Genomic DNA, 115,343 nt, shown 5'->3' on the forward strand with positions numbered 1-115,343 from the left:
GTGGGGGTGTAGCTCAGTTGGGAGAGCACCTGCCTTGCAAGCAGGGGGTCAAGAGTTCGAATCTCTCCATCTCCACTCGCCAAGCATGAGAATGCGAGGCGCACATGTACCTTGAAAACCGCATATTGAACAAAAAGAATTGAATATTCAATCGAATATCAAGACATCCGAGGCCATACATGAGAGTGTATGGAAACAAACAACAAATTTGTAAACCTAGAACCAAAGGATGCAACGCTATGCATCTAAAGATAAGTAGCCCGCACCCGCAGGCGAACATCGTTTGGTCAAGCTATAAAGAGCGCAGGGTGGATGCCTTGGCACTAAGAGCCGATGAAAGACGTGATAAGCTGCGAAAAGCTTCGGGGAGGAGCAAATATCCATTGATCCGGAGATATCTGAATGGGGAAACCCGGCTGAGCAACCCTCAGTCACCGTACAGTGAATCCATAGCTGTGCGGAGGGAACCCGGTGAACTGAAACATCTAAGTAGCCGGAGGAAAAGAAAGAAACATCGATTCCGGGAGTAGCGGCGAGCGAAACCGGAGGAGCCTAAACCAGCGTGCGTGCATGCTGGGGTTACGGACTGCATAAGTGAGCTGATTCGTTAATGGAACGGGCTGGGAAGCCCGGCCAGAGAGAGTGAGAGCCTCGTACATGAAAGCGATAGGCAGCGGCAGGATCCAGAGTACCGCGGGACACGAGAAACCCTGCGGGAAGTCGGAGGGACCACCCTCCAAGGCTAAATACTCCTTAGTGACCGATAGCGCATAGTACTGTGAAGGAAAGGTGAAAAGGACCCCGGGAGGGGAGTGAAAGAGAACCTGAAACCCTGTGTTTACAAGCTGTGGGAGCACGTTAAGGTGCGACCGCGTACTTTTTGTAGAACGGTCCGGCGAGTTGCCGGCGCTGGCAAGGTTAAGCGGTAAAGCCGTGGAGCCGAAGGGAAACCAAGTCTCAAATGGGCGTAAAGTCAGCGCAGGCAGACCCGAAACCGGGTGACCTATCCATGTCCAGGTTGAAGCGGAAGTAAAATTCCGTGGAGGACCGGATCCACATCCGTTGAAAAGGGTGGGAATGAGGTGTGGATAGGGGAGAAATTCCAATCGAACCCGGAGATAGCTGGTTCTCCTCGAAATAGCTTTAGGGCTAGCCTCGTATTAGTTTAGCGGAGGTAGAGCACTGAATTCCTAAGGGGGCGTCAAAGCTTACCAAGGGATATCAAACTCCGAATGCCGCATAAATGATGTACGGGAGTCAGACTGCACGAGATAAGTTGGGCAGTCGAAAGGGAAAGAGCCCAGACCTACAGCTAAGGTCCCAAAGTGTGTGTTAAGTGGAAAAGGATGTGGGATTTCAGAGACAACCAGGATGTTGGCTTAGAAGCAGCCACACATTCAAAGAGTGCGTAATAGCTCACTGGTCGAGAGGTCCTGCGCCGAAAATGTCCGGGGCTGAAACACAACACCGAAGCTTAGGAACGAGAGATCGTTGGTAGAGGAGCATTCTTAAAGGGGCGAAGCAGTACCGGCAAGGAGCTGTGGACTTTTAAGAAGAGAGAATGCCGGAATGAGTAGCGAGATGGAGGTGGGAATCCTCCAGGCCGAATATCCAAGGTTTCCAGAGTAAAGCTGATCTGCTCTGGGTAAGTCGGGGCCTAAGGCGAGGCTGAAAAGCGTAGCCGATGGACAACAGGTTGAGATTCCTGTACCGCGTATCATCAGAACTGTGGGGACACAGAAGGACAGCACATCCCGGGAATGGGAAGACCGGGGCAAGCAGGGTAGGAGTCAGGCAGGCAAATCCGTCTGGCAATCCGAAGCTGTGATGCGGAGCGAACAGAAGTAGCGAAGTGTGCGATTCCGGCTGTCAAGAAAAGCCGCTATTGTGTGATACGTGCCCGTACCGTAAACCGACACAGGTAGATGAGGAGAGAATCCTAAGGCCGGCGGGAGAAGCATTGTTAAGGAACTCGGCAAAATGACCCTGTAACTTCGGGAGAAAGGGTGCCTGGGAAACCAGGCCGCAGAGAATAGGCTCAAGCAACTGTTTAGCAAAAACACAGGTCTATGCAAAACCGTAAGGTGAGGTATATGGGCTGACGCCTGCCCGGTGCTGGAAGGTTAAGAGGAGAGGTTAGAGCAATCGAAGCTTTGAATTGAAGCCCCAGTAAACGGCGGCCGTAACTATAACGGTCCTAAGGTAGCGAAATTCCTTGTCGGGTAAGTTCCGACCCGCACGAAAGGCGTAATGATTTGAGCGCTGTCTCAACAATGCACCCGGTGAAATTGAAATACCAGTGAAGATGCTGGTTACCCGCGCCAGGACGGAAAGACCCCATGGAGCTTTACTCCAGCTTGATACTGGGATTCGGTACTGCATGTACAGGATAGGTGGGAGGCTTTGAATCATGGACGCCAGTCTGTGAGGAGCCGCTGTTGGGATACCACCCTTGCGGTATTGGATTTCTAACCTGCAGCCATGACCTGGCTGGGGGACAATGTCAGGCGGGGAGTTTGACTGGGGCGGTCGCCTCCGAAAGGGTATCGGAGGCGCTCAAAGGTTCCCTCATAATGGTTGGAAACCATTAGAAGAGTGCAAAGGCATAAGGGAGCTTGACTGCGACACCGACGGGTGGAGCAGGTACGAAAGTAGGACTTAGTGATCCGGTGGTATGAAAGTGGGATTGCCATCGCTCAACGGATAAAAGCTACCCTGGGGATAACAGGCTTATCACTCCCAAGAGTTCACATCGACGGAGTGGTTTGGCACCTCGATGTCGGCTCATCGCATCCTGGGGCTGTAGCAGGTCCCAAGGGTTGGGCTGTTCGCCCATTAAAGCGGTACGCGAGCTGGGTTCAGAACGTCGTGAGACAGTTCGGTCCCTATCCGGCGCGGGCGTAGGATATTTGAGAGGAGCTGTCCTTAGTACGAGAGGACCGGGATGGACAGACCGCTGGTGTACCTGTTGGCCTACCAAGGCCATGGCAGGGTAGCCAAGTCTGGACGGGATAAACGCTGAAGGCATCTAAGCGTGAAGCCCCCCTCAAGATGAGATATCCCATCGCAAGAGTAAGACCCCTTGAAGACGACGAGGTAGATAGGTCAGAGGTGGAAGTGCAGCAATGCATGGAGCTGACTGATACTAATCGGTCGAGGGCTTGACCAGAAGGTTTAGGGAAAACGGTTGTGGCTTGGTTGTTCAGTATGTGGTTTTGAAGGTATGTATGAATGAGTGTGAGACCGCCTGAAAGGGCGGTTTTTTCGTGTGTAAAAACATATAAACAGAAAATGCTCCTTGATGAAATAAGGCGTTGAGTGATATAATTGTTACTGCTGAAAATGAAATTTATGGAGGAAATAAATGGAGAAAAAGAAACGATCTTTTCAGATGCCACACACCTATATTATTATTTTTGGGGTGATTCTTGTGGCGGCAATTTTGACGCTTTTTATCCCTTTGGGACAGTATGACACAAAGGCGATTACCTACACTGTGAATGGGGAGGAAAAGACCCGAACAGTAGTGGATCCGGACAGCTTCCGTTATGTACTGGATGAAAACGGAGATAAAGTCACCCAGGCAGCACCTCTTTTTGGCACAGAGAGTGTAGGAGACCGGGGAGGTATCCTGAACTATGTTTTTGAAGGTCTTACCACAGGAGATAAGAGTTCCGGCGCTGTGGGAATCATCGCATTTATCCTGGTGGTAGGAGGAGCCTTTGGCGTTGTTCTGCGGACGGGTGCCATTGAAAGCGGCATTATGCGTGTGATCGATCTGACGAATGGAAAAGAAATTCTTCTGATTCCGATTCTGATTACCCTGTTTTCACTGGGAGGAGCAGTTTTTGGAATGGGAGAAGAGGCAATTCCCTTTGTAATGATCCTGGTTCCCATGTTTATTGCTATGGGATATGATGCGATCGTAGGCATCATGTGCAGCTATGTGGCAACTCAGATTGGCTTTGGTAGCTCCTGGCAGAATCCATTTGGTCTGGCTGTGGCACAGGGAATTGCCGGAGTTCCGGTTATGTCCGGCGCATGGTTTCGTATCCCGCTGTGGATCTTTTTTACAGTCCTTACAATTGTATTTACCATGCGGTACGCGGCAAGGATAAAGAAAAATCCGAAATTATCTGCAGCCTATGAGTCCGATCAGGAGTATCGCGAGGAATTTGCAAAACGGGGCAGAGATGAGCTTCCCTTTACTTTGGGGCACAAGCTGGTCATCCTGGATGTATTTTTGTGTATCATCTGGACCATCTGGGGCGTAGTGGAAAAGGGGTATTATATTCCGGAGATAGCCTCCCAGTTTTTTGTAATGGGCCTTGCGGCAGGCATCATTGGCGTTGCATTTCACTTAAATGATATGAGGCTGAATGATATTCCAAGAGCCTTTGACCATGGAGCGGCAGATCTTCTGGGAGCGGCTCTCTGTGTAGGTATGGCGCAGGGGATCATTATCATTCTGGGTGGTACAGATCCGTCTCAGGGAACCGTTCTCAATACTATTCTTCATACGCTCAGTGATGGGATGAAGAATTTCCCGCCAGTGATTTCTGCCTGGTTTATGTATCTGTTCCAGTCGGTGTTCAACTTCTTTGTTGTTTCCGGTTCCGGGCAGGCAGCGCTCACTATGCCGATCATGGCGCCATTAGCAGATCTGGTAGGCGTGGAGCGTCAGGTGGCAGTCGTTGCTTTCCAGCTGGGCGATGCCTTTACGAATTTTATTGTTCCGACATCGGGCTGTCTGTTGGGAGCCCTTGCCGCAGCCAGGCTGGAATGGGGCCAGTGGGCGAAATTTCAGATCCGTTTTCAGGCGTTGCTTGCAGCCTGCGGTTCTGCAGCTGTGATTCTTGGTGTGCTTACAGGTCTGTCATAAGACAGGGAAAGGAGAGCGGGTATGGAGCTTTTGATCATTATTGTTCAGGAATTGGATTTTCCCAGGCTGTCCAGTGCATTTATCCACAATCATGTACTGGCAACTAAATTCTGTACAGAAGGACTGTATCTGAATAAACGAAATATTACTTTGATGGTATGTATTCCAAAAGAAAGAGAAGAGGAAATACTGGGCTATATCCGCAGCAGCTGTACCGAGCGGGAAGAGGAGCGCCTGGTCAGTGAATTTAACGGTATGACAATGGTGGATGTGACAAAAGGAGTAAAGGTGGGCGGAGCTACCGTATTTTTTATAGATATTGACCGGATGCAGAAGTTTTAATCTCCGTGCCTTTACATCATATGCAGGTCGTGATAAGATGAAACTGAAATGTGTAAAAGGATGGAACTTACATGGATCTTTCATTCGCCTTTTTCTGGAAACAGGTTCTTGGAAGTCCGGCTTTAATGATCACTGTTTTTCTGACCCTGTGTGTGATCTTCGTAAATGGGTGGACGGATGCCCCCAATGCCATTGCGACCTGTGTTTCTACACGGTCTATGGATGTGGAGCTGGCGATCATCATGGCAGCTGTCTGCAATTTTGCCGGAGTAATGGTGATGACTATGGTAAATTCTACCGTGGCCATGACCATTACAAATATGGTAAATTTTGGGGGAGATAATCATCGGGCTCTCATAGCTCTCTGCGCGGCTCTGTTTGCCATTGTGGCATGGGCGGTGTTGGCCTGGTATTTCGGCATTCCTACCAGTGAGAGCCACGCTTTGATCGCAGGGCTCTCAGGCGCTGCCATTGCAATGCAGGGTGGCATTTGGGGCATCAATGGCAGTGAATGGATCAAGGTCATCTACGGACTGGGACTTTCGACGGTTTTGGGGTTTGTTCTGGGCTTTTTTGTCTGCAAGCTGGTATCCGTTTTGTGCGGGAGATTCGACCGGAGAAGGACAGACGGTTTTTTTAAGGGAGCTCAGATCGGAGGAGCGGCAGCTATGGCTTTTATGCATGGCGCTCAAGATGGGCAGAAGTTTCTGGGGGTACTGCTTCTTGGAATCTGTCTGTCCGAAGGAAATGACAATGCAGCAGGGATCCGGCTTCCTGTATGGATGATGCTCCTCTGTTCTCTGATCATGGGGACAGGAACCTCGATTGGGGGAAAAAAGATTATTAAATCAGTAGGGATGGATATGGTAAAGCTGGAAAAATATCAGGGATTTTCTGCTGATCTGGCTGGAGCGCTGTGCCTGCTTTTATCCTCTGTGTTTGGGATTCCTGTGAGTACCACTCATACAAAGACAACGGCTGTAATGGGCGTGGGAGCGGTAAAGCGGCTGTCGGCTGTCAATTTTCAGGTCGTAAGGGAAATGATGCTGACGTGGGTACTGACCTTTCCAGGCTGCGGAGTGATCGGGTTTCTGATGGCGAAGCTTTTTATGGTATTGTTTTAGGAAAAGCAGAATGCTTGGGAGGGAAAATGTCAAAAAAAAGCGACAATTATTATTTTAAGAATTTCGTGATCTGTGCAGAGTACGGGGAGGAGGCTGCCCGTATGCTGGAACGGAATTTAAAAGAGTTTGACGTGACCCATTTATCAGAAAGGCTGGATGAAATCCATGGAATCGAACATGCCGCAGATCAGAAAAAGCGTGAGATGCTGGCGGCCCTGGTAAAGGAATTTATCACACCGATCGAACGGGAGGATATTATCCTGCTCAGTGAGGCAATCGATGAGGTGACCGATACGATTGAGGATGTGATGATCCGGCTTTATATCAACAATATCCGTATGATCCGTCCGGATGCGGAAGCATTTGCCCATTTGATCACACGCTGCTGCAAAACCTTAAGCAGGCTTATGGAGGAATTTAAAAACTTTAAAAAGTCAAAAAAGCTTTATGGACTTATGGTGGAACTCCATACACTGGAAGGAGAGGGAGACCGCCTTTTTATACAGGCTATGCGCAGGCTGCATACAGAGGGTTCGGATCCTCTGGAGGTAATTGTCTGGAGAGAAATCTATATTTATCTGGAAAAATGCTGTGATGCCTGTGAACATACGGCAAATGCGGCAGAACGTGTCATACTGAAGAACACCTGATACACGGCAGAAAGAGCAGAAGCGGAAGTTTGGTAAAATTTACTTAAGAGAGAGAAATATTTGGTAAACGGATTTGAACGGAGGAAAAAATGCCTGCCGGTCAGATCCGTTTTTTGCTGCTATATATTGGAAAAGCGTAGAAAATAGTCGGATTTTTGAAATGACCGCGGGGATAACAAAAGAAGGTAAACACAAAACCTGGAAGATGAATGGTAAACCAATAGGGAGAAATTAGGTAAACAATAGAGACGCGTGTAAGAGAAATGAGAGTTGCATAAATACGGTGATTCGTACAATGTGTACAAAAACATTATATATAAATTGTGTAAAATATTAGAATATAAGAAAATAAATAAAAAAGTATTGACAGGAATTATCAAAAACACTATACTCAAGCCATAGGTAAACCAATTTACCAAAGACAACAGATACAGCTGTACGGGATATCACAAAGTAAAAAAGAAATACGAATGGTAAACAAAAGTAAACCTGTTCGGGGAGGACAGGGTGACTGTTCGCAGATTAAGGATTGACAGATCTGTGACAGATTCAGAAAGGATGAGGGAAAAATGACAGGGATTATCATAACAGGACATGGCCATTTTCCAACCGGGCTTTTAAGCGCGGTAAGTCTGGTGGCAGGTAAGCCTGAAAAGGTAGAAGCCGTTGATTTTACAGAGGGGATGAGCTCCGAAGAACTGAAAGGGCAGTTAAAGGAGGCAGCAGACCGTCTGGAGGAACAGGAGATTCTGATTTTAGCAGATCTTACCGGAGGAACGCCTTTCAATATGGCAGCCGCTGTTAAGATGGAAGAGACAGAGAAGCATTTTGCAGTAGTTTCTGGTGTCAATATGCCTGCGCTTGTGGAAGGTGTATTTTCAAGAGTGATGTACGGTTCTTTAGAAGAGCTGGCAGCAGGTGTGATGAAGGCGGGAAAAGAGGGACTTTGCAGTCTGGAAGCTCTGGCAGACGAGGAAGAAGAGGAAGCGCCTGAGTTTGAGGACGGCCTGTAAGATACCGGGGCAAAAGCCGGAAGATAAGGAGGAGGACGAAGTGATAAAGACGATTCAGGTTGAACCGATTAAGAATCGGGAGCATTTTTTGAATATGCCCTTCCTTACAAAGGAAGAGGTAAAAACAGCCATGGACCGGGTAGTGAAGCAGACAGAGCTGAATATGGAGTATTTCGGCACACGCTTCCCATGGCCAGCTGCAAAACAGGGTACATATGAGATCATTGACAACATCGAATGGACAGACGGCTTCTGGACCGGTCTTTTATGGCTCTGCTACGAGTACACCAAGGATGAGAAGTTCAGGAAACGTGCTGAGGAAAATATGGCTTCTTTCTTAAATCGAGTGGAGAAGCGTATTGAACTGGATCACCATGATCTGGGATTTCTTTACATTCCTTCCTGTGTGGCAGGATATAAACTGACCGGTTCTGAGACAGGAAAGCGGGCTGGAATTCTGGCGGCAGACAAGCTGATGGAGCGTTTTCAGGAAAAGGGAGGCTTCATTCAGGCGTGGGGAGCACTGGGAGCCAGAGATAATTACCGTCTCATTATTGACTGTCTTTTGAATATCCCTCTGCTTTACTGGGCAACGGAGACAACAGGAGATAAGAAGTATGCAGACGCGGCAAAGCGCCACTATGAAACAGCCTGCAACTATGTAATCAGAGACGATGCTTCCGCTTATCATACATTTTACTTTGACCCGGAGACAGGGGCTCCTTTAAAGGGTGTAACACGTCAGGGCTACAGTGATGATTCTGCATGGGCAAGAGGACAGGCCTGGGGTATCAGCGGTATTCCATTTAATTACCGCTACACAAAGGACGAAAGCGCATTTAACTTGTTTGAGGGCATGACGAATTATTTCTTAAACCGTCTTCCGGCTGATGATGTGTGCTACTGGGATCTGATCTTCGGAGACGGCTCCGGACAGTCCAGAGATTCCTCAGCAGCGGCTGTGGCTGTGTGCGGTATGCATGAGATGATGAAGTATCTGCCTGAGACGGATGAAGAGAAGGAAACCTACCGGAGAGCCATGCACGGCATCCTGCGTTCTCTGATTCAGGGATATGTAAATCCGGATATGCATCCGGGAGCACCTATCCTGCTTCATGGCGTTTACTCCTGGCATTCCGGTAAAGGTGTGGATGAGGGAAATATCTGGGGAGATTATTTCTATATGGAAGCTTTACTGCGGTTTTATAAAGATTGGCAGTTATACTGGTAAAAAATGGAGGATTTAAAAATGGCAGAACCAAATATTGTAGCATTTCGTATTGATGAGCGTCTGATCCACGGACAGGGACAGCTCTGGATCAAGGCTTTAGGTGCAAATACAGTAATCGTTGCAGATGACGGCGCAAGCGAGGATCCTATGCAGCAGATGTTAATGAAGGCAGTTGTTCCAAAGACCATTGCCATGCGTTTCTTCTCTGTTCAGCATACCTGTGACGTGATCATGAAGGCTTCTCCCAAGCAGACCATTTTCATTGTCTGCAAGACTCCGGCAGATGCGCTGCGTCTGGTAAAGGGCGGCGTTCCGGTGAAGGAGATCAATGTGGGAAATATCCACAGAGCTCCAGGGAAAGAGGAGATCAGCAAATATATCGCTCTGGGCGAGGAAGATAAGGCTGCTTTAAGAGAGCTTCGCGATTCCTATGGAATTACATTCAATACAAGAGCAACAGCATCCGGTGACGACGGTTCCGGAAAGGTCGATCTGAATAAGTATTTATAAAGGATACAGGAGGGAAAAAAAGTGACTATTTCAATTACGCAGTGTGTTTTGATCGGTCTGTGGACCGCATTCTGTCTGGCAGGTATGCTGTTCGGTATTTATACGAACCGGTGTCTGATTATGTCTGCAGGCGTAGGTCTGATCCTGGGAGATCTTCCTACAGGACTTGCAATGGGAGCTGTCGGTGAGCTTGCATTTATGGGATTTGGCGTATCTCAGGGCGGATCCGTTCCGCCAAACCCAATGGGACCTGGTATCGTAGGAACCATTATGGCAATTACCATGAAGGATTCCGGCATTGATACAGGCTCTGCCCTGGCATTATCCTTCCCGTTTGCAGTCGCATTCCAGTTCGTGATCACAGCTACTTATACATTTGCAACGACTCTGACCGGTCTTGCATACAAGGCATTAGACCGCAAGGATTTCAGAGGCTTTCGTCTGGCAGCCAACGCTACCGTATGTATTTTCGCTCTGGTAGGCTTTATCATCGGCTTTGGAGGAGCATTCAGTGCAGAGGGACTTCAGAAGGTTATCTCCCTGATTCCTGCATGGCTGAGCACCGGCCTGGGAATGGCTGGAAAGATGCTTCCTGCCATCGGTTTTGCCATGATCTTAAACGTAATGGCAAAGAAGGAGCTGATCCCGTTCGTGCTTTTAGGCTACATTGCAATTGCGTATATGAAGCTTCCTGTAATGGGCGTGGCAATCCTGGGAACAGCAATCGCGCTGCTGGTATTTTTCAATGCCGGCAGAAAGGGTGAAGATTCAGTAGAAGAAGTGGAGGTTGAGTTTGAAGATGGCATCTAATCGTTTGGAAAAGAAAGATTATTTAAAAACGTCTCTGCGCGCCTTTTTCCTGCAGAACGGATTTAACTATGGAAACTATCAGGGCCTTGGCTATGCCAATGTAATGTATCCGGCTCTTCGCAAGCTGTACAAAGATGATGACGATAAGCTTCAGGAAGCATTAAGGGAAAATATCGAGTTCTTCAACACAAATATCCATTTCCTTCCATTTATTACCAGCCTTCATCTGGTTATGCTGGAAAATAAGACTCCTTCCAAGGAAATCCGCAATATCAAGATGGCCCTCATGGGCCCTCTGGCCGGTATCGGCGATTCCCTGGCTCAGTTCTGTCTGGCGCCTCTCTTTGCAACCATCGGCGCATCCCTGGCACAGGAAGGCCTGATCATGGGACCGATCCTGTTCTTCCTGGGAATGAACCTGGTGCTGTTAGCCTTAAAGATCGCGACCGGTATGTGGGGATATAAGGTAGGAACCAGCATTATCGAAAGCCTGAGCACCCGTATGGAGCAGATTTCCAGCGTGGCAAGCATGATCGGCGTAACCGTTATTTCCGGACTGGCTGTAAACTTTGTAAAGATTACAACGCCAATCCAGTATGTGGCGCAGATGCCTGATAACCAGCAGAAGATCGTTGCAATTCAGGACATGATTGACGCTATTGCGCCAAATCTGCTGCCTGTATTATTTACAGGTCTGATCTTCTACCTGATCAAGGTAAAGAAGTGGACCACTTACAAGTTAGTTGTTTTAACGATCATCATCGGCGTGGTACTGTCCTGCCTTCATGTGATCGCATAAAAAAGGATTCCAAAAGGGGAGATTTACCCAGGGGAGACGCATTTCGGCGGCTCCCCTGTTGGTGCATTAAAAGGAGAAAAAATGACAGAGGAAAGAAAGAAGATTCTCGCCGCCGTGACAGAACGGGCAGAGAATTTTGTAAAAGGATTTGATCCGGAGTTTGCAGCTGGTTATATGAAAAAACGGGAGGAAGCAGAGGCGGAAGAGCTTCTTATACGGGCCGGGGAGCTGATGGATCAGACCTTTGTGTTTGCAGATAAATGGGATATGGAGCCATGCAGAGAGCCCTATACCCTGACAGAGATGGAGTGGCAGAGGACGCCAAACGGGGATCCGGAGTGGATATTTATGTTAAACCGCCATGATTACCTTCATAAGCTTATGATGGCCTATTACCTGACAGGAAACGAGGCTTATACAGATAAGCTGAAATGGTATCTGTTTCACTGGATGTGTCATAATCCCATACTGCCTGAAGGCTCTGACAGCACCCGTACCATAGATACGGGAATCCGCTGTATGAACTGGGAAGATCTGATCCTCCATCTGGCAGGAAACGGGATGCTCACGCAGGAGGAGCTGGATGAGCTTCTCTTAAAGCTGGATGAGCAGTTTGAAAATTTAAGACAGCGTTACATCGGGAAATATACCTTAAGCAACTGGGGGCTTCTTCAGACAACAGCGATCTGCGAGGGTTATCTGCTGTTCGGAGACAGTCTTTGTCATCCTGATACGGGAAAATGGGCCTGGCAGGAGTTAAAGCGCCAGCTTGATTTGCAGGTTATGGATGACGGTTCCCACTGGGAGCAGTCTGTCATGTACCATATGGAGGTACTTTTGGCCTCCATGCGGCTGATGAAATGGAAAGAACTGGAAGAAAATAATCTGTGTCCAGAGAGATACAGAAGCGATTTTCCGGAGGAATGGGATTGGCTGAAAGCCCTTATAGAGAAAATGAGCCTCTATGTGCTTTATTGTGCCGGTCCAGATCACAGGCAGCCGGCCCAGTGTGACAGTGACCGGACTGATGTAAGGGACATTATGGTAAAGGCGTCTGTTCTTACTGGAAATAGCGTATTCCGGTTTGGCGGATATGAGGCTCTGGATCTGGAAAGCCTGTGGCTTTTTGGACGAAAGGGAGCGGAGCGGTATGAAGCAGCTGTATCCCGGGAGCCGGAGCGCCTGGACTATCATGCCCAGGATACAGGTAATATCTATATACGGAGCAGCTGGAAAGAGGACGCAAACTACACATACCTTTCCTGCGGCCCTCAGGGAAGCGGTCATGGTCATGGGGATCTGACGCACATTTCCCTGTACTATCAGGGAAAACCATTTTTGATTGACAGCGGCCGGTATTCCTACCGGGAGGATGAACCGCTGAGGATGGAGTTTAAAATGCTTCAGGCCCACAATGTCTGTGTGGTTGACGACGGTTCTTTGATCCGTCCGGACGGTTCATGGAGCTTTCATTCCTACGGGGATTGTTTTAAGACATATTACCGGGAAAAGGAAGGAATCTCCTACTGCGAGATGGCTTACCGCGGAAGGCTTGCAAACGGAGAAGGCTGTCTGGTTACGAGGAAGGTTATGACAGCAAGAGAGGGGCTGTGGCTGATTGTCAATGATATCTGGTGTGAGGGAAAGCATACGGTAAGAGAATATTACCATCTTGATCCAGATGCAGAAGCAAGGGCGGCAGAAGATGAGATTCTCCTTACAAACGGATCTGTACAGTTAAAGGCGCTGGGAGAGCAGCAGGAGCATGGGCCATGGACCCAGCCGGTTCCGATTCCATTTCAGCTGGAAAGCTGTAAGGTTTCACTGGAGTACAACCGACTTTCGGATAGTATGTGTCTGGTAAAAGAAGGAAGCTTTTCAGACTCTTTTGTAAGCAGCAGTGCTTTCTGTGGGGCCGGAGTACAGGTTTCGGCTTCTGAAGTATATCAATTTGGGGCTGGGGAGCCGGTATCAGACGGCCGTGTCACTGCCAAAACTTTCCATCTGTCAGAGGAAGAATCCTGGACCTTTTTAGTATGGAACCGTGAGACCTTCCGGGGGGGAAAGATGTATGAGTGCAGCGGAGTCCCTGTTTATGGAAAGGCGGGAGCTGTCCACAGACTTGGAGGAGAACAGACCTGGATTCGGCTCAGAAATTAAAAAGAGCGCCGGGAAAGCATTTCCCAACCCGTTTTTTTGTGGTATAGTAAAGTATAAGTTTGGTAGAAGATTGGAAGAACAGAGCATGAAAAAACTGACGATAAATGAAATTGCGGAAAAAGCAGGCGTGTCCAAGACAACCGTGTCTTTTTACCTCAATGGAAAAGCCAATAAGATGTCTGAGGAAACCCAGCAGCGGATTCAGCAGATTATTGATGAAACCGGGTATGAGCCCAGCGCGGCGGCCAGAGCCATGAAGGCCAAAAGCAGCGGTCTCATTGGCGTGATCTTAAAGGATGCGGCAGATCCCTACTGTGCCAGAGCCTTAAAGGGAATGGGAGAGGCAGCCGGTGAGACGGAGTATCAGATTCTTATTGGAAGCAGCGGCTATACCTTTAAAAACGAGCGGGAGCATGTGGAACGGATGTTAAAAGCAGGGGCAGAGGGATTTATCATTCAGGCCACCTACCGGTTTGGAATGCTGGCTGGCGAACTGGAAAAAAAGCGCAAGCCCATTATCTATCTGGAGGCCAAGCCCTATGATTTTAAAGGCAGGTATGTGAAGGGAAATAATTATGACTGCGTCTATCAGGTGATTACAGAATGTATCAAAAAGGGATATGGAGACTTTCTGATGATTTCTGATGGTGAGAGTTCTATGGGAACTGCCTTCGAGAATACAGCCGGTTACAGAGATGCCTTACAGGATGCAGGACTGGAGGGGAGAACCCTGTACGTTCAGTCCGGCGCACGGTCGGCTCAGATTTTTGAGGCCTTAAAGGATGAACTGGATTTAAGTCTCCATACCCTGATCTATGTAGCGGCTCCAGAACTTTTAAAGGCTGTTTTTCAGGCGCTGCGTTCCCTTCCGGATTATGAACGCCTTTTTCCTGAGCATCTGGGGCTCATTGGCTTTGACCCCGAAGGCTGGACGCGGATGACCAGCCCGCCGGTTTCCGCTATTATCCCCCCGGCGCAGGAAGAGGGAAAACGTGCCATGACAGAGCTTTTAGAGCTGCTGGACGGAAAAAAGAAGGATACAGAGGTTGTGTTTAAGAATATTGTGAAATGGAGAGGGACTACGGTCTGAGCGCCATAAAAATGAGGGTATCGCCCAATCATTATCAAATCAGATGATTGGGCGGTACCCTCGTTTTATACATTTATACATGAAAAAATTCAGAGAAACTCTGTTGGCAGCCAGTTTATCCTGCAGGGAATTACAGAGTACCTTTCTGAAGGATGATACATCCGTAGAGTGCAGTTTCACCAGTAGCTACTACAGCATAAGCATGTTCTGCAGCCTTATAGAAATCAAAACGTTCAATCATACCGATACAGTCATCACCACGGGGGTCATGGCGCCGGACGATCTGGCGGTATTCTTCCCAAATGGGGGTGGGTATGTCTTTGTCACATTCCTGTTTGTCCATGATCAGAACTGGAGCTTTTACAGAAGCGTCCAGAGGGAAAAAATGCAGAATCGCGTCTAAAAGTTCTGTAGCCCGTACTCCATCAGCTCTCACCAGCATACTGTGGCGGGCGCTGGAGGCGGAGGGATAAAACGCGTCTCCAATGACCAGAGTATCTCCATGACCCATTTCTGCAAGGACTTTTAAAAGATCAGGGGAAAGACAGTTTGGAATTCCTCTTAACATAATGTGTACCTCCGTAATCGTTATTTTAACTGCCGGTATCATTTGCAGGCAGCAGTTTGATGATAAAAGTGGTTATTTCTGTCTCTGACTACAAAATAGCACAGCCGTTAAAAAAAAGCAAAAACAAATTATGAAACAGAATGAAACGGAATGGAAAAACGGCTGATTTTCAACACAATATCCAACAAGATAGATAAAAGAATGTGAAAAGTGTACATTTTAGTATCATGACGTTATGATTTTTTTACAATAGTTTTTCCAAAATCTGATAGTAAATTTTACATTTCTTTTTTTATACTTATATTCATCCGATCCGGTGGGCTGAAATCTAAAAAAGGGTATATCTTTGTAATGTTTATTTTAACAGCCGGCATGGTTTGCAAGCGGCAGTCAAATGATAAAAGGCAAAGGAATTTATGAAACAGAATGAAACGGAATGAAAAAACAGCTGATTTTCGACACAATATCCAACAAGACAGATAAAAGAATGTGAAAAGTGTACATTTACTTTGTGCAAAATGTGTGATTATATAGAAATATAAAGAAGAAATGGAACGAAATGACCAAAAATAGGCGGATGAAACAGAACCCGCAGAAAGGGAAGCGGATGGCCGTAAACGTAAGAGAAATTGCAAAAAAAGCCAATGTTTCTGCTGCAACTGTTTCAAGAGTGTTACATCAATCGGAGCAGGTAAAGCCGGAAACCAGAAAAAAAGTGGAAGAAGCGATGAGACAGCTTCAGGTAACAGCAGGGGAACTGGTACGCAGTGCCAGGATGGATACCAGAATTGTGGGAATTCTGGTGCCAGATCTGTCCAATTCCTTTTTTTCAGAGTGCATTTTGGGAATCGAAGAATATGCCAGGGAAGCGGGACTGACCACCATTATTTGCCATACGAAGGAGTCCGACCAGGAAGAAGTGAGGTATCTTCGGATGTTAAAGGAAATGCATGTATGCGGGATCATTATGACTCCCACATCCGATGATAATGACTATATGAACAATGAGTATTTAAATCTTTTGATCGACATGAAAATTCCGGTAGTTTTACTGGACAGGGATGTGAAATACTCTCAGCTGGACGGTGTATTTATTGATAATGAAAATGGGGCCTTTAATGCAGTGAAGCTTCTTTTAGAAAACGGGCATCGCAATATTGCCATGATTTCTGGCCCTTTAAATACGGTGCCGGGGCGTGGAAGAGAAGAAGGCTACCGCAATGCATTTGAATTTATGAATGTACCCTTAAGGGAGGAATTGATCTATGAGGGGCATTTTAGTATTCAGGGAGGCAGAGAGGCCACGGAAATGATATTAAGGGAACATCCGGAGGTAACGGCTATTTTTTCTTCTAACAACCATATGACGATCGGCTGTCTTTCCCGCCTTTTTGAGGAAGGGCTTAAAATACCGGAGGATATGGCGGTGATAGGATTCGATGACATTCCGATCCTGAATCAGCTTGGCTATGAAATTACGGTGGTAGGCAGGCCCACCAAAGAGATGGGACATCAGGCTGTTAAAATTCTGGCTAAAATGATGAATGGAAAACGCACTGATATGACGCGGAGAATCATTCTGATTCCCAAGCTAATTATCCGCGGTTCGGAACGGCTGTGCAGGCCGGCAGATTAAACAGGAAAAGGAGAATGACAGGTTATGAAAAAAGTGGCGGTGATTGGAAGCTTTATTGTGGATCTTATGGCCAGGACGCCTCATCTTCCAGAGCCGGGAGAAACGGTGATGGGAAGCTTTTTTAAGGCTGGACCGGGAGGTAAAGGAGGGAATCAGGCAGTGGCTGCCAAGCGGGCAGGAAGCAATCTGGTATACTCCACAAAGATTGGTAAGGACAGCTTTGCAGAGATTGCCAGGGCCTCCTTTGCGGAAAACGGGATTTCCATGGATTATGTGTTTGAGACGGAGAAGGCTGCCACAGGAGCGGCACTGATTTCTGTGGATGAAGTTACCTCCCAGAATGAAATTATCGTGATTTTAGGAGCCAGCGCCACTTATGAGGAGGAGGATCTGGAAAAGCTTAAGGAGGCACTTTCAGGCTGTGAATACCTGCTTCTTCAGATGGAGATCAATCGGGAGGCTACAGAAAGATTGATTTCCATGGCCTACGATATGGGGATTCGTGTGATTTTAAATCCGGCGCCGGTACAGCAGCTTTCAGAAGAGTTATATTCTAAGCTGTATCTGGTAACGCCTAATGAGGTGGAAGCCAGAATCCTTACAGAAATTGCCTGCGATGACATAGAAGGGTGCAGGCAGGCGGCCAGGGCATTTATGGAAAAAGGCGTGGAGCGGGTGATCATCACCATCGGCAAGCGGGGCGTGTATTATTATGACGGAGAGACCGAGGAAATCATTGGAAATTATAATGTGAAAGTGCTTGATACCACCGGAGCAGGAGATGCGTTTAACGGAGGACTTTTAGCAGGGCTCAGTCAGGGAATGGAGCTTCTTTCTGCAGCTCGATATGGAAACGTGGTATCGAATCTTGCGGTGACGAAGCTGGGAACGGCCCCTGCTATGCCAACAAAGCAAGAAATAGACGTTTTTATTGAAAAAGAACAGATTAAATTTTAAGGAGGGGAATAGAGCATGAGTTCAATCACATTGAAGAACATTCATAAGGCTTACGGAAAGGACGTGATCATTCCGGATCTTAATTTTACCATTGAAGACGGTTCCTTTACTGTATTGGTAGGACCTTCCGGCTGCGGAAAATCAACCACCTTACGGATGATCGCGGGACTGGAAAAACCCACATCAGGAGAAATTTTTATTGATGATGAAAACGTAGTGGATGTAGATCCGGGCAAGCGGGGCATCGCTATGGTATTCCAAAATTATGCATTATACCCCACCATGTCCGTGCGGGACAACATCGAATTTGGATTGAAGAATAAAAAAGTGCCGAAGGAAGAGAGAAATAAACTGATTGCCGATGTGAGCGAGGTTGTTGGCCTGACGCCGTATCTGAGCAGAAAGCCATCTGAACTGTCCGGCGGACAGAGACAGCGTGTGGCATTGGCCAGAGCCATGGTAAAAAATCCCAAGGTATTTTTGATGGACGAGCCTCTGTCCAACCTGGATGCCAAGCTGCGTCAGCAGATGCGTGTGGAGCTGATTGAACTGCACAAGCGTTTGGGAACTACATTCATTTATGTGACCCATGATCAGGTTGAGGCTATGAGTATGGGAGATAATATTATCCTTATGGATAAGGGCATTATTATGCAGCGCTCTACGCCTAAGGAAATGTATCACAATCCCCAGAATGTCTACACAGCCCAGTTTATTGGTACGCCGCCCATGAATATTGTGAGCAATATGGTGAAAGGGATCCGGGTGGGATTCAGGCCGGAAAAGACTTCCCTCATTGATCCGGGAGACGCTGTCCTTTCCATTCAGGGACGGATCATTACCAAGGAACAGCTGGGAGCTGAGATGAACTATTCGATTGAAACGGCCTTTGGAAAGGTGATGGTAAAGACGGAGGATGATATTGAAGGGCAAGAATGCCGTCTGTACATCCGGGAAAAGAATGTCTTTGCCTTTGGGGAGGACGGAAACCGCATTCCTGTGACAGAGGAGATTAAAAAGGCTTTGGAACAGGTGGAGAAAGGGGTGTAGAGTATGGAGGATAAAAAAGGTTCTGTAAAACAGAAGGGGAACTTTTGGAATCATGACCGCAAGGATGCCTTAAAAGGCTATCTTCTGATTTTTCCATCCATTCTGCTTCTGGGGATTTTTACGATTTACCCTATTTTTTACCTGCTGGACTCCAGCCTTCGGGATGGAAGCCTTTTAAGTAAAAAGAGGGAGTTTGTAGGCCTGGAAAACTTTATCACTCTGTTCAAAAGTGTGGATTTTCACACGACTCTGAAAAATACGTTTATTTATTCCGTTGGTCTGGTGGCAATCCTTATGGTACTGGCTACTTTGCTTGCTGTATGGGTGAATGGAAAAGCTCAGAAGCGTTTAAACAGTGTGACATTAGCAGCAGTGTTTACCCCTCATATTATTTCTCTGGTTTCTGTATCTACGGTATTTTTATGGATCATGGATCCCCAGATTGGAGCAATCAATTATGTGTTGCGCACATTGGGCTTAAAGCCCTTCCCATTTTTAGCCAGCAGTAAAACTGCATTGGCATCTCTGGTAGGCATGATGGTGTGGAAAAGCCTGGGATATTATTCACTCTTAATTCTGGCGGCTCTGCAGGGAGTACCAAAGGACATTTATGAGGCTGCCGAGATTGATGATACACCCAAAATCCGTACATTCTTTCGGATTACCCTGCCTATGATCAGTCCTACTCTGTTTTTCACTACGATTGTGGCTACCATCAGTTCCTTTCAGGTGTTTGAGACGGTAAATCTGATGACTCAGGGAGGCCCGGTGAACTCCACCAACACGTTGGTATACCAGATCTATTCGGATGCTTTTAAGTACTTAAAGCTGGGACCGGCGACGGCAGAGGCAGTAGTGCTTTTGACTATGGTAGGAATTTTAACCTTCCTGTATTTCTTCTTCCTGGGCAAGAAGGTACATTATCAATAAAAAGGAGGCTGCGACGTGAAAAAGACAGTTATGAAAAAAAAGGGACGCATTCTGGGAGGAGCGTTGAATGCGGCATTAAAGCTTCTTTTAATCTTTCTGATCGCGTATCCTTTTATCTGGATGGTATTTACATCTTTTAAACCGTATAAGGAGACAACGATTTATCCGCCTACCCTGCTCCCTACCAACTGGACAACAGAAGGGTATGTAAAGGCGTTGGAAATGGTGGATGTGGCAACGTTTCTTAAGAATTCCCTGATTGTAAGCCTGACTGTTCTGGTACTTCAGTATCTGGTGATTGTACCGGCGGCTTATGCCTTTGCCAGATGTAAATTCCGTTTTAAGGGATTTTTCTTTGGTATCGTACTGCTTGGTTTTATGATTCCTCAGCAGGTTACCTTTATTCCTATTTATCTGATGTTCAGCAAGGCAGGGCTGCTCCAGAGCCTGATTCCCCAAATTCTTCCGTTTATCTCCAACGCGTTTGGAATCTTCCTGCTCCGGCAGTATTTTATGCAGATCCCGGAGGAGATTATTGAGGCGGCCAGACTGGATGATGCGGGAGAGTTAAAAATCATTTTGAGGATTATGATCCCCATGGCAAGGCCGGCTATTTTTACGATTGGACTTCTCAGCTTTATTTCCAGCTGGAATTCCTATTTCTGGCCGCTTATCATGACGACTAAGGATGCTTACCGCACACTGCCGATCGGTGTGGCTATGTTGAACAGCCAGGAGGGCGGAAGGCTCTGGAATGTCCTGATGGCTGGAAATATGTTTCTGGTGGTTCCGATCCTGATCGTTTATCTGTTTGCAAATAAACAGATTCGCAAGGCATTTGCTTATTCTGGAATTAAATAAAAACGGAGGCTGCACATGAAAAAGAAATTAGTTGTACTGTCGGTGGACTCGCTGTTTGACGAGGACATGGAATTTTTAAAAACTCTTCCTAATTTTAAGAAGATACTGGATCAAGGCTGTTACGCGGAAGGCGGGATGAGGAGTGTCTATCCTTCTTTCACATATCCCGCCCATGCATCCATTATCACGGGAACCTGGCCGGAGTTCCATGGAATTTACCATAATGAGAAGTTAGATGTGGGAAATCCTTCGCCGGATTGGTATTGGTACCATAAGGATCTAAAGGTGGATACCATTTTGGATGTGGCTCACCGGCAGGGGCTTACGACTGCGTGCGTGGGCTGGCCCTGTATGGGAGCAGATCCCAATGTGGACTGGCTGGTGGCAGAGATTTGGCCTGAGAATGATAAAGTGGATCCCAGACCTATTTTAAAGACAGGATGCAGTGAAAACATGTTTGAGGCGGGGGGAGTTATGGAGCGCCATTGGCACAAGCTGAGAAAAACCACCCAGCCCTTTATGGATCACATGATGGTAGGTGCATCCTGCGATATCATACGCCGTTATCAGCCGGATATACTGTTTATTCATCTGTCCCATCTGGATCATACCCGACATGCCAATGGGATTCATGGGCCGGCTGTGAACCAGGCGATCATTGCCAATGATGACTGGCTTGGCCGCCTGATGGAGGCTGCTATGGATGCAGGGGTTTATGAAGATACAAATTTTGCAGTGATCAGCGATCATGGCCATTTGCCAGTGAAGCAGATGTTCAATCCCAATGTTCTTTTAGCAGAAGAAGGCTTCATCCGGTTGGATGAAAATGGAAGGATTGCCAGCTGGGATGCTTATTGTAATTCAACCTCGCTGTCCTGTCAGGTGGTGTTAAAAGATCCGGCAGACAAAGAGGTGAGGGATAAGCTGGAAGCGCTGCTGTACCAGATGAGGAAGAATCCTGCCTATGGTGTGGAATGTGTATATAATAAGGAAGAGGTGGAGAAAGAGCAGCATCTTACCGGAGATTTTGAGTATGTGCTGGAAGGAATGGCAGGGACAAGCTTTGGAGCTGCCTGCACCGGGGAAGTTTTAGTGAAGCCGGATAATTCCGATTATAAATTCTCGGTAGCGTCTCACGGCCATCTGCCCCACAAGGGCCCACAGCCTGTATTTATGATAGCCGGACCGGACGTGAAGAAAGGGGCAGTGATCCCCAGACAGCGGATCATCGACGAGGCACCTACGTTTGCAAAGATTTTCGGGTTCGATCTGCCAGATGCAAAAGGTACGGTTTTAAAAGAAATTTTAAAATAAATTCCTACAAGGAGGAGAAAGGAAGGTACGTTTTATGAAAAGAAGAGGAGCTTTGGTAATGAGCGCATTGCTGATGACCTCGCTGCTGTCCGGATGCGGAGGCGGCCAGGCGGACGCTGAAAAGACTCAGGAGGCGGCGCAGACGCAAGCTCAGGGAGAAAACCAGTCTCAGGCAGAGGCTGGGGAGACATCTGCTGTGAATCCCGATGCTACGGAAGTTCTGTTCTGGATCAGTTTAAGCGGCGGTATGGGTGAGACGATTGAAGAGATTGTAAATAATTATAATGCCAGCCAGGACAAGGTTCATGTGACGGTAGAATTCCAGGGAAACTATTATGATATGGCAGCCAAGCTGCAGACAGCAGTTACTTCCGGCGAGATGCCTCATGTAGCACAGCTGGAAATGGGCCGTACAAAAATGTTTGCAGATTATGGCGTTCTTCAGGATATGACAGAACTGGCTCAGGAGGCAGGGCTGGATACCAGTATGTTTTTTGAAGGCCTTATGAGCAGCTGTGACTGGGGAGAGGGATTATATGCGCTTCCCTTTAACCGCAGCACTCCTATGTTCTACTACAATAAAGATATGTTTGAAGAAGTGGGATTGGATCCGGAAGCTCCGCCTCAGACCTGGGATGAACTGAAAGAATATGCTGCAAAGCTTTCTATTCCCGACGAGCGATGGGGATTTGAGATGCCCATTGACGCCTGGTTCTACGAAGCATTTATTATGCAGTCGGATGGACGGATTTTGAATGAGGATGAGACAGACATAGGCTTTAACAACGAGACGGGAACAGAACCTCTGGCTATGTGGAAGAGCATGATCAGTGAAGGCATCATGAAGGCGCCTCCAGGAAAAGAGTACAATTCCTATGAAGCAGCCCGCTCAGATTTCTCCGCAGGTATCACTGGCATGATTGTGACATCTTCCGGTGATCTGGGTACTCTGAACAGCTCCTGTGATTTTGAAGTAGGGACTGCATTCCTTCCTAAAAATACCCGGTTTGGTGTTCCTACCGGAGGAGCGAATGTGGTAATGATGGCTGGTTTGGAAGAAGATTCGGCAGCTACCATGGATTTCCTGAAATACTTAACCAGCCCTGAGGTTGCAGCATATTGGGCTACAAAGACTGGTTATGTACCTTCCAGCCAGGCTGCAGCAGATACAGATGTATATCAGGAGTATATCAGCGCTAATGGCAATGCCAAGACTGCCCTGGAGCAGATGCAGTACACGGATATTCCAAGACCCATCAATGAGGATTATCCACAGATCCACTCTGAGATCATGATGACAGAGATTCAGCGCTGCATTGAGGAGCCTTCTTATACACCGGAGCAGGCTGTAACAGCAATCTCCGAGCAGACGAAAGCTCTTTTAGCTAAATAAACAAAGCAAGTATTATAACGTATGGAAGCACAGGAATCAAACCTGTGCTTCCTGCATCAAAGGGAAAATGCATAAACATGGAGGAAAAAATGGAATTGAACAAGTATATTGACCATACATATTTAAAGCCTTTTGCAATGGAATCGGATATTATCAGAATCTGTGACGAAGCAAAGAAATATCATTTCGCGTCGGTGTGCGTGAACCCCTGTAATGTTCCGCTGGTAGCAAAGGAGCTGGCAGGAAGCGATGTGGCTGTCTGCAGCGTAGTAGGCTTCCCTTTTGGTACTCATACTACTAAGACGAAGCTGTTTGAGACCAGAGAAGCTCTGGACAATGGAGCAGATGAAATCGATATGGTAATCAATGTAGGACGTCTGATCCAGGGAGATGAGGCGTACGTGGAACAGGAGGTAGCCGCTTTGGTACAGCTGTGCCATGAGAGAGGAAAAATTCTCAAGGTTATTATTGAAACCTGCTATCTCAATGAGGAGCAGATTAAAGCCATGTGCAGCATTGTGGAAAGTACCCATGCGGATTTTATTAAAACATCCACAGGCTATGGTTCCAGAGGTGCAAATTTTGAAGATATTGAGCTGTTTAAGAAATACTTGAAGATACCGGCAAAGATGAAGGCCTCCGGCGGTATCCGTACTACGGAAGATGCGAAACGATACGTGGAATCAGGGTGTAGCCGTCTTGGAACGAGCAACGGTGTGTCTATTATGGAAGGAACGAAAGCACAGGAAGAATATTAAAGAATCCGGGGGATTATTTGTGTTGAGATAGCGGTTTTGAAGCTGCGGGAAAGGGAGAAGGAGGAGAAGATTGAGATGGTGAGGGATATGATCGCCATGCTTTCCGATGTGAATCTGTTTTCAACGGTCATGCGCCTTGGGCTGGCTCTTCTTCTGGGGGGAGTTTTAGGCATTGAACGCGGGAGAAGGAGACGTCCTGCCGGTCTGCGCACATACATGATCGTGTGTATGGCCAGTGCATTGGTGATGCTTACCGGTCAGTTTCTGTTTGAAACATTTCATACAGGAGATCCTTCCCGACTGGGAGCCCAGGTCATAAGCGGCATCGGTTTTCTCGGAGCTGGAACCATCATTATCACTTCCAAACAGGTGAAGGGACTTACAACGGCTGCCGGTCTGTGGGCTTCTGCCTGTCTGGGGCTGGCAGTGGGAGCCGGTTTTTATGCCGGAGCTATCACATGCGGAATTTTTTTGCTTTTAGTATTTTCGTGTATGTCAAAGCTGGATACCCGTCTTCGCAAAAATGCAAAGCAAATCAGTTTTTTTGCAGAATTTAAGTCCATGAAAGCTCTGGGAGAATTTATCCATATGATGAGGGATAAAAATTACAAGATTTATGATGTAGAGATCAATCGGAGCAAGGATACAGTGGGAGATCTGGTGGGAGCTGTATTCTGGGTGGATTTAAATGCTCCTGCCGATCATGTTCAGGTCATTGCAGATTTTTCCAGTTTTCAGGAGGTCAGGTATGTTGAAGAACTGGAGGTATTGTAGAGCCGGGCTTTAAGCTGTTGTTTTTCTAAAAAGGAGATGAAACGTTTCATATGTATGGCGTTCATCTCCTTTTTTGATACAGCGGATAAGCGGCCTAACAAAATATGAAATAAAAATGGCGGAGTGCTTATCGTAACACTCCGTCGAAAGTCTCGCCGGGTTGCGCATGAAAAATCAGAGGCGTGGTGGGTTCTGTTGCTATCATTATACAACGTTTATTGCGGCTGTCAAGATTCATTTTCTTTTTGAGTTTCCGCAAACTGTAACTGTAATTAATTGTAACTTAATTGTTTCAAACATTCTGTTAAAATCTTTCTAATATGAGGAATTCAATGAAACAGGGGCATTGCAAAACGGAAAGCTTCCATAGGAACTTCGTTTTACAATGCCCTTCTCTTTGTTTTATAAAATATTTAGTTACTATTCTTCTCCGCCTTCATCTCAGCCATCTTCATTGCACGAACCTTCAATGGCAGGCCGAACAGGGTGATAAATCCGTCTGCATCATGGTGGTCATAGAGGTCGCCGGTGGTGAAGGAAGCCAGGGACTCGCTGTATAAGGAGTAAGGAGAGGTGGTTCCGGCCTTGATGATGTTGCCTTTGTAGAGCTTGAACTTAACCTCGCCGGTTACATATTCCTGAGTGGACTCTACGAATGCCTGAACAGCCTCGCGCAGAGGAGTAAACCATTTTCCTTCATATACGATCTGAGCCATACGGTTGCTCATATCCTTCTTTACATCCATAGTAGCGCGGTCCAGAACCAGCTCCTCTAACTGCTTGTGAGCCTCCATCAGGATGGTTCCACCGGGAGTCTCATAAACGCCTCTGGACTTCATTCCTACTACACGGTTTTCTACAATATCTACAATACCGATACCATGCTTTCCGCCCAGCTCATTTAACTTGCGGATCACATCGGAAACCTTCATCTGTACGCCGTTTACGCTGGTGGGAACGCCCTTTTCAAAGGTCATGGTTACATATTCGCCTTGATCGGGAGCTTCCTCAGGAGTAACGCCAAGTACCAGCATATTTGCAAAGTTTGGCTCTAAGGAAGGATCCTCAAGCTCCAGTCCCTCATGACTGATGTGCCAGATATTGCAGTCGCGGCTGTAGCTGTGGCTGTGATCGAAGGGAAGATCGATGCCGTGCTGCTTGCAGTATTCAATCTCATCCTCACGGGACTGCATTTTCCATACATCGGTCATACGCCAGGGAGCGATGATCTTGATGTCGGGAGCCAGAGCCTTGATGGATAATTCAAAACGGATCTGGTCATTTCCCTTGCCGGTAGCACCGTGGCAGATGGCAACTGCACCTTCCTTGCGGGCGATGTCAACCAGGCGTTTTGCGATGGCAGGACGGGCCATAGAGGTACCTAACAGGTATTTATTCTCATAAACAGCATCTGCCTTTACGCAGGGCATAATGTAGTTATCACAGAAATCATCTACCAGGTCTTCAATATATAATTTGGAAGCGCCGGAAAGCTTTGCTCTCTCTTCCAGACCTTCCAACTCTTTGCCCTGTCCGCAGTCGATGCAGCAGCAGATTACATCATATCCAAAATTTTCCTTTAACCACGGAATAACAGCAGTGGTGTCCAGACCGCCGGAATAAGCTAAAACAACTTTTTCTTTCATCGTTATATCCTCCAAAAATTATATTCAACAATCTTTCATAAATATACACCACAATTCGGGAAAATGCAAGTATAAAATAAAAAAATAAAAAAATGTTGCATATTATGCATCTTGGATGTATAATTATGAAATCAAAACTCCAGAGGGAGAGATTCAGGGAAAAAGAACGGCTTATTTTCCCTCAAAAAATCTCAATTAGCGGGATGTTTAAATATGAATGGTTTCTTATATAAAGGAGAGTATGAATGATGATTAAGGCAGGAATTATCGGATCCACAGGATATGCGGGAGGAGAGCTGGCAAGGCTTTTGCTTCAGAGAGAAGATGTGGAGATCAAATGGTACGGTTCCAGAAGCTACATTGACCAGAAATATGCATCTGTTTATCAGAATATGTTTAAACTGGTGGATGCAGAGTGTATGGATGACAATATGAAGGAACTGGCAGAGCAGGTGGATGTGGTATTTACCGCTACTCCCCAGGGCTTATGCTCCACTCTGGTAAATGAGGATGTTCTTTCCAAAGTAAAGATCATTGACCTCAGCGCAGATTTCCGTATTAAGGATGTGGAAATTTATAAACAGTGGTATAAGCTGGAGCATGGTTCACCGGAATATATTAAGGAAGCTGTTTACGGACTGCCGGAGATTAACCGGGACAAAATTAAGGATGCAAGGCTGATTGCCAATCCGGGCTGCTTTCCTACCTGTTCCTTTTTATCCACGTATCCTTTAGTGAAAGAAGGGATCATTGATCCCAATACACTGATCATTGACGCCAAGTCCGGCACCTCCGGGGCAGGAAGAGGCGCGAAAGTAGACAGCCTGTACTGTGAGGTAAATGAAAATATCAAGGCATACGGGGTAGGCGTCCACCGCCATACGCCTGAGATTGAGGAGCAGCTGTCCTATGCGGCAGGAAAGCCCGTTACCATCAGCTTTACCCCTCATCTGGTTCCCATGAACCGGGGGATCCTGGTGACAGCCTATGCCTCCCTTGCAGCGGATGTGACAGAAAAAGAGATCAGAGCCGCCTATGAGAAATATTATAAGAATGAATATTTTGTCCGCCTCTTAGAACCGGGAGTGGTTCCCCAGACAAGATGGGTTGAGGGAAGCAATTTTGCAGACGTAAACTTCAAGCTTGATCCCAGAACTAAGAGGGTCGTGATGATGGGAGCCATTGACAATATGGTAAAGGGCGCAGCCGGACAGGCAGTCCAGAATATGAACCTGATGTTTGGCCTTCCGGAAAACACAGGCTTAAAGCAGGTGCCGTTATTCCCGTGATACAGGGGCTGAAAGCCGTTTGACACATCATTTTTCAAAAGAGACAGGAGGGAGCAGTACCAATGTCAGGAACAATGGAGATTCTGATCCGTGAAATGGCCATAGAGGATTATGAAGCGGTATATCATCTGTGGACAGAGATCCGGGGCTTTGGAATCCGGAGTATAGATGATTCAAAAGAGGGAGTGGAGCGATTTCTGAAACGCAATCCCACCACCAGCGTAGTGGCAGTTCAGAATGGACGGATTGTGGGAAATATTCTCTGCGGCCATGACGGGCGCACGGGCTGCTTCTATCATGTCTGTGTAGATCCGGATTACCGCAAGCACGGGATTGGTTACCGGATGGTAAGAGCCGCCATTCACGCCCTGCAGAAAGAGGGTGTCAGCAAGATCAGCCTCATTGCCTTTAAGAGCAATGAGATTGGAAATGCCTTCTGGCAGGGCATTGGCTGGACGGAACGGGAAGATATCAACAGCTATGAATTTATATTGAATGAGGAAAATATCACACGGTTTGTAAAATAGGAGGAAATGTATTATGTATGAAGTGATTCAGGGCGGCGTTACAGCCGCAAAGGGATTTATGGCAGCATTTACGGCAGCAGGAATTAAATATAAGAACCGTCCCGATATGGCTATGATCTACAGCCAGGTTCCCTGTGAGTCCGCAGGAACCTTTACCACCAATCTTGTAAAGGCGGCTCCTGTCAAATGGGATAAGGCCCAGGTGACAAGCGGCGCGAAAGCCCAGGCAGTGATCGTAAATGCAGGAATCGCCAATGCCTGTACGGGAAAAGAGGGAATGGACTACTGCGCTCAGACTGCCAAGGCTGCAGCAGAAGCATTAAATATTAAGGAAGACAGCGTTCTTGTGGCCTCCACCGGAGTGATCGGAATGCAGCTCCCCATGGAACGCATTGAAGCAGGGATCCGGGCCATGGCCCCTGAATTGGGGGATAGCTTAGAGAGCGGAACTGAGGCCTCAAAGGCTATTATGACAACGGATACGAAGAATAAGGAAGTGGCTGTCAAAGTAGTTCTTGGGGGCGTACCTGTTACCATCGGCGGCATGTGTAAGGGATCCGGCATGATCCACCCCAATATGTGCACCATGTTAAGCTTTGTCACAACAGACGCAGCCATTTCCAAGGAACTTCTGCAGGAGGCATTAAGCGAGGATATCAAGGATACCTACAACATGATTTCCGTAGACGGGGACACTTCTACCAATGATACGGTGCTTCTTCTGGCAAACGGCCTTGCAGGAAATCCTGAGATCACAGAGAAAAATGAGGATTACAAAGCCTTCTGCGAGGCATTAAATTATATCAATGAAACACTTGCAAAGAAGATGGCAGGAGACGGAGAAGGCTGTACGGCTCTTTTTGAGGTAAAGATCAAGGGAGCGCAGACAAAGGAGCAGGCAAAGATTCTGGCAAAATCCGTGATCACTTCCAGCCTTACAAAGGCGGCGATTTTCGGTCATGACGCCAACTGGGGCCGCATCCTCTGCGCCATGGGCTATTCCGGCGCAGAGTTTGATCCGGAGCAGGTGGATCTGTATTTTGAGAGCGCCGCAGGCAGCATGCAGATCATAAAGGATGGCGTGGCTGTAGACTACAGTGAGGAGCAGGCTACAAAGATCCTTTCCGAGCCGGAGGTTACAGCCATTGCGGATATTAAGATGGGAACCGAGGAGGCGGCAGCCTGGGGTTGTGACCTGACCTTTGATTATGTAAAGATCAACGCAGACTACCGGTCATAAAATGGCGGCAGAAAACAGGGAATACAGAATATGAATTCAGGGAGGAAATGAGAAATGAATCTGGAACCAATGCAGAAGGCAGCTGTTTTAATTGAGGCCCTTCCATATATTCAGCGTTTTAACCGCAAAATTGTAGTGGTAAAATACGGCGGCAGCGCCATGGTAGATGAAGAGTTAAAGAAAAAGGTCATTCAGGACGTAGTTCTTTTAAAACTGGTAGGCTTTAAGCCCATAATTGTCCACGGCGGAGGAAAGGAGATCAGCCGCTGGGTCGGAAAGGTAGGCATGGAACCCCATTTTATCAACGGCCTGCGCGTTACCGACGAGCCTACCATGGAGATTGCGGAAATGGTATTAAATAAAGTAAATAAGAGCCTGGTACAGCTGGTAAATGAGCTTGGCATCAAGGCAGTGGGAATCAGTGGAAAAGACGGCATGATGTTAAAATGCCATAAAAAGCTTTCCGGCGGTCAGGATATCGGCTATGTGGGAGAAATCGATTCCGTAGATCCGGAAATTATCCATGACCTTTTGGAAAAGGATTTCCTGCCGATTATCTGCCCCATTGGCTATGACGAGCACTTCCAGAGCTACAATATCAATGCAGATGATGCAGCCTGCGCCATCGCAAGGGCGGTTCAGGCGGAAAAGCTGGCCTTTCTTACAGATGTAGAAGGCGTATATAAAGATTTTGAAGATAAGGATTCCCTGATTTCTGAAATGGAAGTGGATGAGGCACAGGCCTTTGTAGACAGCGGAAGCCTGGGAGGCGGTATGCTTCCAAAGCTTCAAAACTGCATTGACGCCATTAAAAACGGCGTTTCCAGAGTTCATATTCTGGATGGACGGATTCCACACTGCCTGCTGCTTGAAATCTTTACAGATAAGGGTATCGGAACTGCCATCTATAATTCAAAAGAGGATGAGAGGTATTACCATGGCTGATGAAAAAATGATCAATCGGGCTGAACAGGTTCTGTATAAAACATACAATCGCTTCCCGGTGGTGTTTGACCACGGAAAAGGAGTAACTCTCTGGGACAGCGAGGGGCAGGAATATCTGGACTTCGGCGCAGGAATTGCGGTTATGGGTCTGGGATACGCAGATGAGGAATACACCCAGGCGGTAAAGGCTCAGCTGGATAAATTGACCCATATTTCCAACCTGTTTTACAATGAACCTTCAATTACAGCAGGAGAGAAGCTGTTAAAAGTCTCCGGCATGGACAAGGTGTTTTTTACCAACAGCGGCACCGAGGCGGTTGAAGGAGCGTTAAAGATCGCAAAGAGATATCATTATAATAAGCTTCATGAAACAATGGGGGACGGCTTTGACGGCTGCGAGGAAAAGGAAATCGACATGACAGGAGAGATCATTGCCATGAACCATTCCTTTCACGGCCGCAGCCTGGGCGCTTTGTCCGTAACTGGAAATGCCCACTATCAGGCGCCCTTTGCTCCGCTGATCCCGGGAATCCGTTTTGCGGATTTTAACGATCTGGACAGTGTGAAATCACAGATTACAGACAAGACCTGCGCCATTATCATGGAAACCATTCAGGGAGAGGGAGGAATTTACCCGGCAGAGGAAGCCTTTTTAAAGGGCGTCCGGGCGCTGTGCGATGAGCACGATATCCTGCTGATCCTGGATGAGATCCAGTGCGGAATGGGACGCACCGGAGAGATGTTCGCCTGGCAGCATTACGGCGTAAAGCCGGATGTGATGACCGTGGCAAAGGCCCTTGGAAACGGCGTTCCTATCGGAGCCTTCCTGGCCTGCGGAAAGGCAGCCACAGCTATGGTTCCGGGAGACCACGGCACCACCTACGGCGGAAATCCCCTGGTGACAGCGGCAGCGGGAGCAGTTCTTGATATTTTTGAAAAGAGACAGATCACAGACCATGTCAAAGAGGTAGGAGCTTACCTTTATGAAAAACTGGAGGAGCTTACCCAAAAATACGATATCATCTGCGGCCACAGAGGTCGGGGACTGATCCAGGGGCTGGAGTTTACCGTTCCTGCAGGCCCTATTGTATCAAAAGCTCTTTTAGAGGAGAAGCTGGTTTTGATCAGTGCAGGCAGCCATATTATCCGGTTTGTGCCGCCGCTTATTATTCAGAAGTCGGATGTGGATGAAATGGCGGCGCGGCTGGAACGGGTGCTGAAAAATTTATAAGGTGTGTAAAAGATTCGTATATAAGCGAAAAGACAGAGTTGTATAAAAATAGGGGGATAAATCAATCATCAATGCCAGATGATTGATTTATCCCTCTGATTGCTAAAGATTGAAAATATCCGCATGTGTTCCTGTGTCCACCAGAGTGAGGGTCAGGATGTCATTTTCGATAAGATAAACTAAAAGCCAATCTGGTTTAATATGACATTCATGGAAGCCTTTTAACTAGCCGCTTAATTCGTGATCATGATATTTTGGTTCCAGTTGTTTACCCTGACGAAGTGTGTCAACAACATAATCCAAAAGGGCAAGATCCAGTCCCCTTTTTTTCATGAGTTTGTAGCTTTTTTTGTAAGCGGTTGTGAATTTTACTGTGTACATTTATTCTTCAAGTGTCCTTCGCAGTTCATACATACTATTATATCCCTTGACGTCAGGATCACGGGAGATGCGTTTGGCTTCATCCATGGCATCAAGTGTGCGCTGATTGTAATGGGGCATTTCAATATTAAATGGAAGTCCGCCTCTAAGCACACATTGATGAAGAAACAAATTTACTGCACCAGACATATCGAGTCCAAGGGTATTAAACAAATCAGTGGCCTGTTTTTTGATGTCTGCATCAATTCTGATCTGGGTAGGTGCTGTTGCCATATAATCACCGCCTTTCAGGTATATTATATGTAATTTGGTTTACAATGTCAATCAAATAAATGGTAAAATCACTTTTTCCTTGATTTTTTAGCATTTTTAAGGCTCTTTTTTGAGGCTTTTTTAGCCTTGGAGCCTTTTTTTGTTTTTTCCGGTTTGTCGGAGCGGCCAACGGACAGAAAATCAGAATCCTGAAGCTCTGGAGTGGTATCTGTGATCGGAGGTACAGTGTCCGGGGCGAGAGATTGAGGGCTGGAAGCTGGCGGATCAGATGGTATCTGTTCATCTGCCCTATATTCCACGATATCCTCAATACGGCAGTCTAAAAGGCGGCAGAGTGTTTCAAGCGTGTGAGTAGAAACGTGCATATTTTTTTTCAGGCGTCCGATCTGTCCGGCGCTGAAGCCATGAAATTTGATTAGTTTATACTGGGTCATACCGCGGTTTGTCATGGTATCCCATAAACGGTCATATCGAATCATTGACCATTCCTCCTAAATAATATATTATCAGTAAACGGATTATATCATAAGATGGATATGGATACAAGAGGGACTGAAAAAATAACGAATGACAAACCTACAGCACAATGATATAATTTACTGAGCATCGTATAGTATGAGGAGATTGTATGCTGGATTACAGGATAGCGGCAGTCTGCGGAGCTGCCCTGGGGGCTGCTCTGGCAGCCCGTTCAAAATATGAGAGAAAATCGCTGTCTGTGGAGGAAACAGAGGTGTTTTCGGATCGTCTTACCAGAGACTGGATCTTTGTATTTCTTTCCGATCTCCATGAAAATGAATTTGGGCCGGAAAATGAACAGCTGATAGCAGCCATTGACCGCATAAAGCCGGATGGGATTTTAATCGGAGGCGATCTGATCGTCACGAAAAAGGGACAGGCAAGAACAAGAGTATCGGAGCCCCTTCTGGCCGCGCTGGCTTCCCGTTATCCCATATACTGCGGAAACGGCAATCACGAAAGCCGCATGAGATGGCGGAAGGAAGAATACAAAGATGGCTATGAACAATACAGAGCATATCTTAAGAAGCTGGGAATCTGTCTTTTAGAAGATCAGTCTGTACTGGTCGGAGACGAGATACGGGTTTCCGGGCTGGAACTGGATCCCTGTTTTTATAAAAAGGCATATTCCAAAAAACTGGCATTGATGGATCAAGCTTATATAGAGAAAAAGCTGGGGCCTGCCAGCAGGGATCATTTTCAGATCCTTCTGGCCCATTCGCCGCTCTTTTTTGAGGCATACAGGAAGTGGGGAGCCGATTTGACGCTGTCCGGCCATTTTCATGGAGGCACCATACGGCTTCCGGTTTTGGGAGGCGTGATGACGCCCCAGTATCAGTTTTTTCTGCCGGAATGTGCCGGAACCCATGAAAAGGGCGGGAAATATATGGCGGTGAGCAGAGGCCTTGGAACTCATTCCATCAATATCCGGTTAAATAATCGACCTCAGCTCTTAGTCGTCCGGTTAAAGAGGAAAATAACGTAATTATGGAAACAATTACCTATAAACTGGAGCATTTTGAAGGCCCTCTGGATCTTCTGCTCCATCTGATCGAAAAGAACAAGATTGATATCTATGATATTCCCATTGTGGAAATTACGGCCCAATATCTGGCCTATGTGCGCCAGATGGAACGGGAAGACTTAAATATAGTCAGCGACTTTCTTGTCATGGCTGCAACCCTTCTGGATATCAAGGCCAAGATGCTTCTTCCGAAGGAAGTAAATGAGGAAGGGGAGGAAATAGACCCCAGGGCAGAGCTTGTGAGCCGTCTGCTGGAATACAAGCGTTATAAACTTTTGGCAGAAGAACTGGCAGAGCGGGAGGAGGGAGCGCTGATGCATTTTTATAAGGCGTCTACCCTTCCGCCTGAGGTTGCAAAATACCAGCCGCCGGTAGATCTGGATGAGCTTTTGGATGGAATGACGCTTGCAAAGCTGAAACGGATTTTTGAGCAGGTGATGAAACGCCAGGAAAATAAGGTGGATCCTATCCGCAGTAAATTTGGAACGATCCGGAGAGAGCCGGTAAGTCTTGAAACAAAGATAGGTTCTGTACTGGCTTATGCGAGAAAAAAACGGCGTTTCAGTTTTCGCCAGCTTTTAGAGCGCCAGTCCGATAAGCTGGAGATCGTAGTAACCTTTCTGGCAGTGCTGGAGCTGATGAAAATTGGAAAGATCCATCTGACCCAGGAGGAAACCTTTGGAGATATGGATATTGAAGCTCTGGAACCGGAGGGCATGGATGAAGAGCCGGATCTTGCAGAACTGAGTGATTTTGAGGAATAGGAAATGGAAAACAGCAGTATCAATGTAAATTTTGAGCCTGTGGAAAATGAAAAGGATCAGGAGGCCGTTATTGAGGCAGTGCTTTTTACCATAGGCGGGGCCGTGGAGCTGCGCCAGCTGGCAGCGGCCATTGGACAGGATAAGGAAACGGCCAAAAGGGCGGTAGAGCGGCTGGCAAAGCGTTACCGGGAAGAAACAAGGGGAATGGAGATTAAACAGTTAGAGGACAGCTATCAGATGTGTACCCGCTCTGAATATTATGAAAACCTCATCCGCGTGGCGGCAGCGCCTAAAAAGCAGGTGCTGTCCGATGTGGTTCTGGAAACACTGTCTATTATTGCTTACCGGCAGCCGGTGACAAAGATGGAGATTGAGAAGATCCGCGGGGTAAAGTCGGATCATGCGGTAAACCGTCTGGTGGAGTATGATCTGGTCTATGAGGCGGGCCGTCTGGATGCACCGGGCCGTCCCGCCCTGTTTGCCACTACAGAGGAATTTATGCGCCGGTTCGGTGTGGATTCTCTGGGAGAGCTTCCGGATGTGGATCCGGAACAGGAGGCTCTCATCCGGGCAGAGGTAGAGGAGGAGCTGCAGCTGAGCGTGGAGGAGCTTCAGAAAGATATGGAGGAATAGCCGGAGAAAAGAATCAGGTGCCGGAAACTGATGCCGCAGTCCGTCACCTCAGGGGACAAATGGGAATATGCTAGGGTAACCCGTTTGAAGAGGAGCGGTTTTGTGTTTCAGAGTTTTATTCTGGTGCTGGCGCTGTGTGCCGACACCTTTGGGGCAGGTCTTGCCTATGGGACAAATCGAATACGGGTCGGTTTTGGAAAGGTGCTGTTTTTAAATGGAATCTGCAGCGTCTGCCTGGGACTGGCTATGACAGCAGGCTTTTTTGCCGCAGAGAGGCTTTCGGGGATCAATCTTCGCACTCTCTGCGGAGGAAGCCTTATTTTTATGGGATTGTTTCGTCTCACGGACTTTTCCCTGCGAAGATGGATCCGGATGCATTGGGATAATGGACGCAGTTTCTGCTTTTCTCGTTCCGGTATTCATGTGCTTATACGGATCTGGAGTGATCCCATGGAAGCAGATGCAGATGGCTCTCACAGTCTGGAATGGAAGGAAACATTTATTTTAAGCCTTGCAATGTCCTTAGACAGTCTGGCTGCCGGAGCTGCAGCAGCCCTTTCAGAGGGAAGAATTGCTCTTACAGTGCTTTTGTCTCTTTTGGTGGGAACTGCGGTCACAGAAGCCGGGCTTATGGCCGGCCGCTTTGCCGCTGAGAAAGGGAAGAGAGACCTGGGATGGCTCAGCGGTCTGCTTTTGATAGCGGTGGGGATTGGGAAGCTGTAGGGGGGCGGAAGCTCTTGGTAAAAATGTACACATAAAAAAACTTGCAACCCCTTTGATTGTATGATACTTTACTCTGGTAAAGCGAAAAAAGTGTATTTACAATGCAAAGGGAGGACAGGAAGATGCTGCAATTTTTGAATACTGCGTTAAAGGCCATTGATGATCTTGTATGGGGAGTTCCGCTGATTGTGCTGATTTTGGCAACAGGGATTTATCTGACGGTACGTCTGAAGGGGATGCAGATCCGAAAACTTCCCGCTGCTCTGCGCTACATGGTTCAGAATGAAGAAGAGGGAAGCGGAGAGGTTACCAGCTTTGGAGCTCTTTGTACTGCCATGTCAGCAACGATCGGAACGGGAAATATTGTAGGTGTAGCGACCGCCATTGTGGCTGGTGGACCGGGCGCTTTATTCTGGATGTGGATTGCCGCTTTATTTGGAATGGCAACCAAATATGCAGAGGGTGTTCTGGCAATCTGCTATCGAAGTGTAGACAAAGAAACCGGTCATGTTTTGGGAGGTCCCTTTTACTATATCGAAAACGGAATGGGAAAGAAATGGAGATGGCTGGGAAAAATATTTGCTTTTTTTGGCGCCGGTGTCGGTCTTCTGGGAATCGGAACCTTTACTCAGGTTAATGGCATTACTTCTGCAGTAGGAGATTTTTTTGATAGTCAGAAAGCCTGTACGGTGGCGCTGTTTGGAAGAGAGTATACGGTGGCCGTGCTGATCGCCGGACTGATTTTGACAATTTGTGTTGCACTGGTGGTTTTGGGGGGATTGGAGCGTATTGCTACCGTTTCCCAGATTATCGTGCCGTTTATGGCTGTCTTTTATGTGGCTGCATGCATCACGATTTTATGTGTAAATGCACAAAAGGTTCCTATGGCATTTAAGATGATACTGGAAAGCGCCTTTGGACTTCGGCCGGCAGCAGGAGGCGCTTTGGGAAGCATTCTTCTTGCAATGCAGAAGGGAATCGCAAGAGGCATTTTTTCAAATGAGGCAGGATTGGGAAGCGCTCCCATTGCTGCTGCAGCAGCCCGTACCAGAGAACCGGTTCGTCAGGGACTGGTTTCGATGACGGGAACCTTTATAGATACGATTATAATCTGTACCATGACAGGTCTTTCAATTGTGCTGACCGGAGCCTATGAGACAGGTCTGGAGGGGGTTGCAGTAACCACTTATGCCTTTAATCACGGGCTTCCTCTGCCCGCCTGGGCCAGTTCCTTTCTTCTGATGGCGTGCCTGATTTTCTTTGCATTTACAACTATTATAGGATGGAATTATTATGGGGAACGCTGTCTGGAGTATTTGTCAGGAGGAAGCAGACGTGCAGTAATGACGTATCGTTTCTTATATATCCTTGCTATTTTTATCGGGCCGTTTATGACGGTTGAGGCGGTCTGGACGATTGCCGATATCTTTAATGCGCTGATGGCAATTCCCAATCTGATTGCGGTACTTGCCCTCAGCGGAGTTGTTGCAGCAGAAACGGGAGATTACTGGAAACGAATGAAAAAATAAGATAGAAGTCTGATTTTAATACGCCTATTGACGGAGCCTTGTATCCATGGTAAGATAGCATCACCAATTAAGACACAATACATAGTGTGCTGACAAAAAAGATAAAACACAATATATAGTATATAATGTAATCGTTCTATTGAGAGGTGACGTATGGATCTAACCAGAGTAAAGGTAGTAAAAAAAGACGGAACAAAAGAGGATTTTAACGTTCAGAAGGTGATTTCCGCCATCAGCAAGTCCGCTGAGAGGGCCATGATCACATTTTCAAAGGCAGAACTGAATTTTATCTGCGAATTTGTAGAAGAGAAGGTTCAGGAGCTGGATCAGGAGCTGATCCCAATTCCCCAGATGCACAATATTGTAGAAGGCGCTCTTGAAAAGGTAAATCCTCTGGTGGCAAAGAGCTATCGGGATTACAGAAACTATAAGCAGGATTTTGTCCGGATGCTGGATGATGTGTATAAGAAGAGCCAGTCTATTATGTACATCGGTGATAAGGAGAACAGCAATACGGACAGCGCCCTGGTATCTACGAAGCGCAGCCTGATTTTTAATGAATTAAATAAATCCCTGTATCAGAAGTTTTTTATGACCGTGGAGGAGCTTCAGGCCTGCCGAGAGGGGTATATTTACATCCATGATATGTCTGCCAGACGCGACACCATGAACTGCTGTCTGTTTGATGTAAAGGCGGTTCTGACCGGGGGCTTTGAGATGGGAAATCTCTGGTATAACGAGCCGAAAACGTTGGATGTGGCCTTTGATGTGATCGGGGATATTGTCTTAAGTGCGGCCAGCCAGCAGTACGGAGGTTTTACGGTTCCCAGCGTGGAGGAGATCCTGGCGCCCTATGCGGAAAAATCTTATGAAAAGTACATTGAAAAATATCTGGATCTGGGTCTTGCAGCGGACAAGGCCAAAGAGGTGGCCTGGAAGGATGTACAGAGGGATATGGAGCAGGGCTTTCAGGGATGGGAGTACAAGTTTAACTCCGTTTCTTCCAGCCGGGGAGATTACCCCTTTATCACCATGACAGCAGGCACGGGAACGAGCCGTTTTGCCAAGATGGCGACTATGACCATGCTCAATGTGCGCAAGGGCGGACAGGGAAAGAAGGATCATAAAAAGCCTGTGCTTTTCCCGAAGATCGTATTCCTTTATGATGAGGCTCTTCACGGGCCGGGAGGCGAGCTGGAGGATGTGTTTGAGGCAGGGATCGACTGCTCCAGCAAGACCATGTATCCCGACTGGCTGTCCCTGACGGGAAAGGGGTATATCGCCAGTATGTATAAGCGCTATGGCAAAATCATTTCCCCTATGGGCTGCCGTGCCTTTTTATCCCCCTGGTATGAGCGGGGCGGAATGTATCCGGCAGATGATAAGGACTCTCCCGTATTTGTGGGACGGTTTAATATCGGCGTAGTCAGCCTTCACCTTCCTATGATCCTTGCAAAGGCAAGACAGGAGAGCCGGGATTTCTACGAGGTGCTGGACTACTATCTGGAGCTGATCCGCAAGATCCATATCCGCACCTACGCTTACCTGGGCGAGCTGAAGGCATCTACCAATCCGCTGGCCTACTGTGAAGGCGGTTTTTACGGCGGTCATCTGGGCCTGCATGATAAGATCAAGCCCCTTCTTAAAACTGCCACAGCATCCTTTGGCATCACAGCCTTTAATGAGCTTCAGCAGCTGTATAACAAAAAGTCTCTGGTAGAAGATGGACAGTTTGCGCTGGAGGTTCTGGAGCATATCAATAAAAAGATTGAGGAATTTAAGGAAGAGGATGGCAATCTGTATGCCATTTATGCGACTCCGGCGGAAAATCTCTGCGGCCTTCAGGTAAAGCAGTTCCGTGAAAAGTACGGCATCATTGAAAATGTGTCGGACAGGGAGTATGTGAGCAACGGCTTCCATTGTCATGTGACAGAGGACATTACGCCGATTGAAAAGCAGGATCTGGAGTACCGTTTCTGGGAACTGAGCAACGGAGGAAAGATCCAGTATGTGAAATACCCCATCAGCTACAATAAAGAAGCCATCCGTACTCTGGTGCGCCGGGCGATGAAGATGGGCTTTTATGAGGGAGTAAATCTGTCGCTGGCTTACTGTGACGACTGCGGCCATGAGGAACTGGAGATGGATGTGTGTCCTGTCTGCGGCAGCCGCAACCTGACAAAGATTGACCGTATGAACGGTTACCTGAGTTATTCGAGAGTAAAGGGAGATACCCGTTTGAATGAAGCCAAGATGGCTGAAATAGCAGAGAGAAAGAGCATGTAAGAGAAATGAGCAAAAAGGCCGTCGGTATCTGATGCGTTCATCAGACCGGCGGCCTTTTATGGCTCAGACTGGGATTTAGCCAGTAATCCTTCTATATATCCTTCTGCCTTTTTCTTATCTCCCGGACTTAACCGGTCAAACAGTTCCAGAAAGGCCTTTTGCTGCTCTGTGATTGTAGCGGCGGAGCCGTCCGTACTGTAAAACTGGGAAATGGTAATGCCCATGGCCTCGCAGATATGGCGTATGGTGGGGACACTGGGGATGGAAGTGCGGCGGAAAAGATTTCCTATGCTGTTTGGGGAAACGTCCATTTCCTTTGCAAGGCGGTAATGGCTCCAGCCTCTGATGCGGCAGAGTTCTTCAATACGTTCCAGCTCAAAACTCATTGTAGTCCTATCAGAAGAGACATCCTTAGAGGATCATCTGCTTCTGCCTCCTGTCGTGCTGTCATTTTCGTGCTTTGTATTATTGTATCCCACAGTTATAAAAAACATCAGGCTGAAATAGAGTGCATGATTTATGCACGAAATAGTGTACAAATGAATAAAAATTACCTTATGCGCAGAAATATACAGTTAGAATCTGTGGATGAAAGGATCTTTAAGCGCTTCTTCTTTGGGAGAGTCGGGGCGGTAGCCAAGGAGGCTGTTTGGGTCTGTTTCAAAGAATTCACACAGGCCTTTCAGTTCAATGTCAGTCACCAGACGTTTGCCGAGCTCGATCCGCAGAATGGTCAGCTTGGAAAAATTGTAGCCATTGACCTGCAGTCTGGCGGCCAGTTCATCCTGAGTCAGCTTTCGAGCCATCCGCAGCTGGCGGATCCGGCTGCCAATGATATTTTTCTGCTCACTGGTGGTTATCTTTCGCATAAAAACTCCTGAATTAATGGTGTACACAAGGCACACCTGTAAAATAATGGTTATGTACTAACTGATTGTAATGAAGAAAATCGAAAAAAAGGTTCCAATAATGAAATTTGGGAAAATAAATTTTGTGGAGGAGGGGGCTTGGGATACTGTGAGGAAGGAAGTATGCACTTCCATGAATTTCCATGAGGGAAAATCAGGTGGAAAAAAAAGCGGGTTTATGTTAGACTGGTAGGTAGTACAAAAGAAAGGCTGGCGTATATGAAAAAGTTTATTGAAGAGTTTAAGGCATTTGCACTGAAGGGCAATATGGTCGATCTGGCAGTTGGTATGATTATCGGCAGTGCGTTTACCAGTATTGTTAATTCGCTGGTGAATGATATTTTTATGCCTGTGCTGAGTATTTTTACGGGAAAAATCGATTTTTCCAATATGTTTATTGCTCTGGATGGGAATAAATATCCTACCTTGGAGGCGGCTAAAGAAGTGACGGCTACCATTAACTATGGTTCTTTTATTACTCAGACCATCAATTTTCTGTTAATGGCTCTGGTGGTATTTCTGGCAGTAAAGGCCATCAGTCGTCTGGAAAAAATAGGAAAACAGCCGGAAGCGCCTAAAGCTCCTACGGAGAAAAAATGCCCCTACTGCAGCACCATGATCCCGTTGAGTGCTGTGCGGTGCCCTCACTGCACCTCTAATCTGGATGAACAGGAAAAATAAAGCAGGAGAATAAATAAGATGCGGTATCACAATATTACAAAGGATGATATGCTGAACGGAGAAGGGCTGCGGACTGTGCTGTGGGTGGCAGGATGCAGCCATAACTGTCCCGGCTGCCACAATCCCGTGACCTGGGATGTGAGGGGCGGACTGCCGTTTGATGAGGCGGCAAAAGAGGAGCTGTTTGCTGAACTGGAGAAGGATTATATTTCAGGTGTGACCTTCAGCGGAGGAGATCCCCTTCATCCGGCCAACAGAGAGGACATAGCCCGTCTGGCAGAGGAGATCCGCGGGCGTTATCCCAATAAGACCATATGGCTGTATACAGGCTATGACTGGGAGCAGATCTGTGAATTTGCGCTGCTTAAAAATATAGATGTAGTGGTGGATGGAGAATTCATAGAAGCATATAAGGACGGCAGCCTTCACTGGAAGGGAAGCTCCAATCAGAGAGTGATCGATGTGCAGAGATCCCTTCTTATGGGGGAAGCGGTTCTGTATGAGGAGCCGGACACATGAGGCAGAGCCCTTTGGCAGAAAACCGGCGAAAAGGGATAAAATAAGAGATTGAGAACAAAATACAGGAGAACAGAAAAACGATGATCAGCCGTATTGCAAAATTTCATAAAGTAAGCTTTGAACAATTTAAAGGAGATTGGGAGGATACCTTTGGAAAGCAGGAGGATATACGCAGTATTTATGAGGATATCCGTCTTCCAGAGCGTGCTACTTCAGGCTCTGCAGGATACGATTTTTTTGCTCCAAAAGCATTTGTCATTCAGCCGGGGGAAACGGTAAAGATCCCTACAGGCATCCGGGCAGAAATTGATGAGGGCTGGGTGCTGGCTTTATTTCCAAGAAGCAGCCTGGGATTTAAGTACCGCCTGCAGCTTAATAATACGGTAGGTATTATTGACAGCGATTATTTTTACTCAGATAATGAAGGCCATATGTTTATTAAGATAACGAATGATTCCAATGAAGATAAAACGCTGGAACTGCCAAAGGGCGCAGGCGTTGTCCAGGGGATTTTCCTGCCTTTCGGCATCACCTTAGATGACGCCAGCAGCGGACAGAGAAATGGCGGCTTTGGAAGCACAGATAAAGGAAGGAACTGATCATGGAAGGCAGCAGGAGAAGAAGCTCCTATCCAGGGGGGAGCCGTCCGCTGGGAGCAGGCCGTCCCGGTGATGCAGGCCGGCGGCCGGTAAGGGCCGGCTCTTCATCCGGCCGGAGAAATGGGGGAAACTGCAGGCGGAGAAGGAGAAAGCGCCTGATGAAACGGATTCTCACAGCAGCGCTCTGCCTTATTCTCACAGGAGGAATCGCCTTTGGCGTAAGCCGTCTGGCAGGCTCCTTTCATTTTTCAAAGAAAAAGAAGCTCAGAGCTCAGGGTATTGAGCTTTTAAGGGGAGGAGATGCAGGCGGCGCCGTTTCTGCGTTTGATGAGGCCTTAGCAGCGGCGGGAGATAAAAGCAAAACCTTTAATATCGACGTTCTTTCTTATCGGGCCGAGGCAGAGATGATGCTGGATGATTTTGAGGCAGCAAAACACAGCTGGGATCTGATCCTGGAACAGGGAGGAGATCCCATTTCCGGGCGGTATATGAAGAGCTTTTGCGAGAGCCGTCTGGGGAATAAGGACCAGGCAGTGGCTTTATACAGAGAGGCTCTGGGGATGGAAGAAAAAGGAAAAATATCCCCTGGTTATGAACAGGCTCTTTTGGCAGCAGGAGAAGCCTGTATGGAGGCAGGAGACCATGAGGGCGCCAAGGTATTATATGAAGAGGCCTTAAGAACGACAGGAGGAGATGGGAGATTTGAAAGCAGGGTTCGCTGCCAGATGGGCTTATACCAGATGGCTGAAGAGGACTACGAAGGAGCTGCTGATTCGTTTTATCAGGGATATGACCGGCTGATCACCAGTTATAAAGCAGGTACGGGAGCCAGCCTGGATCAGGCATCGGCAGCAATTACAGAGGAAAATCAGGCAGACTGGCAGCTTCTTAAGAAGCTGGCGTTTTACCAGGCGGCTGTCTGTGAGTATATGCAGAACTATGAAGAGGCCAAAAGCCGTTTTGAAACATATATCCAGGTATTTGGGTCGGATGAGGCGGCGCAGCATGAGATTGACTTTTTAAATACCAGGATACGGTAGGGAGATATATGGCAGAACTGATTGATTTAAAGGAACTGGAGGAGCGAGTGATCCTGGTCGCTGTAAATGTGGGCGATGAGAGGGAGACGTCATCTTCTCTGGATGAACTGGAAGAACTGGCTCAGACTGCGGGAGCAGTCCCCATTGCAAGGATCGTTCAGAACCGTGAAGCTGTTCATCCTGGGACCTATCTGGGAAAAGGGAAGATTTTAGAGGTTCGAGAGCTCCTGGCTGACACGGGGGCAACGGGTGTCATCTGTGATGATGAGCTTTCCCCGGCCCAGCTGCGCAATCTGGAAGATGCGCTGGATACAAAGGTCATGGACCGCACCATGGTAATCCTGGATATTTTTGCTTCCAGGGCTCATACAAGAGAAGGAAAGATCCAGGTGGAACTGGCGCAGCTGCGTTACCGGGCCATCCGTCTGGTAGGCATGAGAAATTCTCTTTCACGTCTGGGCGGCGGTATCGGAACCAGGGGACCGGGAGAGAAAAAGCTGGAGACAGACCGCCGTCTGATCCACCAGCGGATCGGCCAGTTAAAGCGGGAGCTGGAGGATGTAAAGCGCCATAGAGAGGTCACAAGGCAGCACAGGGAGAAAAATTACAGCCTGACAGCAGCCATTGTGGGATATACCAATGCGGGAAAATCCACTCTGTTAAACCGGCTGACAGGAGCAGGGATCCTGGCGGAAAACAAGCTTTTTGCTACTCTGGATCCCACTACAAGGGCCTTTGTAATGGCAGATGGACAGCAGATCCTTTTGACGGATACGGTAGGATTTATCCGTAAGTTGCCCCATCATCTGATCGATGCCTTTAAGAGTACCCTGGAGGAGGCCCGCTACAGCGATGTGATCCTCCATGTGGTGGACTGCTCCAATCCCCAGATGGATATGCAGATGCATGTGGTAAAGGAAACCTTAAGAGAACTTGAGATTGTGGATAAGACCGTGGTGACGGTGTTTAATAAGATTGACCGTTTGGAGGGAAAGGAGACGGAGCTGCTTCCCAGAGATTTTTCCTCAGACTATCAGGTGAGGATTTCCGCTAAGACAGGAGACGGGTTAAAGGATCTGGAGCAGATTCTTGGGGGCATTATCCGCAGCAGCCGGGTTTATCTGGAAAAGGTATATCCCTACAGCGGTGCGGGAAAGATCCAGACCATACGCGCCTACGGACAGCTTTTGTCCGAGGAGTATACGGAGCAGGGCATTGCAGTAAAGGCCTATGTGCCCGCAGAGCTTTTTGAAGGGCTGTACCGGGATTAAACATACCATCAGTGGCAGTATTAGAAAATATAATAAAACACAACATCTTGTTTAATATATAACATATGGCATAGATGTTGTGTTTTTTGCGTTCCTCTGCTATAATGAAAAATACATTTCGGTTTAAGTGTGGTAGCTTGTATTTGGAATGTTGAAAGGAGTTTTGAGGTATGATCCAGGTGGTAAAGAGGGATGGGGAAACCGCTGAGTTTTGTCTGAAAAAGATAACGGAGGCAATTAAAAAGGCATTTAGAGCAACGGGGAATGAGTTTAATGATGAGATTTTAGAACTGCTTTCCCTGCGCGTGACGGCTGATTTTCAGCCCAGGATGAAGGATGGAAGCATTTCTGTGGAGGAGATCCAGGACAGCGTGGAGCATGTGCTGGAGCAGACCGGCTACACGGATGTAGCAAAGGCTTATATTCTTTACAGGAAGCAGCGGGAGAAGATCCGCAGCATGAACAGCGCTCTGCTGAACTATAAGGACGTGGTAAACAGCTATGTAAAGGTGGAGGACTGGCGTGTAAAGGAAAATTCCACAGTGACCTATTCCGTAGGCGGCCTGATCCTGAGTAATTCCGGCGCGGTGACGGCAAACTACTGGCTCAGCGAGATCTATGATCAGGAGATTGCAGATGCCCACAGAAATGCGGATATCCATATCCATGATCTTTCCATGCTCACAGGCTACTGTGCCGGCTGGTCTTTAAAGCAGCTTCTGATGGAGGGACTGGGAGGGATTCCGGGAAAGATCACCTCGGCTCCTGCAAAGCATTTGTCCGTTCTGTGCAACCAGATGGTAAATTTTTTGGGAATCATGCAGAACGAGTGGGCAGGCGCTCAGGCGTTTTCCTCCTTTGATACCTATCTGGCTCCCTTTGTAAAAGCAGACCATCTGTCCTACGGGGAGGTAAAAAAGTGTATTGAATCCTTTATTTACGGAGTAAATACCCCCAGCCGCTGGGGAACGCAGGCGCCTTTTTCCAACATCACTCTGGACTGGACCGTTCCCGATGATATGGCAGAGATGAATGCCATTGTAGGCGGCCGGGAGATGGATTTTAAATATAAGGACTGTAAGGCAGAGATGGACATGGTAAACCGGGCCTTTATTGAAACCATGATTGAGGGAGATGCCAATGGACGGGGCTTCCAGTATCCTATTCCCACCTATTCCATTACAAAGGATTTTGACTGGTCTGATACGGAGAACAACCGCCTGCTTTTTGAGATGACTTCCAAATACGGAACTCCATATTTTTCCAATTACATTAACAGTGATATGCAGCCGAGCGATGTGCGCAGTATGTGCTGCCGTCTGCGTCTGGATCTGAGGGAGCTGCGGCGCAAGACGGGAGGATTTTTCGGCTCAGGAGAAAGCACAGGTTCTGTGGGTGTGGTGACGATCAATATTCCGAGAATTGCGTATCTGGCAGAAGATGAGGCGGATTTTTACCGCCGTCTGGACCGGATGATGGATATCAGCGCAAGATCCTTAAAGACCAAGCGGGAAGTGATCACAAAGCTTCTGGAGCAGGGATTGTACCCCTATACGAAACGGTATCTTGGCACTTTTGAAAATCATTTTTCCACCATCGGCCTCATCGGCATGAATGAAGCAGGGCTGAATGCACGCTGGATCCGGAAGGATATGACCCAGCCGGAGTGCCAGAGGTTTACCAGAGAGGTTCTGGATCATATGAGAGAGCGGCTGTCGGACTATCAGGAGGAGTATGGCGACCTCTACAATCTGGAGGCTACTCCTGCAGAGTCTACCACTTACCGTCTGGCAAAGCATGATAAGGAGCGCTATCCCGATATTATCACCGCGGGAAAGGAAGGGGAAACGCCCTATTATACCAACAGCTCTCACCTTCCTGTAGGCTATACAGAGGATATTTTCGATGCGCTGGATATCCAGGACGAGCTTCAGACCCGCTATACCTCAGGTACGGTGTTCCATGCCTTTCTGGGAGAAAAGCTGCCGGACTGGAAGGCAGCGGCCAGTCTGGTGCGTACGATCGCGCAGAATTATAAGCTTCCATATTATACCCTGTCTCCCACCTATTCCATCTGTAAAAGTCACGGCTATCTGGCAGGAGAGCACTTTACCTGTCCGATCTGTAAGCAGAAGGCAGAGGTTTACAGCCGCATCACAGGGTATTACCGTCCTGTACAGAACTGGAATGAGGGAAAACTTCAGGAATATAAGGATCGTGTAACATATGATACAGGAAAATCCGTCCTGAAAAAAGAGCCGGTTTCCATGAGGCCGGTGGAACGTGTGGAAGCGGAATCTCAGAATGAGAGCGGGGAGGGTTTAAAAAAGAAGCCCCAGCTGTATCTGTTTACAACCAGAACCTGTCCAAACTGCCGCACAGCCAAAGAATTTTTAAAGGGCGTGGATTATCAGATCATTGACGCCGAGGAGCATCCGGAGCTGGCAGAGAAGTTTGGGATCATGCAGGCCCCTACTCTTGTTCTGGTGCGGGACGGTATGGTGCAGAAATTTGCCAATGCGTCCAATATCCGCAGATTTGCGGAAGAAGTAAAAGCCTGAAGCCGGGCAGCGAACATTGCATGCCAGACCGGGCATACGGCAAAGTGTAAAACTTATGATACACAGGGTTTAAAACGTCCCCCGGACTGCGGTCGAAAAGACTTGCGGCCCGGGGGTTTTTGGGTGATAATGAGTAAGAGTCAGGGCTTTGCTTTGCCAAGAGCCGTATTTACGGCCTGTAAAAGAGCCAGGGAGGTGTAGCGGGAGGAGTCAGGGTATGTAAGATTCTCCGTTGACTGGGTGTTCACGATTTGCTCTGCCAGGCCTTCCATGGTGGGCTGCATCAGGGGATACATGGTGGCGACAGCTTCGCTTAGGGGCACCAGGGTCACGGCACGGATCTGATCCTTATCAACCGTTACCTCTACATTTACCTGTTCGTTTCCAAGGGTCAGGGAGGTGCTGTAGACGCCGGGAACATAGGCGGTCTGCTGTGCCTTTGCGGCATCTGTTTCGGAAGTATTTTCATCTCCATGGCGGAACATGATGAAACAGAGGGTGATAAGGAGAATGGCCAGTCCGGCGAAAATGGCTGTGTAGATGATCTCCTTCATCCGCAGCACCACGATTTTGGTTTTGGAACTCATAGTGTCAGGACCTCTGAGAGAATTTGTTACAGCATATGAGATGGGAGGATAAAATATGTCATTGCAGTTTGTTATGGGAGGCGCAGGTTCGGGAAAAACACGGTATCTGTATGAAACAGCCATAAAACAGGCCGTGGAGCAGCCGGACCGGCTGTTCCTGTTTGTTGTACCGGAGCAGTATACCATGCAGACACAAAAGGAATTGGTGCGCCTTCACCCCAGAAAGGGCCTGATGAACATGGACGTTTTAAGCTTTAAGCGTCTGGCCTACCGGGTATTTGAGGATCTGGGAGTGCAGGTTCCGGCTGTGCTGGATGATATGGGAAAATCCATGGTACTCAGAAAGGTAGCCGGAATGGTAAGGCGGGATCTGGGGCTTTACAGCAGCCATTTAGAGCAGCCAGGCTTTATCAGTCAGCTGAAATCACAGATTTCAGAGCTGGGCCAGTACGGCATCCGCCCGGAGGATTTAAAACAGGTAGAGGCAGAAACAGATCATCCTCTTTTAAAGGACAAGCTTAAGGATCTGGGAGTGATCTATAAGAGCTTTCGGGACTATATTGAGGATCACTATATTACGGCAGAGGAAATTCTGGATATCCTTTGCAGGGAACTTCCAAGATGGGAAAAGCTGAAAAACAGCGTGATCTATCTGGACGGCTATACAGGCTTTACTCCGGTACAGTACCGGCTGGCGGAGCTGTTTATGCTCCATGCCAGAGAGGTAGTATGTACGGTGACCGTGGATCTGCGGGAAAATCCCTATGAGAAATGCGGGATCCAGCATTTGTTTTACATGGGACGTCATACCGTATGCCGGTTAAAGGAGCTGGCAGACCGCCATCATGTGGAAATAAAACAGGAAATCCGCTGTGACAGGCGTCCGAGCTGGCGGTTTAAAGACAGCGAAAGCCTGGATTTTCTGGAACAGAATCTGTACCGGTATACGGGAAAGGTATGGGCAGGGAAAAAGCCTGATATCCGGCTGTGCCAGGGAAAGACTCCGGCAGAGGAGGCTGCTTATATCTGCACCATGGTAAACCGGCTGGTGCGGGAAGACGGCCTTCGATACAGGGAGATTGCTGTGATTACGGGAGATCCTGTTTCCTATGGCAGAGAGCTTATACATCCCTTTGAGGAAGCAGGGATTCCCTATTTTATGGATCAGAAGAAAAGCATTCTGGAAAATCCTATGGTAGAGCTTATACGGGCAGCACTGGAAACGGTCCGGGACTGCTCCTATGAGAGCGTGTTCCGTTATCTGAAAACAGGACTGGTATATGACAGAGAAACGGGGAATTCAGAGGAAAATGAAGATACTCCTGTATTTTCCAGGGAAAATGTGTCTGTTCTTACCGATCGACTGGAAAATTATGTAAGAGCTCTGGGAATCCGGGGATGGAAGAAATGGGATCAGGAGTGGACCAGGCCTTCTCGGGGCGGAGAACGGCTCAATTTAAAGGAATTAAATCAGTACCGCCAGTGGGTTTTAGCCCCTCTTAAGGAGCTGCGGGAAGCATTTTCACAGGAAGGAGCCTCTATTTCTACAGTGACATCCGCCGTAAGAAGCTTTTTAGAGAAGATGGAACTTAAGGAAAAGCTGGAGGAATATGCAGAGTTTTTTGAAATGAGGCATTGCCGGGGAGATGAGAATCTGGCAAAGGAGTATGGTCAGGTCTATGAACGTGTGGAGGAGCTGCTTTTGCGTCTGGAGGGGCTGTTGGGCGAGGAAAAGGCAGACCGGAAAAATTATATCCAGATACTGGAAGCTGGATTTGAGGAAATCCGGGTGGGCGTGATCCCTGCTACGGCAGATCAGGTGATGATCGGAGATCTGACCCGAAGCCGTCTGGAATCGGTGAAGGTCTTATTTTTTGCCGGATTAAACGAAGGCCTTGTACCTCAGAGAAAATCAGGAGGAAGTCTTTTGACAGATACAGACCGGGAAATCTTCCGTTCCTTTGATATGGAGCTGGCGCCTACGGCCAGAGAGGACAGCTGTATTCAGAAATTTTATCTGTATTTAATGCTGTGCAAGCCCTCACGCAAATTGATCCTTACCTGGGCTGCCTCTTCGGGAGACGGAAAGAGTATGCGCCCCTCCAGCCTGATCGGAGAGGTAAAAAAGCTGTTTGGGGAGCTTCGGGAGGAAATCTGCTTTGAAGAGGGATATCCCATCCAGACGATCTGGGACGGAAGACAACGGCTTATAGGGATGCTGCGTGAGGCCAGGGAAAGTCAGGAAAAGAAGCCGGCATTTTTAGAGCTGTACCGCTATTTTTACAGTGAGGAGGCGTACAGGGAACAGGTAAAACAGCTGGTGAATGCGGCCTTTTTTACCTATGAGGACCGCGGGATCGGACGGGCTGCAGCCAGAGCGCTTTACGGAAGGACTCTGGAGGGAAGCGTTACCCGGCTGGAGCAGTTCGCTTCCTGTGCCTATGCCCATTTTCTGAAATTCGGCCTGGAGCTCATGGAGCGGCAGGAATACCGGCTGGAGGCAGTGGATATGGGAAATCTGTTCCACCAGTCCATTGACCTGTGCTTTCAGGCGATCCAGAGCAGGAAGCTGGACTGGAAAGGGATTACGGAGGCTGAGAGAAAGGCTCTGGTAAGGGAATGTGTGGAGCAGGTGACAGGCCAGTATGGGAATACCATTATGGAAAGCTCTGCCCGCAATGCCTATCTGGCCCGCCGGGTGGAGCGGATCACAGACCGTACCATCTGGGCTCTGGCAGAGCAGGTGAAAAAGGGAGATTTTGTACCGGCAGGTTTCGAGGTGTCCTTTTCCGCCATTGATGATCTGAAGGCCATGCGGATCCGGCTGTCCGAGGACGAAAAGCTCCAGCTGAAGGGGCGGATTGACCGGCTGGACCTGTGCGAGGATGAGGAGCATATCTATGTGAAAATCATTGACTACAAATCAGGGAGCACCTCCTTTGACCTGGCGGCCCTTTATTACGGCCTTCAGCTTCAGCTGGTGGTGTACATGGATGCTGCATTAGAGATGCAGGAGCGGAAGAATCCGGGAAAGGAGGCCGTACCTGCGGGGATTTTCTATTACAACATTAAGGATCCGGTAGTGGACAAGGATGGGGAAATGAGCCCGGAGTTTATTGAGAAGCAGATTTTAAAGCAGCTTCGGATGAATGGGCTGGTAAACAGCGACCTGGATGTGATCCATCATCTGGATCGTGAGATGGTGAAGGATTCGGATGTGATCCCGGTTGTATTCGGAAAGGACGGAGGCGTGCAGGAATCACGTTCCAGCGTGGCAAAGGCGGTGCAGTTTGAAACCCTTCGCGCCTTTGTGGGACGGAAACTGAAAGCTTCGGGAAAACAGATCCTTAACGGCGATACGGCGCTTCGTCCTTATAAGCAGGGAAGCCGTACTGCCTGTGATTACTGTCCGTATCATGCAGTCTGCGGCTTTGATACCAAGACAGCAGGCTATGGCTTCAGGCAGCTTTGTTCCATGAGCCCGAACGCAGTATGGGAGGCCATCGAGAGAGAGGAGGAAGAAAATGGCAGTGAACTGGACTGATGAACAAAAACAGGTCATTAACAGCCGGAACAGCAGTCTTTTAGTCTCTGCTGCAGCAGGCAGCGGAAAGACGGCCGTACTGGTAGAAAGGATCATTTCCATGATCAGCGAGGGGGATCATCCGTTAAATATTGACCAGCTTCTGGTAATGACCTTTACCAATGCGGCGGCGGCTGAGATGCGTGAGAGGATTGGCGCGGCAGTAGAAAAAAAGCTGCGGGAGCATCCCCTAGATGAGCACCTGTGGCTTCAGGCTGCCTTAATTCCCCAGGCCCAGATCATGACCATTGACAGCTTCTGCCTGAATCTCATACGAAACCATTACAACAGCCTTGACATTGACCCGTCTTTTCGGATCGGGGATGAGGGGGAGCTGACCCTATTAAGGGGCGATGTGATGGAGGAGCTCTTAGAGGCGTGTTATCAGGAGGAAAATGAAGATTTTATCCGGTTTGCAGAGCAGTTTGGGGCCGGAAAGTCGGATAAGGCCATGGAGGATGTGATCGTACAGGCCTGGCAGTTTTCCCAGAGCCATCCATGGCCCGGCGAATGGCTGGACGAATGCAGACGGCAGCTGAAACAGGAGGCAGAGGGAAATCTGGATGAAAGCCCGTGGATGAAATTTCTTTTAAAGGACACGGCGCTGCAGATGGAGGAGCTTACACATCAGCTTCAGGCGGCCTTGGAGGTGTGCAGGGAGGAAGGGGGACCTGCCGTTTATGAGCCCATGCTGGAAAATGACCTTGCAGAGCTTTTGGGAATTAAGAAAGCGGCGGAAAGAGGAACCTTTGAGAATCTTTATGAAGCCCTTCAGGCAATGGAGTTTGTCCGTCTGGCAGCGGCCAGAAATAAGGCCATTGACGAGGATAAAAAGGAGTATGTAAAGGAATGCCGGACCCAGGTGAAAAAGCTGGTTGAAAAATGCCGGGAAAGCTTTGGCTTTCAGAGTCCAAAAGAAGCGGCAGAGGCGATGGCAGGGGCTGCTCCTGTGATCGAAACGCTTCTTGATATGGTACAGAAATTTGACGATTTTTACCGGAAGGCAAAGCGGGAGCGGAATGTACTTGATTTTAACGATCTGGAGCATCTGGCCTTAGAGGTGCTTCTTGAGGGAGATTCTCCCAGACAGCCTTCGGCAGTGGCAAAAGAGCTTCAGAGGCAGTATGAGGAGATCCTGGTGGATGAATATCAGGACAGCAACCTGGTTCAGGAAACACTGATCGGGAGCATTTCAAGAGAAGAAACGGGCCATCCCAACGTGTTTATGGTAGGAGATGTAAAGCAGAGCATTTACCGCTTCCGTCTGGCGAGACCGGAGCTTTTTATGGAGAAGTATGCATCCTATACCAGAGAAAAAAGCCCTCACCAGATGATTGAACTCAGGCAGAATTTCCGAAGCCGGGACACGGTGTTAGCCTTTATCAATGACATTTTTTACCAGATCATGACGCCGGGGCTGGGCGGTATCCGGTACACCGAGGAAACCGCCCTGTATCCGGGAGCTGTTTTTGCACCGGCAGAGGGAATGGCCGGAGTTCCGTCCAGGCTTTTGATAGCGGATACGGGATCAGATGCCTATAAACAGCTGGATGAGGATTCCATGGGCTATACGGCAAGAGAAATGGAAGCAAAGATGATCGCAGGGGAAATACGACGGCTGACCGATGAAACGGACGGCCTTCTTGTGTGGGATAAGGAGCAGGAGAAATACAGAAGGGCCTGTCTGGGAGATATGGTGATCCTTCTTCGGAGCATGACCGGCTGGTCCGAGACTTTAGTCAGCGTGCTGATGAATGAGGGAATCCCCGCCAGAGCCCAGACACGCACCGGGTATTTTTCCACCACAGAGGTTGAAACGGTTTTAAGCCTGCTGTCCGTGATTGACAATCCCATGCAGGACATTCCCCTTGCAGCAGTTTTGCGCTCCCCTGTAGTGGGAATGAGTGATGATGAGATGGCCTGGATGATGGCATCCTATAAGAAAAACACAAAGAAAGGCCAGGACAGGGGCGTATACGGAGCATGGAAACTGTGGGAGGAAGAACGGGAGCATCCAGGCCTGAGAGAAGCTTTGGAGCATCCGGGTGGAGCATTTGAGAATGAAACCGGAGACCCAGAGGATGCAGTCCGGATAGGCGTCGCCGTTGTCCCAGTGGAGCAGGCTGCACTTATATGGAAAAAACTGGAGGATTTCGGAGTGCTTTTAAAGGAGCTGCGCACAGAGGCCAGATATCGCCCTATCCACGAACTGCTGTATTATGTATACAGGCGCAGCGGATATTATGATTATGTATCTGCCATGCCTGCAGGAGAGATCCGCCGGGGCAATCTGGATATGCTGGTGGAAAAGGCAGCGGCTTATGAGGCGACCAGCTACAAGGGTCTATTCCATTTTGTAAGGTATATTGAACGGCTGAAAAAATACGATACGGATTTCGGAGAAGCCGCCGTGGCCGGCGAGGAAAAAAACATGGTCCGCATTATGAGTATCCACAAAAGCAAGGGACTGGAATTTCCGGTGGTATTTCTGGCAGGAATGGGAAAAAAGTTTAATCAGCGGGATGCTTACGGCACTCTTCTTTTAGATGCAGACATGGGGGCGGCAGCCGATTGGCTGGATCTTAAGCTGCGCACAAAGACTCCTACGCTCAAAAAACAGGTTTTAAAACGGCGGCTGGAACTGGAAACCATGGGAGAGGAGCTCAGGATTCTCTATGTAGCCATGACCCGTGCAAAAGAGGCGCTGATCATGACAGGAACGGACCGCAGCCTTTCAAGTAAGCTGGAGCGCTGGAGAACCGGAAGGACGGAGGGAAAACAGCTTCCATTCACTCTTTTATCCGGAGCAGGTTCCTATCTGGACTGGATTCTTATGGCAGCCGGGGCAGTGCCGCAGGAACATTTTGAAATGCTCAAGGTACAGCCCGAAACACTGGTGGGAGAAGAAGTAACAAGACAGATGGAACGGAAAATGGCAAAGGAGGATCTGTTGGAACTGGATGCAGGTTATACCTATGATGAAGAGATGAAAAAGGAACTGGAACAGGCATTTTCCTATGGTTATCCTTATGAAAGCGATACAAGGCTTTACACGCTGGTTTCCGTGTCTGAGCTTAAAAAGCAGAGCCAGATCGGCCGGGAAGAGGAGGCGATGGGAACCGGCCGGGAAGAGGACGGCTGGATCAGGGAGCTGGACGAGGCAGAAGAAGGCTTGGTCAAAGAGACAGAAGCAGGGGGGACGGTTCAGGAAGCAGAAGCCTCTGAAGCAGGAGCGAAAGAAGGGAAGAAGGTTTATGGCCGGTCAGGCGGTTCTAAGAGAGGTACTGCATACCACCGGGCGCTGGAATGTCTTTCCTTCCATGAACTGCACAGCCTTTCAGATACAAAAAAGGCCCTGCTTTCGCTCTATGAGCAGGGATATCTGGATCAGGAGTCTTATGAGTGGATCAACCCCTGGGATATTTGGAAATTTGTGGAAAGCCCGCTGGGGAAATCCATGGCAAAGGCGCAGGCAGAGGGGCGGCTTTTTAAGGAACAGCAGTTTATGATTGGTGTTCCCGCTTCCGAAATGGGCCATGAGGACTCTGAAGAGCTGGTGCTGGTTCAGGGAGTCATTGACGCTTTTATCGAAGAGCCGGAGGGACTTCTGTTAATCGATTACAAGACAGACAGGATATCCGGAAAGGATAAAGAAATGGGGAAAGAGCGTTTAAAGGAGCGCTACCGGACTCAGATTGACTGCTACGAACGGGCATTGTGCCAGATCACAGGGAAAACGGTAGCGCGAAGGTGTATCTACTCCTTTGCATTAAGAGAAGAGATAGAGATTTAACCCGAAACGGTCCCGGCTGCATCAGACTGCAACCGGGATTTTGTGCTCAAAGGGATGGAACTGGTAGTTTTCCAGTCGGAAACTGTCCGTGGTAAACTGATAGAAATCCTTCACTTCAGGGTCCACCCAAAGCGTGGGGCCTTCAAAGGGCTGTTTTTTAATCAGTTCTTCTACCATGGGGATATGGCGGTCATAGATATGGGCGTCTGCGATCACATGAACCAGTTCCCCGGCCTTCAAGCCGCTTACCTGTGCAAACATATGAAGAAGCACTGCGTACTGGCAGACATTCCAGCTGTTGGCAGTGAGCATATCCTGAGAACGCTGGTTTAAGATGCCGTTTAAGGTGTTCCCTGATACATTAAAGGTCATGCTGTAGGCACAGGGATAGAGGTTCATCTCAGAGAGATCATGGTGATTGTAGATGTTGGACATGATCCGGCGGCTTAATGGATTGTGCTTTAAGTCATAGAGGATCCGGTCTACCTGATCGAACTCCCCTTCTTTGTAATGGTGCTTTACGCCCAGCTGGTAGCCGTAGGCCTTTCCGATGCTTCCCGTTTCATCCGCCCAGGAATCCCATATGTGGCTTTTTAAGTCATGGATATTGTTGGACTTTTTCTGCCAGATCCATAAAAGCTCGTCTACAGCCGATTTAAACGCGGTTCTGCGCAGGGTGATAACGGGAAATTCCTTTGTAAGATCGTAACGGTTTACGATGCCGAAGCGCTTGACGGTGTGGGCCGGAGTCCCATCCTCCCATACCGGGCGTACCTCATGGTCTGTGTCCCAGACGCCGTTTTCTAAAATATCTTTACAGTTTTGTATAAAAAGCTGGTCTGCATAGCTCATAGATTGTATCCTCCTGATGGCAGTGATAGTATGTTGCAGTTCTGAGTATAGCAGATATGGGGCCGGGTGACAATATGGAGATATTTGAGTTTCCGCATTCTGCACCGCACCCTGGAGTCTGCTGTGCCGGGTTCCGGTTTCCAGTCATAAGAAAATCTAAGAGGCTGAATTTTTTCTAAAAGCAAAAACCATATCAAAAACTCGCTGCGCTCATACAGGTTTGATATGGCTTTTAACGAAAAAATTGATCCTCTAAGGTTTTCTAATGACCTCCAAAGTCACCCGGCACAGCAGGCTCCAGGGCGCACTGCAAAATGCGGAAACTCAAGGGAGATATCTCAAAACATTTACAAAACACAGGGAAAACGGTATACTGGGGACAGCATATTATGAGCAGAAGGAAAGGCAGGAAAGAGTGATGACACAGAAACGGATTCGGGATTATGGTATCATGCCGGGGCGGATAAAGACGGGAAAGAGGAATAAGATAACGGATGTTCCTGGAGTGCGGGTAGGACACTGTACCGTAAAAGAAGGAGAGGTTCATACAGGCGTTACAGTGATCCTTCCGGGGCCGGATAATGCCTTTTTAAATCCTTATACAGCGGCCGCCTATGTGCACAACGGTTTTGGAAAAAGCTGCGGACTGATACAGATTCAGGAACTTGGTACGCTGGAAACTCCCATTGCCCTTACAAATACGCTGAATGTGGGGAAAGTATGGGACGCTGTGGCAGAATATGTGCTTAGGCAGTGTGAAAATGACGGTGCAGAGGCTTTAAGCATCAATCCCGTGGTAGGAGAATGCAATGACAGCCGCATTAACCGGATTTCCCTCAGGGCCATTGGGGCAGGGCAGGTAAAGAAAGCCTTTGACGCTGCCGGGGAAGATCCGGAGGAAGGGGATGTGGGAGCCGGAGCCGGAACAATCTGTTATGGCTTAAAAGGCGGGATCGGCACATCTTCCAGAGTCATAAAGGTGGGAGAGAAGGAGTATACCATCGGCGTGCTGGTTCAGTCCAATTTCGGGGCAACGGAAGATCTGATGGTTGACGGCAGACCCCTTGGACGGGAAATTCTGGAAAAGTATGGAAATGAAGCAGAGGATCCGGTGAAAAAGACGGCTTTTTCTGAACAGGATAAGGGATCCATTATGAGTATTCTGGCAACGGATCTTCCGGTGACAGACAGGCAGCTTACCCGTATCATCCGCCGTCTGGGAGTGGGGATTGCCCGTACAGGCGCCTACACAGGCCACGGAAGCGGGGAAGTGATGATCGGCTTTACTACAGCGAACCGTGTTCCAACGAAAGGGCTCCGAAGAGAAGAGGAAGAGCTTCGTACCCTGACTGCCATCCCTGAGGAGACCATCAACCGTGCATTTCTGGCAGCAGCAGAGGCAGAAGAGGAAGCGATTCTCAATTCCATGGCAGCGGCAGGGGAAACGAGGGGGCTGAAGGGGGAATACTACCGCAGCCTGAGTGACATTCTGTCCCAGGAGGGAGAAATTCATTGAATTCCTATAAGACGTTGATCCCGCGTATGACTTTACAGGAAAAGGCGGCGCTTTTAGGTGGCAAGGGAGAGTGGGAAACCAGGGATATTCCCAGACTGGGGATTCCTTCTATGGTGTGTTCCGACGGCCCCAGCGGTCTGCGCCGCCAGGCCGGAACGGGAGACCATTTAGGCCTGAATCCATCCCTTCCGGCCACCTGTTTTCCGTGCCCTTCCCTTATGGCCTGCAGCTGGGATCAGGAGCTGGAGGAAGCGATCGGAGCTGCCCTGGGGGAAGAAGCCGCAGATCAGGGTGTGGATATTCTTCTGGGGCCGGGATTAAATATCAAGAGAAATCCGCTCTGCGGCCGGAATTTTGAATATTTTTCCGAGGATCCCTATTTTTCCGGAAAAATGGCGGCTGCCTTTATCCGCGGAGTGGAGAGCCAGGGAATCGCTGCCTGCCCCAAGCACTTTGCAGTAAACAGCCAGGAGCTGCGGCGGATGGCGATGAACGCGGTGGTAGATGAGAGAACTCTGCGGGAAATCTATCTCACCGGCTTTGAGACCGCAATAAAAGAGGGAAAATGCAGGGCGCTCATGACTTCCTATAATCAGGTAAACGGCATCTATGCCAATGAACATCCCCATCTTTTAAAGGAAATCCTGCGAAAAGAGTGGGGCTTTTGCGGAGCCGTCATTACAGACTGGGGCGGCTCGAACGATCACTGTGCCGGAGTGAAAAACGGTTCTTCTCTGGAAATGCCGGCTCCCGGCTTAAGCTCTGCCGCAGCGCTTTTAAAGGGAGTAGAGGAAGGCAGGATTACGGAACAGGATCTGGATGAACGGGTGGAAGAGATCCTGAACCTGCTCCCTGGACAGAAGAAAATGTTCAAACAAAATAAAATGCCAGAGAATTCTCCGGAGAGGGAACCGCTTTATGAAGCCCATCACCATCTGGCGCACAGAGCCTGTGCAGAGAGTGTGGTGCTTTTAAAAAATGAAACGGATACCCTGCCTCTTAAATCCGGTACCCGGATTGCCGTAATCGGCGATTTTGCCTATGAATCCCGGTATCAGGGGGCCGGTTCTTCCATGGTAAATGCCTGGAAGGTGGATTCTGTAAAGGAATGTCTGGAGGGGGAGACGGGGCTTGAATGGAAAAAAATGGGAATCACTGTTTCCGGTTTTTCAAGAGGATATCTCCGGGATGGAAGGCAGGATGCAGCGCTGGAAAAAGAGGCTGTTGACCTGGCAAAAACGGCAGATCAGATCCTGTTTTTCTTTGGGCTCAATGAAGCCTGGGAGACGGAAGGAATGGATCGCAGCCATCTTAGGATACCGGAAAATCAGATTCACCTTTTAGAGCGGCTTTCCCGCCTGGAGCTTCCGGTTGTAGGGATTCTGTGTACAGGAAGTGTGGTGGAAATGCCCTGGGAGGGCCATCTAAAGGCGCTTCTTTACGGAGGATTCTGGGGCCAGGCGGGAGCCGGCGCCGTTTTAGACCTTCTTTCAGGAAAATTAAACCCATGCGGAAAGCTGGCAGAAAGCTGGCCGGTGAAATACGAAGACACCCCGTCCTTTCAGTACTATCCTTCCAAAGAGAGAAATTCTGAGTACCGGGAGGGGATTTATGTGGGATACCGCTATTATGACACAGCAGGCGTTCCAATCCGTTTTCCCTTTGGCTTTGGACTGTCCTATACAAAATTTGACTACAGCGGTTTAAAGATCACACCTGAGGGGGTGTCCTTTGTGCTTGAAAATACAGGCAGCAGGGACGGCGCAGAGATCATTCAGCTCTATACAGGCCTTCCCGGAGCCCGTGTTTTTCGGCCCAAACGGGAATTAAAGGGCTTTTGCAAGGTGTTTTTAAAGGTTGGGGAGAAAAAAGAGGTGTTTCTTCCCTTTGATTCTATGACCTTCCGGTATTGGAACGGAAGAACCGGACAGTGGGAGAGGGAAGGAGGTTTTTACCGCATCAGCATTGGTTCCGGGCTTACGGATATCCGTCTGGAAGGGGAAGTTTTTCAGGAGGGAACCACAGACAGCCTTCCATGGGAGGTGAACGAGCTTCCCTCTTATGCTTCCGGCCGGATCCGGTCTGTGCCGGATGAGGAGTACGAGCGCCTGTTAGGCTGTCCCATTCCGGCCGGAAGCTGGAAGGGGGAACTGGGGATCAACGATGCTCTCTGCCAGATGTATTATGCCAAAAGTCCGCTGGCAAGGCTGATATGCCGGATTTTAAAGCACCGCCTTGAGAACGCGCAGAAGAAAGGCATTCCTGATTTAAATACCCTTTTTCAGTATAATATGCCGTTCCGGGCCATGGCGAAGATGACAGGAGGCTGGATTTCCATGGAAATGGCCGAATCGTTAACCTATGCGGCAAACGGCCGCCATTTTTACGGTATCACTGGCTTTATAAGGGGATTTTTAAAAAACAGGCGTCTGGAGAGGCGGTATGAGCAGGCGCTGAAAGGTAAGACGGCGCCGGAGGATAAGACGGAACCGAATGTGGGAAACCCATGGAGCAAAGCCCATCCGCAGCTGTGGGAATTTATGTTGTTTAATCTTCTTTCCAACTGTGCTACCATTACTAATTTTGTGGTAATGTGGCTGTGTACAGGCTGGGTTTTTAAGGGGCTGGCAGACATTCCCTTCCGGTTTTTCATATTTGATTATGGGGAAGATGCATTGGGGCTTTGCGGTTTTCTAAGCTTTCTTACAGCCACAGCTCTGGCCCAGATGGTAAATTTCTTTGTTCAGAAAAACTGGGTTTTCCGATCCGATGCCGCATTTAGCAGGGCAGCGCCCCGATATATCCTTCTGGCAGTGTTTCTTGTGATCCTTTCGGCTGCCCTGCCGGCCTGGAGCCAGAAGCTTTTTACAGGTTTGGGAGTCCCTGAAGCATTTGCTCCTACCTGTGCCAACGGGCTTAATATCCTGGCTCAGGTGGCGATCAGTTATCCTGCCATGAAATTCTGGATTATGCCTGGTCAGGCCCGTCCAAAGAAAAATAAGAAAAAAAGGAGAAAAAATGATGCAGTTTGAGAAATATACAGAATATGCCGTAGAACAGGCAAAGAAGCTTTTAGCCATCGACAGTCCTTCCGGATATGGCTATTATGTGACGGAGTATTTATTAAAGGAGTTTGCCGCTTTGGGGATTCCGGCCCGCCGGACCATAAAAGGCGGAGTGATTGCTGACTTTGGAGGAAAAGAGGATGAGAACGGCATCCTTCTGGAAGCCCACTGCGACACCCTTGGAGGTATGGTTTCCCAGATCAAGGAAAACGGCCGCCTTAAATTGACCAATATCGGCGGCATGAAGCCTGCCAATGCAGAGGCTGAAAACGTGCGCATCATTACAAAGGGAGGGAACGTCTATGAGGGCGTCTGCCAGCTTGTCAATGCGTCTGTCCATGTGAACGGAAACTACGAAACAACGGAGCGCAGCTGGGATACAGTAGAGGTTTTAGTGGATGAATGTGTAAAAACAAAAGAGGATACCGTGAAGCTGGGGATCATGGCAGGTGATTATGTATGCTTTGAGCCGAGGACCAGGGTTACAGCTTCAGGCTATATCAAGAGCCGTTTTCTGGATGATAAGCTGTCTGCAGCGATCCTGCTGGTATACGGACGGTATTTAAAGGAGGAAAAGGTGGTTCCTGAGCGCCATGTATATGCGCATTTTACCATTTATGAGGAAGTGGGACACGGAGGCTCTGCTTCTGTGCCTGAAGGCGTTATAGAGGCCTGGTCGGTGGATATGGGCTGTGTGGGAGACGGACTTACCTGTACGGAGCATGAGGTTTCGATCTGTGCAAAGGACAGCGGGGGCCCCTACAATTATGAGGTTGTCTGCCGGCTGGTGGAGCTGGCGAAGGAGCATGAGATCGGCTATGCTGTGGATGTATATCCTCATTATGGCTCCGATGTGGAAACCACGCTCCGCTCTGGTCATGACATCCGCCATGCGTTGATCGGTCCCGGCGTTTACGCGTCCCATGGTTATGAGCGCAGCCATAAGGACGGCGTCTGCAATACATTCCGTCTGATCCAGGCATATCTGGGATAGGGAATATGAAAAAGGGAGGCTCCATATAATATCCAGAGGATAAAAAAGGAGCTTCTTTTTTTATGGACAGGCGCATCCTGTTTATTTTGATCATGTCGCTGTCTGTTCCCTATGGCTGTTCTATGGCTCTTTTAGGCACTTCTTTGGCAAAGCCCGGCGGGCTTAAGGAACAGGAGGCTCTTTCGGCTGCTTGGGCTTCTGATTCCCGGGAAAAACGGTCTTTTCGCAGAATCCGCATGGACATGGAAGATCCACCGGAAAAAACGGTAGATCTGGAAACGTATCTTCCCATTGTGGTGGCAGGACAGATTTCGGCAGAGTCTCATCCGGAGGCGATAAAAGCCCAGACCATTTTGGCAAGGACCTATATCTGCCGCCAGATGGAACAGATGGGTCTTGAGGAGGAAATACCGGAATCTTCCCTTGGACTGGAAAAAAATAGAAATAATCAGATGGAGCCGCTTTGGGGGACAGAAATTTTTCCTGAATATTACAGCCGGTTTGAGAAGGCAGCCAGAGAGACAGGAGGGGTTACGCTTACCTGGGAGGGCCATTTTATTGACCCTTTATTTACGCACACGACGACCGGTTTTACCCGTCCGGGAGATGAGGAACATCCCTATCTGGCTTCCGTATCCTGTGTCCATGATCCTGAGGAGGAGGGATTTGTGCAGGAAATGATCATGCAGCCGGAAGAGGCCGCAAAGCGTGTGTCCGCAATTCCGGCTGGGGATGGATCGTTTCGTACCATACCGCCGGAAGCATTTCCCGAACAGGTGCAGATTATTTCAAGAGACGAAGCCGGGTATGCACTGCAGCTTCAGATCGGGGGCTTTCCCTTTAACGGGGAAGAAGTCCGCCTGGCTCTGGGCCTTCCGTCTGCCTGCTTTGAACTGAACCGTCATGGCAGTGATGTTCGTTTTACGGTCAGGGGAAGGGGGCATGGCTGGGGCTTAAGCCAGACGGAGGCTCAGGCTCTGGCAGAGGATGGATGGAGCGCAGAGGCAATTTTGGAATATTTTTATACAGGCATTTCATTTTCTTCTGAATAAGTCACCTAAATCCGGTAAGAATACTACCGAGGTGATAAAAAGATGAAAGAGAAAGTCAATCAGATGCTCAAGGATAAGCTGTTTCTCGTGATGCTGGTATTAGGACTGCTGACTATGGTAGCCGCAGCAGGAATTATGACCGTACAAAAAGGGAAAAACAGTGCCAATGACCCCATGCTCCATATGGCAGAGGAGGAAAATACGCCTACAGAGGAAGCGCTGCAGATGGCGGGCGCCAATGACGCCAGAGAAAAAACACAGGAAGAAGACAGGGAAGAAACGGTTGGAGCCGACGCAGGGGAAAATCCCAATGAAGGGAATGATCTGCTTGCAGAGGCGAAAGAACAGGATGGGGCAGCAGAGGCAGGAGCCGGAAAGGAAGCGGCTCATGCATTGGCCTTAAACTTTACGGAATCCAGCTCCATGGTATGGCCGGTCCGGGGAAACGTGCTGTTGGATTACAGCATGGATCAGACAATCTATTTTCCCACTTTGGATCAGTACAAATGTAATCCCGGCATTGTAATACAGTCGGATGTGAGCGCTCCGGTAGCTGCTCCTGCCAATGCCAGGGTAACGGAAGTGGGAGTCAGCGATGAAATCGGAAATTATGTGGTCCTGGATCTGGGAAATGAGTACACCGCTGTCTGCGGACAGTTAAAGGAGATTTCTGCCGCAGAGGGAGAATATCTGGAAGCAGGCCAGACTTTAGGATATGTAGCCGAACCTACCAAGTATTATTCCGTAGAGGGAGTAAATGTATTCTTTGAATTAAAGCACAAGGGGGAAACGGTGGATCCTCTAAACCACATGGAGTGAAGCCCAGCCTGTCCGGAGACATAAAACCGGGCGGGCTCTTTTCGTTTGAAGCTGAGAAAATGGGAAAGTTTGGAATGAATTTTATAAAATTTAAGAATTTGTTCATAGCACTTTCATGTCATTATTGTATAATAAATATAACAACGAAAAGAGGAGTGAAACAATGAACATATTATTTTTCCTTACTCCCAAGAGTGAGGTGGCTTATATCAATGAGGATGACACACTGCGCCAGGCCCTGGAAAAGATGGAGCACCACAGATATTCTGCCATCCCTATTATCAGTCGTACGGGCCGCTACATAGGAACGCTTACAGAAGGGGATCTGCTCTGGGGAATTAAAAATCAGTATCATCTGGACTTGAAGGGGGCTGAAAAGATCCCGATCACAGCGATCCACCGGCGTCTGGACAACCGTCCTGTAAAGGCAGGCGCTGATATGGAGGATCTGATGGGAAAGGCACTGAATCAGAATTTTGTTCCGGTGTTAGATGATCAGAAGTGTTTTATCGGCATTATTACCCGGAAGGACATTATCCAGTATTTTTATAAGAAGACCCAGCAGGCCCAGGAAGATGTAAAGGCATGCTGCGGATCGGGCTATGCAGAGAACAAGAAGCGGGATGTGGCTTCTGCTGTTGCATTTCAATCAGAGAAAGAACGAGCGAACGAAAAAATGATGTGAAAATGCATAAAAACAAAAAAGACATTTTTTAAAGTTTGTGCACACTTTTAGGGGCGGATATGCTATTATAATAGACGTAACCCCCCCAATACATTATATAGTTTTGCTACACCCCATAAGAAACGAAATACCTTCTCCTGAAAAGACCGGTTCCCCGACCGGTCTTTTCGCTGTCCTGAAATGAGCGGTTATTCCGCTATTAAATATCTGAAAATTTTGTATTGACGGAATGAAGCCTTTGGTGTATATTTTATTACAATGCAGCAAAATGTAAGAGAGTGGCTGACAGATGTATGTCTAATAAATACACTCCAAGGCGTATCTGCCGGTTTCAGATGAGAGTTTGTTCGGCTCAGCTGAATCTGCGATGCCCTGAGAGGAATATGAGGAGGAAATTATGAAGCCATATGCAGAGATGAGCAAAGAGGAACTGACGGCTTTTCGCAGAGAGCTGAAAGCAAAGTACCATGAGTTTCAGACCAGGGATTTAAAGCTGGATATGTCCAGAGGAAAGCCAAGCGTTGACCAGCTGGATCTTTCCATGGGTATGATGGATGTGCTCAGCAGCGACGATGATCTGACTTGTGAGGATGGAACGGACTGCCGCAACTATGGTGTTCTGACAGGTATTGATGAGGCCAAGGAACTCCTGGCAGACATGATGGAGGTAAATCCTTCGACGATTATCATTTATGGAAACTCCAGCTTAAATGTAATGTACGATACCGTTTCCCGGGCCATGACCCACGGTATTATGGGAAATACTCCCTGGTGCAGGCAGGATAAGGTGAAATTCCTCTGCCCCGTTCCCGGATATGACCGTCATTTTGCTATTACAGAATATTTCGGTATTGAGATGATCAATGTTCCTATGACTTCTGAGGGTCCGGATATGGATATGGTAGAGCGTCTTGTAGCTTCTGATCCGGCGATCAAGGGCATCTGGTGTGTGCCAAAGTATTCCAATCCTCAGGGATACTCCTATTCAGATGAGACAGTGCGCCGTTTTGCCAGACTGGAGCCCGCAGCGCCTGATTTCCGTATTTTCTGGGATAATGCTTATGGCGTTCATCATTTATATGACCACGATCAGGATCACCTGATTGAGATCCTGGCAGAGTGCAAGAGGGCAGGAAATCCCGATCTGGTATATAAATTTGCTTCCACTTCCAAGATCAGTTTCCCAGGCTCTGGTATTGCAGCAATCGCTACCTCTCATAATAATCTTGAGGATATCAAGGCCCAGTTAAAGAATCAGACCATTGGACATGATAAGGTAAACCAGCTGCGTCATGTGCGTTTCTTTAAGGATATCCATGGTATGGTGGAGCATATGAGAAAGCATGCGGATATTATCCGTCCAAAGTTTGAGGCAGTAGAAGAAATTCTGGAAAGAGAGTTAGGCGGTCTTGGGATCGGAGAATGGACTAAGCCCAAGGGAGGATATTTCATTTCCTTTGATTCTCTGGATGGCTGTGCTAAGGATATTGTGGCACGGTGCAAGAAGGCAGGCGTGGTGATGACAGGCGCAGGTGCTACTTATCCATATGGAAAGGATCCCCATGACAGCAATATCCGTATTGCACCAACTTATCCGCCTCTGGGAGATCTAATCGTGGCTACCGAGCTCTTTGCCCTGTGTGTTAAGCTTACCAGCGCAGAGAAGCTTTTAAAGGAAATGGAGCAGAATCCACAGCCTGTAAAGAAAAAAGAGGCAGACCAGCAACTGCCAGAGTAAAAATAAAACAGCTTCAGATACTAACAGGGAGTTCACCGTTTCGGCGGGGAACTCCCTGTGTGCGTGAATGACTGGTTCACGGATGGTTTTCCGGGCAGAGAAAAGCTGCAGGAATGACTCAGAAAGGAGCCGATTGATGGAAGAAGCGGGAATTTATACTGGAAAATGGGATTTTGTTACCTTTTTTGTGGTTCCGGGAGCTACATTGTGGCTGGCTTGCCGGGAGGATTGGCTGGACAGTAATATCTCGGTCATCGGGAATAGTCCCGGTATGGAACTCTGGCTGTATGCCTGGGGGATGTTTGTCAGCAGCTACAGTTTTTTCTATATAAGATATCTGTTTTCTCTGGGCGGATATGAGGGCATTAAAGGAAGGGGATTTTTGTATACAGCCTGTATCCTTCTGGCTATATCCGTATGGATCCCCTATGATCCGGAGCATTTTCCAAAGGCCTCTTTACTCCATGTGATTTTTTCCTTTTCTTTTCCTGTTCTTTTAGCCCTGTCCCTGCTTTCCTTTTTAAAAGAAAAGATCCGCTCAGATCCCAACCCGTTTCTTCCGATACTCTGGCTGTTTGCAGAGCTTGCGGCAGCGGCTCTTGTACTGTGGTATGCCTCCGGCTTTATCACAGGCCTTTTGGAAGTGTATGTAACCACTGCCTTTTGTGGATATCTGGGTTTGGTTGAGCGGATCCTGGTGCATAACCAAAGATCATTCCCTGAAAACAGGGGAGATTAGAAGGTTACTTCCTCATCATAGAAGCAGCACTTTAACAGTTTTGCCATCTGCTCCGGATCGATGGATCTTGGGTTGGAGCCGGTGCAGGCATCGCCTACTGCCAGTTCAGCTACTTTTGGAAGTTTTTCCATAAATTCAGCTTCGTCGATGATTCCGCCTTCGTAATCCTTAATGCAGGCTGGAATGTCTAACTGCTCATTCATTTCGCGCAGGCGGGCGATCAGAGCGTCTGTAAGCTCCAGATCGGTGCTGCCGGCCAGTCCGATGAATTTTGCAATTTTTGCATATCTTTCGGCAGCCTCAGGATTTTTGGAATTGAATTTGATTACCTTTGGCAGATACATTGCGTTTGCACAGCCATGAACGATGTGGCCGCCGGAGTATGCGGCGCCTGTCTTATGAGCCATGGAGTGAACGATTCCCAAAAGAGCATTGGAAAATGCCATTCCGGCCAGACACTGTGCGTCATGCATCTTGGCACGGGCATCCATATCTCCGTTGTAAGATGGAACCAGATACTCGTTGATCATCTCAATGGCATGAAGTGCCAGCGGATCGGTATATTCGCAGTGAAGGGTAGAAACGTACGCTTCGATCGCATGAGTCATAGCGTCCATACCTGTATGAGCAGTCAATTTCTTTGGCATGGTAGCTGCCAGAGCGGGATCTACGATTGCTACATCCGGTGTGATGTTAAAGTCAGCCAGAGGATATTTGATCCCCTTTGCATAATCCGTGATAACGGAGAATGCAGTTACCTCGGTAGCGGTGCCGGAGGTAGAGGAAATAGCGCAGAACTTTGCCTTTGTGCGCAGGGTTGGGAAGCTGAATGGTGTGATCAGATCCTCAAAGCTTGTTTCAGGGTATTCATAGAAGGCCCACATAGCCTTTGCAGCATCGATTGGAGAACCGCCGCCTACAGCTACGATCCAGTCAGGCTGGAATTCTTCCATAGCCTTTGCGCCCTTCATAACGGTTTCTACAGAAGGATCCGGCTCAACTCCCTCAAACAGCTGAACCTCCATGCCTGCTTCCTGTAAGTAAGCAACTACCTTATCCAGAAAACCGAAACGCTTCATGGAGCCGCCGCCTACTACAACGATCGCTTTCTTTCCTGTTAATGTCTTTAATGCCTCCAGAGCATCCTTTCCGTGATACAGATCTCTTGGTAATGTAAACCTCATGAGTAAAACCTCCTGTGAAGAATGATATTTATTTAACAAATATAGAATATCACGGGAAAAGAGGTTCGGGTAGATATGAAAATGGAATACAGGTATGCCGGAATGGATATCCTTTATCAGTTTGTCCTTATCAGAACGGAGACTGTGAGGGAGAAGGGAGCGCTTAAATCAGTCCGAAAGCCGGCTTACGATGCGGTTCAGACTATGGATCAGTTCGGTTTCCGCCGAAGAGCGGCGGCTGCCCTTTCGAAAGATCAGAAGATCCCTGTGCAGATTTCCGGGATAAGCGCAGGGACGCTGGATCAGGCCTTCGGCAGACAGTTCGCTGTAGGGAATGGGAGAGGTCCACATATAGGCTCCGGGCAGACGGCGCAGCAGGGCAAACTGGCTTCCGCGGTCATAAACGGACACAGAACGGCTGGAATCGCCTCCTGTGGCTGAAGTTTCCTGGATTTCAAAGGAAAAAGAGGGATTGGAGGAATCGCCCTGGATGATTTCAAGAGAGCTTCCCAGATCCAGATAGGTCAGGCCGGATCTGCCTGCCAGAGGATGATCCGGAGCCATTAAAACCAGGGATGAAAATTCCCATAAAAGGCAGGAGTCCAGATTTTCATCCTGGAGCAGCTTTTTATAGTAAGGTTCATATAAAGCAGGACAGCGTGCGATCCCCAGATCAAATTCCTTGGAAGATACCAGCTCAATGACCTGTCTGGAGTTCGTTTCCATATAGTGGATATTTACCGGGGATTTGGTATTGGCTTCACAGAGAAAATCCGTAAATGCACAGGTGATATATGTGGCTCTGGGGCCGCAGAACTTAAGCTCCAGAGCCTGTTTGCGGTTTCGGGCGCAGAGGGCTTCGATCTGTTCCTCCTGAGCCATGATGGTTTTGGCGTACCGGAGAAATTCTTCGCCCTTTTTAGTGGGAATCATGCCCCTGCTGGTCCGGTCAAAAATATCTTCTCCCAGCTCCCGCTCCAGTTCCCGTATGATTTTGCTTAAGTGGGGCTGATTCATATAAAAGTTCTGGGCGGCTTTGGTGATAGAGCCGGTTTTTTCTACCTCTACTGCGTATTTTAAATAGGAAAGATTCATGAGTCACCTGCCTTCTTTTAAGAGGAAGTCGTTGGCTGAAAAGGGATGATAGGGTTTGTTTTTGGAGTATAGCTGTCCGGCATTCCGTCTACGAACGGAGCATCGGAGGGAAGCGTTTCGGCTGGAGCAGGATCGGAAGAAGCCGGATGCTCAGGGCCTGTTTTGGTCTCATAGGGAGCAGCCGAAGGCGTTTGCTCCGCCTTTGAAGTTTCTGAAGAAGCAGTATTTCTGTGGATAACCGCAGCATGGCCTTTATAGGTTTTGGAATGATCCAGTATGCGTTCCCTTTCTTCCCCGTCTTTTGATATTACCTTATAGGTGTCCCAGCGGCTGCCGGGAACCGCTGCCTTTACCACCTTTTCTGTTCCGGGTTCAAGTGAAGGATCCTCCGCATATTCCGGTTCCGGAGGAGGCAGTTCCTCCACCTTTTCAGAATAAAGATCCCAGGAAACGCCTTCTTCCAAAACAGGGAGCCCATAGATGGATACAGTGGCTTTGCGGTCCGCATAGCTGGCCCGGATGCCAATGGGGGCACTGGAGGTGTTTACAAAACGGAAATCCGGCTGTTCCCAGCTGATGGCCGCATCCTGTCCAGGAGTCACATAGTTTGGTTCAAAGGTGTGAGAACGGCGGAAGGTAATTTCCATTCCCGCATTAAACGCTGCCCGGTACAGGGTACTGGAAATCTGGCAGACACCGCCTCCGATTTCCTGTACCACAGCGCCACTGCTGTATGCAGCTGCTTCCTGATAGCCTTTTTCAGCCGTGCGCTGGCCCACTGCCTGATTAAAGGAAAATTCCTCGCCGGGCTGTACAATGGTGCCGTTTAAGGCCTCTGCTGCCAGCCGTACGTTTGTGTTGCGTTTTTGATTGCTGGTGGTTTCCGTAGTAAAGGCAGCGATGGTTGTGTACTGCTCTTTTGCCATGGCCTTGGAGAGAGGCGGGGCAGCGTCTGCGGAATGAACGGGGATTACTGCATCCAGCCGGTTTTCACGGATAGCGGAAAGAATATCCTCAGCCAGCCGGCGTTCATCAATTTCAATGCCGGAGCAGCCTTCGGTAAATATAAAGCTTCCTTTTTGTGGATCAAAATAATCCAGACCGCTGTTTTTAGGTGCAGTTTCCCACTTTTTTGCAAAGGTTTCTGCCTGGATTAAAATTTCCTTTTTTAATTCTTCGTTTATCAGGTCTGCAGGGGTAAGGGTCAGATCTCCGGACTGGGAGGAACGGCAGAGTGTTCTAATCCATTCCTTCAGCCGGGACGATAAAGGATTTTCCACAGCCAGCTGTTCTTCTCCATATTCTGCTTTCATGTCCCAAGGAAAAAGCTGGTTTAAGGCTTCAAAGCTCTCATCCGGGCTTAAGCCGTTCAGAGAAATGCCGTTGACCGTTACCGCAGGCGCGGTAAGCGAGGCATCTGTTTCAGAAAGCGAGGTTTCATGGCTGCCCGCAGCCGGTTTCCCTTTAAAATGGGAAATAGTGACGGCTGAGACAGCGGCTAAAAGAAAGATTCCCGCTCCGGCGGCAGCAAGGGGAAGAAGGGAGTTTCCCTTCTCCGTTTCAGATGCAGGCCGGCGGCTTTTTCTGGGGCCGCGGTAGGAGGAGCGGGAGGTTCTGTTTTGTCTGTGATCGTAATGGTTTGTCATTCTAAACTCCGGATATACATAGTTTTGATACCGGGTTGCCTGGCAGTTTGGTATCATATTATTCATATGTGAATACTGGGAATTATTATATAGGTACCTTAAAGGAAAGTCAAGAGCCGGGAGAAGGCAGTAATTGCCATGCACAGTATAACGCCGCAGGCTGTGGGAAGAAGAACGGCCAGACAGGTCCATTTTAAGCTTCCGGTTTCCTTTTTTATCGTCATAAGGGTAGTAGAACAGGGCCAGTGAAACAGGAAAAATACCATGGTGCAAAGGGCAGTGACCCAGGTCCAGCCCTGAGAGATAAGGAGCGTATGAAGGTCGGAAAGATTTCCTGGTTCGATCAGGGTTCCCTGAGAGGTATAGGCCATGATAATGATGGGGATCACGATTTCATTGGCCGGAAGCCCAAGGATAAATGCCATAAGGATTACCCCATCCATCCCCATCAGGCGCCCGATCGGATCCAGATATCCGCTAAAGCGTGCCAAAAGGCTGATATCTCCAATGGAAACATTGGCTAAAATCCAGATCACAAGCCCGGCAGGAGCCGCTACCGCGGCGGCACGGCCCAGAATAAAAAGGGTGCGGTCCAAAATGGAGCGCCAGATTACCCTTCCAATCTGAGGTCGGCGGTAGGGCGGAAGCTCCAGAGTAAAAGAGGAAGGCACACCTTTAAGGACCGTGGCAGACAGAAGGCGGGATACAAAAAAGGTGGCGGCAACACCGGTAAGGATAAAAAAAGTAAGGATCAGGGCAGGACGGAGAGAGGAAATAGGACCTGCGGACGAAGCTCCTGTAAAAAACAGCGTGATCAGAGTTACGAGGGCCGGAAGACGGCCGTTGCAGGGGACGAAGCTGTTGGTAAGAATGGCGATGAGCCGTTCTCTGGGCGAGTCGATGATCCGGCAGCCCGTTACTCCGGCTGCATTGCAGCCAAAGCCCATAGCCATGGTAAGGGCCTGTTTTCCGCAGGCTTTGCAGCATTGGAAGGGACGGTCCAGATTATATGCGATCCGGGGCAGATAACCAAAATCTTCCAAAAGGGTAAAGAGAGGGAAGAAAATGGCCATGGGCGGAAGCATGACAGAGATAACCCAGGCCAGTACCCGGTATACACCCAGAACCAGAATCCCGTGGAGCCATTGGGGCGCATTGACTGCCATAAAAGCAGCGGTAAGTTTTTCCTGAAAGGAGAAAAAGAGGGAGGAAAGCAGGGCGGAAGGGTAGTTGGCTCCTGTGATCGTCAGCCAGAAAATGAGCGCCAAAAGACCAATCATAGCCGGATATCCGGCCAGCCGCCCGGTCAGGATGCGATCCCAAAAAGCATCCCTTTTGCCGTAGGGTTTTTCAGGAAGGGAGACCGTGCGGGAAGCAATGGACTCCGCAGTATTTACGATGCCGGATACGATTCGGTCCTTTAAATCATCCTCAAAGATCCCAGCCTGATCCAGGTGTGACCGGGCCTGGCGGACAGCCTGACATAACGCATCATCCTCGGACAGATCTCTGCCTAAAAAGGTATTTAAAGAGCGAAGCAGGCCGGGATCATTTTCAAGGAGTCTTAAGGCCAGCCAGCGGGGAGAAAGGCGGCTGCTGAGTGGTTCTGTAAAGGGCAGAAGCATGGAAATGGCCTGTTCTACAGCTGCGTCATAGGAAATATGAAATGGCTCTGTGTCTGGATGATCGACCGTTTCATCCAGCCGATCTAAAAAATGTTCCAGAGAGCGCTTTTTTCTTGCAGTTGTTCCAGCGACAGGAGCAGAAAGTTCCCGGCTGAGAGCCGGCAGATCAATGCGTATGTTTTTTTTCGCTGCTTCGTCCATGAAATTGACGCAGACCATGGCGGGAATTCCGGTTTCCAGAATCTGCAGGACAAGGTTTAAGTTCCGTTCCAGACAGGTAGAGTCACAGATAACCACAGCGGCATCACAGTTCCCAAAACAGATGCCGTCCCGTGCAAGCGCTTCTTCAGCAGAGTGAGCCATAAGAGAATACGTTCCCGGAAGGTCTGCGAAAACATAGTTGTATTTTTTTGAGGAGCAGCTTCCTTTAAAACAGGAAACTGTAACCCCGGCCCAGTTGCCCGTGTGTTGGGAGCTGCCGGTAAGGCTGTTGAAAAGGGTGCTTTTTCCTACATTGGGGTTGCCGGACAGAGCCACTGAAAATTGGTTCTTATTTTCGTTTCCATCCACCCGGATCTGGCGGCTGTATTCACGCCGTATGGCAATGACTGCACCCCGGATCCGGTAGGAGACCGGGTCACCTAAAGGACTTACGCCCAGGCATTCTACCTGTGTGTCTGCAGTCAGCCCCAGATCCATAAGCCTCCTGCGCATGGCTCCGGAAACAAGAAGTTCCGTTACCCGGGCGGTCTGCCCTGGTTGTATATCATTTAAGGAAAGGAAAGGATTCACGATCCGTATACCTGCCCGTGTTTGTTCTTATTATTACAGTATGGTTCAGGCGGGAAAATGTGACTGGAAATAACCGGTGAAGTGGTGTATAATAAGAAGAAAAAATGACAACAGGAGAGTTTTGCTATGGAAGAAAGTTACATTGAATGGCTGGTAAAGCGCAAGGATCCTATCTATGCCCTTCCGGTAAAGATCATTATGGTGCTTGTCTGCGCCTTTTCCGTACTGCTGGCGCTGCAGACGGTGATCGGAGTTGTGATCATGACAGCAGCAGGTATCGGTACCTATTTTATTTTCCTGAATTTAAGTGTGGAATATGAGTATCTGTTTGCTGAGGGCGGTCTGCGGATTGACCGGATTCTGGGAAAGGCCAGACGGAAAAAGGCCTTTGACTGTGAAAAGGATGATGTACAGCTGATCGCTCCGGTGGATTCCTATATGCTGAAGGATTATGCCAAGCAGGGGATGAAGGTTATGGACTGTACCTCCGGAAAGCAGGGTGCTGAAGTTTATGCGCTGATGTATCAGAAGGGAGCCGACACCATGAAAGTTCTTATTGAGCCCAATGAAAAGATGCTGGCAGCCATGCGCCATACATTTCCGCGTAAATTCGTGAAGTAAGAGAAACAAAATATTAGGGTCACTGATGGAATCCTATTAGTAAATTCAATGAATCATAACGGGAAAATGGGTTTGACAATCCTAATAAAATTTGCTAGGATTAGATACTAATAAGATGCTGAGGGCAGTATACCACACAGAAAGCGAGGAAGTTTTAATGGGTACAATTATCGGCGAAGGCATTACCTTTGATGATGTACTTCTGGTTCCGTCTTATTCAGAAGTGATTCCGAATCAGGTAGATTTAACCACCTATCTTACAAAGAAGATCAAACTTAACATTCCCCTGATGAGTGCAGGCATGGACACCGTGACCGAGCACCGTATGGCCATTGCCATGGCGCGCCAGGGCGGTATCGGTATTATCCACAAAAATATGTCTATTCAGGAACAGGCAGAAGAAGTAGACCGTGTAAAGCGTTCCGAAAACGGTGTTATCACAGATCCCTTCTATCTTTCCCCCGAACATACTTTAAAGGATGCCAATGACCTTATGGCAAAATTCCGTATTTCCGGTGTTCCTATTACGGAGGGAAAGAAGCTGGTGGGTATCATTACCAACCGTGACCTGAAGTTTGAGGAGGATTTCAGCCGTCCGATCAAGGAATGTATGACTTCCGAGAATCTTGTCACTGCAAAGGAAGGAGTAACGCTCAAGGAGGCAAAGGCGATCCTTGCTAAAGCCAGAGTGGAAAAGCTTCCTATCGTAGATGACAATTTCAATTTAAAGGGTCTTATCACGATTAAGGATATTGAAAAGCAGATCAAGTACCCTCTGTCTGCAAAAGACGAGCAGGGCCGTCTGCTCTGCGGAGCCGGCGTAGGCATTACTGCTAATGTATTAGAGCGTGTAGCTGCTCTGGTAGAAGCAAAGGTAGATGTAATTGTTCTTGACTCTGCCCATGGTCATTCTGCCAACGTGATCCGCTGTGTGAAGATGATCAAGGATGCATTTCCGGATCTTCAGGTAGTGGCAGGAAATGTGGCTACCGGTGAGGCGACCAGAGCTTTGATCGAGGCAGGTGCGGACTGTGTAAAGGTAGGTATCGGCCCCGGTTCCATTTGTACGACCCGTGTGGTGGCAGGTATCGGCGTACCTCAGATCACAGCCGTTATGGACTGTTACAATGTGGCAAAGGAATACGGCATCCCGATTATCGCTGACGGCGGCATCAAGTATTCGGGTGATGTTACAAAGGCGATCGCAGCAGGCGGCAGCGTGTGCATGATGGGAAGCATGTTTGCAGGCTGCGATGAGAGTCCGGGTACCTTTGAACTGTACCAGGGACGTAAGTACAAGGTATACCGCGGCATGGGATCCATCGCTGCCATGGAGAACGGAAGCAAGGACCGCTATTTCCAGACCGACGCCAAGAAGCTGGTGCCGGAGGGTGTAGAAGGCCGTGTGGCATACAAGGGTATGGTAGAGGATACCGTATTCCAGCTGTTAGGCGGTTTAAGAGCCGGTATGGGCTACTGCGGAGCCAAGGATATACCCACTCTGCAGAATACGGCAAGATTCGTGAAGATCTCTGCCGCTTCCTTAAAGGAAAGCCATCCTCACGATATTCACATCACAAAAGAAGCTCCCAACTACTCGATTGACGAGTAAGAGGGGGAGAAAAGAAAGCCCGGAGAAAGCGCGATATCTTTCTTCGGGTTTTATTTATGAAATAAAAGATGGGATCGGTGAAAAGAAGCATTCAGGTGTATTCTTGACTTTCCCGCCCCCCAATGCTAGAATAAATACCATGGATAAGAAGAGAATAGCAGTTTGTATTACAGGAATTTTGATCATAGCGGCCTGTCTGACGGGGTGCCAAAAGCATAGGGAACCTGTCAGCAGGTCTTCTTTTTTGCTCAACACATTTATTACGGTAACGCTTTACGATTCCAGAGAGGAAGAGATCCTGGATGGGGTGACGGAGCTTTGCTCAGAATATGAAAAGAAGTTCAGCACCACCATAGAAACCAGTGAAATTTATGCAATGAACCACAGAAAGCAGGGAGAACGGGAGTTTACTGTGTCACAGGATACGGCGGAGCTGATAGAAAAAGGACTGGAGTACAGCCGGCTGTCAGATGGGGCCTTTGATATCACCATAGAACCCTTAAGCCGTCTGTGGGATTTTTCGGGCTCAGATCCTCATGTACCGTCAGAGGAAGCAATCCGGAAAGAACTTTTAAAGGTAGGGTATGAAAGAGTTGCGGTAAACGGCAATACAGTGGTTTTTGCAGATGATCTGGTATCTATTGATCTGGGAGCGATCGCCAAAGGGTATATTGCAGACCGCATGAAAGAATATCTTAAAGAGCAGGGTGTAGAGAGCGCCATTATCAATCTGGGAGGCAATGTCCTTTGTCTGGGGGAACGGCCCGGAAATAAGCCATTTAAAATCGGTCTTCAAAAGCCCTTTGCAGAGCGGTCCGAGACAGTGGCGGCTTTGGATATCCGTGATATGTCTGTAGTTTCTTCCGGGGTATATGAGCGCCATTTTGAGGAAAATGGAGTCAATTACCATCATATTTTGAATCCATCTACCGGATGGCCCTATGAAAATGGCCTTACTCAGGTCACGATCCTGTCTGAGCAGTCCGTAGATGGTGATGGACTGAGCACGGCCTGTTTTGCGCTGGGATTGAAAGAAGGAATGGAGCTTGCACAGTCCTTAGAGGGCGTGTATGCGGTATTTGTTACAGAGGATGGGACGCTTCATTATTCTAAGGGAGCAGAGGCCTTTATCAGCAGCCCATAAATATAGAAACTTAACTTTACATTTTTTGCAGGCTGCCATATAATGAGAACGTGTTTACATACAGAAATACGAGGAATAAAATGTTTGAAGCAATATGGAAAAAATGTGTAAATTATGAAACGATCAGTTATCTGATCTGCGGGATCCTGACTACGGCAGTAGATTTTGTGTGCTATGCCATGTTTCGCCGTATGGATATGGGAGTGGGAATGGCACAGGCTTTTTCCTGGGGGGCAGCTGTGCTGTTTGCCTATGTGGTGAATAAGCTGATCGTATTTAAAAATTATGATCTCAGGCCATCCTATCTTGTGAAGGAGGCAGGCGCTTTTTTGATGACAAGAGGAATTTCAGGCGTGGCTGTCTGGCTGCTGATGGTTGTTATGGTAGCGCTTGGAGAGGGAAGAGGCTTTTTATATGAGATGTTCTGCAAGATGGTATCTTCTGCGGTGAACCTGGTGGCAAATTATATTTTCAGCAAGCTGTGGATTTTTAAAAAAGGTCAGAGAGCAAGGGGAAACAGCAGTGAAACGAGAAGAGATCGTTCAGGCAGAACGGGAACTGGATGCGGTATTGGAGCTGATCCAGGAGTCGGAGGAGATTTCAGGAAGGGATGACATAAAAGAGGAGCGTATGAAAGAAAGAAATCGGATTCAGGAAGCAGAGGCAGAAGAAAGCCTGACCCGTATTAATATGGAAGACACAGCAGATATGCTGCAGTATGAAGCGTGCCGGGAATTAAAACGCTGCCGGGACGTTCATATCCTGCGTCCGGGTGATAGCCTTCTGGCTGCTTTTTTTGTTCCGGTGCTTGTTTTGGTGGTTATCTTTGCACAGAGAGGTATTTTCCCTTTTGGGGAAGAATGTTTTCTGCGTACGGATATGTACCATCAGTATGCGCCGTTTTTCTCTGAATTTCAGTATAAGCTGACTCACGGAGGAAGTCTGCTTTACAGCTGGGATATCGGTATGGGGGTAAATTTCTCAGCATTGTATGCCTATTATCTGGCAAGTCCCATGAACTGGCTTGTGGCTCTTTGTCCCAGGCAGTTTTTGATTGAGTTCATGACGGTTTTGATTGTCATAAAAACAGGATTGTCCGGCTTGTCTTTTACCTGGTACCTTAGAAAACATACGGGAACCAGGGAGTTTGGTTCCTGCTTTTTCGGCATTTTTTATGCATTAAGTGGCTATATGGCAGCCTACAGCTGGAATATCATGTGGCTGGACTGTATCCTTTTATTTCCGGTCATTCTTTTCGGGCTGGAACGGCTGGTAAAGGAAAAAAAGGGGATGGTTTACTGTATTGCCCTGGGGCTTTCCATCCTGTCAAACTATTATATCTCCATCATGATCTGTATTTTTATGGTGATCTATGCAGCGGTTCTGGTGATTTTATATCCTCCGAAGAAGGGAAAGGAGTTCGCAGCCACAGCCGGCAGATTTACGCTGTATTCCCTTTTGGCCGGCGGACTGGCGGCAGTGGTCCTGCTGCCGGAAATTTATGCCCTTCAGGCCACCGCTTCAGGAAATTTTGACTTTCCAAAGACAGTCAGTTCCTATTTTTCCATATTTGACATGATCGCCCGCCATATGGGGAACGTACAGACAGAGATCGGACTGGATCATTGGCCCAATATTTACTGTGGGGTAGCTGTTTTGATGCTCCTGCTCCTGTATCTTGGGAATAAGAACATTAAAATAAAGGAAAAAGCAGTATATTTCAGTCTTCTGCTCTTTTTCTACGCAAGTTTTTCTGTTAATGTACTGAATTTTATCTGGCATGGCTTTCATTATCCCAACAGCCTTCCCTGCCGTCAGTCCTTCATCTATATCGCGCTGGTGCTGGTGATGTGCTATAAGGCGTATTTGGAGCTTAAAAATACACCCTGGAAGCATATTGTTATGGCCTTTTGGGGAGCTGCAGCCTTTGTGATCCTGGCTGAAAAGCTGGTAGATAATGAGGAACAGTTCCATTTTGCCGTATTTTATGCAGCTATCCTGTTTCTGGCTCTGTATACGGGCTGTATTTATCTGTATCACAGCCGGAAATGGTGTCGGGATGGGGTTCTTTTAGCAGTGCTGGGACTGGTATTTTGTGAGTCGGCAGTCAATATGGCGGTAACGAGTATTCCCACAACCAGCCGCACAGCCTATGTAAAAGATAATGAAGATACCATGCTTTTGGCAGACAGCATCCGCTCCTCGGTATTTTACCGGATTGAAAAGGGTGAAAGCCGAACCAAAAATGATGGGGCATGGATGAATTTCCCTTCTGCCTCCCTGTTTTCTTCCGTAGCCAGCGCTGCTATGTCGGACTTTTTTAAAAGCGTAGGCTGTGAGAGCTCCACCAATGCGTACAGTGTAAAAGGAAGTACGCCCTTTATTGACGCTCTTTTTGCTGCCCGTTACGGCATTTATCCGGATCAGCAGCCTGCGGACAGCTTAAAGGAGCAGATTGGCCGTCAGGGTTCCATGTGGCTTTATGAAAATAAACATACCCTTCCGGTGGGGTTTGTGATGCCTCAGGATATGGAAACCAACTGGGTTCTTGATTCGGGAAATCCGGCAAATGTGCAGAATGATCTTTCTTCCGTACTGGGAGTAAGCAATCTGCTTGTGCCGGCAGAGGGAGTATCGGAAGGAAAGAAGTTTACCTTTACAGCAGATGCCTCCGGCGATTATTATGTCTATGTGACCAATAAAAAGGTAGAAGAGGTTTCCGCCGAAATAGGGGAGAGAAGTCTTTCCTTTGATAATGTTGACAGGGGCTATTTTCTGGAGCTGGGCTATCTGCCAAAGGGACAGGAGGTAATCCTTCAGTCCAAAACAGATGGAAATCCTGCCATGCAGGCGGAAATCTGGCGTTTTGATCCGGAGGCCATGGAGGAGATTTATCAGTGTCTGAGCCAATCGCCTCTTGAACTTTCCAGCTGGACGGATACCGGCCTTGCAGGAAGCATAAATACGCCGGAGGGAGGAACCATGTTTACCAGCATTCCCTATGATAAGGGATGGAAAATCTGGGTAGACGGGACGGCTGTTTCAGGGCGTCCGGTGTTTGATGCATTTCTGGGCGTGGATCTGGAACCCGGCGAGCATAAGATCCGGCTGTCCTATGAGCCTCAGGGGCTAAAGACAGGTGCCGTTATTACAGGCGTAAGTGTGGCCGCTGTGGCAGCACTGGCTGTCTGTGGCTGGATGAAAAATAAAAAGAAATTTCTAAAATAAATCATATATAAAGGAGACTACTATTATGAAGCTTTGGGGCGGACGTTTTACCAAGGAGACAGATCAGCTGGTACAGAATTTTAACGAATCCCTTTCATTTGACCAGAAATTTTACCGTCAGGATATCAGAGGCAGCATTGCCCATGTAAAGATGCTGGCAAAGCAGGGAATTCTTTCTGAAAAGGACAGAGATGATATCATCGAAGGGCTGGAGGGCATCCGCAGGGATCTGGATGAGGGAACACTGGCCATTTCTGCGGATTCCGGTTATGAAGACATCCATTCTTTTGTGGAGGGAACTCTTACGGAGCGCATTGGAGAGGCTGGAAAGCGTCTTCACACAGGCCGTAGCCGCAACGATCAGGTGGCTCTTGATATGAAGCTCTATACCAGAGATGAAATTGACGAGATTGACAGCCTGGTAAAGAAGCTGCTGGAGGAGCTTCTTGTGATCATGGAAGCCAATACGGAAACCTTTATGCCGGGTTTTACCCATCTGCAGAAGGCGCAGCCTATTACGCTGGCCCATCACATGGGAGCCTATTTTGAGATGTTTTCAAGAGACCGTTCACGTCTGGCTGATATTCGGAAAAGGATGAACTACTGCCCATTAGGCTCCGGCGCACTGGCAGGAACCACCTATCCGTTGGACCGTGCCTATACTGCAGAGCTTCTGGACTTTGCAGGCCCTACCTTAAACTCCATGGATTCCGTATCAGACAGAGATTATCTCATCGAGCTTTTAAGTGCCCTGTCTGTTATTTCCATGCATTTAAGCCGGTTCTGTGAGGAGATTATTATCTGGAATACAAATGAGTACCGGTTTGTGGAGATTGACGATTCCTACAGCACCGGAAGCAGCATTATGCCCCAGAAGAAGAACCCGGATATTGCTGAGCTGATCCGCGGAAAGAGCGGCCGTGTCTATGGCGCCCTGATGTCCATGCTGACAACTATGAAGGGAATTCCTCTGGCTTATAATAAAGATATGCAGGAGGATAAGGAGCTTACCTTTGATGCTATTGATACGGTAAAAGGCTGTCTTGCCCTGTTTACAGGGATGATCTCCTCTATGACCTTCAGAAAAGATGTAATGGAAGCCAGTGCAAAGAGAGGCTTTACCAATGCAACGGATGCGGCTGATTATCTGGTAAATCACGGCGTTCCCTTCCGAGATGCCCATGGTATTGTAGGACAGCTGGTGCTTTTATGTATTGAAAAAGGCATTGCGCTGGATGATCTTTCCCTGGAGGAATATAAGGAGATCAGTCCCGTATTTAAGGAAGATATCTATGAAGCAATCAGCATGAAGGCCTGTGTCGAGAAGCGCATGACCATTGGTGCTCCCGGGCCTGAGGCAATGAAGCAGGTAATTGCTGTTTATAAAAAGCAGCTGCAGTAACGGCAGGTAATTGATTGCATACAGAGGATGAAATATATGAAAAAAATGGGGGGCGCTTGTAACATGGAAACCACTAGAAAGAGAAGCCGTATTTTTACCATCTGCGCGGTGCTGGTTGCTATGTTCTGTCTGGCAGTAGGTGCTGGAAATACCGTATCCTTTGAACGGATGATGAACCAGGTGGTAGAGCGGTATGTGTCAGAAAACAATCAGCAGGTTGCAAGCCAGATTTCATACCGTCTGAAAATGGGAAGAGAGTTTGTATCGGACTTTGCCGATACCCTGAGCCGAATGCCCCAATTTCTTCTCACAGAGGATTTTATATCCAGAAAGACAGCCGCCGTGGAGCTGGAAGGACTTATGGTTCTTTTTGAAGACGGCAGTGTGTTTCCCGAATCTGCCTGTCCGGATTATCTGAGCCAGTGGTTTGAGAAAAATCCGGACATATGGGAAAAACAGGTAACCTCCTATGTAGCAGATCAGAATCTTATCTTTACTGCTCCTGTACATTATGGGGATGGAACAGAAGCGGTTGTAGTAGGACTTCAGAACTACTGGAGCATCAAGGCTCTGGTCTTCCGGGCAGATTATCAGGAGCAGGGAGCCAGCTTTCTCATTGACAGAAAAGATGGAGAGATCCTGATCGCAGATGAAAAGTCAGCTTTATCAGTTACAGATCAGCAGCTCTATGCTCTTCTAGAGACAGGAAGGGAGCTGGAAGGAGACGGGCAGGTCTATGAAGCGGTGATGCCGAACGGACAGGAGGTTTTTGTTTCCCTGTATGAGGTAAGGGATACGGACTGGGTACAGGCAGCCGTGATCCCGTCCGATTTTCTGATGGCCCAGATCGAACGTCATATGGATGTTTATGCCGCGGTAGTAGTGGCTGTCATGGTTTTGCTGGGCGTATTGATCGGACATCTGATGAAGGAAAACCAGAGGTGGGAGAGGCTTTCTGTTACAGAGCCTCTTACCGGAGGCTGGAGCCGCGAAGGCTTTATAAAGCTGGGTACGCAAAATACGGAAGGACACAGGCTTCACGAATGGATCGTTGTGTATCTGAATATTAAAGATTTCCGATATATTAACGAAAGCTGGGGCGAAGAAGATGGGAATCTGATGCTTCAGTTTATCTACCGTATGCTTTCCGGACTTATAAATGAAGAGGAACTGGTGAGCAGGAGCAGCATGGATCATTTCTTCCTGTTATTAAAGGAAGAGGACGATCGGGAGGTCAACCGTCGAATCCTCAAAATGAAAGAAGCAGTAAACGAGCGGATCCGTTGTAAATTCAGCGAGTACAGCATTGATTTTGCGGTTGGCGCCTGCCGTCTGGATATTGCAGGAGGAGTTCCTACAGCGATGAATAAGGCAATTTATGCCAGCAAGCTGTCGGATACAGACAATGTATGCAGCTTTTACAATGCAGGTATTGCAAATATGCTTGAAAGGGAGGAGCGGCTGAATACTCTTTTTGAGGATTCTGTAAAAAACAGGGATTTCAAGGTTTATCTTCAGCCGAAAGTGTCTCCTTCAGAAGCCAGAGCCTGTCAGGCAGAGGCCCTTGTAAGATGGTTTCATCCCCAGGAAGGGGTGATCTATCCCTCTGAATTTATTCCGATTTTTGAGAAAAACGGGAAAATCTGCTCCCTGGATCTTTATATGTTTGAAGAGGTCTGCCGCCTGATCGATCGCTGGATCAAGGAGAAAAAGACACTGGTTTCCATATCGGTCAATGTGTCGCGATTCCACCTAAGAGAGGCTGGCAGCGAGATATGGAAGGAGTATAAACGGATCCTTGACCGATATGATATTCCTGAAGGCGTGATAGAAATGGAGCTTACGGAAACCATTCTTTTGGAGGAAAATCAGATTCCTTTTGTAAAAGCCGTCTTAAACGGTTTCCGGTCCTGCGGACTTCGTGTTGCATTGGATGATTTTGGCTTTGCTTATTCATCCCTTTCCATGTTAAAAGAGTTTGCAGTTGATACACTAAAGATGGATCGCAGTTTTTTTGTCAACGAAAATGACAAATCAAGAAAAATTGTAGGAAGCATTATTCAGCTGGCACACAGCCTGGATATGGATGTGGTAGCTGAAGGAATTGAAGCAAAGGAACAGGTGGAAATGCTGAGGAAGATGGGCTGCGACCTGATTCAGGGTTATGTCTATTCTAAGCCTCTGCCTGTTGGGGAATTTGATCAGTGGAGAGAGGAGTATGACAGGTAACAGTATAAAAAAGACTTTGCCCGGAATGGCAAGGTTTATGATACTGATTTTAATTATTTTGATCCTTCCGACGAATGTGGCATTACAGTTATATATACAGCATCAGAACCAGAATTCAGAAGAGATATTCTGGCAGCTGGAACAGCTTATACGGAACAATATATATGATCTGGAGCGGGAGAAAAGGGACTTTTCTCAAAAATGTATTCAGTCAGCTAAAATGGCTGCCTATTTTGTGGAACATAATCCGGGGTATATTACAGATCTGGAGCATACGAAGGAGCTGGCTGAAAAGCTGGATGTAGATGAGATCCATTTTATTGATCCTCAGGGGGAGATTTATGCGGGTACCCATCCCAGGTATTATGGTTTTACATTCCGGGATGGAGAACAGATGCAGTTTTTTCTTTCCATGCTGGAAGATACTTCTCTGGAGTTGTGTCAGGAGATCACTCCCAATACTGCAGAAGGAAAGATGATGGAGTATGCGGCAGTATGGATGGAAGATAAAAGCGGAATTGTCCAGATTGGGATGGAACCCAAACGCCTTTTAAAGCAGATGGAGGAAAAAAGCCTGAAAAAGGTGGTTTCTGAGATACCTTCCGGTCTTATGGGATATCTGCATATAATCAATACAAACACAGGAAAGATCGAAGCTTCGACTGTCCCTGGAATGAACGGGCTGGATATTCATGAAGAACTTAAAACGGAAGATAAAATAAAAGCTCCTGCTTCCGGCCACTATCGGTATAACGGCCGGAAATTCTGTGTTTATACAAAATATTACGGTCAATATCTCCTGGTGCGTTCTTTTGTGTCAGCTTATCCGCTGCGCAGCGCGGTGCAGTCTACTTTGCTTGTATTTCTCTATATACTGGGGGCGTCTGTGGCCGTTCTGTGGATTATCATGTGGTACATGAAAGTAAAACTTGCAGGGAATCTGACTGCGATTGTAGGTGAATTGAAAAAAATAGAAGGGGGAGATCTGACCAATCTTACCATCCACACGGGAATTTTAGAATTTGACGAGCTGGTTCAGTATATCAATGCTCTTTTAAAGAGTATCCGTTTAAACTGGGATAAGATGGATCATGTGATTGAAAACAGCCGTGTTCCGGTGGGAGTATTTGAATATAACCATTTTTATAAAAAAACCTTTATGAACAACCGTATTCTGAAAATTCTTGGGATTTCTGATGCAGATGAAAATAATGATGCTTTGAGCAGCAGGATAAGGAAAAAGCTGGAAGAAGCGGAGAACCATCCTGTGGATGCAGGAAAATCTCTTTATGAATATGACAGAAACGGGGAAACGGTTTTTGCCAGAATTGAAAAATTTACAGATGAACAGAGTACGACCTGGTGCGTTACGGACGTTTCCCAGTGGTGGAATGAGATCAATCGCTTAAGAGAACAGAGCAGCAGAGACAGCCTGACGCTGCTTTATAACCGCCGGGGCTTTACGGAACGGCTGGAGGCTCTGTTTGCCGATCCCGGAGCTATTGGAAGCGGAGTGATGATCATGCTGGATGCAGATGGACTAAAGGGGATCAATGACATGTACGGACATCACATGGGAGATGTTTATTTACGTCAAATTGGCCGTCAGATTGAATTTTCGGGAGAGAAACGTTTTATCAGCGCCAGAATGGGAGGCGATGAATTTTCGGCATTTCTTTATGGTTACGCTTCAAAGGAGGAGGCAGAGAAGGTTCTCCGGGACTTTGAGGCTCATCGCGGCGAGGTTTTTATGGATCCTGAGATGAAACATATTTTGGGAACTGTGGAATTTTCCGTTGGATATGCGTTTTATCCGGAGGACGGAACGGATTACCATGTGCTGATGCATATTTCGGATGAACGGATGTATGAAGAGAAAAAGAAACGTAAAGGCAGAAGGAGCAGAGAAGAATGAAACTGTTTCATCTTTCGGATCTTCATCTTGGAAAACGGGTAAATGAGTTTTCCATGCTGGAGGATCAGCAGTATATTTTGAGCCGTATTCTGGAATGGGTTCATAAGGAGAAGCCGGATGTACTGATCCTGGCGGGTGATATCTACGACAAAGCAGTACCGTCTGCAGAGGCGGTCAGCCTGTTTGACTGGTTTCTTACAGAGCTTGCAGACAGAGCGTGTCCGGTGTGTATTGTAAGCGGAAACCACGATTCGGCAGAGCGGCTGGCATTCGGCGCCAGGCTTATGAATGCCAGAAATATTTTTCTGTCCCCGGTTTATGAGGGGAAGGTGGAGACGGTTGACTTTAAGGATTCCTTTGGAAGGATCCGGATCCACCTTATGCCTTTTGTGCGTCCTTTATCGGTACGCCATGCATTTCCCAAGGAGGCGGAAGGGATCGTTGATTATCAGACAGCTTTAAGGACTGCAGTGGAGCATATGGAGCTGCTAGAAGGAGAACGGAATGTGCTTGCAGCTCATCAGTTTATCACAGGGGCTATGAGCTGTGAATCAGAAGAAGTGACTGTAGGGGGGCTGGACAATGGGGACGCCTCCCTCTTTGATGCGTTTGACTATGTGGCCTTAGGCCATATCCACAGCCCTCAGAGTGTGGGGCGCAAAGAGGTGCGCTACTGCGGTACGCCTCTTAAGTATTCCTTTTCTGAAGTATCCCAGGAGAAATCCATTACCGTGGTTGAATTGGAAGAAAAAGGAAATGTGCAGATAAAAACTCTTCCTCTCATACCGCTGCGTGATATGAGAAAGATACGCGGTACGTATATGGAGGTAACGGATCGGGCTTTTTATGAGGGAACCGATCAGCAGGATTATATCCAGGTGACTCTTACAGATGAGGAGGATATACCGGATGGTCTCCAGAAGCTGCGTACCATTTACCCTAATATTATGCGCCTGGAATACGATAACCGCCGTACCAGAAAAGACGCAGAGATAAGAGAATGGGAAAAGCAGGAAGAGCTTTCGGAGCTGGAGTTGTTTTCGCGGTTTTATGAGCAGCAGAACAATCAGCCCATGAGCCCAGAGCAGGAAGCGTTTGTCAAACATATTATGGAAGAGATAAAGGAATAGAGGATGAAACCGGAAAAGCTGATCATAAGCGCCTTTGGGCCTTATGCGGAGGAAATTGAAATTGATTTTGAAAAGCTGGGAGACAGGGGCCTGTTTTTGATCACAGGAGATACGGGGGCCGGGAAAACGACGATTTTCGATGCCATTTCCTTTGCCTTGTACGGAGAAGCCAGCGGAGAGATCAGAGAAGCGGGAATGTTTCGAAGCAAATATGCATCAGAGCAGACGCCCACATTTGCAGAGCTGACTTTTTCTATTCAGGAAAAGAGATACCGTGTCCGACGTAATCCGGAGTATCTGCGTCCAAAAGGGAGAGGAACCGGCTTTACTGTTCAGAAAAGTGATGCGGAACTGATCTTTTTTGACGGCCGTCCGCCAATCGTAAAGAATAAGGAGGTCACAAAGGCTGTTACAGAACTTTTGGGGCTGGACTACCGCCAGTTCACTCAGATTGCTATGATCGCCCAGGGAGATTTTCAAAAGCTTCTCTTAGCCGGAACCGCAGAGCGGTCAGAGATTTTCAGGCGTATTTTTCATACAGAGCCTTGTCAGGAACTTCAAAATCGTTTGAAATATGCAGTAAAAGAACGCTGGAAGGACTATGATGAGATGCGGCGCAGTATCAGTCAGTATCTGGACGGAGTACAGTGCGGATGTGCGCCGGAAATTGACGCAGAATTTAAGACTCTGAAAAAAGAACATTTTGACGGAAAAGCCGTCCGCGGCATGGAACTTTTGAGCCGGCTTCTGGAGATGGATAAGAACAGCCTGTTTCAGCTGGATAAGGAGATCAGAGGACTGGAGGAAGAAATCCAGGAACAGGATCAACTTCTGGGAAAAGCAGAACAGAGGCGCAGGCTGGTACAGGAGTTAAAGCTTAGGGAAACAGAAGAAAGGGAACTGGCTCCGGTTCTGGAGGAACGTGCCGTGCAGCTTAAGGAAGCAGAAGAAAGGACAGTTTACTGCAAAGCGCTTGATGAAAAGATACGGAAGGGAATGGGGCAGTTAGAGCAGTTTACGGCGCTTTCTGGTCTGAAGAAGGAACTTAAGGATAAGGAAAGCAGTCTGCAAAAGATCCAGGAAGAGTATGGGCTTTGCAGGAAGCAGGAAGAGCTTTTGGAAGAAGAAATCCAAAAAGGGAAAAACAGGCAGGAAGCGCTTGCAGGAGCAGAAGCAAGGCGGGAGCAGTTAGCCTACGAAACAGAGCGAACGACGGCCAGAAAAACAGAACTGGTAAGCTGCGGGAAGCGGTATTTCCAGCTGTTGGAGGCCGGGAAGCAGGAGCGGGAGGCAATCCGTCTGGATGAGGAGGCATTAAAGGAACAGGAAGCAGCTCTTGCAAAGGGACAGGAAAAAATCGACAGCCTGATGGACCGGGATGTGCTTTTAGTGAAAAAAACAGAGGAAGCAAGAGGATTAAAGCAGTTAGATCAGGTCTGTGGCCGCTGGAAGGAAAAAGAGGAAACGCTTTTAAAGATTCAGGAGCAGTACCGTCTGGCAAGTGTGGAAAAATCCCGTCTCAGACAGGAGTATGACCAGTTTGAGCAGCTCTTTTTGGATGCACAGGCGGGGATTTTGGCAGATCATTTAAAAGAAGGGGAAAGATGTCCGGTCTGCGGCTCTCTTCATCATCCGGCGCCTGCCATAAGGCCTGAACGGGTTCCGGAAAAGACAGAATTGGAGCAGAAAAAAGCCAGGCTGAGCCAGGCTGAGGATCGGGTTCGGGCGCTTTGCGCAGAGGCAGAGCATGGGAACCGGGAATGTGCAGAGCTTGGCAAGAGCATCCGGTCTGGTCTGGGAACGGAGGAGACGGATATAAGACCGGAGCAGGCGGGGCAGATCTTGAAACTTCGTATCGCAGCGCTTTCCGGACAGATCGCTCAGATTTCAGAGGAAATTGTCCTGCGAAAAAAACTTGGGAGGCTGCAGGAACAGGAACAAAGAAGGTGGAAGGAAAGCCAGGAACAGTATCAGAACCGTCTGCGCCGAATGGAGGTAATACGGACGCAGAAGGAACAGGCCTTACAGGATATCCAAACAGCTCTGGGACGGGAAGAAGAGGAGGCTTATATTCTTACGGCTTTGAAACAGGCTGTCCAGAGCCTGGAAGCAGAACTCAAAGGACTGAAAGAGAAAACAGCCTCCAATCAGGCGCTTGTTCAGGAATTTATTTCTCTCAGGCAGATCCTTTTGCAGAAGGAACAGGCGCTTTCAGCCTGCAGGGAAAGGATCAGCCGGCTGAGAGCGGAAGAAGCCTCCCTGAAAGCCAAAATGGATTCTCTGAGGGAGCAGGAAAAAGAGAAGAACGAGCATCTGGAAGACTGGAAAGAAGAGACGCTCTCTGTACAGATTGAAAGCTGGCGCAGGGAAAAGTCCGGACTGGAAAAGTCCTATGAGCAGGCAGCCGAAGCATTTCGGAAATGTAATACCAGGTTTACAGCCTTACAGTCTGCCGTTTCCACGCTGAGAGAGCAAAATAAGGAAGCAGAGCTGCTTTCTGAGCCGGAAATTCTGGCCTGTAAAGCCATACTTTCTGAAAAAAAAGAGAAAAAAGCCGCACAGCGAAGCCAGCTGTATGCGGAAATGGAGAATAACCGCCGTATTTTTAATGCAGTTCAGGGGAAGGAAGCGAAGATGGCAGCTGCGGAACAGGAGTATGTGTGGATGAAGGCTCTGGCCGATACAGCGGGAGGAACATTAAGCGGAAAGCCGAAAATCGAATTTGAAACCTATGTCCAGACCGCGTTTTTTGACCGTATCCTGCGAAGGGCGAATCTCCGCCTGATGACTATGAGCAGCGGTCAGTATGAATTAAAGCGTCAGGCGGCAGGAGAAAATAAAAAAGAGAAGGCAGGACTGGAATTAAATGTCATTGACCATTATAATGGAAGTGAACGCAGTGTGAAAACACTCTCCGGCGGAGAAACTTTCCAGGCATCTTTGTCCCTGGCTTTGGGGCTGGCAGATGAGATACAGTCAAATGCCGGAGGAATCCGCCTGGACGCTATGTTCGTGGATGAGGGCTTTGGCTCTCTGGATGAGGAAGCTCTAAACCAGGCTATGAAGGCTCTCTACAGTCTGGCAGAAGGGCAGCGGATGGTGGGGATTATTTCCCATGTATCTGAATTAAAAGAGAGGATCAGCCGAAGGATTACTGTAACTAAAAACCGCAAAACAGGCGGTGTGGGAAGCACAGTCCAGGTGAGCGGAGAATCATAAAAGAAAAAGGGGTAATTTAAGATGGATCAAACAAAGAAGAAACTGGCGTTACTGGGAAATGGATATCTGTCCGGGATTGTAGTCGAGGCGTATAATATGGGACTGCTTGAGGACTATAAACTTACCGGCATCCTGGGACGGACAAAGGAGAAAACAGAGGCGCTGGCTGCAAAGGCAGGCTGCAGAGCCTGCAGCACCATTGAAGAGCTGATGGAGGACAAGCCGGATTATGTGGCAGAAGCTGCGTCTGTAAAATCCATTAAAGACTATGCCAAAACCATTCTCTGTCAGGGAGCCAGCCTGGTCGTTCTTTCCATCGGAGCATTTGCAGACCAGGAATTTTATGAGCAGGCAAAAAACTGTGCTATGGAGCACGGCACCAGGATTTATCTGGCATCCGGAGCGGTAGGCGGCTTTGATGTGCTTCGCACCACATCTTTGATGGCCCTGGCACAGAAGATGAAGGCAGAGGGGCTGTCTGCTTCTGAGGCCGGAAGTCTGGACGGTTATCTTACAGCCGGAATTTCTACCAGAAAAGGGCCGGCATCCCTGATGGGAACACCGGTCTTTAAAGATTATTTCATGACAGATCCAGAAGAAGCGGCTGCTTTTTCCGGCAGCGCGAAGGAGGCTATCGGTCTTCTGCCGACCAAGGTAAATGTGGCGGTCGCTTCCTCTCTTGCTACAGCAGGCCCGGATGAAACTACAGTGGATATCACCAGTGTTCCCGGTATGGCAGGAGACGACCACAAAATTACGGCAAAGATCGGCGGTCCGGATGAGGTAGAGGCAGTAGTAGATATCTATTCCCGTACCAGCGCCATTGCAGGATGGAGCACCGTAGCCGTGCTGAGAAATATCCTGTCACCTGTTGTATTTTAACCGACTTTATATTTAAAATGATAATATCCGAAAATAGATTATAAGAAAGGAGATAGAAATGTTTCGTAAACTGACTGCCATTGAACCGGTCAGCCTGGAGGACTGGGCGGAGGAAAAGCTTCATACCTATGCAGAAGAAGTTGTATTATACAGAGATATCCCTGAAAATGATGAGGAGATCATCCGGCGCATCGGTGATTCAGATGCGGTTTTAGTAAGCTATACCACAAGGATTGGACGGAATGTGATTGAGGCATGTCCACAGATCCGTTATATCGGTATGTGCTGCAGCCTTTATTCAGAGGAGAGCGCCAATGTAGATATTGCCTGCGCCAGAGAGAGAGGAATCCGTGTACTGGGCATCCGGGATTACGGAGACCGGGGTGTGGTAGAATTTGTTTTAAGCGAGCTGGTGCGGTTCCTTCACGGGTTTGACCGCCCCATGCTCTATGACATCCCTACGGAGATTATCGGTTTAAAGGCTGGTATCATCGGCCTTGGTGTTTCCGGAACCATGATTGCAGAGGCGCTGCAGTTTATGGGAGCGGAGGTTTCCTATTTCAGCCGTACCCGCAAGCCGGAAAAGGAGGCAGCAGGCTTTGCCTACCGTCCGTTAAAGGAGCTTTTGGCAGAAAGTCAGGTGGTATTTGCCTGTCTGAATAAAAATGTGATCCTGCTTCACAAAGAGGAATTTGACGCTTTGGGAAAGGGAAAGCTTCTTTTTAACACATCCATTGGGCCGGCTCATGAGGTGGAGGCGCTGGCAGAATGGCTGGATCATGAGGGTGGTTATTTTATCTGCGACACCGCAGGAGCCCTTGGAGATACAGAAGGCATTTTAAAGGATCATCCAAACGTTATCTGCGCAGGGGTTTCTGCTGGAAGAACCAGACAGGCCTTTGGCCTTTTAAGCAAAAAGGTACTGGATAATATTGAAACCTGTTTAAGAGGAATGGAAGAATGAAAGCGCTGGTAATTGCTGAAAAGCCTTCTGTGGCCCGTGACATTGCCCGCGTGCTGAAATGCGGAAAAAATATAAATGGAGCCATTGAGGGAGAACGCTACGTAGTAACCTGGGGGCTGGGCCATCTGGTGGAACTGGCGGATCCGGAGAGCTACGACGCCCGCTATAAGGAGTGGAGGATGGAGGATCTTCCCATGATTCCCGATCCTTTTAAGCTGGAAGTGATCAAACAGACCGGAAAGCAGTATCAGGCAGTAAAATCCCAGCTTCACCGGAAGGATATTTCCCAGGTGATCATTGCCACAGATGCGGGACGGGAAGGAGAGCTGGTAGCGAGGCTGATTCTTAAAAAGGCGGGAAGCCGTCTGCCGATTAAGCGGCTTTGGATCTCATCCGTTACGGATAAGGCGATTAAAGAGGGATTTGCCTCCTTAAAAGACGGAAAAGAGTATGAATCCCTCCGGGACGCCGCATTGTGCAGGGCCGAGGCAGACTGGCTGGTTGGGATCAACAGCACCAGGGCATTGACCTGCAAATATAATGCTCAGTTATCCTGCGGACGGGTGCAGACGCCTACATTAGCCATGATTGCAGCCAGAGAGGAGCGGATCAGAGCCTTTGTGCCGAAACCTTATTATGGAATGAAAGCCAGGGTTCAGGGGATTTCCTTTACCTGGCAGGATAAGGCTGCATCCAGCAGCAGTTCCTTTGACCGGGCGCGGATAGAGGGACTTTTGTCCTCTCTTAAAAATGAGCCTGCCCAGGCAGAGCAGATCAAAAGAACGCCCAAAAAGAAGCAGCCGCCGCTTTTATATGATCTGACAGAGCTTCAGAGAGACGCCAATAAACAGTATAATTATACAGCCAAGGAAACATTAAACATCATGCAGCGGCTGTATGAGAATCATAAGGTACTGACGTACCCCAGAACGGATTCCAGATATTTGAGCCAGGACATTGTCCCAACGATAAAGGAGCGCTTAAAAGCCTGCTCTGTAGGGCCATACCGAAAGATCGCAGGGACTCTAATCAACCGTCCTCTTGCCCAGAAGATGGCTTTTGTGGATAACTCAAAGGTTTCAGATCACCATGCCATCATTCCCACAGAACAGTTTGTCCAGCTGGATCACATGACCGTAGATGAGCGACGGATCTACGATCTGGTTGTCCGCCGCTTTCTGGCGGTGCTGTATCCGCCCTGCGAGTATGAGCAGACAGAGGTAACGGTACGGATCGGCAGCGAGCGCTTTACAGCCAGGGCCAATGTGGTTACCCAGACGGGCTGGAAGACAGCGTATGAGGGACAGAGCGGCTCATGGGAGGAAGATGAGAGCACGGAGGCAGCAGAAAGCAGCGCAGACAGCCAGAAACTTTTGAGCCTGAAGGAAGGAGATGTCCTGAAGGGAGTAGTTCTTGCCATGACGGAGGGGAAGACAAAGCCCCCTGCGCCCTTTAATGAGGCCAGCCTTCTGTCTGCCATGGAAAATCCGGCTGCTTATATGGAGTCAAAGGATAAGGCTATGGCAAAAACGCTGGGAGAGACAGGGGGACTTGGCACGGTAGCGACCCGTGCAGATATCATCGAAAAGCTTTTTTCCAGTTTTTTACTTGAAAAGCGGGGAAAGGATATTTTCCTCACCTCCAAGGCAAAACAGCTCTTAGAGCTGGTGCCGGAGGACTTAAAAAAACCGGAGCTTACCGCCCAGTGGGAGATGAAGCTTTCAGCCATTTCAAAGGGAGACTTAAAGCGGGATGCATTTATGGAAGAAATCCGTGACTACTGTAAGGAACTTCTGGGGCAGATTAAAACAGGAGAAGGGCAGTTTCGCCATGATAACCTGACCAATACCAAATGTCCGGTCTGCGGAAAACGGATGCTTTCTGTAAAGGGAAAAAACAGCCAGATGCTGGTTTGCCAGGACCGGGCCTGCGGTCACAGAGAGACTGTCTCCCGAACCTCCAATGCCCGCTGCCCTGTATGCCATAAAAAAATGGAGCTGCGGGGAAAGGGAGAGGGACAGATTTTCGTATGCAGCTGCGGTCACAAGGAGAAGCTGTTTGCTTTTAAGGACCGGAGAAAGAAGGAAGGAGCCGGCGTATCCAAAAAGGATGTGGCCCGCTACTTAAACCAGCAGAAAAAAGAAGAAACGGAACCATTAAACAATGCGTTTGCCGCGGCGCTTGCAGGGCTTAAGGTGGATCCGTAACATGTCCGGAAGGAAAAGAAAGAGGGAACAATATGGAACGAAGGATTGATCTGGCGGAAATTTCCGATGGAAAGCTTTACGGGGCAGAGGATATGGTAAAGGCGGACTGCGGAGACTGTGAGGGCTGCTCTGCCTGCTGTCAGGGCATGGGGGATTCCATTCTGCTGGATCCTTATGATATCTGCCGCCTGTCAGAGGGGCTTGGAAAAAGCTTTGAGGAGCTGATGAAGGAGGCTGTGGGTCTTAAAATGGCAGACGGACTGATCCTTCCGTATTTAAAGATGACGGGGGAGAAAGAGGCCTGTTCCTTTTTAAACTCAGAAGGCCGGTGTTCCATTCATACATTCCGGCCAGGCTTCTGCCGTCTCTTTCCTCTGGGCCGTCTTTATGAAAACGGAAGCTTCCGGTATTTTCTCCAGATCCATGAGTGCAGGAAGGAAAATCGGACAAAGGTACGGGTACGCAAATGGCTGGATACGCCTGATTTTGCGGCCTATGAGCAGTTTATCAGTGACTGGCACTACATGACAAAGGAATTGGGAGAAAGGATCCGTTCTTTGGGAGCAGAAGGGCAGGAGAAATCAAAAAAAATCTGTCTTTATGTGCTGAACCGGTTTTACATGGAGCCGTATGGAGAAACAAAAGGGTTTTATGAGGAATTTTACAGGCGGTTAGAACAGGCAAAAAAGGATTTGGAACTTAAAAACACCATGTACGTGCAGGAAAGGATAAAACAGGGATGAGAGAAAATATGAAGGAATTTACAGGGGGAATTGTGAAGACCCTTCTGTTTATCGGCCTTGTGATGTTCTTCTGTCCGGCCGTTGTATTTCTGGGGCTTTTTGCAGCGTCAAAGCTGGGGCTTACCACCTCCAGGGTTCAGGTTCCTTTAAGCCATGTGGCGATTGACGGAGAAGAAATACCCATTCCCCTGCAGGGAAAGGTTACGGAGGGAAAAGGATGGGTGCTGAGAAATTCCAAAGGCCAATACACACTGACTCTGGACGGACTAAAGGCAGGCAGCCTGGAAAGAAAGACTCCGGCTCTTGAAATCCAGGGAGATCTTACCCTGGTTTTGAAAAAGGGGACAGAGAGCGAACTTTTAAGTGCAGACGCCGCCCTGAAAAAGGGGGCAGGTACTCTTACCATACGCGGAGAAGGAAGCTTAAGGCTTCAGGGAGAAACGGCCCTGGAGGGGGAGTGGAAGGAGGAAACGCTTAATCAGGATGAACCCTCTGCCCTGCGGATCGAAGGGGGGAAACTGGTATTTACCGGAGAGGAAACGGCTCTTTATGAGGATACCGTAGAGCTTGCAGGCGGGGAGATACAGATTCAGTGTCTGAATGGAAAGGGAACAGGGATCAGGGCCCATACATTGGACGACCGTCACTTTTCAGGAAGTTTGGAAATGGAGGAATCAGAAGAATGAAGCTGACGATATTGTGCTATGACAAATGCAGTACCTGTAAAAAAGCCTTAAACTGGCTGGATGAAAAGGGGATTTCCTATGAAAAAAGACCCATTAAGGAACAGAATCCCTCAAAGGAGGAACTGGCCGTCTGGCATAAGAAAAGCGGCCTTCCCTTAAAGCGCTTTTTCAATACCAGCGGGAATCTGTATAAGGAGCTGGGCCTTAAGGACAAGCTGCCCCAGATGACAGAGGAGGAGCAGCTGGAGCTTCTTGCATCCGATGGTATGCTTGTAAAACGCCCTCTGGCAGTTACAGACCAGTGGGCCTTCCCGGGTTTTCGGGAAAAGGAGTGGGAGGATCATCTGGCAGACTGAGCTGTAAGATGATCCAGGGATTCAAAACGATATCCCATTTCTTCCCATTTTGTCAGCAGTTCATCCAGAATCTGTCCATTGGTTTTTGATGTACTGTGAAGGAGAACCACAGCCCCCGGATGGATGCGGCCTAAAAGCTTTTCAAAGGCCTCTTCCTTCGAGGGCTGTTTGTTTTCATACCAGTCCACATAGGCCAGGCTCCAGAAAAAGGTCTGATATCCCATATCCTTTGCCATCTGCAGATTGCTTTCACTGTATTTTCCCTGAGGGGGGCGGTAGTATCGCTTCATTTTCTGTCCAGTGGTCTGTTCATAGAGGGTTTCCAGATCGGACAGCTCCTTCTGGAAGGCTTCTTTGCTGGAAATTTTTGACATATCGGGATGGTGATAGGTGTGATTCCCTACAATGTGGCCTTCCGATACCATCCGTTTTACCAGTTCGGGGCTTGTTTCCAGATAGTTTCCTACTAAAAAGAAGGCCGCCGGTGCATGATGCTTTTTCAGTGCATCCAGGATTGGTTCGGTGTTTCCGTTTTCATAGCCTGCATCAAAGGTGAGATAGATTACCTTTTCATCCGGATTTCCGGCATACCAGGCATGATACTGTTTTAAATATTCGGCAGAGGCATTCCCAACGGGTGTTTTTCCTTTTTCAGGAAAACCCAGACCCCAGTTTCCGTCTGCAGACGCTTCCAGATGATCCGAAGGGCCGAAAAATCCCGCTTCTGCCTGTCTGGCAGTCCACTGGCCGGCTCCGTAGGCCATCAAAAACAATACTCCTGTGAGTATGATTCCCCAGAATGAAAAATCCCAGGATCCATCATTTTTCATAATAACAAACAGCTCCCTGTATACGGTTAGTTCAGTATACAGGGAGCTTCGTTTTATTATGACTGGATTTCAGAGCGGGCCGGCAAAAAGCGGAAGGTGAGAATACACACAACCATGACAAGGACAGCGATGACGGTCCATCCCAGGCCGGCGGAATACAGCGGAAGGGAGTGGAAGATAGGGCTTAAAACTCCAAGATCCAGGCCGATGTTTTCAGCTGCATAGATAACGCTTATGAATCCTACAGAGCCGATGGTGCAGGGATAGATAAAGGGAATATGTCCCAGTTTTGTATCACACAGTCCGAGCACGATCAGCATGATGGAAATGGGATAAATAGCATCCAGTACAGGTACGGAAATGCTTAAGATCACATTGAGCCCCTGATTGCAGACCACAAAGGAAAAACCTGCGATCAGAAGAACCAGCTGGCGGTAGGACAGCCGGGAAGTCAGGGTTGAAAAATACTGGGAAATAGAGGTGATCAGTCCCACGCAGGTTGTCAGGCAGGCCAGCGTAAAGATAGCTGCCAGAAGGATGGCGCCCGTATCCCCGAAGAGCTGATGCACGATGCAGCGCAGAGTCCATGCGCCGTTTTCCTGAATCGGGAATACACCGGAAGAACTCATGCCCATATAAGCCAGGATCAGATAAACGCCGGCTAGGATAAGCCCCGCGAAAATACCGGTCATAACCGTATATTTCATCACGTCCGATTTACGGCTGATCCCCAGTCCTGTGATGGTGGTAGCAATTACAAGGCCGAAATTTAAGGCTGCAATCGTGTCCATAGTCAGATAGCCTTCCAGAAATCCCTTCACAAGAGGATTGGAAGCATAGCTTTCCTGCGGCTCTGCCACATGGACATTTCCCTTTAAAAGAAAGTTAAAAAATACAAAAAGCAGTAAAAATAACAGGCTTGGTGTTAAAAATTTTCCGATCCTCTCTACCAGCTTGTTTGGGGTAAGAGCCAGCCATCCTGCAATGAGGAAAAACACAAGGGAAAATCCAAGCATGAATAAGGACAAATTCGCTTCCTCAGGAAGATAGGGAGCCACTGCCATTTCAAAGGGAAGGGAGGCTGCTCTGGGGATACCAAGTCCGGGGCCGATGGAAAGGTAGATAAGAATGGTAAATACGATGGCAAATTTCGGATTAACCCTTCTAGCAAGCTTTTCCAGGCCGTCAAACTTCGCCACAACGATCACGCCCAAAACGGGAAGGGCTACAGCTGTGATCAGAAAGGCTGCAATGGCAAATGGGGTCTGGCTGCCTGCATTCTGTCCTAAAAATGGCGGGAATATCAGGTTGCCTGCCCCGAAAAACAGGGAAAAGAGCATAAAGCTCACCAGCAGGATTTGTTTCTTGTGTAGTTTCATAATAAAAAGCCTCCTTTAAAATAAAAAAATCGCCCTTATAAAAAGGACGATTAAAAACCGTGGTACCACCTTAATTCCTGAATGAAATCCAGCTCATCTCCGCATCCTCTAATGCGTATCACCTGTAACGTGGCTCTGCTCCGGCGCTCCTACTAAACTTCAGTTTGCTTCTCCAGGATGATTTCATCCGTCAGGTTCAATGACAGCTCACACCAGCCGCTGTCTCTCTGAAAAATCCGCTGAGGACTACTTGTTCCTATCAAATGAATTTTTTCTATGGCTGTATTATAGAATAAAAAATCAGAAATTACAATAGTTTCCAAAATTATTTTTCATCACAGACCTGGAAGATGATGAACTTGAGATAATAGGATTCGTCTGCCGCCCACAGGATCGGATGATCGGCGGCCTGGGTTCTGTATTCGATCTGGCGCAGCCGTTTGTGGACATTGGCAGCTGCTTCACGGATGGTTTTTGTGAAAAGCTCCGGATCCATAAAATGGGAGCAGGAGCAGGTGGCAAGGTATCCTCCGTCTTTTACCAGCTTCATGCCTCGGATATTGATTTCACGATAGCCCTTTACTGCATTTTTGATGGAACTTCTGGATTTGGTAAAGGCGGGAGGATCCAGAACTACCACATCAAAGCGTTCTCCTCTTTGCTCTAACTGCGGGAGAAGGTCAAATACATCGGCGCACTGGAAATGAACCCGATCCTCTAAGCCGTTAAGGCGGGCATTCTCACGGGCCTGTTCCACTGCAAGCTCCGAGGCGTCTACTCCCAGAACATGGCCGGAACCGGCGATTCCCGCATTTAAGGCAAAGGAGCCGGTATGGGTAAAGCAGTCCAGCACCCGTTCCGGCTGCGTTTTTTTACACAGATTCTGTACAGCCAGCCGGTTGTATTTCTGATCCAGGAAAAAGCCGGTTTTCTGTCCATCCTCTACATCCACCAGATAGCGGACCCCGTTTTCCAGAATTTCCACCTTGGTATCAAAGGCTTCGCCGATAAAGCCCTTATAGCGATCCATCCCCTCCTGCAGACGTACCTTGGCGTCGCTGCGCTCGTAGATACCCCGAATATGGATATCCTCCTCTTTGAGTACCTTAAGCAGCTTTTCCAGGATTACCGGCTTTAAACGGTCAATTCCCAGAGCCAGGGATTCTACTACCAGAACATCGGAAAATTTATCGATCACAATACCCGGCAGGAAATCGGCTTCTCCAAAGATGACACGGCAGCTGGAGGTATCTACGGTGGCCTTCCTGTATTCCCAGGCATTTCTTACCCGCATTTCGATAAATTCATCATTAATGACAGCATCCCTTTTTCTGGATAACATCCGAACGGTCAGTTTGGAATGTGTGTTGATAAAGCCATGGCCCAGAGGATAGCCGTCAAAGTCCTCGGCTGTTACCAGATCTCCGTCCTTATATTCACCGGAAATGGTGTCGATCTCATTGTCATAGATCCATGCTCCGCCAGCCTTTAAGGAACGCCCGGCTCCCTTTTTGATCCGTACGCAGGCGGTTTCTCTGTATAATTCATCTTTTGTCATATAGGACTCTCCTTTAGCTTTCTTCCATAGGAATATCTTCTTTTATACCACAGATTACTCAGAGGCGCTACAGAGATTTTGACTGAAACTGCGGATTTTAATGGGGATGCTTTATTCCAGAGGATTCTGGGAAAGCACATGAAGCTGGTCAGTAATGATTTTTTCGGTCAGCCGCGCCATCTGAACCGGCGTTTCCTTAAGACCGGTCTTCAGCCAGTGCTGCACCAGCCCCAGGCAGCCGGAAACGATGAAGGCGAAGTAGGCGTCAAATACTGCGGTACTTTCGGTACGAACCACTTCCATCCAGTCGTGAAGACATTTATCACGCATGATCTGTTTCATCCGGTTGAGAAAGTTCAAATCTCCATTTTCTCCCAGGAGAATTTCTACCAGAGACGCATTTTCATATACCAGCGTATACACCTCATGGAAAATATTAAAGGGGCGGTCTAAAAGCTCTTCAGCCCGGTGCTTTTGGATCACAGAGTTTAATTTTCCAAGGAGCTCAGTTTCTGTCTGTTCCAGAAGATCAAACACATCTTTATAATGAAGATAAAAGGTTCCGCGGTTTAAGTCTGCCATTTCCGTCAGCTCCCGGACGGTGATATCCTGTATACGCTTTGTTTTTAACAGAGAAATAAGACAGTCTTTTAATTGTTTCCGCGTTTTGCGGATTCTTCGGTCGATCAGTTCTGTTCCCATTTTCATAACCTCCTTATGTATGGGATTTTGTATAATAATGAACATAAAAAAACGAATATGTTGATTAACGTACATTGAATGTGAAATCAATCATTGTTATTTTAAACATTCATTAGTATAATCTATTATAGTTAAGTAATGAACATATGTCAATTATCGTTCACAGAGTTGAGAAAATAAACATGACCAGCAAAGAATCAGGAGATCGGTTGTATGAAAAAATGGAAGAGTATCAGGTTGATGTGCCTGATCGGGGCGGTTCTGCTTCAAATGGAAAATATGGATGCGCTGGCGGCAGAGCCGGGAGGTTCTGATCCGGGATGGATCTGTCTGGATGGAAATTGGTATTGGCAGAAAGCGGATATGACAGCAGCCACAGGCTGGCTTTCAGCTGGAGGAAGAACTTACTATCTGAGGGAGGACGGGGTCATGGCGACCGGATTTCAAAAGGTAGGAAATGAGTGGTATTATTTCCATGAGGACGGTGGAATGAATCTGGGAGATCTGGAGCTTGATAATGCGGTATATACCTTTTCGGCAGAAGGTGCTCTTACCGGAGCCTCATGGAAGGAAAATACGGGAGGAGGAGCCTATTTTGCAGGCTGCTATGATACGCAGGGGCAGATTTTGTTTGAGTATTTATGCGATGAAAAGCGGGATCAGTATTTTGACGCCAGACCGGACCGGGAACATGAGTATGACGGGGATATGCATACGTCCTATGACCGGTATGCGGGCTTAAAAATGGATGTAAAGCTGAACCGGATTGCGGCTGCCCGCCTTAAGGAGGCCATGGAAAATGGGTATGCAGATGGGAAAAACAGCACTTATAAGGAGCTTTATATACGAAATTGTGAGGATGGGGAAGCTGCTTTTGATAAAATCATGGATGTGCTGGAAAAACAGTACAGCAGAGGAGAAGCTTATCAGGATACGCTGGATTATTATCGGTATTTGGGTATGGCCCATTATGAGGCGGACGGACGTCACTGGTTTATGGTGGTACTGAAGCGCTGAATGAAATGAACCCCGGGATGTTAGGAGCAGGATCAAATGAAGGAGAAATTGAAATTCGTACATAAAAAGAAAGAGAAGCAGACAGAGAATGGCTTGACGGAACGGTTGTCTGTCCGCCTTGCCCGCTTTATTTTAAGAAGGCAGAAATGGATTGAAAGCATATTTGTGGCAGGATGTGTTTTTTCCTTTATTGCAATGCTGTTTGTAAATGTGAATTACGATCTGACCGAATATCTGCCAAGGGAGGCGGCATCCCGTATTGGATTGGACCGTATGGAGGAGACGTTCGGATATCCGGGAACCGCACGGGTGATGGTAAAGGATGTAAGTCTTTATGAGGCGAAGCAGTATAAGGATCAGATAGAGGCTGTGGACGGAGTGGATCAGGTACTCTGGTGTGATGCTGCCGTTAATATTTATGCAGGAGAGGACTTTATCTCCATGGATGACATAGAGGATTACTATAAGGATCGCTGTGCAGTAATGGATATTACTTTTGATGAAGGAGATACGGCCAAGAGAACTTCCCGTGCTGTGGATGAGATCCGGGATCTTTTAGGGGAAAAGGGCTGCTATACCGGGATGGCCGTGCAGAACAAATCCTTAAAGGAAAATATAGAAAGCGAAATGCAGCTGATCATGCTGGTAGCGGTGATCATGATTTTTACGATCCTATGTATTACCACGGCCGCCTGGTCCGAACCGTTCCTGTTTTTGATCGTTATGGGCGTTGCCATTCTTTTAAATCAGGGAACCAATATTTTTCTAGGAACTGTATCCTTTCTTACCAACAATGTGGCTATGGTGCTGCAGCTTGCAACGTCCATGGATTATTCCATTTTCCTGTTGGATGCATTTGAAAGGGAGAGGAAAAAGGGGCTGGGAAACAAAGAGGCCATGACAAATGCCATTGACGCTGCCATCAACTCTATTTTTGCCAGCAGCCTTACTACCGTAGTAGGCTTTCTGGCTCTCATATCCATGAAGTTCAGCATTGGTTTTGATATGGGACTGGTGCTTGCAAAAGGGATTGTATTCAGTCTTCTTACTGTGGTATTTTTTATGCCGGCCATGATCTTGAAGTTTGCAGACTGGAATGAAAAGACGGCTCACCGTCCCTTTCTTCCGGCGTTTAACCGTTTAAGCCGGGGAATTTACCGGTTTCGCTATGCGGCCTTGATCATTATGGCTCTTTTGGTGCCTCCGGCTTATGTGGCCCAGGGGATGAATGATTATCTTTACGGAAACAGTGCAGTGGGTGCCAGTGAGGGAACAAGGGTTTATGAGGATGAGAAGGAGATAGCAGCCATTTTCGGGCGGAGCAATATGCTCCTGGTGATGTATCCAAACACCTCCATGGTGACGGAAAAAGCACTGTCCGGGGAGCTTGAGGATCTTCCCTATGTAAAAAGCGTCACTTCCATGGCCAATACGCTTCCGGAGGGTATCCCTGAGGAATTTCTTCCATATTCTCTTACCAGTGAGCTTCACAGGGGAGATAAAGGCAGGATGCTGGTGTACATCCGTACAAAGACAGAGAGCAGGGAAGCATTTCAGGATACAGGGAAGATTGAAGAAATTGTAAAGAAATATTATCCGGAGGATTCTTTTGTGCTGGGAGAAACTCCCTCTACCATGGATATTAAAACCTTTATTACAGCCGATAATACACGCGTAAATATCCTGTCCCTGCTGGGCGTATTTTTAGTCGTCATGTTCAGTTTCCGTTCTCTTTTGGTGCCGGTGATCGTTATGATCCCCATTGAGGCGGCTATTTTCCTGAATATGGCAATGCCGTATCTGGCCGGAGATACCATGGTATATATGGGATATATCATTGTGAGCAGTATTCAGCTGGGAGCCACTGTGGATTATTCTATCCTGCTGACGAACAGCTATATGGCATGCCGAAAAGAGATGGAGAAGAAAAAAGCCTGCATTCAGGCAGTGAAAATGTCGTGTACTTCCATTTTTACCTCAGGAACTATTATGATTCTGGCCGGTTATATTATTCATTTTATATCGAATACGGCTGCCATCGGAGATCTGGGGCATCTGATCGGCCGTGGAGCTCTTTTCAGTGTGATCCTGGTGCTGACAGTGCTTCCTTCCCTTCTTGTTCTCTTTGATTCGATCATTACAAGAAATGAATGGGAACGGATACGAAAGAAGTTTATGGGAAAGCGGCGTTCTTTGACAGACAGCAAAATGGAAGGAATGGAGGCGAAGAGCAATGAAAATTAGAAAAAGACAGATGATGGCAGCTGTTCTTGCAGCTGTGGTTACAGCCGGAAATGCGCCCCTGTCCTATGGCGCTCCGGCTGCAGTGGAAACGGATGAGACCATGTATGTGAATCTGGATGTTTACGGAAAGGCTCAAAAGGTAAATGTAGTAAAGAGCTGCAGTTTAAACGGCGTCACAGATTTTACAGATTATGGAAATTATCTGGCAGTGGAAAATATGTCAACTCAGGATGAACCGCAGCTGGGAGAGGGGGAAGTGGTCTGGAAGCTTCCGCCGGATCGCAGGGAACGCTTTTACTATAAATGTACGCTGGATCAGGAGCAGACAGCGCTTCCGTGGAATTTTGATGTGTCCTATAAGCTCAACGGGGTTCCCACAGACGGGGAAAAGCTGGCCGGAGCTTCCGGGCTGGTGGAAATTCACATAAAGGCTGAGCCTAATGAACAGGCAGATCTGTATTACCGTAATAATATGCTTTTGCTGGTGGCAGTTCCCGTGGACATGTCCAAGTGCTTCAGCGTGGAGGCAGAGGGATCTCAGACCCAGAATATGGGGGAGCTTACAGCGGTTGTATTTACAGCTCTTCCGGGGGAAGAGGGGGATTATACGGTGCGCATCGGTTCGGATTCCTTTGAGACAACGGGAGTCATCATGGCAATGACGCCGGGAACGGTGGAGGATCTGGAGCATATTAAGGATTTAAAAGAGGCAAAGGATACCTGGCAGGATGCGGGAGATGAACTGTATGATAGCTTAGAGCAGATGGCTCAGTCCATAGAGGATATGAGGGGCGGAGTTGATCAGATGCAGTCCGGCCTGAATGCAGCAGAGAATGCAAGGCAGAAATGGAGCAGCTCAAAGGACGCCATACTGGCAGGAAACGATCGGTCACTGGAATCCCTCAGGGCTATGTCCGGCCAGCTGGAAACCCTGGTGCCTCATCTGCAGACGGCAAAGGAAGAGGCAGAGATCGTACATAAAAGTATGGGCGACATTGTGGGAACACTGGGAGAGATGCAGGAGCCTCTGGGAAAGCTGTATACAAGACTGAGAAATATTAAGAGCAGTACGGCTTCGATGGGAGAACAGCTGCCGGATCTGAGAGACGATCTGGGTTATCTGATAGAAACGAACGCATCTTTTCAGGTGCAGACCACAGAGGCTTTGGAGGCTCTGGGACAGCTGATTGGGGAGCTGGAGGAATATGATGATGAGGCCTTGGAAATAGAAGTGCCAGAGATTGAAATTCCAGAGGCTCAGGGAGAGGAAGAGTTAGAGGAACCGGAAGCTTCGGAACCGGAGGGCTCAGAGAAACCAGAGGAGTCGGAGGAGCAGGAGAAGCCGGAGGGCTCAGAAGAACCGGAGGCACCGGACGCTTCGGAACCAGAGAAAGACGAAAACTTGGAAATCAATGAGCCTGAGAACGAGAATACCGGCAGCCAGACCATCAGCCGTGCGGTTGTTCCAAAGGCACAGATTGAAAAACGAGAGGTGCCTTTTGTGGCTTCTTCAGGCTCCCAGCTGCAGCAGCTGATGCAGATGCTCCGAAAAATCGACAAAGACAGCCGGAAATTTACCCAGACAGCAGGAAACTTGATGGAGGATATTTCCGATTCTGCCCAGTACAGTGCGGATCTGGTGGACAATATGGACTTTCTTATTGAGGATCTTACGGCGCTCCATGATTCGTTGGATACATACTATCCGGATCTTCAGAGCGCATTGGACGATATGAGTGCACTTACGGAAAGAACCACGGAGGCTTTAAACAGCACTACAGATACCCTGACACTGGTTCAGAATACGCTTAAAGCCTCCAGCGACGAGATGGATGTGGCAGCAAAAGACAGCCTTATGGCAAGTATGGAGCTTTTAAATAAAAGTCTGAATGTGCTTGACAGTACAGCCGGGATCCGTCGGGCCGGCCGTACCATGAAGGATGTGATCGACAGCCAGCTTGATAAATTCGATACGGAAAACAGATTCCTGTTTATGGATCCGGACGCGGAAAAGGTATCCTTTACATCTTCTAAAAATCCGGAACCCAGAACCCTGCAGGTTGTGCTCCGCACAGATGAGATCAGTTTGGAGAATGAGGAACACAAGACGCTGGACGCAGAAACAGAGGAGCCGGAGGTAAGTCCTCTGAAACGGATGTGGAACGTACTGGTAAAAATGTGGCGTTCTCTGGTGGACATCTTTAAAAACAGATAGAAAAGCAGCTGATTTTCTGGTATGCTTAAGAAAGAGCAGGCGGTACTCTCTTTGCACAGCAGTGCCGGAAAGGATGAGCTTCATGGAACTTACAAAACAGGAGAAAACAAAATACCGGCTGGCAGCTTCGGTGAAGGAGTGTATGAAGACTGCTTCGGTAGATAAGATAACCGTAAAAAATATTGTGGAAGGCTGCGGCCTTACCCGCCAGACATTTTACCGGAATTTTCTGGATAAATACGACTTAATTAACTGGTATTTTGACAAGCTGGTTCTTCAGTCCTTTGAGCAGATCGGCATGGGGCATACTGTGGGAGAAAGCCTGACACAGAAGTTTGCGTTTATCCGTGCAGAAAAGGTCTTCTTTACGGAAGCATTTCGAAGCGATGACCGCAATTCCGTAAAGGAACATGATTTTGAGCTGATCCTTCAGTTTTACAGGGATCTGATCAACCGCAGAACCAGCCGTCCCTTAAGTGAAGAAATACAGTTCCTTCTTGAGATGTACTGCCGCGGTTCCGTCTATATGACTGTAAAATGGGTTTTAGGGGGCATGAAGGACTCGCCTGAGGAAATGGCTAAAAAGCTGGTAGAAGCCCTGCCCCCCAAGCTTGCCAGAGTATTTGACGAATTGCAGCTTTTGTAACATCTGCATAAACCATTTTGTGACAATTCACAAAAAAGACATAGAAAGTGACAGACTACCCTGTTTGTCACTTTTATTTTTTTCAGGCACTGTTATAATATTAACAAACAGGGAAGATCCTGAGAAAGAAAAGGAGAAGAGGAACCATGGCAAACAGAATTGTATTAAATGAAACTTCTTATCACGGTGCAGGTGCAATTGCAGAGATTGCAAATGAAGCAAAGGCAAGAGCCTTTAAGAAAGCATTCGTATGCTCGGATCCTGATTTGATCCGTTTTAACGTGACAAAAAAAGTGACAGATGTTCTGGATGAAGCAGGCCTGTCCTATGAGATTTACTCCAATATAAAGCCGAATCCTACGATTGAAAATGTACAGACCGGCGTAGCCGCTTTTAAGGCATCCGGCGCTGATTATCTGATCGCCATCGGCGGAGGATCCTCCATGGATACGGCCAAGGCCATTGGAATCATCATTGCAAATCCTGAGTTTGAGGACGTAAGAAGCTTAGAGGGTGTTGCTCCTACCAAGAACCCGTCTGTTCCGATCATTGCAGTTCCCACTACAGCAGGAACCGCAGCAGAGGTTACGATCAACTATGTTATTACAGATGTGGAGAAAAAGCGCAAATTCGTATGCGTAGATACACATGATATCCCTGTAGTAGCAGTAATTGACCCGGATATGATGGCTTCCATGCCAAAGGGTCTGACGGCATCTACCGGTATGGACGCTTTAACCCACGCCATTGAGGGATACACAACAAAGGGCGCATGGGAGATGACCGATATGTTCCACTTAAAGGCAATCGAGCTGATCTCAAAATATTTAAGAGGCGCCTGCGAAAATACAAAGGAAGGCCGCGAGGGTATGGCTCTGGGCCAGTACATCGCCGGAATGGGCTTTTCCAATGTAGGACTTGGTATTGTCCACTCTATGGCGCATGCTCTGGGCGCTGTATATGATACACCTCACGGCGTTGCAAATGCCATCCTTCTGCCGACTGTTATGGAGTATAACGCCCCCTGTACGGGAACCAAGTACAGGGACATCGCTATTGCCATGGGCGTAGAAGGAGCAGAGAACATGAGCCAGGAGGAATACCGGAAGGCTGCCGTAGAGGCTGTAAAGAAGCTGTCTGCAGATGTAGGTATTCCCGCTGACTTAAAGGAAATCGTTAAGCCTGAGGATGTAGATTTCCTGGCGCAGTCTGCAATGGATGATGCCTGCCGTCCCGGCAATCCAAAGGATCCGACCTTTGAGGATATCAAGGCGCTGTATCAGTCACTGATGTAACGATCATATCACAGAAAGGGGCTCTGGTTTTCAGAAGGAAACCGGAGCCTTTTTACATATAATTTACACAGACTTTACATTACCTCAGGGAAACTATATTGACTAGAAATGAAATATCCCGTATAATGAGAATACGTAAACAAAAGGTAAAGAAAATGTAAAAAAAGGGAAAAGAGGACAGAGACATGGTGGAGCGTATCTGCTGCGGTATACAGGCTATGTCTTATATTTTGTGCCTGTTTTGATGGATAAATGGATATTATCCGAAAAACGATATCAAATGTCTCTGAATCTGAACCAAAAAGGAGAAATCATGGGATTTGAATTGCTTTTAGGACTTTTAGGCGGCCTGGCACTGTTCCTTTACGGAATGCAGATGATGAGTACCAATCTGGAAGCGGCAGCCGGAAACAAGATGAAGCAGATCTTGGAGCGTCTGACCTCCAACCGTTTTCTGGGCGTTTTAGTGGGAGCTGTGATCACGGCGCTGATCCAGTCCTCATCCGCTACCACGGTTATGGTAGTGGGCTTTGTTAACTCCGGTCTGATGACTTTAAATCAGGCTGTATGGGTTATCATGGGCGCCAATATCGGTACGACCATCACAGGTCAGCTGATCGCTCTGGATGTTGGAGCTCTGGCTCCTCTGATCGCCTTTGTCGGAGTAGCCATCCTTGTATTTGTAAAGAATAAGAAGATCCAGCATATTGCCGGTATTGTTGCAGGCATCGGCGTACTCTTTATTGGTATGGATATGATGAGCTCTGCAATGTCTCCTTTAAGAGAAGAACCGCAGTTTGTGGAAATGATGACGAAATTCAGCAATCCGCTTCTGGGCATTCTGGTAGGCGCGGGCTTCACGGCGCTGATCCAGTCCTCCTCCGCGTCTGTCGGTATCTTACAGGCTCTGGCCATGAGCGGCGTCATTGATCTGCACAGCGCGGTATTCGTTCTGTTCGGACAGAACATCGGTACCTGTATTACGGCAGTTCTGGCTTCCATTGGAACGACCCGCAACGCAAAGCGCGCTACAGCGATCCATCTGCTGTTTAACCTGATCGGTACAGTGGTATTTGTTGTATTAAGCCTTGTAACTCCATTTACAGATGTGATGATCAGCCTGGCTCCGGGAAATCCCATGGCGCAGATTGCAAATGTCCATACGGTATTCAATCTGGGAACGTCCCTGCTTTTGCTTCCCTTCGGCAGTGTGCTGGTTAAGATCGTAGAGCGGATTCTTCCTGATACCGAGGTTAAGGTTATGGACGAAGATCACTGGCTTCAGGGACTTATGGTTTCTAAGCATCACCTTGGAGTATCCACCATTGCCATCAGCCAGATCCATGAAGAAATCCGTGATATGCTGTCTGCGGCTTCTAAAAACGTAGACGCCAGCTTCCTGGCAGTAGAGCAGGGACCCGGCGAAGACGGGATCGGAGAGATTGAAAACAGAGAAGAGGAGATTGATCTTGCAAATGTCCGTCTTTCCAAAAAGATATCCCGTGTTCTTGTTTTGGACCAGACGCCAAAGGATATTGAAACACTGAATAAGATGTATTCTATTCTGGGAAATATTGAGCGTATCGGCGATCACGCCATGAACCTGGCTGAGTATGCCCAGACCATTTTAGAAAAGGATCTGTCCTTTTCCGAGTATGCCCAGAGCGAGTTTTCCGTTATGGCGGACAGTTGCTCCAAGGGAATGAAGCTTCTGGAGCAGGCGGCTGCAGGAGAGAAGAAGTTTGAATTGGCGAAGGTACAGGAAATCGAACAGAAGATTGATGATATTACCCGTAAATTCCGCCAGAATCAGATTGACCGCATGAGAGCGGGAAGCTGTAATGTTGAGGCGTCGATTCTTTATTCTGAGATGCTTACAGATTATGAGCGTATCGGCGATCATATGTTAAATATTGCAGAGGCTTATGATGTGATCAACAAAAATGACGAAGGGATTTCCGACACACAGCCGGCCAATGCCTGAAATGTAAATACTGAAATATAAAAATGCGTTTCCCGTGGGAGGAGTTTCTTCCTGAGGGAAACGCATTTTTGATTGATGCATTTGACAGATATGCGTTTTTAATGCATCTATCCGATCTCATCTGTTGTAGCCTTGGGGAGATCCCAGCAGTAGCGGGTAGCTAACAGGCGGATCAGAACCACCAGGAATGCAGCTGCTACCATGGAGATACTTTCTCCCAGGAAGTCGGACAGATATACATAAAACAGAGCCCCGGCTAAAGATGCGCAGGCATACACATGCTTTTTCAGGATATAGGGCGTCTGTCCGGCCATGATATCTCTGAGAACGCCGCCGCCTACTCCGGTAAGAACTCCCAGAAAGATAGACAGGAAACGATAATCGCCATAGCCTGCCATCATGGCAGTGTCGATGCCTGTGACCGTAAAGGCAGCCAGCCCGACGGCGTCAAAAATATTCATGATCCGTTCGTAGATTACAATGTAAGGGCCGGTAAGAATATGCTGGTTAAAACGGATGATAAGAAAAAGAACCAGCACGGTAACAAAGGCCATGATCACATAGATCGGGTTGATGAACAGGCTGGGAGGCACCCTTCCAAGAAGAATGTCTCTGAGCATACCGCCGCCGACGGCGGTTGTTTCCCCCAGGATGATCACTCCCAGAAGATCCAGACGCTTTCGGATCGCAGTCATAGCACCGGAGGAGGCAAAGGCAATAGTGCCGATAGCCTCAATGAGAAAGAAAAGAGAAATAGTTTCCATGGCGGCGCCCTCGTTTCTCTTTACAGAAGATAGATCTTATGCTGGCTGCATACAGCCCGCATATCAGCAGGCCAGATACTGGCCTGTACTTCTCCGATGTGGGCACGGTCAAGCAGAAGCATACACAGACGGGACTGTCCGATACCGCCTCCGATGGTGTAGGGAAGTTCTCCGTTTAACAGCATCCTGTGGTAAGGAAGGTTCATGCGGTCTTCGCAGCCGGCTTTTTTTAACTGCTCTTTAAGAGAAGCTTCATCCACGCGGATGCCCATGCTGGAGATTTCCAGGGCACAGTTTAAGGTATCAAACCAGAACAGGATATCGCCGTTTAATTTCCAGTCATCATAGTCCGGTGCGCGTCCGTCATGGGGCTTTCCATCTGCCAGCTTATCGCCGATCTGCATTAAGAATACGCAGCCATGCTCTTTGGTGATCAGGTTTTCTCTCTCCTTTGGCGTTTTGTCGGGATACATCTGTGCCAGCTCGCCTGTAGTAATAAAAAAGATGTCATCCGGAAGCTCTTTTACGGCCTGGGGATACTTGTACCAGACCTCATGCTGCATATGCTTGATGATCTTGAAGATTTCCCGTACCGTAGCCATCAGGGTTTCCATGGTGCGCTCTTCTTTGGTGATCACCTTTTCCCAGTCCCACTGGTCTACATAGCAGGAGTGGAGATTATCCAGCTCTTCATCCCTGCGGATGGCGTTCATATTGGTATAGAGACCTTCTCCCGGCTGAAAGCCGTATTCCTTTAAGGCAATGCGCTTCCATTTGGCCAGTGAATGGACAACCTCCAGAGTTTCACCGGGAAGGCCGGCCATATCAAACTGGACCGGACGCTCTACGCCGTTTAAGTTGTCGTTTAAACCGCTGCTTTGTTCTACAAACAAGGGAGCGGAGATACGCTCCAGATGAAGCTCACGCCCCATTTCCTTCTGAAAGGTATCGCGTATGTACTTGATGGCATCCTGTGTTTCACGGATCGTAAGCCTGGGGTCATATTTCTTGGGTAATATCAGTTCCATTGATCCATCCTCCATAAAAAAGCTCTGTATGCTGTGGGATACAGGCGTGATAAAATTACTCCTATGGTATCATTAAAGGAAAAAAGGTGCAAGAGAAAAAAGATTTTTCATTTTTTGCCGGATGCGTTTTCTTCGTTCACTGGTTTCGTCCGGGTCAGTTTTGAAAACTCCGTTTTCTTCCCGGAGGACATCTCCCTCCTTTACGCCCTGAGGCAGACAGGACAGCGGGAGAGTAAAGACAGAGCGGTCCTCTCTCTGGCATACAGCTGTGGTTTCTTCGATTCGGTCAACAATGCAGATCATAAAATATCCCTCCTATAGCGTTTCTATAATGTTTTATTTTTTGGTATAAGTCCAGGTAAGTCCTTCCGGAGAACTGGATGCGATGATGGTACCCTTTTCATCCGTACGCAGTACCTGAATGCGGTGTTCAGCGTATTTTTTTAAGGTTTCCTCATGGGGATGGCCGTAGGAATTGCCCTTGCCGCAGGAAATCACGGCCCAGGATGGAGATACAGCTTCTAAAAATTCAGGGCTGCTGGAGGTGCGGCTGCCATGATGGCCTGATTTTAATACATCAGCCGAAAGATTCAGGCCGCTGCGTGCCATATCTTCCTCAGCCTCTGTTTCCGCATCGCCGCACATGACAAAGGAATGATTTCCATCTGTGAGGCGGATGCCCACAGACCAGTCATTCAGCTCATCTGCGTAATCGCCCACAGGACCTAAGACGGTAAACTGGGACTGTCCCAGATCATAGGTATCACCGGGAACGGGCTTTGTGATCTTAAGCCCCTGGCCGGCCACTGCATCCAGAACATCTTCAAAGGTTGCAGTCGTATGTTCAACCGGCGGCATAATAACGGTTTTGGCCGGAAATGTTTCCAGTACGTCGTCCAGCCCGCCGATATGATCCGAGTGGGGATGGGTACCGATCACATAGTCCAGAGAGGTGACGCCCTGCTCTTTCAGGTAGTTTACAACCGTATCGCCCTGATCATTTTCCCCTGCATCGACCAGCATAAAATGAGTTCCGTCCTGGATCAGGATGCTGTCTCCCTGGCCCACATCAATAAAATGTACATTTAAGGTGCCGCTACTGCTTTGTATTTCAGGGTTCGTTTTATCATTTAACTGCCCTTTTACCGCTTCCTTTGCATAATCCCAGGCAGCCGAAACTGCCTGATCGGCTGCGGATTCAAGGTATTTGGAGGCTTCCTCCTTTGAGCAGCCGCCAAGAGAGAGAAGAGAAGCGGTCAGTAAAATAGTCCCTATGAAACGATATGTCTGTTTTGTCATGTCTTATCAGCCTTTCTGTTATATTTTCCCATTCTGTCCCATATATAACTATTATGAGGGACGATTCCCCGAAGAAAACGAAACACACTAAATTATAAAGGAGTTAATACCTATGGCAAGAGGAGTAAGAAGAACCCACACAGAAAAACTTCAGTCTGAGCTTTCTGAGGTTCGGGCTGCGATTTCCCAGTATGAGGACAGCCTGGATGAGCTGCGTTCCCGGGAAAAGGAAATCAATTCCCAGATCGAGATCGAGCGTTTTAAGGAAGTCAGCGAGCTTTTAAAGCAGCGCGGAATGACGCTCTGCGATTTAAAGGAGCTTCTGTCTTCAAGGGAAACACAGGCAGCCGGAATCTGACTGCTCAGCCTCTGAACCGGTTAATGCAGGCGAAAATTTCCTGAGGTCTGGGCATACACAGTCCCATGGCGGCATAGGAGCAGCCGCTCACAGCAGTGAGGCCGCCCTTTGCCGTCTCTTTTTGGATATAGGCAACTGTTTCGGCAACCGTATACCGTTCCAGAAGCTGCTTTTCCATACAGAACCGCAGGATCTGCGCCAGCGCCTGGGTCTGCTCACTGTCAATAAGCTGTTCTACAAACCTCAGTTCTGACGGGCGGCGTCCTACTTCTATAGAATCTTTTCCATATACCTTTACCTTGATCCGGTCATCCCGTCCGCCCTGTTCTCTGCCGCGGCGGCCCTCTTTTACGTTCATATCCTGTTTCCGATGATCTTTTTCCGCTTTTATCTGGAATTTTCTTCCTGCTTTCGGAAGTGTAAAGCCGGGAGCCGGCTCAATGGATGGCCGGTTGTCTCCGGCGCAGATTTCCTTTACCTTTTTTGTAATATCCAGGGGGACATAGGAGTCCATCTGGATAATGGTATCTGCAATATAAAAATAGGCTCCTGAGCTTCCGGCTACTAAAACGGTAGAAATGCCTGCCTTATGAAACAGATCTTCCGCCCGGTTGGTAAATGGAGTGATCGGTTCCTGGCTGCGGTTTATGACCTTCTGCATCAGATCGTCCCGTACCATGAAATTGGTGGCGGAAGTGTCCTCATCAATGAGAAACACCCTGCTTCCGCTTTCGATTCCCTCGATGACAGCGGCTGCCTGGGAGGTACTGCCGCTGGCATCCTCTGTGGAAAAGCATCTGGTATCCTTTTTGTTTGGAAGATCATTGATGAACATGGAAATGTCAACATTCCGGATGCTTCTTCCGTCCTCAGCCCGAAGCTTTAAGGCTGTGTCATCGGTGATCACAAATTCACGCCCGTCTCCGGCGATATGGTCGTATACTCCGGCCTCCAGCGCCTTTAACAGGGTGGATTTTCCGTGATACCCTCCGCCCACGATCAGGGTGATCCCGCGGCGGACTGCCATGCCGGAGCAGTTTCCGTGATGAGGAAGAGTAAGTGTGATCCGCATGGATTCAGGGGAAGAAAAGGGAGTGCTGTTTTTCATGGGCCGGCTGGATATGCCGCTTTCCCTTGGAAGAATGGCGCCGTCTGCCACAAAGGAGACAAGCTCCAGACGTTTTAATTCCTGACGGATAAAATACTGATCCTCTGCAAGCTCTGCCACGGCCTCTGGTTCATGGACCGGTCTGTTTTTATAAAAAAGCACCTGTTTTACACACTGGGGCAGAAAATCAAAGAGGATCCGTATCAGTTCACCGCTGTTGATGGTGCGGCCGTTTGCGGGAAAACCGGCTTCCAGCCGGATCCAGATTCCATCTGAGCAGCATTCGCAGGCAGTCCGTTCCAAAATTTCCGGTCCCGGACAGCTGATGGAAATAAGGCCGCTTTTTCCAGATCCCTTTGCTTTAAAATTGTACCGGGCGGTCTCCTTATAAAACCGGCGCACAAGATCGTCCTCAAAGGCTCTTTTTTTATGGGGAGCATCAAAAAGTGTTTTTGGATATCCGGCTTTTTGGTGGGTAATAAAAATACTCAGCTTGGAGGGAGAAGCAAAGGGGTCTCCCTGCACATGGTCAATACATAACTGGTAATCGCCAAAGTCATAGATGCCCTGGGCGGATTTATAGGCCGGATAGCTTTTCCGGTCAATGGATTCTAACAGACGTTTAAGCTCGTTTGATGATTTCATGCTTCCATACACCTTTCGCATCCGGAATTTTTCCCGGACTTTCAAGTATCATTTTAAGCGAACACACAGAAAAATGCAACGCCTGCAAACGTTCCTAAGGTTTTCTGCTGACCTTCAAAGGCATCCTGCACACCAGATTTCAGGGAGCCCTGCAAAAAAATATTCCCAAAACCAATAATTTGAGTTATAATAAAATAGAGTCGTTTTGTGTGGCTTTTTACTCCACAAAAGAAATTTATAGACTAGGAGACAATACATATGGAAAGAAAAGTAGGAACAATCTCAAGAGGGATCCGCTGCCCGATCATCCGTGAAGGCGACGATCTTGCTGCGATCGTGGTAGACAGCGTACTGGACGCAGCTTCCAGCGAGGGCTTTGAACTGCGTGACAGGGACGTAATCTCTGTTACTGAGTCTGTAGTAGCCAGAGCTCAGGGAAACTACGCTTCCATCGATGCCATTGCCGAGGATGTAAAAGCAAAGCTGGGCGGAGAGACCATCGGCGTTATTTTCCCAATTTTATCCAGAAACCGTTTTTCCATCTGCTTAAAGGGAATTGCCAGAGGCGCAAAGAAGATTATTCTGATGCTCAGTTATCCAAGCGATGAGGTAGGAAACGCCCTGGTGTCTCTGGATCAGGTAGATGAGGCTGGAATCAATCCTTACAGCGATGTTCTGGATCTGAAGCGTTACAGGGAGCTTTTTGGAGAAAATAAGCATCCATTTA

Annotated in this window: 93 protein-coding genes, 1 tRNA gene, 1 rRNA gene, 1 pseudogene and 1 other annotated feature (1 of these 97 running past the window's edge); of the genes and pseudogenes, 74 read left to right on the forward strand and 22 right to left on the reverse strand. The window is 48.1% G+C overall.

Annotated features, from left to right (window positions below):
- Positions 1–2 precede the first annotated feature (2 nt).
- The 13 genes from BN3656_RS01900 (at position 3) to BN3656_RS01960 (ending at position 14,611) form a co-directional block, all read left to right on the forward strand.
- Positions 3–75: transfer RNA gene (locus BN3656_RS01900), tRNA-Ala, on the forward strand.
- 210 nt (positions 76–285) lie between these two features.
- A 23S ribosomal RNA gene (locus BN3656_RS01905) occupies positions 286–3,169 on the forward strand.
- Between the two features lie 195 nt (positions 3,170–3,364).
- Positions 3,365–4,882: a putative basic amino acid antiporter YfcC gene (gene yfcC / locus BN3656_RS01910; RefSeq protein WP_066543562.1), complete on the forward strand. Its 1,518-nt coding sequence runs from the start codon at positions 3,365–3,367 to the stop codon at positions 4,880–4,882.
- Positions 4,883–4,903: 21 nt separating this feature from the next.
- The gene (locus BN3656_RS01915) at positions 4,904–5,224 is read left to right on the forward strand and encodes a cyclic-di-AMP receptor (protein ID WP_066543564.1); all 321 of its coding nucleotides are present in this window, start codon (positions 4,904–4,906) and stop codon (positions 5,222–5,224) included.
- Positions 5,225–5,295: 71 nt separating this feature from the next.
- Positions 5,296–6,348 carry an inorganic phosphate transporter gene (locus BN3656_RS01920; RefSeq protein ID WP_066543566.1) on the forward strand — a complete coding sequence of 351 codons (1,053 nt, stop codon included), beginning with the start codon at positions 5,296–5,298 and terminating at the stop codon, positions 6,346–6,348.
- Between the two features lie 26 nt (positions 6,349–6,374).
- Complete coding sequence (locus BN3656_RS01925) at positions 6,375–6,998, forward strand: DUF47 family protein (protein WP_066543568.1); 624 nt, start codon at positions 6,375–6,377, stop codon at positions 6,996–6,998.
- Positions 6,999–7,567: 569 nt separating this feature from the next.
- Positions 7,568–8,011, forward strand: coding sequence for a PTS sugar transporter subunit IIA (locus tag BN3656_RS01930; protein ID WP_066543569.1), 444 nt, complete (start codon positions 7,568–7,570; stop codon positions 8,009–8,011).
- Between the two features lie 40 nt (positions 8,012–8,051).
- A complete protein-coding gene (locus BN3656_RS01935; RefSeq protein WP_066544006.1) occupies positions 8,052–9,242 on the forward strand; it encodes a glycoside hydrolase family 88 protein in 1,191 nt (396 codons plus the stop codon).
- An 18-nt stretch (positions 9,243–9,260) separates the two neighbouring features.
- Positions 9,261–9,752 (forward strand): PTS system mannose/fructose/N-acetylgalactosamine-transporter subunit IIB, encoded by a 492-nt coding sequence (locus tag BN3656_RS01940; RefSeq protein WP_066543571.1) that lies wholly within the window; start codon positions 9,261–9,263, stop codon positions 9,750–9,752.
- A 21-nt stretch (positions 9,753–9,773) separates the two neighbouring features.
- Positions 9,774–10,562 (forward strand): PTS sugar transporter subunit IIC, encoded by a 789-nt coding sequence (locus tag BN3656_RS01945; protein WP_066543572.1) that lies wholly within the window; start codon positions 9,774–9,776, stop codon positions 10,560–10,562.
- Entirely contained in the window at positions 10,552–11,361 is an 810-nt protein-coding gene (locus BN3656_RS01950; RefSeq protein WP_066543574.1) for a PTS system mannose/fructose/sorbose family transporter subunit IID, read from the forward strand. The genes BN3656_RS01945 and BN3656_RS01950 overlap by 11 nt, the downstream gene beginning before the upstream one ends.
- Positions 11,362–11,442: 81 nt before the next feature.
- Entirely contained in the window at positions 11,443–13,521 is a 2,079-nt protein-coding gene (locus tag BN3656_RS01955) for a heparinase II/III family protein (RefSeq protein WP_066543579.1), read from the forward strand.
- Between the two features lie 85 nt (positions 13,522–13,606).
- Positions 13,607–14,611 (forward strand): LacI family DNA-binding transcriptional regulator, encoded by a 1,005-nt coding sequence (locus BN3656_RS01960; RefSeq protein ID WP_066543580.1) that lies wholly within the window; start codon positions 13,607–13,609, stop codon positions 14,609–14,611.
- A 130-nt stretch (positions 14,612–14,741) separates the two neighbouring features.
- Here BN3656_RS01960 and BN3656_RS01965 read toward each other — a convergent pair whose 3' ends face one another.
- Positions 14,742–15,179, reverse strand: coding sequence for an RbsD/FucU domain-containing protein (locus BN3656_RS01965; protein ID WP_066543581.1), 438 nt, complete (start codon positions 15,177–15,179; stop codon positions 14,742–14,744).
- Positions 15,180–15,756: 577 nt separating this feature from the next.
- Between BN3656_RS01965 and BN3656_RS01970 the strand changes: the two genes are divergently transcribed.
- The 9 genes from BN3656_RS01970 to BN3656_RS02010 all read left to right on the forward strand — a co-directional run bounded on the left by BN3656_RS01970 (position 15,757) and on the right by BN3656_RS02010 (position 24,852).
- A complete protein-coding gene (locus BN3656_RS01970; RefSeq protein ID WP_167544848.1) occupies positions 15,757–16,815 on the forward strand; it encodes a LacI family DNA-binding transcriptional regulator in 1,059 nt (352 codons plus the stop codon).
- Positions 16,816–16,839: 24 nt separating this feature from the next.
- Positions 16,840–17,772 (forward strand): ribokinase, encoded by a 933-nt coding sequence (gene rbsK, locus BN3656_RS01975; RefSeq protein WP_066543583.1) that lies wholly within the window; start codon positions 16,840–16,842, stop codon positions 17,770–17,772.
- A 15-nt stretch (positions 17,773–17,787) separates the two neighbouring features.
- Entirely contained in the window at positions 17,788–18,822 is a 1,035-nt protein-coding gene (locus tag BN3656_RS01980) for an ABC transporter ATP-binding protein (RefSeq protein WP_066543584.1), read from the forward strand.
- Positions 18,823–18,825: 3 nt separating this feature from the next.
- Positions 18,826–19,752: a sugar ABC transporter permease gene (locus BN3656_RS01985; RefSeq protein ID WP_066543586.1), complete on the forward strand. Its 927-nt coding sequence runs from the start codon at positions 18,826–18,828 to the stop codon at positions 19,750–19,752.
- 15 nt (positions 19,753–19,767) lie between these two features.
- Positions 19,768–20,613 (forward strand): carbohydrate ABC transporter permease, encoded by an 846-nt coding sequence (locus BN3656_RS01990; RefSeq protein ID WP_242962919.1) that lies wholly within the window; start codon positions 19,768–19,770, stop codon positions 20,611–20,613.
- A 15-nt stretch (positions 20,614–20,628) separates the two neighbouring features.
- Positions 20,629–21,927 (forward strand): ectonucleotide pyrophosphatase/phosphodiesterase, encoded by a 1,299-nt coding sequence (locus BN3656_RS01995; protein WP_066543588.1) that lies wholly within the window; start codon positions 20,629–20,631, stop codon positions 21,925–21,927.
- Between the two features lie 34 nt (positions 21,928–21,961).
- Positions 21,962–23,320 (forward strand): ABC transporter substrate-binding protein, encoded by a 1,359-nt coding sequence (locus tag BN3656_RS02000; RefSeq protein WP_066543590.1) that lies wholly within the window; start codon positions 21,962–21,964, stop codon positions 23,318–23,320.
- Positions 23,321–23,409: 89 nt separating this feature from the next.
- On the forward strand, positions 23,410–24,078 hold the full coding sequence (deoC, locus tag BN3656_RS02005; protein ID WP_066544011.1) for a deoxyribose-phosphate aldolase: 669 nt from the start codon (positions 23,410–23,412) through the stop codon (positions 24,076–24,078).
- Positions 24,079–24,114: 36 nt separating this feature from the next.
- A complete protein-coding gene (locus BN3656_RS02010; RefSeq protein ID WP_242962920.1) occupies positions 24,115–24,852 on the forward strand; it encodes an MgtC/SapB family protein in 738 nt (245 codons plus the stop codon).
- Between the two features lie 413 nt (positions 24,853–25,265).
- On the opposite strand, the gene BN3656_RS02015 is transcribed toward BN3656_RS02010, so the two are convergent.
- Positions 25,266–26,498: an argininosuccinate synthase gene (locus BN3656_RS02015; protein WP_066543591.1), complete on the reverse strand. Its 1,233-nt coding sequence runs from the start codon at positions 26,496–26,498 to the stop codon at positions 25,266–25,268.
- 248 nt (positions 26,499–26,746) lie between these two features.
- Between BN3656_RS02015 and argC the strand changes: the two genes are divergently transcribed.
- The 5 genes from argC to BN3656_RS02040 all read left to right on the forward strand — a co-directional run bounded on the left by argC (position 26,747) and on the right by BN3656_RS02040 (position 31,730).
- Positions 26,747–27,787: an N-acetyl-gamma-glutamyl-phosphate reductase gene (gene argC / locus BN3656_RS02020; RefSeq protein ID WP_066544016.1), complete on the forward strand. Its 1,041-nt coding sequence runs from the start codon at positions 26,747–26,749 to the stop codon at positions 27,785–27,787.
- A gap of 62 nt (positions 27,788–27,849) precedes the next feature.
- The gene (locus tag BN3656_RS02025) at positions 27,850–28,314 is read left to right on the forward strand and encodes a GNAT family N-acetyltransferase (protein WP_066543592.1); all 465 of its coding nucleotides are present in this window, start codon (positions 27,850–27,852) and stop codon (positions 28,312–28,314) included.
- A 13-nt stretch (positions 28,315–28,327) separates the two neighbouring features.
- Positions 28,328–29,554 carry a bifunctional glutamate N-acetyltransferase/amino-acid acetyltransferase ArgJ gene (argJ, locus tag BN3656_RS02030; protein ID WP_066543593.1) on the forward strand — a complete coding sequence of 409 codons (1,227 nt, stop codon included), beginning with the start codon at positions 28,328–28,330 and terminating at the stop codon, positions 29,552–29,554.
- A gap of 54 nt (positions 29,555–29,608) precedes the next feature.
- Positions 29,609–30,499, forward strand: coding sequence for an acetylglutamate kinase (gene argB, locus BN3656_RS02035; RefSeq protein ID WP_066543594.1), 891 nt, complete (start codon positions 29,609–29,611; stop codon positions 30,497–30,499).
- Positions 30,492–31,730: an aspartate aminotransferase family protein gene (locus BN3656_RS02040; RefSeq protein WP_066543596.1), complete on the forward strand. Its 1,239-nt coding sequence runs from the start codon at positions 30,492–30,494 to the stop codon at positions 31,728–31,730. The genes argB and BN3656_RS02040 overlap by 8 nt, the downstream gene beginning before the upstream one ends.
- Before the next feature lie 102 nt (positions 31,731–31,832).
- On the opposite strand, the pseudogene BN3656_RS02045 reads toward BN3656_RS02040, so the two are convergent.
- The 3 genes and pseudogenes from BN3656_RS02045 to BN3656_RS02055 all read right to left on the reverse strand — a co-directional run bounded on the left by BN3656_RS02045 (position 31,833) and on the right by BN3656_RS02055 (position 32,863).
- A pseudogene (locus BN3656_RS02045) lies at positions 31,833–32,111 on the reverse strand (type II toxin-antitoxin system YafQ family toxin).
- Positions 32,112–32,384, reverse strand: coding sequence for a type II toxin-antitoxin system RelB/DinJ family antitoxin (locus BN3656_RS02050; protein ID WP_066543598.1), 273 nt, complete (start codon positions 32,382–32,384; stop codon positions 32,112–32,114).
- Between the two features lie 68 nt (positions 32,385–32,452).
- Positions 32,453–32,863 carry a helix-turn-helix transcriptional regulator gene (locus tag BN3656_RS02055; protein WP_066543600.1) on the reverse strand — a complete coding sequence of 137 codons (411 nt, stop codon included), beginning with the start codon at positions 32,861–32,863 and terminating at the stop codon, positions 32,453–32,455.
- A gap of 149 nt (positions 32,864–33,012) precedes the next feature.
- Here BN3656_RS02055 and BN3656_RS02060 point away from each other — a divergent pair, with 149 nt between their 5' ends.
- The 6 genes from BN3656_RS02060 (at position 33,013) to nrdD (ending at position 39,862) form a co-directional block, all read left to right on the forward strand.
- Positions 33,013–33,888, forward strand: coding sequence for a metallophosphoesterase (locus tag BN3656_RS02060; RefSeq protein ID WP_066543601.1), 876 nt, complete (start codon positions 33,013–33,015; stop codon positions 33,886–33,888).
- 2 nt (positions 33,889–33,890) lie between these two features.
- Positions 33,891–34,691 (forward strand): segregation/condensation protein A, encoded by an 801-nt coding sequence (locus BN3656_RS02065; protein ID WP_066543602.1) that lies wholly within the window; start codon positions 33,891–33,893, stop codon positions 34,689–34,691.
- 3 nt (positions 34,692–34,694) lie between these two features.
- A complete protein-coding gene (gene scpB / locus BN3656_RS02070) occupies positions 34,695–35,324 on the forward strand; it encodes an SMC-Scp complex subunit ScpB (protein WP_066543603.1) in 630 nt (209 codons plus the stop codon).
- A gap of 102 nt (positions 35,325–35,426) precedes the next feature.
- Positions 35,427–36,047 carry a manganese efflux pump gene (locus tag BN3656_RS02075; protein WP_066543604.1) on the forward strand — a complete coding sequence of 207 codons (621 nt, stop codon included), beginning with the start codon at positions 35,427–35,429 and terminating at the stop codon, positions 36,045–36,047.
- Positions 36,048–36,169: 122 nt separating this feature from the next.
- Positions 36,170–37,576: a sodium:alanine symporter family protein gene (locus BN3656_RS02080; protein WP_066543605.1), complete on the forward strand. Its 1,407-nt coding sequence runs from the start codon at positions 36,170–36,172 to the stop codon at positions 37,574–37,576.
- 153 nt (positions 37,577–37,729) lie between these two features.
- Positions 37,730–39,862 (forward strand): anaerobic ribonucleoside-triphosphate reductase, encoded by a 2,133-nt coding sequence (gene nrdD / locus BN3656_RS02085; protein ID WP_066543607.1) that lies wholly within the window; start codon positions 37,730–37,732, stop codon positions 39,860–39,862.
- A gap of 56 nt (positions 39,863–39,918) precedes the next feature.
- Here nrdD and BN3656_RS02090 read toward each other — a convergent pair whose 3' ends face one another.
- Both BN3656_RS02090 and BN3656_RS02095 read right to left on the reverse strand, forming a co-directional pair.
- Positions 39,919–40,248 carry a helix-turn-helix transcriptional regulator gene (locus tag BN3656_RS02090; protein WP_066543609.1) on the reverse strand — a complete coding sequence of 110 codons (330 nt, stop codon included), beginning with the start codon at positions 40,246–40,248 and terminating at the stop codon, positions 39,919–39,921.
- Positions 40,249–40,437: 189 nt separating this feature from the next.
- On the reverse strand, positions 40,438–40,731 hold the full coding sequence (locus BN3656_RS02095; RefSeq protein WP_066543611.1) for a helix-turn-helix transcriptional regulator: 294 nt from the start codon (positions 40,729–40,731) through the stop codon (positions 40,438–40,440).
- Positions 40,732–40,801: 70 nt separating this feature from the next.
- On the opposite strand from BN3656_RS02095, the gene BN3656_RS16570 reads away from it, so the two are divergent.
- The 7 genes from BN3656_RS16570 (at position 40,802) to BN3656_RS02125 (ending at position 47,441) form a co-directional block, all read left to right on the forward strand.
- Entirely contained in the window at positions 40,802–40,963 is a 162-nt protein-coding gene (locus BN3656_RS16570) for a hypothetical protein (RefSeq protein ID WP_167544849.1), read from the forward strand.
- Between the two features lie 26 nt (positions 40,964–40,989).
- Complete coding sequence (mscL, locus tag BN3656_RS02100) at positions 40,990–41,451, forward strand: large conductance mechanosensitive channel protein MscL (RefSeq protein WP_066543613.1); 462 nt, start codon at positions 40,990–40,992, stop codon at positions 41,449–41,451.
- A gap of 18 nt (positions 41,452–41,469) precedes the next feature.
- On the forward strand, positions 41,470–41,970 hold the full coding sequence (nrdG, locus tag BN3656_RS02105) for an anaerobic ribonucleoside-triphosphate reductase activating protein (RefSeq protein ID WP_066543615.1): 501 nt from the start codon (positions 41,470–41,472) through the stop codon (positions 41,968–41,970).
- Positions 41,971–42,050: 80 nt separating this feature from the next.
- The gene (locus tag BN3656_RS02110; protein WP_331467892.1) at positions 42,051–42,569 is read left to right on the forward strand and encodes a hypothetical protein; all 519 of its coding nucleotides are present in this window, start codon (positions 42,051–42,053) and stop codon (positions 42,567–42,569) included.
- Positions 42,570–42,571: 2 nt separating this feature from the next.
- On the forward strand, positions 42,572–43,609 hold the full coding sequence (locus tag BN3656_RS02115) for a tetratricopeptide repeat protein (RefSeq protein ID WP_066543616.1): 1,038 nt from the start codon (positions 42,572–42,574) through the stop codon (positions 43,607–43,609).
- Between the two features lie 8 nt (positions 43,610–43,617).
- The gene (gene hflX, locus BN3656_RS02120; protein ID WP_066543618.1) at positions 43,618–44,880 is read left to right on the forward strand and encodes a GTPase HflX; all 1,263 of its coding nucleotides are present in this window, start codon (positions 43,618–43,620) and stop codon (positions 44,878–44,880) included.
- 170 nt (positions 44,881–45,050) lie between these two features.
- On the forward strand, positions 45,051–47,441 hold the full coding sequence (locus tag BN3656_RS02125) for a ribonucleoside triphosphate reductase (RefSeq protein WP_066543619.1): 2,391 nt from the start codon (positions 45,051–45,053) through the stop codon (positions 47,439–47,441).
- 140 nt (positions 47,442–47,581) lie between these two features.
- On the opposite strand, the gene BN3656_RS02130 is transcribed toward BN3656_RS02125, so the two are convergent.
- Entirely contained in the window at positions 47,582–48,028 is a 447-nt protein-coding gene (locus BN3656_RS02130; RefSeq protein WP_066543620.1) for a hypothetical protein, read from the reverse strand.
- A gap of 55 nt (positions 48,029–48,083) precedes the next feature.
- On the opposite strand from BN3656_RS02130, the gene addB reads away from it, so the two are divergent.
- Together addB and addA are read left to right on the forward strand one after the other, a co-directional pair.
- The gene (gene addB, locus BN3656_RS02135; RefSeq protein WP_066543621.1) at positions 48,084–51,572 is read left to right on the forward strand and encodes a helicase-exonuclease AddAB subunit AddB; all 3,489 of its coding nucleotides are present in this window, start codon (positions 48,084–48,086) and stop codon (positions 51,570–51,572) included.
- A complete protein-coding gene (gene addA, locus BN3656_RS02140) occupies positions 51,553–55,404 on the forward strand; it encodes a helicase-exonuclease AddAB subunit AddA (RefSeq protein WP_066543626.1) in 3,852 nt (1,283 codons plus the stop codon). The genes addB and addA overlap by 20 nt, the downstream gene beginning before the upstream one ends.
- A 21-nt stretch (positions 55,405–55,425) precedes the next feature.
- Here addA and thyA read toward each other — a convergent pair whose 3' ends face one another.
- Positions 55,426–56,256: a thymidylate synthase gene (gene thyA, locus BN3656_RS02145; protein WP_066543628.1), complete on the reverse strand. Its 831-nt coding sequence runs from the start codon at positions 56,254–56,256 to the stop codon at positions 55,426–55,428.
- Positions 56,257–56,674: 418 nt separating this feature from the next.
- On the opposite strand from thyA, the gene BN3656_RS02150 reads away from it, so the two are divergent.
- The 8 genes from BN3656_RS02150 (at position 56,675) to BN3656_RS02185 (ending at position 66,864) form a co-directional block, all read left to right on the forward strand.
- Positions 56,675–57,772, forward strand: a complete 1,098-nt coding sequence (locus BN3656_RS02150; protein ID WP_066544019.1) for a P1 family peptidase — start codon at positions 56,675–56,677, stop codon at positions 57,770–57,772.
- The gene (locus BN3656_RS02155; RefSeq protein WP_347460578.1) at positions 57,769–60,804 is read left to right on the forward strand and encodes a glycoside hydrolase family 3 C-terminal domain-containing protein; all 3,036 of its coding nucleotides are present in this window, start codon (positions 57,769–57,771) and stop codon (positions 60,802–60,804) included. Before BN3656_RS02150 ends, BN3656_RS02155 begins: the two co-directional genes overlap by 4 nt.
- Positions 60,791–61,831 carry a M42 family metallopeptidase gene (locus tag BN3656_RS02160; RefSeq protein WP_066543629.1) on the forward strand — a complete coding sequence of 347 codons (1,041 nt, stop codon included), beginning with the start codon at positions 60,791–60,793 and terminating at the stop codon, positions 61,829–61,831. The genes BN3656_RS02155 and BN3656_RS02160 overlap by 14 nt, the downstream gene beginning before the upstream one ends.
- Positions 61,832–61,893: 62 nt before the next feature.
- Positions 61,894–62,883 carry a SpoIID/LytB domain-containing protein gene (locus tag BN3656_RS02165; protein ID WP_066543631.1) on the forward strand — a complete coding sequence of 330 codons (990 nt, stop codon included), beginning with the start codon at positions 61,894–61,896 and terminating at the stop codon, positions 62,881–62,883.
- A gap of 42 nt (positions 62,884–62,925) precedes the next feature.
- Positions 62,926–63,702, forward strand: a complete 777-nt coding sequence (locus BN3656_RS02170) for a M23 family metallopeptidase (RefSeq protein WP_066543633.1) — start codon at positions 62,926–62,928, stop codon at positions 63,700–63,702.
- Positions 63,703–63,865: 163 nt separating this feature from the next.
- Positions 63,866–64,387, forward strand: a complete 522-nt coding sequence (locus BN3656_RS02175) for a CBS domain-containing protein (protein WP_066543635.1) — start codon at positions 63,866–63,868, stop codon at positions 64,385–64,387.
- 397 nt (positions 64,388–64,784) lie between these two features.
- The gene (locus tag BN3656_RS02180; RefSeq protein ID WP_066543636.1) at positions 64,785–66,125 is read left to right on the forward strand and encodes an aminotransferase class I/II-fold pyridoxal phosphate-dependent enzyme; all 1,341 of its coding nucleotides are present in this window, start codon (positions 64,785–64,787) and stop codon (positions 66,123–66,125) included.
- A 136-nt stretch (positions 66,126–66,261) separates the two neighbouring features.
- A complete protein-coding gene (locus tag BN3656_RS02185) occupies positions 66,262–66,864 on the forward strand; it encodes a hypothetical protein (protein ID WP_066543638.1) in 603 nt (200 codons plus the stop codon).
- Here the strand turns inward: BN3656_RS02185 and BN3656_RS02190 are convergent.
- The 4 genes from BN3656_RS02190 to feoB form a co-directional block, all read right to left on the reverse strand.
- Positions 66,861–68,048: an iron-containing alcohol dehydrogenase gene (locus BN3656_RS02190; RefSeq protein ID WP_066543641.1), complete on the reverse strand. Its 1,188-nt coding sequence runs from the start codon at positions 68,046–68,048 to the stop codon at positions 66,861–66,863. The two genes, BN3656_RS02185 and BN3656_RS02190, sit on opposite strands and share 4 nt — an antisense overlap.
- Before the next feature lie 168 nt (positions 68,049–68,216).
- On the reverse strand, positions 68,217–69,143 hold the full coding sequence (locus BN3656_RS02195; RefSeq protein ID WP_066543643.1) for a LysR family transcriptional regulator: 927 nt from the start codon (positions 69,141–69,143) through the stop codon (positions 68,217–68,219).
- 17 nt (positions 69,144–69,160) lie between these two features.
- Entirely contained in the window at positions 69,161–70,789 is a 1,629-nt protein-coding gene (locus BN3656_RS02200) for a VanW family protein (RefSeq protein ID WP_066543646.1), read from the reverse strand.
- A 98-nt stretch (positions 70,790–70,887) separates the two neighbouring features.
- Positions 70,888–73,206 (reverse strand): ferrous iron transport protein B, encoded by a 2,319-nt coding sequence (gene feoB / locus BN3656_RS02205; protein ID WP_081422811.1) that lies wholly within the window; start codon positions 73,204–73,206, stop codon positions 70,888–70,890.
- A gap of 126 nt (positions 73,207–73,332) precedes the next feature.
- Between feoB and BN3656_RS02210 the strand changes: the two genes are divergently transcribed.
- The 16 genes from BN3656_RS02210 to BN3656_RS02285 all read left to right on the forward strand — a co-directional run bounded on the left by BN3656_RS02210 (position 73,333) and on the right by BN3656_RS02285 (position 95,544).
- The gene (locus tag BN3656_RS02210) at positions 73,333–73,827 is read left to right on the forward strand and encodes a DUF6106 family protein (protein ID WP_066543648.1); all 495 of its coding nucleotides are present in this window, start codon (positions 73,333–73,335) and stop codon (positions 73,825–73,827) included.
- A 157-nt stretch (positions 73,828–73,984) separates the two neighbouring features.
- Entirely contained in the window at positions 73,985–75,439 is a 1,455-nt protein-coding gene (gene guaB / locus BN3656_RS02215; protein ID WP_066543650.1) for an IMP dehydrogenase, read from the forward strand.
- A gap of 244 nt (positions 75,440–75,683) precedes the next feature.
- Positions 75,684–76,583 (forward strand): FAD:protein FMN transferase, encoded by a 900-nt coding sequence (locus BN3656_RS02220; RefSeq protein ID WP_331467889.1) that lies wholly within the window; start codon positions 75,684–75,686, stop codon positions 76,581–76,583.
- An 80-nt stretch (positions 76,584–76,663) separates the two neighbouring features.
- Positions 76,664–77,197, forward strand: a complete 534-nt coding sequence (locus BN3656_RS02225) for a GtrA family protein (RefSeq protein ID WP_081422812.1) — start codon at positions 76,664–76,666, stop codon at positions 77,195–77,197.
- Positions 77,106–79,811, forward strand: coding sequence for a YfhO family protein (locus BN3656_RS02230; protein WP_066543654.1), 2,706 nt, complete (start codon positions 77,106–77,108; stop codon positions 79,809–79,811). Before BN3656_RS02225 ends, BN3656_RS02230 begins: the two co-directional genes overlap by 92 nt.
- Positions 79,812–79,836: 25 nt before the next feature.
- The gene (gene argH / locus BN3656_RS02235; protein ID WP_066543656.1) at positions 79,837–81,213 is read left to right on the forward strand and encodes an argininosuccinate lyase; all 1,377 of its coding nucleotides are present in this window, start codon (positions 79,837–79,839) and stop codon (positions 81,211–81,213) included.
- 36 nt (positions 81,214–81,249) lie between these two features.
- Positions 81,250–83,442, forward strand: a complete 2,193-nt coding sequence (locus tag BN3656_RS02240; RefSeq protein ID WP_066543659.1) for a GGDEF domain-containing protein — start codon at positions 81,250–81,252, stop codon at positions 83,440–83,442.
- On the forward strand, positions 83,432–85,357 hold the full coding sequence (locus BN3656_RS02245; protein WP_066543661.1) for a GGDEF domain-containing protein: 1,926 nt from the start codon (positions 83,432–83,434) through the stop codon (positions 85,355–85,357). The genes BN3656_RS02240 and BN3656_RS02245 overlap by 11 nt, the downstream gene beginning before the upstream one ends.
- Positions 85,354–86,487 carry an exonuclease SbcCD subunit D gene (locus BN3656_RS02250; protein ID WP_066543671.1) on the forward strand — a complete coding sequence of 378 codons (1,134 nt, stop codon included), beginning with the start codon at positions 85,354–85,356 and terminating at the stop codon, positions 86,485–86,487. The genes BN3656_RS02245 and BN3656_RS02250 overlap by 4 nt, the downstream gene beginning before the upstream one ends.
- 3 nt (positions 86,488–86,490) lie before the next feature.
- Positions 86,491–89,706 carry an SMC family ATPase gene (locus BN3656_RS02255; protein ID WP_066543673.1) on the forward strand — a complete coding sequence of 1,072 codons (3,216 nt, stop codon included), beginning with the start codon at positions 86,491–86,493 and terminating at the stop codon, positions 89,704–89,706.
- 21 nt (positions 89,707–89,727) lie between these two features.
- Positions 89,728–90,588 carry an aspartate dehydrogenase domain-containing protein gene (locus BN3656_RS02260; protein ID WP_066543675.1) on the forward strand — a complete coding sequence of 287 codons (861 nt, stop codon included), beginning with the start codon at positions 89,728–89,730 and terminating at the stop codon, positions 90,586–90,588.
- A gap of 58 nt (positions 90,589–90,646) precedes the next feature.
- Positions 90,647–91,552: a D-isomer specific 2-hydroxyacid dehydrogenase family protein gene (locus BN3656_RS02265; protein ID WP_066543680.1), complete on the forward strand. Its 906-nt coding sequence runs from the start codon at positions 90,647–90,649 to the stop codon at positions 91,550–91,552.
- Positions 91,549–93,759 carry a DNA topoisomerase III gene (locus tag BN3656_RS02270; RefSeq protein WP_066543681.1) on the forward strand — a complete coding sequence of 737 codons (2,211 nt, stop codon included), beginning with the start codon at positions 91,549–91,551 and terminating at the stop codon, positions 93,757–93,759. Before BN3656_RS02265 ends, BN3656_RS02270 begins: the two co-directional genes overlap by 4 nt.
- A 32-nt stretch (positions 93,760–93,791) precedes the next feature.
- Complete coding sequence (locus tag BN3656_RS02275; RefSeq protein ID WP_066543682.1) at positions 93,792–94,502, forward strand: YkgJ family cysteine cluster protein; 711 nt, start codon at positions 93,792–93,794, stop codon at positions 94,500–94,502.
- Positions 94,499–95,188, forward strand: coding sequence for a carbohydrate-binding domain-containing protein (locus tag BN3656_RS02280; protein ID WP_066543686.1), 690 nt, complete (start codon positions 94,499–94,501; stop codon positions 95,186–95,188). The genes BN3656_RS02275 and BN3656_RS02280 overlap by 4 nt, the downstream gene beginning before the upstream one ends.
- On the forward strand, positions 95,185–95,544 hold the full coding sequence (locus BN3656_RS02285; protein WP_066543689.1) for an arsenate reductase family protein: 360 nt from the start codon (positions 95,185–95,187) through the stop codon (positions 95,542–95,544). Before BN3656_RS02280 ends, BN3656_RS02285 begins: the two co-directional genes overlap by 4 nt.
- Here the strand turns inward: BN3656_RS02285 and pdaA are convergent.
- The 4 genes from pdaA to BN3656_RS02305 form a co-directional block, all read right to left on the reverse strand.
- Positions 95,529–96,374 (reverse strand): delta-lactam-biosynthetic de-N-acetylase, encoded by an 846-nt coding sequence (gene pdaA / locus BN3656_RS02290; protein WP_066543691.1) that lies wholly within the window; start codon positions 96,372–96,374, stop codon positions 95,529–95,531. The genes BN3656_RS02285 and pdaA overlap by 16 nt on opposite strands.
- Before the next feature lie 56 nt (positions 96,375–96,430).
- A complete protein-coding gene (gene brnQ, locus BN3656_RS02295; protein WP_066543694.1) occupies positions 96,431–97,753 on the reverse strand; it encodes a branched-chain amino acid transport system II carrier protein in 1,323 nt (440 codons plus the stop codon).
- 39 nt (positions 97,754–97,792) lie between these two features.
- Positions 97,793–98,026, reverse strand: a binding site (T-box leader).
- Positions 98,027–98,078: 52 nt separating this feature from the next.
- Entirely contained in the window at positions 98,079–99,311 is a 1,233-nt protein-coding gene (locus BN3656_RS02300; protein WP_066543696.1) for a class I SAM-dependent rRNA methyltransferase, read from the reverse strand.
- Positions 99,312–99,422: 111 nt separating this feature from the next.
- Positions 99,423–100,013, reverse strand: a complete 591-nt coding sequence (locus BN3656_RS02305; protein WP_066543697.1) for a TetR/AcrR family transcriptional regulator — start codon at positions 100,011–100,013, stop codon at positions 99,423–99,425.
- A gap of 213 nt (positions 100,014–100,226) precedes the next feature.
- Between BN3656_RS02305 and BN3656_RS02310 the strand changes: the two genes are divergently transcribed.
- The 6 genes from BN3656_RS02310 (at position 100,227) to BN3656_RS02335 (ending at position 109,414) form a co-directional block, all read left to right on the forward strand.
- Positions 100,227–101,030 (forward strand): hypothetical protein, encoded by an 804-nt coding sequence (locus tag BN3656_RS02310; protein WP_066543698.1) that lies wholly within the window; start codon positions 100,227–100,229, stop codon positions 101,028–101,030.
- 36 nt (positions 101,031–101,066) lie between these two features.
- Positions 101,067–103,274, forward strand: coding sequence for an MMPL family transporter (locus BN3656_RS02315; protein WP_066543700.1), 2,208 nt, complete (start codon positions 101,067–101,069; stop codon positions 103,272–103,274).
- Complete coding sequence (locus BN3656_RS02320) at positions 103,264–105,489, forward strand: hypothetical protein (protein WP_143331322.1); 2,226 nt, start codon at positions 103,264–103,266, stop codon at positions 105,487–105,489. The genes BN3656_RS02315 and BN3656_RS02320 overlap by 11 nt, the downstream gene beginning before the upstream one ends.
- An 82-nt stretch (positions 105,490–105,571) precedes the next feature.
- Positions 105,572–106,135 (forward strand): TetR/AcrR family transcriptional regulator C-terminal domain-containing protein, encoded by a 564-nt coding sequence (locus tag BN3656_RS02325; RefSeq protein WP_066543702.1) that lies wholly within the window; start codon positions 105,572–105,574, stop codon positions 106,133–106,135.
- 146 nt (positions 106,136–106,281) lie between these two features.
- Positions 106,282–107,430 carry a lactaldehyde reductase gene (gene fucO / locus BN3656_RS02330; RefSeq protein ID WP_066543707.1) on the forward strand — a complete coding sequence of 383 codons (1,149 nt, stop codon included), beginning with the start codon at positions 106,282–106,284 and terminating at the stop codon, positions 107,428–107,430.
- Between the two features lie 313 nt (positions 107,431–107,743).
- A complete protein-coding gene (locus BN3656_RS02335; protein WP_066543708.1) occupies positions 107,744–109,414 on the forward strand; it encodes a Na/Pi cotransporter family protein in 1,671 nt (556 codons plus the stop codon).
- Positions 109,415–109,521: 107 nt separating this feature from the next.
- On the opposite strand, the gene BN3656_RS02340 is transcribed toward BN3656_RS02335, so the two are convergent.
- The 4 genes from BN3656_RS02340 to BN3656_RS02355 form a co-directional block, all read right to left on the reverse strand.
- Complete coding sequence (locus tag BN3656_RS02340; RefSeq protein WP_066543710.1) at positions 109,522–110,178, reverse strand: trimeric intracellular cation channel family protein; 657 nt, start codon at positions 110,176–110,178, stop codon at positions 109,522–109,524.
- 20 nt (positions 110,179–110,198) lie between these two features.
- Complete coding sequence (asnA, locus tag BN3656_RS02345; RefSeq protein ID WP_066543711.1) at positions 110,199–111,206, reverse strand: aspartate--ammonia ligase; 1,008 nt, start codon at positions 111,204–111,206, stop codon at positions 110,199–110,201.
- Positions 111,207–111,278: 72 nt separating this feature from the next.
- Complete coding sequence (locus BN3656_RS02350) at positions 111,279–111,509, reverse strand: DUF3006 domain-containing protein (protein ID WP_066543713.1); 231 nt, start codon at positions 111,507–111,509, stop codon at positions 111,279–111,281.
- Between the two features lie 33 nt (positions 111,510–111,542).
- Positions 111,543–112,505: a ComEC/Rec2 family competence protein gene (locus tag BN3656_RS02355; RefSeq protein WP_066543715.1), complete on the reverse strand. Its 963-nt coding sequence runs from the start codon at positions 112,503–112,505 to the stop codon at positions 111,543–111,545.
- A gap of 112 nt (positions 112,506–112,617) precedes the next feature.
- Here BN3656_RS02355 and BN3656_RS02360 point away from each other — a divergent pair, with 112 nt between their 5' ends.
- Positions 112,618–112,863, forward strand: coding sequence for a nuclease (locus BN3656_RS02360; protein WP_066543717.1), 246 nt, complete (start codon positions 112,618–112,620; stop codon positions 112,861–112,863).
- A 4-nt stretch (positions 112,864–112,867) separates the two neighbouring features.
- On the opposite strand, the gene BN3656_RS02365 is transcribed toward BN3656_RS02360, so the two are convergent.
- Positions 112,868–114,616, reverse strand: coding sequence for an ABC-ATPase domain-containing protein (locus tag BN3656_RS02365; RefSeq protein WP_066544026.1), 1,749 nt, complete (start codon positions 114,614–114,616; stop codon positions 112,868–112,870).
- A 258-nt stretch (positions 114,617–114,874) separates the two neighbouring features.
- Between BN3656_RS02365 and BN3656_RS02370 the strand changes: the two genes are divergently transcribed.
- Positions 114,875–115,343: the 5' portion of a coenzyme F420-0:L-glutamate ligase gene (locus tag BN3656_RS02370; RefSeq protein WP_066543719.1), read on the forward strand. Its footprint extends 722 nt past the window's final position; only the first 469 of its 1,191 coding nucleotides appear in the window; the start codon lies at positions 114,875–114,877; its stop codon lies off the right edge, out of view.

The sequence above is a fragment of the Clostridium sp. AT4 genome (assembly GCF_001517625.2).
Classification (GTDB): domain Bacteria; phylum Bacillota; class Clostridia; order Lachnospirales; family Lachnospiraceae; genus Enterocloster.

Coding starts and splice junctions, on each gene's coding strand:
- BN3656_RS02160 (WP_066543629.1), top strand. CDS start 60,791: ATGATGCAGTTTGAGAAATATACAGAATATGCCGTAGAACAGGCAAAG.
- scpB (WP_066543603.1), top strand. CDS start 34,695: ATGGAAAACAGCAGTATCAATGTAAATTTTGAGCCTGTGGAAAATGAA.
- BN3656_RS02210 (WP_066543648.1), top strand. CDS start 73,333: ATGGAAGAAAGTTACATTGAATGGCTGGTAAAGCGCAAGGATCCTATC.
- BN3656_RS02355 (WP_066543715.1), bottom strand. CDS start 112,505: ATGACAAAACAGACATATCGTTTCATAGGGACTATTTTACTGACCGCT.
- BN3656_RS02165 (WP_066543631.1), top strand. CDS start 61,894: ATGGACAGGCGCATCCTGTTTATTTTGATCATGTCGCTGTCTGTTCCC.
- BN3656_RS02320 (WP_143331322.1), top strand. CDS start 103,264: ATGAAAATTAGAAAAAGACAGATGATGGCAGCTGTTCTTGCAGCTGTG.
- BN3656_RS02350 (WP_066543713.1), bottom strand. CDS start 111,509: ATGATCTGCATTGTTGACCGAATCGAAGAAACCACAGCTGTATGCCAG.
- BN3656_RS02130 (WP_066543620.1), bottom strand. CDS start 48,028: ATGAGTTCCAAAACCAAAATCGTGGTGCTGCGGATGAAGGAGATCATC.
- BN3656_RS01965 (WP_066543581.1), bottom strand. CDS start 15,179: ATGTTAAGAGGAATTCCAAACTGTCTTTCCCCTGATCTTTTAAAAGTC.
- BN3656_RS02360 (WP_066543717.1), top strand. CDS start 112,618: ATGGCAAGAGGAGTAAGAAGAACCCACACAGAAAAACTTCAGTCTGAG.
- BN3656_RS02180 (WP_066543636.1), top strand. CDS start 64,785: ATGAAGCCATATGCAGAGATGAGCAAAGAGGAACTGACGGCTTTTCGC.
- BN3656_RS01955 (WP_066543579.1), top strand. CDS start 11,443: ATGACAGAGGAAAGAAAGAAGATTCTCGCCGCCGTGACAGAACGGGCA.
- BN3656_RS16570 (WP_167544849.1), top strand. CDS start 40,802: ATGAAGAAAATCGAAAAAAAGGTTCCAATAATGAAATTTGGGAAAATA.
- BN3656_RS02300 (WP_066543696.1), bottom strand. CDS start 99,311: ATGACAAAAGATGAATTATACAGAGAAACCGCCTGCGTACGGATCAAA.
- BN3656_RS01940 (WP_066543571.1), top strand. CDS start 9,261: ATGGCAGAACCAAATATTGTAGCATTTCGTATTGATGAGCGTCTGATC.
- BN3656_RS01930 (WP_066543569.1), top strand. CDS start 7,568: ATGACAGGGATTATCATAACAGGACATGGCCATTTTCCAACCGGGCTT.
- BN3656_RS02170 (WP_066543633.1), top strand. CDS start 62,926: ATGAAAGAGAAAGTCAATCAGATGCTCAAGGATAAGCTGTTTCTCGTG.
- BN3656_RS02315 (WP_066543700.1), top strand. CDS start 101,067: ATGAAGGAGAAATTGAAATTCGTACATAAAAAGAAAGAGAAGCAGACA.
- BN3656_RS02025 (WP_066543592.1), top strand. CDS start 27,850: ATGTCAGGAACAATGGAGATTCTGATCCGTGAAATGGCCATAGAGGAT.
- BN3656_RS01970 (WP_167544848.1), top strand. CDS start 15,757: ATGAAACAGAACCCGCAGAAAGGGAAGCGGATGGCCGTAAACGTAAGA.
- BN3656_RS02200 (WP_066543646.1), bottom strand. CDS start 70,789: ATGACAAACCATTACGATCACAGACAAAACAGAACCTCCCGCTCCTCC.
- BN3656_RS02175 (WP_066543635.1), top strand. CDS start 63,866: ATGAACATATTATTTTTCCTTACTCCCAAGAGTGAGGTGGCTTATATC.
- BN3656_RS02310 (WP_066543698.1), top strand. CDS start 100,227: ATGAAAAAATGGAAGAGTATCAGGTTGATGTGCCTGATCGGGGCGGTT.
- BN3656_RS02125 (WP_066543619.1), top strand. CDS start 45,051: ATGATCCAGGTGGTAAAGAGGGATGGGGAAACCGCTGAGTTTTGTCTG.
- BN3656_RS02240 (WP_066543659.1), top strand. CDS start 81,250: ATGAAAAAAATGGGGGGCGCTTGTAACATGGAAACCACTAGAAAGAGA.
- BN3656_RS02270 (WP_066543681.1), top strand. CDS start 91,549: ATGAAAGCGCTGGTAATTGCTGAAAAGCCTTCTGTGGCCCGTGACATT.
- asnA (WP_066543711.1), bottom strand. CDS start 111,206: ATGGAACTGATATTACCCAAGAAATATGACCCCAGGCTTACGATCCGT.
- BN3656_RS02260 (WP_066543675.1), top strand. CDS start 89,728: ATGGATCAAACAAAGAAGAAACTGGCGTTACTGGGAAATGGATATCTG.
- rbsK (WP_066543583.1), top strand. CDS start 16,840: ATGAAAAAAGTGGCGGTGATTGGAAGCTTTATTGTGGATCTTATGGCC.
- argC (WP_066544016.1), top strand. CDS start 26,747: ATGATTAAGGCAGGAATTATCGGATCCACAGGATATGCGGGAGGAGAG.
- BN3656_RS02050 (WP_066543598.1), bottom strand. CDS start 32,384: ATGGCAACAGCACCTACCCAGATCAGAATTGATGCAGACATCAAAAAA.
- BN3656_RS02190 (WP_066543641.1), bottom strand. CDS start 68,048: ATGAGGTTTACATTACCAAGAGATCTGTATCACGGAAAGGATGCTCTG.
- BN3656_RS02115 (WP_066543616.1), top strand. CDS start 42,572: ATGGAAGGCAGCAGGAGAAGAAGCTCCTATCCAGGGGGGAGCCGTCCG.
- BN3656_RS02280 (WP_066543686.1), top strand. CDS start 94,499: ATGAGAGAAAATATGAAGGAATTTACAGGGGGAATTGTGAAGACCCTT.
- BN3656_RS01950 (WP_066543574.1), top strand. CDS start 10,552: ATGGCATCTAATCGTTTGGAAAAGAAAGATTATTTAAAAACGTCTCTG.
- guaB (WP_066543650.1), top strand. CDS start 73,985: ATGGGTACAATTATCGGCGAAGGCATTACCTTTGATGATGTACTTCTG.
- BN3656_RS02195 (WP_066543643.1), bottom strand. CDS start 69,143: ATGAATCTTTCCTATTTAAAATACGCAGTAGAGGTAGAAAAAACCGGC.
- BN3656_RS02040 (WP_066543596.1), top strand. CDS start 30,492: ATGGCTGATGAAAAAATGATCAATCGGGCTGAACAGGTTCTGTATAAA.
- BN3656_RS02080 (WP_066543605.1), top strand. CDS start 36,170: ATGCTGCAATTTTTGAATACTGCGTTAAAGGCCATTGATGATCTTGTA.
- BN3656_RS02365 (WP_066544026.1), bottom strand. CDS start 114,616: ATGAAATCATCAAACGAGCTTAAACGTCTGTTAGAATCCATTGACCGG.
- BN3656_RS02090 (WP_066543609.1), bottom strand. CDS start 40,248: ATGAGTTTTGAGCTGGAACGTATTGAAGAACTCTGCCGCATCAGAGGC.
- BN3656_RS02285 (WP_066543689.1), top strand. CDS start 95,185: ATGAAGCTGACGATATTGTGCTATGACAAATGCAGTACCTGTAAAAAA.
- yfcC (WP_066543562.1), top strand. CDS start 3,365: ATGGAGAAAAAGAAACGATCTTTTCAGATGCCACACACCTATATTATT.
- BN3656_RS02095 (WP_066543611.1), bottom strand. CDS start 40,731: ATGCGAAAGATAACCACCAGTGAGCAGAAAAATATCATTGGCAGCCGG.
- BN3656_RS02245 (WP_066543661.1), top strand. CDS start 83,432: ATGACAGGTAACAGTATAAAAAAGACTTTGCCCGGAATGGCAAGGTTT.
- BN3656_RS02255 (WP_066543673.1), top strand. CDS start 86,491: ATGAAACCGGAAAAGCTGATCATAAGCGCCTTTGGGCCTTATGCGGAG.
- BN3656_RS01915 (WP_066543564.1), top strand. CDS start 4,904: ATGGAGCTTTTGATCATTATTGTTCAGGAATTGGATTTTCCCAGGCTG.
- BN3656_RS02015 (WP_066543591.1), bottom strand. CDS start 26,498: ATGAAAGAAAAAGTTGTTTTAGCTTATTCCGGCGGTCTGGACACCACT.
- BN3656_RS02305 (WP_066543697.1), bottom strand. CDS start 100,013: ATGGGAACAGAACTGATCGACCGAAGAATCCGCAAAACGCGGAAACAA.
- addA (WP_066543626.1), top strand. CDS start 51,553: ATGGCAGTGAACTGGACTGATGAACAAAAACAGGTCATTAACAGCCGG.
- BN3656_RS02000 (WP_066543590.1), top strand. CDS start 21,962: ATGAAAAGAAGAGGAGCTTTGGTAATGAGCGCATTGCTGATGACCTCG.
- BN3656_RS02150 (WP_066544019.1), top strand. CDS start 56,675: ATGACACAGAAACGGATTCGGGATTATGGTATCATGCCGGGGCGGATA.
- thyA (WP_066543628.1), bottom strand. CDS start 56,256: ATGAGCTATGCAGACCAGCTTTTTATACAAAACTGTAAAGATATTTTA.
- BN3656_RS01960 (WP_066543580.1), top strand. CDS start 13,607: ATGAAAAAACTGACGATAAATGAAATTGCGGAAAAAGCAGGCGTGTCC.
- argH (WP_066543656.1), top strand. CDS start 79,837: ATGAAGCTTTGGGGCGGACGTTTTACCAAGGAGACAGATCAGCTGGTA.
- BN3656_RS01920 (WP_066543566.1), top strand. CDS start 5,296: ATGGATCTTTCATTCGCCTTTTTCTGGAAACAGGTTCTTGGAAGTCCG.
- pdaA (WP_066543691.1), bottom strand. CDS start 96,374: ATGAAAAATGATGGATCCTGGGATTTTTCATTCTGGGGAATCATACTC.
- hflX (WP_066543618.1), top strand. CDS start 43,618: ATGGCAGAACTGATTGATTTAAAGGAACTGGAGGAGCGAGTGATCCTG.
- nrdD (WP_066543607.1), top strand. CDS start 37,730: ATGGATCTAACCAGAGTAAAGGTAGTAAAAAAAGACGGAACAAAAGAG.
- BN3656_RS02060 (WP_066543601.1), top strand. CDS start 33,013: ATGCTGGATTACAGGATAGCGGCAGTCTGCGGAGCTGCCCTGGGGGCT.
- BN3656_RS01995 (WP_066543588.1), top strand. CDS start 20,629: ATGAAAAAGAAATTAGTTGTACTGTCGGTGGACTCGCTGTTTGACGAG.
- argJ (WP_066543593.1), top strand. CDS start 28,328: ATGTATGAAGTGATTCAGGGCGGCGTTACAGCCGCAAAGGGATTTATG.
- argB (WP_066543594.1), top strand. CDS start 29,609: ATGAATCTGGAACCAATGCAGAAGGCAGCTGTTTTAATTGAGGCCCTT.
- BN3656_RS02185 (WP_066543638.1), top strand. CDS start 66,262: ATGGAAGAAGCGGGAATTTATACTGGAAAATGGGATTTTGTTACCTTT.
- BN3656_RS02265 (WP_066543680.1), top strand. CDS start 90,647: ATGTTTCGTAAACTGACTGCCATTGAACCGGTCAGCCTGGAGGACTGG.
- brnQ (WP_066543694.1), bottom strand. CDS start 97,753: ATGAAACTACACAAGAAACAAATCCTGCTGGTGAGCTTTATGCTCTTT.
- nrdG (WP_066543615.1), top strand. CDS start 41,470: ATGCGGTATCACAATATTACAAAGGATGATATGCTGAACGGAGAAGGG.
- deoC (WP_066544011.1), top strand. CDS start 23,410: ATGGAATTGAACAAGTATATTGACCATACATATTTAAAGCCTTTTGCA.
- addB (WP_066543621.1), top strand. CDS start 48,084: ATGTCATTGCAGTTTGTTATGGGAGGCGCAGGTTCGGGAAAAACACGG.
- BN3656_RS02065 (WP_066543602.1), top strand. CDS start 33,891: ATGGAAACAATTACCTATAAACTGGAGCATTTTGAAGGCCCTCTGGAT.
- BN3656_RS02250 (WP_066543671.1), top strand. CDS start 85,354: ATGAAACTGTTTCATCTTTCGGATCTTCATCTTGGAAAACGGGTAAAT.
- mscL (WP_066543613.1), top strand. CDS start 40,990: ATGAAAAAGTTTATTGAAGAGTTTAAGGCATTTGCACTGAAGGGCAAT.
- BN3656_RS02340 (WP_066543710.1), bottom strand. CDS start 110,178: ATGGAAACTATTTCTCTTTTCTTTCTCATTGAGGCTATCGGCACTATT.
- BN3656_RS02325 (WP_066543702.1), top strand. CDS start 105,572: ATGGAACTTACAAAACAGGAGAAAACAAAATACCGGCTGGCAGCTTCG.
- BN3656_RS02225 (WP_081422812.1), top strand. CDS start 76,664: ATGTTTGAAGCAATATGGAAAAAATGTGTAAATTATGAAACGATCAGT.
- BN3656_RS02335 (WP_066543708.1), top strand. CDS start 107,744: ATGGGATTTGAATTGCTTTTAGGACTTTTAGGCGGCCTGGCACTGTTC.
- BN3656_RS01985 (WP_066543586.1), top strand. CDS start 18,826: ATGGAGGATAAAAAAGGTTCTGTAAAACAGAAGGGGAACTTTTGGAAT.
- BN3656_RS02110 (WP_331467892.1), top strand. CDS start 42,051: ATGATCAGCCGTATTGCAAAATTTCATAAAGTAAGCTTTGAACAATTT.
- BN3656_RS01980 (WP_066543584.1), top strand. CDS start 17,788: ATGAGTTCAATCACATTGAAGAACATTCATAAGGCTTACGGAAAGGAC.
- BN3656_RS02055 (WP_066543600.1), bottom strand. CDS start 32,863: ATGATTCGATATGACCGTTTATGGGATACCATGACAAACCGCGGTATG.
- BN3656_RS01925 (WP_066543568.1), top strand. CDS start 6,375: ATGTCAAAAAAAAGCGACAATTATTATTTTAAGAATTTCGTGATCTGT.
- fucO (WP_066543707.1), top strand. CDS start 106,282: ATGGCAAACAGAATTGTATTAAATGAAACTTCTTATCACGGTGCAGGT.
- BN3656_RS02275 (WP_066543682.1), top strand. CDS start 93,792: ATGGAACGAAGGATTGATCTGGCGGAAATTTCCGATGGAAAGCTTTAC.